This is a genomic window from Pseudoalteromonas sp. OF5H-5 (assembly GCF_021530695.1).
GTDB lineage: Bacteria > Pseudomonadota > Gammaproteobacteria > Enterobacterales > Alteromonadaceae > Pseudoalteromonas.
In genome coordinates this window covers 57,672-173,014 of the sequence record NZ_JAKGBF010000005.1, presented here as the reverse complement: position 1 = coordinate 173,014, position 115,343 = coordinate 57,672, and the positions used below count along the sequence as shown (strand labels likewise).

At 43.6% G+C, this 115,343-nt stretch carries 110 protein-coding genes and 10 tRNA genes (2 of these 120 cut by a window edge); 29 read left to right on the top strand and 91 right to left on the bottom strand.

The annotated features are described in order from the left end of the window. From L1271_RS09445 to L1271_RS09430, 4 genes are all read right to left on the bottom strand, one after another. Positions 1 to 104, bottom strand: partial view of a hypothetical protein gene (locus L1271_RS09445; protein WP_211866410.1) — the 5' portion only. Its footprint begins 244 nt before the window's first position; 104 of the gene's 348 nt are visible here — the first part of the coding sequence; its start codon is at positions 102 to 104; the stop codon falls past the left edge of the window. Between the two features lies 1 nt (position 105). Then, complete coding sequence (locus tag L1271_RS09440; protein ID WP_211866412.1) at positions 106 to 660, bottom strand: hypothetical protein; 555 nt, start codon at positions 658 to 660, stop codon at positions 106 to 108. A 34-nt stretch (positions 661 to 694) separates the two neighbouring features. Further along, positions 695 to 856 carry a hypothetical protein gene (locus L1271_RS09435; RefSeq protein ID WP_235367668.1) on the bottom strand — a complete coding sequence of 54 codons (162 nt, stop codon included), beginning with the start codon at positions 854 to 856 and terminating at the stop codon, positions 695 to 697. A 159-nt stretch (positions 857 to 1,015) separates the two neighbouring features. Continuing rightward, positions 1,016 to 2,296: a WYL domain-containing protein gene (locus L1271_RS09430; RefSeq protein ID WP_235367667.1), complete on the bottom strand. Its 1,281-nt coding sequence runs from the start codon at positions 2,294 to 2,296 to the stop codon at positions 1,016 to 1,018. 155 nt (positions 2,297 to 2,451) lie between these two features. Here L1271_RS09430 and L1271_RS09425 point away from each other — a divergent pair, with 155 nt between their 5' ends. Further along, positions 2,452 to 2,787 carry a hypothetical protein gene (locus L1271_RS09425; protein WP_211866418.1) on the top strand — a complete coding sequence of 112 codons (336 nt, stop codon included), beginning with the start codon at positions 2,452 to 2,454 and terminating at the stop codon, positions 2,785 to 2,787. 4 nt (positions 2,788 to 2,791) lie between these two features. Here L1271_RS09425 and L1271_RS09420 read toward each other — a convergent pair whose 3' ends face one another. From L1271_RS09420 to L1271_RS09400, 5 genes are all read right to left on the bottom strand, one after another. After that, positions 2,792 to 4,027, bottom strand: a complete 1,236-nt coding sequence (locus tag L1271_RS09420; protein WP_235367666.1) for a tyrosine-type recombinase/integrase — start codon at positions 4,025 to 4,027, stop codon at positions 2,792 to 2,794. 522 nt (positions 4,028 to 4,549) lie between these two features. Further along, on the bottom strand, positions 4,550 to 4,762 hold the full coding sequence (locus L1271_RS09415) for a YbaK/EbsC family protein (protein ID WP_235367665.1): 213 nt from the start codon (positions 4,760 to 4,762) through the stop codon (positions 4,550 to 4,552). A 326-nt stretch (positions 4,763 to 5,088) separates the two neighbouring features. After that, positions 5,089 to 5,349: a YbaK/EbsC family protein gene (locus L1271_RS09410; RefSeq protein WP_235367664.1), complete on the bottom strand. Its 261-nt coding sequence runs from the start codon at positions 5,347 to 5,349 to the stop codon at positions 5,089 to 5,091. A 204-nt stretch (positions 5,350 to 5,553) separates the two neighbouring features. After that, on the bottom strand, positions 5,554 to 5,838 hold the full coding sequence (locus L1271_RS09405) for a hypothetical protein (protein ID WP_010605066.1): 285 nt from the start codon (positions 5,836 to 5,838) through the stop codon (positions 5,554 to 5,556). A 119-nt stretch (positions 5,839 to 5,957) separates the two neighbouring features. Beyond that, on the bottom strand, positions 5,958 to 6,845 hold the full coding sequence (locus tag L1271_RS09400; protein ID WP_235367663.1) for a LysR family transcriptional regulator: 888 nt from the start codon (positions 6,843 to 6,845) through the stop codon (positions 5,958 to 5,960). Between the two features lie 147 nt (positions 6,846 to 6,992). Here L1271_RS09400 and L1271_RS09395 point away from each other — a divergent pair, with 147 nt between their 5' ends. Both L1271_RS09395 and L1271_RS09390 read left to right on the top strand, forming a co-directional pair. Further along, positions 6,993 to 7,709, top strand: a complete 717-nt coding sequence (locus L1271_RS09395) for a haloacid dehalogenase type II (protein WP_102056997.1) — start codon at positions 6,993 to 6,995, stop codon at positions 7,707 to 7,709. A gap of 113 nt (positions 7,710 to 7,822) precedes the next feature. Next, positions 7,823 to 9,466: a sensor histidine kinase gene (locus tag L1271_RS09390; protein ID WP_102056998.1), complete on the top strand. Its 1,644-nt coding sequence runs from the start codon at positions 7,823 to 7,825 to the stop codon at positions 9,464 to 9,466. A gap of 61 nt (positions 9,467 to 9,527) precedes the next feature. Here the strand turns inward: L1271_RS09390 and exaC are convergent, their stop codons facing one another. Continuing rightward, a complete protein-coding gene (exaC, locus tag L1271_RS09385; protein ID WP_102056999.1) occupies positions 9,528 to 11,048 on the bottom strand; it encodes an acetaldehyde dehydrogenase ExaC in 1,521 nt (506 codons plus the stop codon). 158 nt (positions 11,049 to 11,206) lie between these two features. On the opposite strand from exaC, the gene L1271_RS09380 reads away from it, so the two are divergent. Next, positions 11,207 to 12,118, top strand: a complete 912-nt coding sequence (locus L1271_RS09380; RefSeq protein ID WP_102057000.1) for a helix-turn-helix transcriptional regulator — start codon at positions 11,207 to 11,209, stop codon at positions 12,116 to 12,118. On the opposite strand, the gene L1271_RS09375 is transcribed toward L1271_RS09380, so the two are convergent. The 3 genes from L1271_RS09375 to L1271_RS09365 form a co-directional block, all read right to left on the bottom strand. After that, on the bottom strand, positions 12,054 to 13,571 hold the full coding sequence (locus L1271_RS09375; protein ID WP_102057001.1) for a trehalase family glycosidase: 1,518 nt from the start codon (positions 13,569 to 13,571) through the stop codon (positions 12,054 to 12,056). The genes L1271_RS09380 and L1271_RS09375 overlap by 65 nt on opposite strands. Positions 13,572 to 13,579: 8 nt before the next feature. Further along, the gene (locus L1271_RS09370; protein WP_010605073.1) at positions 13,580 to 14,842 is read right to left on the bottom strand and encodes an MFS transporter; all 1,263 of its coding nucleotides are present in this window, start codon (positions 14,840 to 14,842) and stop codon (positions 13,580 to 13,582) included. A gap of 129 nt (positions 14,843 to 14,971) precedes the next feature. After that, positions 14,972 to 15,973 (bottom strand): LacI family DNA-binding transcriptional regulator, encoded by a 1,002-nt coding sequence (locus L1271_RS09365; RefSeq protein ID WP_235367662.1) that lies wholly within the window; start codon positions 15,971 to 15,973, stop codon positions 14,972 to 14,974. A gap of 253 nt (positions 15,974 to 16,226) precedes the next feature. On the opposite strand from L1271_RS09365, the gene L1271_RS09360 reads away from it, so the two are divergent. Continuing rightward, a complete protein-coding gene (locus tag L1271_RS09360; protein ID WP_235367661.1) occupies positions 16,227 to 18,479 on the top strand; it encodes a TonB-dependent receptor in 2,253 nt (750 codons plus the stop codon). A gap of 109 nt (positions 18,480 to 18,588) precedes the next feature. Here L1271_RS09360 and L1271_RS09355 read toward each other — a convergent pair whose 3' ends face one another. The 9 genes from L1271_RS09355 to rlmE all read right to left on the bottom strand — a co-directional run bounded on the left by L1271_RS09355 (position 18,589) and on the right by rlmE (position 28,309). Beyond that, positions 18,589 to 18,993: a PaaI family thioesterase gene (locus L1271_RS09355; RefSeq protein WP_010373862.1), complete on the bottom strand. Its 405-nt coding sequence runs from the start codon at positions 18,991 to 18,993 to the stop codon at positions 18,589 to 18,591. A 324-nt stretch (positions 18,994 to 19,317) separates the two neighbouring features. Further along, positions 19,318 to 21,561 carry a TonB-dependent receptor gene (locus tag L1271_RS09350; RefSeq protein WP_174168693.1) on the bottom strand — a complete coding sequence of 748 codons (2,244 nt, stop codon included), beginning with the start codon at positions 21,559 to 21,561 and terminating at the stop codon, positions 19,318 to 19,320. Positions 21,562 to 22,049: 488 nt separating this feature from the next. Then, a tRNA-Leu gene (locus L1271_RS09345) sits at positions 22,050 to 22,134 on the bottom strand. A gap of 23 nt (positions 22,135 to 22,157) precedes the next feature. Beyond that, positions 22,158 to 22,505 (bottom strand): preprotein translocase subunit SecG, encoded by a 348-nt coding sequence (gene secG, locus L1271_RS09340; RefSeq protein WP_010373860.1) that lies wholly within the window; start codon positions 22,503 to 22,505, stop codon positions 22,158 to 22,160. Positions 22,506 to 22,509: 4 nt separating this feature from the next. Next, complete coding sequence (gene tpiA, locus L1271_RS09335; RefSeq protein WP_010605078.1) at positions 22,510 to 23,250, bottom strand: triose-phosphate isomerase; 741 nt, start codon at positions 23,248 to 23,250, stop codon at positions 22,510 to 22,512. A 79-nt stretch (positions 23,251 to 23,329) separates the two neighbouring features. After that, positions 23,330 to 24,670: a phosphoglucosamine mutase gene (gene glmM, locus L1271_RS09330; protein ID WP_102057005.1), complete on the bottom strand. Its 1,341-nt coding sequence runs from the start codon at positions 24,668 to 24,670 to the stop codon at positions 23,330 to 23,332. Then, entirely contained in the window at positions 24,667 to 25,512 is an 846-nt protein-coding gene (folP, locus tag L1271_RS09325) for a dihydropteroate synthase (protein ID WP_235367660.1), read from the bottom strand. The genes glmM and folP overlap by 4 nt, the downstream gene beginning before the upstream one ends. 147 nt (positions 25,513 to 25,659) lie before the next feature. Next, entirely contained in the window at positions 25,660 to 27,612 is a 1,953-nt protein-coding gene (ftsH, locus tag L1271_RS09320; protein ID WP_010605080.1) for an ATP-dependent zinc metalloprotease FtsH, read from the bottom strand. A 67-nt stretch (positions 27,613 to 27,679) separates the two neighbouring features. Then, positions 27,680 to 28,309: a 23S rRNA (uridine(2552)-2'-O)-methyltransferase RlmE gene (gene rlmE, locus L1271_RS09315; protein WP_010605081.1), complete on the bottom strand. Its 630-nt coding sequence runs from the start codon at positions 28,307 to 28,309 to the stop codon at positions 27,680 to 27,682. Between the two features lie 86 nt (positions 28,310 to 28,395). On the opposite strand from rlmE, the gene yhbY reads away from it, so the two are divergent. Beyond that, positions 28,396 to 28,692, top strand: a complete 297-nt coding sequence (yhbY, locus tag L1271_RS09310; protein ID WP_010373854.1) for a ribosome assembly RNA-binding protein YhbY — start codon at positions 28,396 to 28,398, stop codon at positions 28,690 to 28,692. On the opposite strand, the gene L1271_RS09305 is transcribed toward yhbY, so the two are convergent. Further along, a complete protein-coding gene (locus tag L1271_RS09305) occupies positions 28,689 to 29,936 on the bottom strand; it encodes a serine hydrolase domain-containing protein (protein ID WP_235367659.1) in 1,248 nt (415 codons plus the stop codon). The two genes, yhbY and L1271_RS09305, sit on opposite strands and share 4 nt — an antisense overlap. A gap of 98 nt (positions 29,937 to 30,034) precedes the next feature. On the opposite strand from L1271_RS09305, the gene L1271_RS09300 reads away from it, so the two are divergent. The 4 genes from L1271_RS09300 to L1271_RS09285 all read left to right on the top strand — a co-directional run bounded on the left by L1271_RS09300 (position 30,035) and on the right by L1271_RS09285 (position 34,542). Then, positions 30,035 to 30,838 (top strand): hypothetical protein, encoded by an 804-nt coding sequence (locus L1271_RS09300; RefSeq protein ID WP_010605083.1) that lies wholly within the window; start codon positions 30,035 to 30,037, stop codon positions 30,836 to 30,838. A 119-nt stretch (positions 30,839 to 30,957) separates the two neighbouring features. Continuing rightward, positions 30,958 to 31,665 (top strand): response regulator, encoded by a 708-nt coding sequence (locus L1271_RS09295; RefSeq protein ID WP_010605084.1) that lies wholly within the window; start codon positions 30,958 to 30,960, stop codon positions 31,663 to 31,665. 21 nt (positions 31,666 to 31,686) lie between these two features. Further along, positions 31,687 to 32,973 (top strand): sensor histidine kinase, encoded by a 1,287-nt coding sequence (locus L1271_RS09290; RefSeq protein WP_102057008.1) that lies wholly within the window; start codon positions 31,687 to 31,689, stop codon positions 32,971 to 32,973. A gap of 222 nt (positions 32,974 to 33,195) precedes the next feature. Then, positions 33,196 to 34,542, top strand: coding sequence for a sodium-dependent transporter (locus tag L1271_RS09285; RefSeq protein WP_102057009.1), 1,347 nt, complete (start codon positions 33,196 to 33,198; stop codon positions 34,540 to 34,542). A 35-nt stretch (positions 34,543 to 34,577) separates the two neighbouring features. Here the strand turns inward: L1271_RS09285 and L1271_RS09280 are convergent, their stop codons facing one another. Next, complete coding sequence (locus L1271_RS09280) at positions 34,578 to 35,024, bottom strand: GNAT family N-acetyltransferase (protein ID WP_102057872.1); 447 nt, start codon at positions 35,022 to 35,024, stop codon at positions 34,578 to 34,580. Positions 35,025 to 35,130: 106 nt separating this feature from the next. Continuing rightward, entirely contained in the window at positions 35,131 to 35,874 is a 744-nt protein-coding gene (locus L1271_RS09275) for a sporulation protein (RefSeq protein ID WP_010605088.1), read from the bottom strand. A gap of 131 nt (positions 35,875 to 36,005) precedes the next feature. Between L1271_RS09275 and L1271_RS09270 the strand changes: the two genes are divergently transcribed. After that, positions 36,006 to 37,577 (top strand): cation:proton antiporter family protein, encoded by a 1,572-nt coding sequence (locus L1271_RS09270; protein ID WP_010605089.1) that lies wholly within the window; start codon positions 36,006 to 36,008, stop codon positions 37,575 to 37,577. Positions 37,578 to 37,853: 276 nt separating this feature from the next. Continuing rightward, positions 37,854 to 38,141 (top strand): hypothetical protein, encoded by a 288-nt coding sequence (locus L1271_RS09265; RefSeq protein WP_088530338.1) that lies wholly within the window; start codon positions 37,854 to 37,856, stop codon positions 38,139 to 38,141. A gap of 149 nt (positions 38,142 to 38,290) precedes the next feature. Here L1271_RS09265 and L1271_RS09260 read toward each other — a convergent pair whose 3' ends face one another. The 6 genes from L1271_RS09260 to ilvY all read right to left on the bottom strand — a co-directional run bounded on the left by L1271_RS09260 (position 38,291) and on the right by ilvY (position 46,734). After that, positions 38,291 to 39,277: a sterol desaturase family protein gene (locus L1271_RS09260; RefSeq protein ID WP_235367657.1), complete on the bottom strand. Its 987-nt coding sequence runs from the start codon at positions 39,275 to 39,277 to the stop codon at positions 38,291 to 38,293. A gap of 117 nt (positions 39,278 to 39,394) precedes the next feature. Further along, entirely contained in the window at positions 39,395 to 41,602 is a 2,208-nt protein-coding gene (locus tag L1271_RS09255; protein WP_102057012.1) for a TonB-dependent receptor family protein, read from the bottom strand. Beyond that, a complete protein-coding gene (locus L1271_RS09250; RefSeq protein ID WP_235367656.1) occupies positions 41,595 to 42,863 on the bottom strand; it encodes an imelysin family protein in 1,269 nt (422 codons plus the stop codon). The genes L1271_RS09255 and L1271_RS09250 overlap by 8 nt, the downstream gene beginning before the upstream one ends. 82 nt (positions 42,864 to 42,945) lie before the next feature. Further along, the gene (locus tag L1271_RS09245; protein WP_102057014.1) at positions 42,946 to 44,772 is read right to left on the bottom strand and encodes an Ig-like domain-containing protein; all 1,827 of its coding nucleotides are present in this window, start codon (positions 44,770 to 44,772) and stop codon (positions 42,946 to 42,948) included. Between the two features lie 309 nt (positions 44,773 to 45,081). Continuing rightward, positions 45,082 to 45,777, bottom strand: a complete 696-nt coding sequence (locus L1271_RS09240) for a response regulator transcription factor (RefSeq protein WP_010373828.1) — start codon at positions 45,775 to 45,777, stop codon at positions 45,082 to 45,084. Positions 45,778 to 45,840: 63 nt separating this feature from the next. Further along, complete coding sequence (ilvY, locus tag L1271_RS09235) at positions 45,841 to 46,734, bottom strand: HTH-type transcriptional activator IlvY (RefSeq protein WP_102057015.1); 894 nt, start codon at positions 46,732 to 46,734, stop codon at positions 45,841 to 45,843. 105 nt (positions 46,735 to 46,839) lie between these two features. Between ilvY and ilvC the strand changes: the two genes are divergently transcribed. The 4 genes from ilvC (at position 46,840) to L1271_RS09215 (ending at position 52,826) form a co-directional block, all read left to right on the top strand. Further along, positions 46,840 to 48,312 carry a ketol-acid reductoisomerase gene (gene ilvC, locus L1271_RS09230; RefSeq protein ID WP_102057016.1) on the top strand — a complete coding sequence of 491 codons (1,473 nt, stop codon included), beginning with the start codon at positions 46,840 to 46,842 and terminating at the stop codon, positions 48,310 to 48,312. A gap of 270 nt (positions 48,313 to 48,582) precedes the next feature. After that, entirely contained in the window at positions 48,583 to 50,484 is a 1,902-nt protein-coding gene (locus tag L1271_RS09225) for a methyl-accepting chemotaxis protein (RefSeq protein ID WP_102057017.1), read from the top strand. Between the two features lie 195 nt (positions 50,485 to 50,679). After that, entirely contained in the window at positions 50,680 to 51,882 is a 1,203-nt protein-coding gene (locus tag L1271_RS09220) for a tetratricopeptide repeat protein (protein WP_010605098.1), read from the top strand. 8 nt (positions 51,883 to 51,890) lie between these two features. Next, complete coding sequence (locus tag L1271_RS09215) at positions 51,891 to 52,826, top strand: M20/M25/M40 family metallo-hydrolase (RefSeq protein ID WP_102057018.1); 936 nt, start codon at positions 51,891 to 51,893, stop codon at positions 52,824 to 52,826. Here the strand turns inward: L1271_RS09215 and L1271_RS09210 are convergent. Then, the gene (locus tag L1271_RS09210; RefSeq protein ID WP_102057019.1) at positions 52,754 to 53,086 is read right to left on the bottom strand and encodes a GIY-YIG nuclease family protein; all 333 of its coding nucleotides are present in this window, start codon (positions 53,084 to 53,086) and stop codon (positions 52,754 to 52,756) included. The genes L1271_RS09215 and L1271_RS09210 overlap by 73 nt on opposite strands. Positions 53,087 to 53,267: 181 nt before the next feature. Here L1271_RS09210 and L1271_RS09205 point away from each other — a divergent pair, with 181 nt between their 5' ends. Continuing rightward, positions 53,268 to 53,627: an outer membrane protein assembly factor BamE gene (locus L1271_RS09205; RefSeq protein WP_010605101.1), complete on the top strand. Its 360-nt coding sequence runs from the start codon at positions 53,268 to 53,270 to the stop codon at positions 53,625 to 53,627. 305 nt (positions 53,628 to 53,932) lie between these two features. Here L1271_RS09205 and L1271_RS09200 read toward each other — a convergent pair whose 3' ends face one another. Together L1271_RS09200 and L1271_RS09195 are read right to left on the bottom strand one after the other, a co-directional pair. Then, positions 53,933 to 54,268, bottom strand: a complete 336-nt coding sequence (locus tag L1271_RS09200; RefSeq protein ID WP_102057020.1) for an RnfH family protein — start codon at positions 54,266 to 54,268, stop codon at positions 53,933 to 53,935. Continuing rightward, entirely contained in the window at positions 54,268 to 54,702 is a 435-nt protein-coding gene (locus L1271_RS09195; RefSeq protein ID WP_102057021.1) for a type II toxin-antitoxin system RatA family toxin, read from the bottom strand. The genes L1271_RS09200 and L1271_RS09195 overlap by 1 nt, the downstream gene beginning before the upstream one ends. A gap of 141 nt (positions 54,703 to 54,843) precedes the next feature. Between L1271_RS09195 and smpB the strand changes: the two genes are divergently transcribed. Continuing rightward, positions 54,844 to 55,326: an SsrA-binding protein SmpB gene (gene smpB / locus L1271_RS09190; RefSeq protein WP_010379116.1), complete on the top strand. Its 483-nt coding sequence runs from the start codon at positions 54,844 to 54,846 to the stop codon at positions 55,324 to 55,326. A gap of 82 nt (positions 55,327 to 55,408) precedes the next feature. Here smpB and fabB read toward each other — a convergent pair whose 3' ends face one another. After that, entirely contained in the window at positions 55,409 to 56,623 is a 1,215-nt protein-coding gene (fabB, locus tag L1271_RS09185) for a beta-ketoacyl-ACP synthase I (RefSeq protein ID WP_102057022.1), read from the bottom strand. A gap of 176 nt (positions 56,624 to 56,799) precedes the next feature. On the opposite strand from fabB, the gene mnmC reads away from it, so the two are divergent. Next, the gene (gene mnmC / locus L1271_RS09180) at positions 56,800 to 58,785 is read left to right on the top strand and encodes a bifunctional tRNA (5-methylaminomethyl-2-thiouridine)(34)-methyltransferase MnmD/FAD-dependent 5-carboxymethylaminomethyl-2-thiouridine(34) oxidoreductase MnmC (RefSeq protein ID WP_235367655.1); all 1,986 of its coding nucleotides are present in this window, start codon (positions 56,800 to 56,802) and stop codon (positions 58,783 to 58,785) included. A gap of 81 nt (positions 58,786 to 58,866) precedes the next feature. Here the strand turns inward: mnmC and L1271_RS09175 are convergent, their stop codons facing one another. Continuing rightward, entirely contained in the window at positions 58,867 to 60,357 is a 1,491-nt protein-coding gene (locus L1271_RS09175; RefSeq protein WP_102057024.1) for a DUF3612 domain-containing protein, read from the bottom strand. Between the two features lie 145 nt (positions 60,358 to 60,502). Here L1271_RS09175 and L1271_RS09170 point away from each other — a divergent pair, with 145 nt between their 5' ends. Together L1271_RS09170 and L1271_RS09165 are read left to right on the top strand one after the other, a co-directional pair. Further along, on the top strand, positions 60,503 to 60,991 hold the full coding sequence (locus L1271_RS09170; RefSeq protein ID WP_102057025.1) for a malate synthase: 489 nt from the start codon (positions 60,503 to 60,505) through the stop codon (positions 60,989 to 60,991). Positions 60,992 to 61,085: 94 nt separating this feature from the next. Then, on the top strand, positions 61,086 to 63,272 hold the full coding sequence (locus L1271_RS09165) for a cation:dicarboxylate symporter family transporter (RefSeq protein ID WP_235367654.1): 2,187 nt from the start codon (positions 61,086 to 61,088) through the stop codon (positions 63,270 to 63,272). Between the two features lie 136 nt (positions 63,273 to 63,408). Here L1271_RS09165 and recD read toward each other — a convergent pair whose 3' ends face one another. From recD to L1271_RS09140, 5 genes are all read right to left on the bottom strand, one after another. After that, a complete protein-coding gene (gene recD, locus L1271_RS09160) occupies positions 63,409 to 65,286 on the bottom strand; it encodes an exodeoxyribonuclease V subunit alpha (RefSeq protein ID WP_235367653.1) in 1,878 nt (625 codons plus the stop codon). Further along, positions 65,283 to 68,819 (bottom strand): exodeoxyribonuclease V subunit beta, encoded by a 3,537-nt coding sequence (recB, locus tag L1271_RS09155; RefSeq protein WP_235367652.1) that lies wholly within the window; start codon positions 68,817 to 68,819, stop codon positions 65,283 to 65,285. The genes recD and recB overlap by 4 nt, the downstream gene beginning before the upstream one ends. Beyond that, on the bottom strand, positions 68,806 to 72,063 hold the full coding sequence (gene recC, locus L1271_RS09150) for an exodeoxyribonuclease V subunit gamma (RefSeq protein ID WP_235367651.1): 3,258 nt from the start codon (positions 72,061 to 72,063) through the stop codon (positions 68,806 to 68,808). The genes recB and recC overlap by 14 nt, the downstream gene beginning before the upstream one ends. A 287-nt stretch (positions 72,064 to 72,350) precedes the next feature. Then, positions 72,351 to 73,376 (bottom strand): GGDEF domain-containing protein, encoded by a 1,026-nt coding sequence (locus tag L1271_RS09145; RefSeq protein WP_010605111.1) that lies wholly within the window; start codon positions 73,374 to 73,376, stop codon positions 72,351 to 72,353. A 305-nt stretch (positions 73,377 to 73,681) separates the two neighbouring features. After that, on the bottom strand, positions 73,682 to 74,722 hold the full coding sequence (locus L1271_RS09140) for an alkene reductase (RefSeq protein WP_235367649.1): 1,041 nt from the start codon (positions 74,720 to 74,722) through the stop codon (positions 73,682 to 73,684). Positions 74,723 to 74,878: 156 nt separating this feature from the next. Here L1271_RS09140 and L1271_RS09135 point away from each other — a divergent pair, with 156 nt between their 5' ends. After that, a complete protein-coding gene (locus tag L1271_RS09135; RefSeq protein WP_010605113.1) occupies positions 74,879 to 75,457 on the top strand; it encodes a TetR/AcrR family transcriptional regulator in 579 nt (192 codons plus the stop codon). Here the strand turns inward: L1271_RS09135 and L1271_RS09130 are convergent. The 3 genes from L1271_RS09130 to L1271_RS09120 form a co-directional block, all read right to left on the bottom strand. Next, a complete protein-coding gene (locus L1271_RS09130) occupies positions 75,454 to 76,269 on the bottom strand; it encodes a hypothetical protein (RefSeq protein ID WP_235367646.1) in 816 nt (271 codons plus the stop codon). The two genes, L1271_RS09135 and L1271_RS09130, sit on opposite strands and share 4 nt — an antisense overlap. Before the next feature lie 137 nt (positions 76,270 to 76,406). Next, positions 76,407 to 76,808 (bottom strand): hypothetical protein, encoded by a 402-nt coding sequence (locus L1271_RS09125; RefSeq protein WP_235367644.1) that lies wholly within the window; start codon positions 76,806 to 76,808, stop codon positions 76,407 to 76,409. An 82-nt stretch (positions 76,809 to 76,890) separates the two neighbouring features. Further along, positions 76,891 to 77,406: a hypothetical protein gene (locus L1271_RS09120; protein ID WP_235367643.1), complete on the bottom strand. Its 516-nt coding sequence runs from the start codon at positions 77,404 to 77,406 to the stop codon at positions 76,891 to 76,893. A 409-nt stretch (positions 77,407 to 77,815) separates the two neighbouring features. Here L1271_RS09120 and L1271_RS09115 point away from each other — a divergent pair, with 409 nt between their 5' ends. Then, a complete protein-coding gene (locus L1271_RS09115; RefSeq protein WP_235367642.1) occupies positions 77,816 to 79,171 on the top strand; it encodes a hypothetical protein in 1,356 nt (451 codons plus the stop codon). A gap of 488 nt (positions 79,172 to 79,659) precedes the next feature. On the opposite strand, the gene L1271_RS24725 is transcribed toward L1271_RS09115, so the two are convergent. The 18 genes from L1271_RS24725 to L1271_RS09030 all read right to left on the bottom strand — a co-directional run bounded on the left by L1271_RS24725 (position 79,660) and on the right by L1271_RS09030 (position 90,012). After that, positions 79,660 to 79,794 carry a hypothetical protein gene (locus L1271_RS24725; RefSeq protein WP_262927549.1) on the bottom strand — a complete coding sequence of 45 codons (135 nt, stop codon included), beginning with the start codon at positions 79,792 to 79,794 and terminating at the stop codon, positions 79,660 to 79,662. Positions 79,795 to 79,796: 2 nt separating this feature from the next. Then, positions 79,797 to 80,177, bottom strand: a complete 381-nt coding sequence (locus L1271_RS09110; RefSeq protein ID WP_174168657.1) for a hypothetical protein — start codon at positions 80,175 to 80,177, stop codon at positions 79,797 to 79,799. After that, the gene (locus L1271_RS09105) at positions 80,170 to 80,634 is read right to left on the bottom strand and encodes a virion protein (RefSeq protein WP_235367641.1); all 465 of its coding nucleotides are present in this window, start codon (positions 80,632 to 80,634) and stop codon (positions 80,170 to 80,172) included. The genes L1271_RS09110 and L1271_RS09105 overlap by 8 nt, the downstream gene beginning before the upstream one ends. Then, on the bottom strand, positions 80,634 to 81,656 hold the full coding sequence (locus L1271_RS09100) for a hypothetical protein (protein WP_235367640.1): 1,023 nt from the start codon (positions 81,654 to 81,656) through the stop codon (positions 80,634 to 80,636). The genes L1271_RS09105 and L1271_RS09100 overlap by 1 nt, the downstream gene beginning before the upstream one ends. Further along, positions 81,656 to 82,480 (bottom strand): hypothetical protein, encoded by an 825-nt coding sequence (locus L1271_RS09095; RefSeq protein WP_235367639.1) that lies wholly within the window; start codon positions 82,478 to 82,480, stop codon positions 81,656 to 81,658. The genes L1271_RS09100 and L1271_RS09095 overlap by 1 nt, the downstream gene beginning before the upstream one ends. Continuing rightward, entirely contained in the window at positions 82,473 to 82,826 is a 354-nt protein-coding gene (locus tag L1271_RS09090; protein WP_235367637.1) for a hypothetical protein, read from the bottom strand. Before L1271_RS09090 ends, L1271_RS09095 begins: the two co-directional genes overlap by 8 nt. An 8-nt stretch (positions 82,827 to 82,834) precedes the next feature. Further along, complete coding sequence (locus L1271_RS09085) at positions 82,835 to 83,050, bottom strand: hypothetical protein (protein WP_138580193.1); 216 nt, start codon at positions 83,048 to 83,050, stop codon at positions 82,835 to 82,837. A 112-nt stretch (positions 83,051 to 83,162) separates the two neighbouring features. Continuing rightward, complete coding sequence (locus L1271_RS09080) at positions 83,163 to 83,489, bottom strand: hypothetical protein (RefSeq protein WP_138580192.1); 327 nt, start codon at positions 83,487 to 83,489, stop codon at positions 83,163 to 83,165. 12 nt (positions 83,490 to 83,501) lie between these two features. Continuing rightward, positions 83,502 to 84,311 (bottom strand): major capsid protein P2, encoded by an 810-nt coding sequence (locus L1271_RS09075; RefSeq protein WP_235367636.1) that lies wholly within the window; start codon positions 84,309 to 84,311, stop codon positions 83,502 to 83,504. A gap of 245 nt (positions 84,312 to 84,556) precedes the next feature. Beyond that, positions 84,557 to 85,360: a hypothetical protein gene (locus L1271_RS09070; RefSeq protein ID WP_235367633.1), complete on the bottom strand. Its 804-nt coding sequence runs from the start codon at positions 85,358 to 85,360 to the stop codon at positions 84,557 to 84,559. Continuing rightward, the gene (locus tag L1271_RS09065) at positions 85,350 to 85,868 is read right to left on the bottom strand and encodes a hypothetical protein (RefSeq protein ID WP_235367631.1); all 519 of its coding nucleotides are present in this window, start codon (positions 85,866 to 85,868) and stop codon (positions 85,350 to 85,352) included. Before L1271_RS09065 ends, L1271_RS09070 begins: the two co-directional genes overlap by 11 nt. Positions 85,869 to 86,164: 296 nt before the next feature. Beyond that, the gene (locus L1271_RS09060) at positions 86,165 to 86,347 is read right to left on the bottom strand and encodes a hypothetical protein (protein ID WP_235367629.1); all 183 of its coding nucleotides are present in this window, start codon (positions 86,345 to 86,347) and stop codon (positions 86,165 to 86,167) included. A 2-nt stretch (positions 86,348 to 86,349) separates the two neighbouring features. Beyond that, a complete protein-coding gene (locus tag L1271_RS09055; RefSeq protein ID WP_235367628.1) occupies positions 86,350 to 86,553 on the bottom strand; it encodes a hypothetical protein in 204 nt (67 codons plus the stop codon). Continuing rightward, positions 86,546 to 88,630 (bottom strand): hypothetical protein, encoded by a 2,085-nt coding sequence (locus L1271_RS09050; protein WP_235367626.1) that lies wholly within the window; start codon positions 88,628 to 88,630, stop codon positions 86,546 to 86,548. The genes L1271_RS09055 and L1271_RS09050 overlap by 8 nt, the downstream gene beginning before the upstream one ends. After that, complete coding sequence (locus L1271_RS09045) at positions 88,611 to 88,865, bottom strand: hypothetical protein (RefSeq protein WP_235367624.1); 255 nt, start codon at positions 88,863 to 88,865, stop codon at positions 88,611 to 88,613. Before L1271_RS09045 ends, L1271_RS09050 begins: the two co-directional genes overlap by 20 nt. Then, entirely contained in the window at positions 88,862 to 89,113 is a 252-nt protein-coding gene (locus tag L1271_RS09040) for a hypothetical protein (protein WP_235367622.1), read from the bottom strand. Before L1271_RS09040 ends, L1271_RS09045 begins: the two co-directional genes overlap by 4 nt. A gap of 3 nt (positions 89,114 to 89,116) precedes the next feature. Further along, entirely contained in the window at positions 89,117 to 89,656 is a 540-nt protein-coding gene (locus tag L1271_RS09035) for a 3'-5' exonuclease (RefSeq protein WP_235367620.1), read from the bottom strand. Then, positions 89,653 to 90,012 (bottom strand): helix-turn-helix domain-containing protein, encoded by a 360-nt coding sequence (locus tag L1271_RS09030; RefSeq protein ID WP_235367618.1) that lies wholly within the window; start codon positions 90,010 to 90,012, stop codon positions 89,653 to 89,655. Before L1271_RS09030 ends, L1271_RS09035 begins: the two co-directional genes overlap by 4 nt. A 150-nt stretch (positions 90,013 to 90,162) precedes the next feature. Between L1271_RS09030 and L1271_RS09025 the strand changes: the two genes are divergently transcribed. Continuing rightward, positions 90,163 to 90,600: a helix-turn-helix domain-containing protein gene (locus L1271_RS09025; RefSeq protein WP_174170102.1), complete on the top strand. Its 438-nt coding sequence runs from the start codon at positions 90,163 to 90,165 to the stop codon at positions 90,598 to 90,600. Between the two features lie 9 nt (positions 90,601 to 90,609). On the opposite strand, the gene L1271_RS09020 is transcribed toward L1271_RS09025, so the two are convergent. Genes L1271_RS09020 through L1271_RS09010 form a run of 3 tightly spaced genes read right to left on the bottom strand, consistent with a single transcriptional unit; the run spans position 90,610 to position 91,590 of the window. Then, entirely contained in the window at positions 90,610 to 90,870 is a 261-nt protein-coding gene (locus tag L1271_RS09020) for a hypothetical protein (protein WP_174170101.1), read from the bottom strand. A 14-nt stretch (positions 90,871 to 90,884) separates the two neighbouring features. Next, entirely contained in the window at positions 90,885 to 91,397 is a 513-nt protein-coding gene (locus L1271_RS09015) for a hypothetical protein (RefSeq protein ID WP_235367617.1), read from the bottom strand. A gap of 19 nt (positions 91,398 to 91,416) precedes the next feature. Continuing rightward, positions 91,417 to 91,590: a hypothetical protein gene (locus tag L1271_RS09010; protein WP_174170099.1), complete on the bottom strand. Its 174-nt coding sequence runs from the start codon at positions 91,588 to 91,590 to the stop codon at positions 91,417 to 91,419. Positions 91,591 to 91,761: 171 nt separating this feature from the next. On the opposite strand from L1271_RS09010, the gene L1271_RS09005 reads away from it, so the two are divergent. Together L1271_RS09005 and L1271_RS09000 are read left to right on the top strand one after the other, a co-directional pair. After that, positions 91,762 to 91,956 (top strand): excisionase, encoded by a 195-nt coding sequence (locus L1271_RS09005; protein WP_099028856.1) that lies wholly within the window; start codon positions 91,762 to 91,764, stop codon positions 91,954 to 91,956. After that, the gene (locus tag L1271_RS09000) at positions 91,956 to 93,215 is read left to right on the top strand and encodes an Arm DNA-binding domain-containing protein (RefSeq protein ID WP_099028857.1); all 1,260 of its coding nucleotides are present in this window, start codon (positions 91,956 to 91,958) and stop codon (positions 93,213 to 93,215) included. The genes L1271_RS09005 and L1271_RS09000 overlap by 1 nt, the downstream gene beginning before the upstream one ends. 41 nt (positions 93,216 to 93,256) lie before the next feature. Here the strand turns inward: L1271_RS09000 and L1271_RS08995 are convergent. The 20 genes from L1271_RS08995 to aspS form a co-directional block, all read right to left on the bottom strand. Continuing rightward, positions 93,257 to 93,347: transfer RNA gene (locus tag L1271_RS08995), tRNA-Ser, on the bottom strand. 89 nt (positions 93,348 to 93,436) lie between these two features. Beyond that, a complete protein-coding gene (nadA, locus tag L1271_RS08990; protein WP_010605119.1) occupies positions 93,437 to 94,480 on the bottom strand; it encodes a quinolinate synthase NadA in 1,044 nt (347 codons plus the stop codon). Between the two features lie 133 nt (positions 94,481 to 94,613). Next, positions 94,614 to 94,689 (bottom strand) — tRNA-Lys (locus L1271_RS08985). Between the two features lie 155 nt (positions 94,690 to 94,844). After that, positions 94,845 to 94,920, bottom strand: a tRNA-Lys gene (locus tag L1271_RS08980). Between the two features lie 155 nt (positions 94,921 to 95,075). Further along, positions 95,076 to 95,151 (bottom strand) — tRNA-Lys (locus tag L1271_RS08975). A gap of 155 nt (positions 95,152 to 95,306) precedes the next feature. Then, positions 95,307 to 95,382: transfer RNA gene (locus L1271_RS08970), tRNA-Lys, on the bottom strand. A gap of 155 nt (positions 95,383 to 95,537) precedes the next feature. Further along, positions 95,538 to 95,613, bottom strand: a tRNA-Lys gene (locus L1271_RS08965). Positions 95,614 to 95,642: 29 nt separating this feature from the next. Beyond that, positions 95,643 to 95,718: transfer RNA gene (locus L1271_RS08960), tRNA-Lys, on the bottom strand. A gap of 29 nt (positions 95,719 to 95,747) precedes the next feature. Continuing rightward, positions 95,748 to 95,823: transfer RNA gene (locus tag L1271_RS08955), tRNA-Lys, on the bottom strand. Positions 95,824 to 95,852: 29 nt separating this feature from the next. Beyond that, positions 95,853 to 95,928 (bottom strand) — tRNA-Lys (locus L1271_RS08950). Between the two features lie 149 nt (positions 95,929 to 96,077). Then, positions 96,078 to 96,830, bottom strand: a complete 753-nt coding sequence (ybgF, locus tag L1271_RS08945) for a tol-pal system protein YbgF (RefSeq protein ID WP_130163846.1) — start codon at positions 96,828 to 96,830, stop codon at positions 96,078 to 96,080. Positions 96,831 to 96,842: 12 nt separating this feature from the next. Beyond that, positions 96,843 to 97,379, bottom strand: coding sequence for a peptidoglycan-associated lipoprotein Pal (gene pal / locus L1271_RS08940; RefSeq protein WP_010605122.1), 537 nt, complete (start codon positions 97,377 to 97,379; stop codon positions 96,843 to 96,845). A gap of 40 nt (positions 97,380 to 97,419) precedes the next feature. Beyond that, entirely contained in the window at positions 97,420 to 98,778 is a 1,359-nt protein-coding gene (gene tolB, locus L1271_RS08935; protein ID WP_010605123.1) for a Tol-Pal system beta propeller repeat protein TolB, read from the bottom strand. A 9-nt stretch (positions 98,779 to 98,787) separates the two neighbouring features. Beyond that, a complete protein-coding gene (tolA, locus tag L1271_RS08930; RefSeq protein WP_010605124.1) occupies positions 98,788 to 99,729 on the bottom strand; it encodes a cell envelope integrity protein TolA in 942 nt (313 codons plus the stop codon). Further along, entirely contained in the window at positions 99,729 to 100,157 is a 429-nt protein-coding gene (tolR, locus tag L1271_RS08925; protein WP_010377593.1) for a protein TolR, read from the bottom strand. The genes tolA and tolR overlap by 1 nt, the downstream gene beginning before the upstream one ends. Further along, complete coding sequence (tolQ, locus tag L1271_RS08920) at positions 100,144 to 100,848, bottom strand: protein TolQ (protein WP_010605125.1); 705 nt, start codon at positions 100,846 to 100,848, stop codon at positions 100,144 to 100,146. Before tolQ ends, tolR begins: the two co-directional genes overlap by 14 nt. Positions 100,849 to 101,841: 993 nt before the next feature. Further along, positions 101,842 to 102,846 carry a Holliday junction branch migration DNA helicase RuvB gene (gene ruvB / locus L1271_RS08915; RefSeq protein ID WP_010605126.1) on the bottom strand — a complete coding sequence of 335 codons (1,005 nt, stop codon included), beginning with the start codon at positions 102,844 to 102,846 and terminating at the stop codon, positions 101,842 to 101,844. A 2-nt stretch (positions 102,847 to 102,848) separates the two neighbouring features. Next, positions 102,849 to 103,466: a Holliday junction branch migration protein RuvA gene (gene ruvA, locus L1271_RS08910; protein ID WP_010605127.1), complete on the bottom strand. Its 618-nt coding sequence runs from the start codon at positions 103,464 to 103,466 to the stop codon at positions 102,849 to 102,851. Positions 103,467 to 103,468: 2 nt separating this feature from the next. Next, a complete protein-coding gene (gene ruvC / locus L1271_RS08905; protein WP_010605128.1) occupies positions 103,469 to 103,990 on the bottom strand; it encodes a crossover junction endodeoxyribonuclease RuvC in 522 nt (173 codons plus the stop codon). Between the two features lie 123 nt (positions 103,991 to 104,113). After that, positions 104,114 to 105,898 carry an aspartate--tRNA ligase gene (aspS, locus tag L1271_RS08900; protein ID WP_174170097.1) on the bottom strand — a complete coding sequence of 595 codons (1,785 nt, stop codon included), beginning with the start codon at positions 105,896 to 105,898 and terminating at the stop codon, positions 104,114 to 104,116. A gap of 275 nt (positions 105,899 to 106,173) precedes the next feature. Between aspS and L1271_RS08895 the strand changes: the two genes are divergently transcribed. Both L1271_RS08895 and L1271_RS08890 read left to right on the top strand, forming a co-directional pair. Further along, positions 106,174 to 106,941 (top strand): DUF72 domain-containing protein, encoded by a 768-nt coding sequence (locus tag L1271_RS08895; RefSeq protein WP_010605131.1) that lies wholly within the window; start codon positions 106,174 to 106,176, stop codon positions 106,939 to 106,941. Then, positions 106,941 to 107,447 (top strand): M48 metallopeptidase family protein, encoded by a 507-nt coding sequence (locus L1271_RS08890; RefSeq protein ID WP_010605132.1) that lies wholly within the window; start codon positions 106,941 to 106,943, stop codon positions 107,445 to 107,447. Before L1271_RS08895 ends, L1271_RS08890 begins: the two co-directional genes overlap by 1 nt. Before the next feature lie 27 nt (positions 107,448 to 107,474). Here L1271_RS08890 and L1271_RS08885 read toward each other — a convergent pair whose 3' ends face one another. Further along, on the bottom strand, positions 107,475 to 108,272 hold the full coding sequence (locus tag L1271_RS08885) for a M48 family metallopeptidase (RefSeq protein ID WP_010377574.1): 798 nt from the start codon (positions 108,270 to 108,272) through the stop codon (positions 107,475 to 107,477). 231 nt (positions 108,273 to 108,503) lie between these two features. Between L1271_RS08885 and L1271_RS08880 the strand changes: the two genes are divergently transcribed. Further along, the gene (locus tag L1271_RS08880) at positions 108,504 to 109,709 is read left to right on the top strand and encodes a Bcr/CflA family multidrug efflux MFS transporter (protein WP_235367615.1); all 1,206 of its coding nucleotides are present in this window, start codon (positions 108,504 to 108,506) and stop codon (positions 109,707 to 109,709) included. Positions 109,710 to 109,764: 55 nt separating this feature from the next. Here L1271_RS08880 and L1271_RS08875 read toward each other — a convergent pair whose 3' ends face one another. The 5 genes from L1271_RS08875 to L1271_RS08855 form a co-directional block, all read right to left on the bottom strand. After that, positions 109,765 to 110,328 carry a YSC84-related protein gene (locus tag L1271_RS08875; RefSeq protein WP_010605134.1) on the bottom strand — a complete coding sequence of 188 codons (564 nt, stop codon included), beginning with the start codon at positions 110,326 to 110,328 and terminating at the stop codon, positions 109,765 to 109,767. Between the two features lie 74 nt (positions 110,329 to 110,402). Next, the gene (locus L1271_RS08870; RefSeq protein ID WP_010605135.1) at positions 110,403 to 111,509 is read right to left on the bottom strand and encodes an aminotransferase class I/II-fold pyridoxal phosphate-dependent enzyme; all 1,107 of its coding nucleotides are present in this window, start codon (positions 111,507 to 111,509) and stop codon (positions 110,403 to 110,405) included. 52 nt (positions 111,510 to 111,561) lie between these two features. Next, positions 111,562 to 113,667 carry a 5-histidylcysteine sulfoxide synthase gene (gene ovoA, locus L1271_RS08865; RefSeq protein ID WP_235367614.1) on the bottom strand — a complete coding sequence of 702 codons (2,106 nt, stop codon included), beginning with the start codon at positions 113,665 to 113,667 and terminating at the stop codon, positions 111,562 to 111,564. 302 nt (positions 113,668 to 113,969) lie between these two features. Beyond that, on the bottom strand, positions 113,970 to 114,833 hold the full coding sequence (locus tag L1271_RS08860; RefSeq protein WP_102057041.1) for a DUF417 family protein: 864 nt from the start codon (positions 114,831 to 114,833) through the stop codon (positions 113,970 to 113,972). 118 nt (positions 114,834 to 114,951) lie between these two features. Then, positions 114,952 to 115,343, bottom strand: partial view of a LysR family transcriptional regulator gene (locus L1271_RS08855; protein ID WP_010605138.1) — the final stretch only. 478 nt of this gene lie beyond the right edge of the window; only the last 392 of its 870 coding nucleotides appear in the window; its start codon lies beyond the right edge, outside the window — the gene reads right to left on this strand; it ends in the stop codon at positions 114,952 to 114,954.

Genomic DNA, 115,343 nt, shown 5'->3' with positions numbered 1-115,343 from the left:
AACCTTAACTCATACTTGTTGGGCATATGACCACCTTGAGAGGCAATATATAACCCAACAACCAATATAAGATTTAAAAAACTCATTAATGCTAGCAGCCCCATCCTATGCCTCCTTTCTGTTTAGTTTTCTTAGCATGTGTCTTATTGGATGATTTGCTACTACTGCAAGTGTAGTTACATTAAGTACAACTACGCCATACTGATAAAATAGAGTGAAACGATTAGAGTCGAGCAAACCATGTGAGACAAATTGCAACATTTGCAATGTCGACATTAAAAATGTGATATAGAGGCAGTTCCTTGCTGTTGGCGAAAATGAGCAACCCCTTATTTTATGCAGAAAGAACAGTGCAGCAGCAAAAGCCATCGAGCAAGAGAACATACTAAAATAAAAGAAATGGCGTAAGGCCAGCTTTTCCATCCCTTGAATCGTCACTATATGCTGTGCGAGGTTTGAGCTTGTAAAGTGGAATACCATTACTGTAAACGCAGATAAAAAGCATGAATGCAATTCGTGATCTTGGATTGTTTTCAAGCTATTTTTACCTCCAAAGAACAAGCTCCAGCGCCTATTTTTGAACTTAAACAGCAAATACAGACAAATAAGAACCTCAAGAGCTCTTATCATCCAGTCTGAAATCACAAAAAAATCATTCATGCTTTTCCTTAAACTTCTTTACAGCAAATTAATTCTAGTTATTTAAGCCTTGAGTAGAGTAGAGCATAGCTGTATCACTACGAGCACTTCCAGAGTATTGGCTTTTAACCTCGGGTGGAACTACACCACCGCCACCGCCACCGTTACCACCAGTTACGCGTTTCAATTCTTTTACATCAAGTGTTTTGGAGTTCATATTTAGATCCTTATTTTATTAAAGTTGATTAATCCTTACACTTGTTCACGCAATGTTAATATAATTAACACTGCATGACAACAAGCAAAGTTAGTTTATCGCAATCAATAGGCGGGCTTCAAGCCCAGACACTGTTCATATATACAGCCATCAAACTTGCTATATGAACAAATTTATAACCCCTATAGGAACAGATATAATCCCTCCAAGTATCATCACGCTTGCAACCAAGCAACCAGTTCCTTGCTGCGGGTTATTAGTTCTGTCGTTTTGCCGTTGTTGTGAGCGAATTTCACCTGCTAAATTTTTGTGTAAATACTTCTTGTGAAATGTACTTACACTAAAGTGCTCGCCAGTTTCTACTAGCGTGATACCATCTTGAAACCTATCTAACCTAAAGTGACGATGGCTATTGCGGAGCCTGCACCAACCGTAGAAATAAACGACATTGCCATCCATTTTAACTGCATCTAGCCGTAATTCCCTGAATGTTATCTGCCCATTTGAATCTGCATATTCAAAAGCAATTTCCAAAGACTTAGGCAATTTAAAGTTTTCTTCGTACTCATATTTTTCTTGCGTCGTTTTGCTCTTTATTGTGGTTGTACTCTTAATTGTGGTTGTAGCACGAACATCGTTGACTATTTTTTTAGGCTTTTTAATCTCCGGGAGCTGATCTTGCTCTTGTTGTAATACATGCTCCAGTTTACTTTCAGCTTCATCTTTGGCCCATTCCCATGCGGCATGTTTAAATGCAAGTGGATAATCAAATTCTGTGAGCGCTGTTTTTATTTCTTGAGCATATAGCTTATATAACTCTGTAATCTTAGTCTCTAGTATAGGCAGCGCTTTAACGAGTCTTGGTGGCTTTACAGAGTTAGGGTTCTCTTCTTCATATGTTATTAATTCGTGTATGAGTGCATCTTTATTCTTTTTGGATAACTTTATGCCAACTGACTTACAGCGCTCCTTTATTTGCGGTAACTTCTCATAGCTTAAAGCTTCACTCCACAGCTCATAGTCGAGCTCCTTAATTTCTTCAATAACGCCAGCTTTGATCAGCGCATTAGCAAAATCATCCTCAATAACCTGAGGTTCCACGTTTAGCTCTAGCTCACCAATATCAAAGTCACCAGCAAATACGTATAAATCGTGCCAATATTTTTTAATCCATGTATCGGGACCAAGAAGCTTATTTCGGTTGGCACAGATAACGCGCTCAAAGCTTTCTATCTCAACCTCATAACAACCCTCATCGTCAAACAACCTCTCATAAATCTCCTTGAAATCCTGTTCAGATTTAGGCTGTTCCTCTTTAAGCTCATCTTTGAGATCAAATAGGTCGGTTTCGTCTTTAATTTTTATTCTGGCTTTATTAGAGCTTGGTAGGCGCTTTGCAGTATAGACACCATTATCATTTCTAAAGTAGTTGTAATCCATTGCAGATCCTTTGAGCAAAACTTGATGTTAATTATTTATCTCAAAGGTAACAATCTGAGGATTTAAACAGTACTCTGCTATTATTACTAACACATCATTGAGGTTTCTTTTTTCGCTTACTACAATAACAAACTGTATATTTAAACAGTTTCATTATGCCAATTATTCGATATCGCTATCACTATGGTAATACTTACTTGAAGCGTGGAGGACTAGCAGAGCGCACTTCCGCGTTGATACAAGACCGTGTTAGATTTACTTATGATGGGGGTGTGCATGTACTACCTTTTAGAGGTTTTACAAAAGCAAGCAGAGATCATCGCAACTTACCACATATTGCATTAGACGGTGTGACCGCGATTACTTATGATGCGTTGGGTATATGTGACTGGATTGACCTACCAAAGCAGCCACACCTTGCTGTGATTTACAAATCTTGTGTTTACTTGGTGTTAGACGAAGACGGTCTCCCTGTTAGATATTCAATATAAATATCTAACACAGGACATCACCCAAATACTTAGTCCACACCTCTATACTTTCACGCTTTTCTTTAAGGTAGTCGTAGCGATCATAGTGCACCGACGAGACATCATACTTATCATGCTGCTGTAACAAGTCACGCTGTGACTTTGGTATGCCGGCTTTACCCATTAACGTTTTACATGTTCGTCTAAGATCTCTAGGTGCAAAGCGCTCAATACCATGCTTGTCACACCAACGCAATATAGCCATCCTAATAGTTGATACATGCGCACTCTCATAAATTGAGTCTCGATGAGGAAATAGGTATTCGCTTTCGCCTTGGTGTTGCATCAGTATTTTCACTATCTTTTCCGCTTCACGGGAGACAGGTACAATATGCTCACCTCTATGCTTTATCTTTATACGCTCAACTGGGATCGTAAATATCTTCTCTTGAAAATTAAACTCGCTCGATTTGGCAGCGTAGAGCTCATTCACACGCTGGCCTCCTAACAATATCGCGAGCTTAATATAGTTATGCGTGTGGAACGGTAAATCATCAGCATACCAAACCTGCCTTAATTCCAGTTCGGACAGCCATCGTTGACCTACGTTCTTGGGAGTGTCGTAGTTGATGTCTCTAATGAAATTGGTTTTAACATTATATTTTGGCGGCTTCTTAAATTGCTCAGGCGAGTTATCGTAGTCTATCGCAAATTTTAAGATGCTCATTAGTGTTGAACGAACCAGACGGGATTGTTCCTTTGCACCCCGATTGTATACTCGGAAGATAATTTCACGTGCCATATCAATATTAAATTTATCTGGCTTTAAATCTTTTGGAATGAATGGTGTGATATTACGCGCGACCAAGCCACGCGTTCTTTTGATTGTGCTCTCAGCCCACCGAGTTGAAATGTACACATCAAAGTCATCTAGCATATCAAGAAAGGTTCTCTCGGCTTCAGATGCAATGTTGGCTGCGTTTTGTTTTTCGAGGTATTCTTTTGGGTCAATTTTCTGCAGTAGTAACTTGGTTATCTGAGCGTGTTTTTGACGAGCTGTTTTGAGATCTGTGTCAGGAAATGTTCCCAACCCAATAACCTTTCGAGCATTATTAAGGTGATACTGCACTCTGAAAACTTTAGTGCCAGTTTCGTTAACTCGAATTTGTAAACGCCCCTCTCCATGATTGCCACTCTCGGTCAAAACATAGCGCGTTTTTTTGGGCTTTAATGCCTTTATTGATTTGTCTGTAAAATTCATTTTTTCATTGTTCAAAACTGTGACCAGCACATTGGTCACAGTTTTGGTCACAGTTTGGTATCTGATAACAATAACAAATTTAGACAGTATAGACAGCTTAAAGGGCAATAAAGTGGGTTAAAAGCAGCATTTCTGGCAACATAACTCTAAATAAGACAGCTATTCTAGACATCCCCAAAAGCTCACACATAAATCACTTAAACCCTAAATATCATAAAGTTATGATTAAAATACACATCACAAATATCAAAAGGTCACACGTTTGGTCACACTTATGACTAGTAGCTCGATTATCTTAGATAGTCATACTACTGAATTATTGGCGGTAAGTTTATCATGTATCTCTGTGTCTTTACTTTTTTAAATTCAACTACCTTGAGAGCGGTATTAATACGATTATTTTGAATGACTATCGGGCTGTTCTCATCTAGAAAGCACTTTATTGGTTGAAAACCTTAATGACCACCCCTAGTTGACTGATAGATGGATCACATAGACACAAGGTCGATTACGAACTGAGGATTACTTCGCAATATCTAACCAAGTGCCACCCGTAAGCGTATCTAGATCATGCGCTTTTAACTCAAAAACCGAGTTGGGCGTGCCTGCAGCAGCCCAAATACGATCGTATTGCTTTAAATCTTTATCAATTATCGTCAACACAGAGTCAGTGTGCGCCACAGGAGGCACACCGCCAATGGCAAAACCGGTTTTTTCCCGTACAAAGGTTTGCATTCGCTTTTTCGAGCTTTACATCAGGGCTTGTAGACCTTTGCTGTTTGATTTTTGTTCTTCTGAGTGTGTTTTGATCGCGACGCTCGACTTGCCGCCTAGTAATCTAGGCGGCAAGTCGAGCAACAATGAACAAAGCGCACTCAGATGAACCCAAAGGGCAGCGCTTGATTAGCATTTTCTCTGTGTTGCCCCACAAGGATGTGGGGTAAGGTGACTTTGCAGGAGCACAAAGTCTTTATCGCCAGATTTACATAGAATGACTATGCTACGCTGGCTCTGCCTTGTATAAATACCAATCAAACTGCTGCAAAAACAAACTTGAAAGCTCAACAGGTCCTAATTGCTGCTTCCACTTTTTTCACGGACACTTGGTTGCTACCAGAAGCAATTATCAAGACCGCCTTTTCAGTATTGCTATCTTTAAATATCAGAGACTTGGCCATTTGAGACTCAGTGCAACCAATCGCATTTGCAGCATCTTTCGCGGTACGAGTAGAGTCTGCAAGCTCTGTAACGGTGAAGTTATGCCCATGGCTGGCTAGGAACTCTTGAACACGTATTGATGAGGATTTTAACGGCTGTGACATTCAATTGCTCTTCCATGCTATGGTAGTTAAAACCAATCTAACAGCTAGTGAGCGGATTTTAAACATCATGTATGTTTTATACTATTTGTGATATCAGGCTAACCCTATCTCGGGGGTAGCATTGAAAAATATCCGAGTATCCCATTAAGAGAAACTCGGATCATGGCTGTATATAAACACTCAAGATATTAAGTTCAGTAAAGTCTATATTGTTACCACATGCCATTGATACGCAAGGCTAGCGCCAGCCAATGAGCATGCTAATAAAAAGTTCATTACCTCTTTTGAGCTAAGTGAACGAGACTCCCGAGAAAAATGCTTAGCATGTAATCTCATACCTAGTGGTTGCAATTCTTTTTCATGTTTTGGCAATGCTATCAATCCAGCAAGTAGCATGACTAAACAAAGCATATAACTACCTTGCACGATAAAGAATAGAGTAAGTGAAAATGCGGTGACAGAAAAAATCCAAGAAATGAATTTGAACATAGCAGCTCCGTTTGCTATCAGTGTTACCAGTTCGATTTTACAATCATCAAGCTGGCTAGTTTCTAATTTTAATACGGAGTTTAGAGTTATTAGTTTAAAAGCACAAGCAGACTAAAGTATTAGCCCTTATTTTCGAACAATGCCCTCATAAATTCATAGAATGCCTCTGCCTTGCGTGTCTTCAGCGAGTGCTGAGGCCTGACAAACCAAATAGGTGCGTCGTCACTTTCGAGACAACCTGGAATTATAGGCACTAACTCACCTCTTTTTAGGTTATCTCTGATGGCAATGTGAGATTTAACTGTAATACCATGCCCAGCTAGGGCAGCAGAAGTCATATTGTCTGAGTTTGAAATCGTAAAACGAGTTTTTGCGTTAAAGTGTACAATTCTACCGTTTGGTTCTTTTAACTTAAATTCTCGTTGCCAAGGTAAGCATACAAAAAAGTGGTTTTGTAATTCGCTGATATTATCAGGCATGCCATAGCGGTCAATATAGCTCGGCGCTGCACATAATATCCGATGGTTATCGCATAGTTTTCTCGCCAACAACCCAGAATCAGCCAATTGTCCAACGCGTATCGCTACATCTTGAGCACCTTCAACTATGTTTACAAACTGATCGTTGATCAGGAAATCGAGTGCTAATTGCGGATGCGCTTGCTCAAATTGACTTAGATTTGGCATCACAAATTGTGAAAACACCCAAGGCGGCATAGTGACACGAAGTAACCCGCTCACCGCTGAGCCCCTTGCACCTATTTCGTGCTCAGCATCATAAAGCGCCTCTAATATATGCTCCACCCGCTCTCTAAAAGTACTTCCGGCTGGGGACAATGTAAGCGTACGACTATCTCTAAACAGCAAAGTCATGCCTAAATGTTGCTCTAACTTGTTAAGACGATGACTAACTGTCGCAGGCGAGAGTCTCAATTGCTTCGCAGCATTAACCACTCCTTGATGTTTAATAATAGCTAAGAATGTTTCGAGTTCAGCGATTGAATACATGTCGATTTAGTTTTTTCGAATCTTGCTTTCGAATATGCGCGCTTTGTTTAAATTTATCAAATAAATATACTGCTTCTCATCGCAACTAAATTGGAATTATCAATGAAACGCACCTTAATTAGTCTATTCGTTATGTTAGGAGGCCTAATGCCGAATATTAGCCAAGCCAACTCAAAGGTTGAACGCCCGGAAGTTATTTTCTTCGATGTCAATGAAACCTTACTTGATTTAGAGTCAATGAATAAGCCGGTTAGCCAAGTTTTAGGTGGCGATGAGTCCCTATTAGCCCTTTGGTTTTCCACTATGCTACATCACTCGTTAGTGACTACAGTAAGTGGTGATTATCAAGATTTTGGCAAGATAGGCGTTGCCGCGCTACAAATGGTTGCAAAAAACAAAGGCCTAACGATAACTGACGCACAAGCTAAACAAGCAATCGTGCCCGCCCTGCTCTCTTTGCCCCCGTATAAAGACGTCATTCCCGCGCTAAAACGGCTCAAGCAAGCTGGGTTTAAACTCGTGAGTTTAACCAATTCATCGAATGCGGGGGTTAAAGCGCAGTTTGAAAATGCCGGTCTAATTACCTATTTTGACCAACGCTTGAGTATTGAAGACATCAAAGTGTATAAGCCCGACCTTAGAGCCTACGAATGGGCGTTACAGCAATTAAATATTCGTCCAGACCAAGCGCTAATGGTGGCGGCTCACGGCTGGGATGTTGCCGGCGCAAAAGCCGCGGGCATGCACACAGCATTTATTGCAAGACCACAAAAGCAGCTCTACCCACTGGCAAAGACACCAGATTACGTGCTACCTGACTTAACAAGTTTGGCTGACGAGCTCATCACTTCTGGAAACGAGTAACATTGGAAAGTATCAGCTGGCACCTTGATACCAGCTGATAAAAATGCTCAGCATGCTTTATCTACATAATAAATGTACTAGATTTAAGGAGGTGAATCGAAGGAATAGCCTCCATGAATATAAATAAAAACACCCACATTGTGATCTGGATAATCATAGGTGTCAGCTTAACTATCCACGGCGCATCCCTTTTACTGAGCAATACGCTTCTTAATAATATAACTTGGCCGCTGATAGAAGCGCATGCAGTGGCTGAAACCTTCGGCTCCGCTGTCGCCCTTTTCATTGCATTGGCGTTGTTATTTTTTGAAAAGTACAACACCGGTACAAGTTTTAATATCGAAATCGCCACGGCGCTGCTGGTAATGGGGATCTTAGATGGATTCCATGCCGCCGTAAATGTTGGCCAAACCTTCGTTTGGCTTCACAGTATCGCGACTTTCTTTGGTGGTCTCACTTTTATCACCCTGCTTGCTCACAGCCGATTTACTTGGTTTAAAAACCGCTATTGGCTGATCAGCGCATGCACAGCCGCTATCATCATCGGCACCATGAGCCTAGCTTACCCTACGGATTTACCACACATGGTTGAGCAAGGTCACTTTACTGGTACGGCGATGGCGCTCAACGTCATTGGCGGTACTATGTTTTTTGTCGCCGCAGTTAAAATTCTCCTTGTATATCGCGACTCTCATAATGTGAGCGATTTGCTCTTTTGCTTACATTGTTTCCTATTTGGCGCAGCCGCTATTATGTTCGAGCAATCCAAGTTGTGGGATACCGCTTGGTGGGGCTGGCATATTTTAAGGTTAATGGCCTATATCGTCGCTTTAGGGTTTTTACTAGTTGAAGGAATGCAAATCTTACAAGAGTTAAAACAACATAAAGAGCAGTTAGAAGAGTTAGTGAGTGAGCGCACTCGCTCACTAGTCGAGACCAATCAAAAGCTAGAAGAAACCGTTGCCTATCTCAACCGTACTCATACGCAATTACTTGAACGAGAGAAAATGGCATCGCTTGGCGATTTGGTTGCGGGTGTTGCACACGAAATCAACACCCCCATCGGGATTGGCATCACTTCCACCACTTATCTACAGCAGCACTTAGACGACCTCACCATGAAGTACCAAACCAAAGTGCTCTCTACCGGAGTATTGGAGGACTTTATTTCAGATTCAACTGGCGCTTGCAAATTGCTATTAAAAAACCTCCAACGCACCGCGAATTTAATTAATAGCTTTAAGCAAGTCGCTGTCGATCAATCTTGCGAGCAAGTGAGGGCCTTTAATGTCCATGATTATGTTCAAGAGATCATCGCGGCGCTCAATCCAGAGATTAAAAAGCATGACCATAAAATCAAGTTTCATTGCGATCCCGGCCTTATCGCCACGACCTATCCCGGTGTTATTTTTCAGATCATTTCGAATTTAGTCGCAAATTCCATTGCACATGGCTTTAAAGAGTCGGAACAAGGTGAGATCACCATTGAATTCTTTAAACATGATGAACACATTGAGCTTATTTATAAAGACAATGGTAAAGGCATGTCGGAGCTTGAATTAAGTAAGTTATTCGAGCCATTTTATACCACCAAAAGAGGAAGTGGCGGTATGGGACTTGGCGCTTATATTATCTATAACTTGGTGACTCAAGGGTTAGATGGAGATGTACACACCGTCAGCGAGCCCGGCAAAGGACTCGAATATAGGATAGCATTTGCTAATAAACAAGCGACGCCATTAAAAGTCGTTTCTTAACCGGGTGACTGGTTGAGTACTGTCACAATGGTCAGTACTCAATACTTCTATAATAATTAAATTAGAAAAAGCCTAAAGGACTGGTGCTATAGCTCACCAAGAGGTTCTTGGTTTGTTGGTAATGATCCAGCGCTTTTTTGTGAGTTTCTCTGCCAATACCTGATTTTTTATAACCACCAAATGCCGCGTGTGCAGGATACATATGATAACAGTTAGTCCACACGCGACCCGCTTCGATTTGGCGACCAAATTGATATGCGCGATTCATATCTCTAGTCCACACCCCAGCACCTAAACCAAACTCAGAGCTATTCGCCAATTCCAACGCCTCCGCTTCATCTTTAAAAGTACATAAAGAGATCACCGGACCAAATATTTCCTCTTGGAATACCCGCATTTGGTTATGCCCTTTTAACAGCGTCGGCTGAATATAAAAGCCTTTATGATAACCCTCGCCAAGCTCTGCGACTTCGCCACCGATTAACACTTCAGCCCCTTCCTTCTTGCCAATATCAATATAGCTAAGAATTTTATCAAATTGAGCTTGTGAGGCTTGTGCACCAACCATGGTTTCTGTATCAAGCGGATTGCCGCGTTTAATCGCCTTAGTGCGTTCGATGACTTTGGCTATAAAGTCATCGTATATATCTTCTTGCACGAGCAATCGCGATGGACAAGTACATACTTCTCCTTGGTTAAAGTAGGCCAGCACCGCGCCTTCAATACACTTACTTAGGTAATCATCGTCAGCTTGCATCACATCACTAAAGTAGATATTGGGCGATTTCCCCCCTAGCTCCACCGTTGAGGGAATGATATTTTCAGCAGCACATTTTAGAATGTGAGAGCCCACAGGAGTCGAGCCTGTAAACGCAATTTTTGCGATACGTGTGCTCGTAGCAAGCGCTTCACCCGCCTCTTTCCCGAAACCATTTACGATATTAACCACGCCACTTGGTAATAAATCAGCGATTAGTTCCATCAACAACAAGATAGACGCAGGCGTTTGCTCCGCAGGTTTTAGCACTACGCAATTCCCAGCAGCGAGAGCGGGTGCCAGTTTCCAAGCGGCCATAAGTAATGGGAAGTTCCATGGGATGATCTGCCCCACAACGCCCAGAGGTTCATGAAAATGATAGGCCACGGTTGACTCATCAATTTCACCAATGGCTCCTTCTTGAGCACGGATGCAACCTGCAAAATAGCGGAAATGATCAGCAGCAAGCGGAACATCAGCGGCTAGCGTTTCACGTACAGCTTTACCATTATCCCACGTTTCGGCTACCGCTAGGCATTCAAGGTTTGCTTCTATTCGGTCTGCGATTTTGAGTAATATATTGCTTCGTTCAGTGACCGAAGTTTTACCCCACGCCGTCTTTGCAGCATGGGCGGCGTCAAGTGCCAGTTTAATGTCTGCATCATTTGAACGCGGGATCTGACAAAACACTTCGCCATTAACAGGACTAATATTGTCGAAGTACTGGCCGTCAACGGGTGGCGTCCACTCACCACCAATAAAATTTTGATATTGCGACTTAAAGTTGACGACTGCACCTTCAGTATTTGGATTTGCGTATATCATTTTTACCTCTGCAACTTGTGTTATTTATTTGGGCTTCATTCGTCCCAGTTTTGTTTTTACTAATATTTGACATTAGTCAAATTCACCTTTAAAAACTTAACTTAGGGTCTCGGAATGTATACGCACAGTCCAAAAGTAACCGAGAAGGAGTGCATTGTTTGCAGATCTCTAAACATCGCAGTCGTATCGAACGCTTAGTTGAAAACAAAATAAGTTTTGCCGCCAATCAGGTAGAGCTTAGCGTCTATGACACATACGAAAGTACCAATAGAGTCAAACTCGCCTCTAATGAAGTGTTGTTTTGTGCGATGATCACTGGTAAAAAAGTGATGCACGTAGACAGTTGCGACTATCACCAACCCTTTTTACCTCATCAAAGCTTCGTATTGGCACCAGAACAAACCGTATTTATAGACTTTCCCGACGCCAGCTTATCCGCTCCCACCACCTGTTTAGCAATTGAGATCAGTCGAGAGAAAATTAATACCGTGAGCGAGAAGTTAGCGCTTTCGCTTCCTAGTGATTTTAATTATCAAAAGCAGCTGGTGCACACTGAGCATAACTGGCAAACCCAGCACTGTTTGGGGCGATTGCTCCATCTGTTCAGTGAGAATGAGGCTGAGCGGGGGTACTTTATCGATTTGGCAATGGACGAACTAATTGCAAGACTACTACAGCAACAAAGCCGAGATCTGCTGTTAGGCGCAGTAAAACAAACGCCTGATCATAACGGTTTGTATCAAGCGATGCATTATTTGGAGACTCATTTAGACGAACCACTAGATGTAGAGAAGCTTTGTAAACTTAGCTGCATGAGTAGAAGTCGCTTTTTCAATCAATTTAAAAAGTCATTTTCGACGACGCCACAGCAGTGGCTCCAAGCACGGAGACTAACTGAAGCAAAGGCAAAACTAAAAGCAGGAATTCAGATCACCGCAATTAGTTTTGCACTCGGCTTTAAGCATCCAAGTCAATTCAGTCGAGCGTTTAAACAAGCCTTTAATATCACGCCGAAGGACTATCAACTTCAGGCACTAAAAGCCGATAAAAACGACTGGTTACTCCGTTAGTCCAGCCAAAACCCTGTTGCACCACGTATTCTCCGCCACTAGCCTGTTTATCCGGTTCAACCACATTGTACTTCTCAAGCAAACAGCCGGTTTGCTCAAAGCCGGTTTCAACAGCATAAAGCCATGCTTGCATAATCTTATTCGCGAGTTGATTTTGACCATATGCCCTTAAACCTGACACCGCAAACCACTGAAGTGGTGCCCAGCCATTAGGACTGTCCCACTGCTGTGAAGTAGTGACTAAGGTACTAACCAATCCACCTTGCTGCAAAAACTCTGCCTCGAGTTTTTTGCCAATATGCTCTGCCTGCTCAGGTGTAACCAGCTCTGCAAACATAGGCACAACGCCCGCTAGAGATTCAACGGAGGTACGCGCATAATCATTAAGATCTACATCGTAAAACCAGCCTTCTTTATCACACCAACAATATTTCTGTATCAGTGCACTGCGATTTGACGCTAAATTGGCATAGTACTGCGCTTGCGTTAGCTCGTTTAATTTCTCAAAACAACGTGCGATTTGCGACTCAAGCAATACTAGTAGTGCATTTAAATCCACAGGGATAATGTCTGTTGTACGAATGCTCGCTAAATCGTCAGCGTTTGCTAACCAACGGCTACTAAAGTCCCACCCCGACTCACAAGCCGCACGAATGTGCTGATAAAACGTTTCGCTGTCCGTAACCGCTGCGGCTAATTCTATATCCTCAATAAAAGACTCTGGGCGCGGTGCTGCAAGCGGATCCCAGTAGCGATTCAGTTTGCCCCCACATGGCATGTTGACGACTCGGTAATGCGCTTTTTTATCCGTGCAACTCAAATCCTCTCCAGTCTGCCAAAACTGATGTTCTTTCAGTAATGCCTGAGTAACTCGTGACAGCCACTGCTTATCATGAGATTTTTCCTGCCACAGTAAATCAACCATTAATGCTGTTACAGGTGGCTGGGAGCGGCTTTGGTAATAATCTCGATTTCCGTTAGGTACATGTCCAATACGATCAATAAGACTCACAAAGTTATCTAACATTCCTTCAACGAGATCGCTTCTGTTCGCATCCAAAAGCCCGAGTGCCGTAAAGTAGCTATCCCAGTAATAAATCTCATTAAAACGTCCACCCGGTACAACATACGGATGGGGTAAAGGTAGCAAGGAGCCCTTAGCAACGGTGCTCGGCTTTCTAGATAAACGCGACCACAGCGCACTGATATACTGCTGCGCACTCGTAAAATCGGGTAAGGCATTTAATTCTTTGTTGGCAACAAAGTCAAAATGCGCATGCACAAATCTAAGTAATGCCTCTCCCGTCGGCTTTTGCATCACATACTGGTTTTCTATCTCTGCAAGCGGAATTTTTGCGATGGCATCTGCAAAAACCTTACTGTCTGAAAACAGGCCAGCGCTTTGCACCGCCTTAAAAATCTCTGTGGAATAAAAGTTTGATTGGTACTGCATGTAAAACCTCAGCTCACCTTTTGTTGACTTGGCGTGTGAGCATGATTTGATTGGCTAGACTCACTCATCGATTTAAAGAAATATAAACACACTGCAATCACCAGCATGGGAATAAGTGCCCCATAAAACGCTTGTTGACCACCAAAATGTTGAAATACTAAACCTGTGATCATTGAACCCGTGCTACCACCCAGCGCTGAAAATACAACGATTAGCCCTGTCATCGACGCGTGCTGTGTAGTGGGTAAACTACTTAGCATTACCGAATTAATCACTGGATAAATAGGCGCCATAAAAAGACCGATCAGCGGCATGAGAAAAGCCACAAGGGGTGCGTCAAATAACGAAGAAATAAGCGTTTTCTCAATACCCTCAGTCATCGGTAACGTTAAAATCACTAATCCTGCCATAGCGGCAAGGCAAACATTTAACACCACATACCAATGTACTTTGGTGAGCACAACGCCGGCACCGAGCCGACCGAGTGCTAAGCAAGCAGCAAAAACACTGGTAATTTGCACGCTAATATTCACCGGTAATGACAAGATCTCATTATTAAAAGTAGGCAGCCAAGTGCCTATACTCTGCTCTATCAATACGTATAAAAATGCGGAAATCACAAATACCAGCACAAGGGGCTTAGCCACAAGCTTTAACATCGCTATAAATGCAGAGACACTAGACTCGGTGGCTTGCGTTGGCTCTGGCTTTGCAATTGGGGAGATCCAAACAATAAATGCGGTGAACGCGCTCAGCACAGCTAACACGAAATAGACGTTTAACCAGCCAAGAGAGTTATCGCCGCTGTCAATAAACGCCGCAAAAATCCAATAACCGCCGAGGACCCCTAACATAAACACGCCCTCAATAAAATTAAGCAGGCTTGAATGTTGGTTGCTTCCTTCAGTGACTTGGCCAACGAGCGCATAAACCGACACTTTGACCACCGCAAATGCCGCACCCACGCAAGCAAATACTAGTTTAAGAATCCAAAACTCAGCGACCATAGGTGTGATACTGCAAATCAATGCCACGCCCGCGAGCACTGCGGTCAAAGCAATTTTAAATCCAACCCTGGGGATAACCGACGCAACCAGAAATGAAACGATGGCGATGGGAAGATCTTTAAATGCCTCTAAGGTGGCGGCCTGCGCTTTTGTAATGCCAAAGCTATGAATAGACTGCAAGATGACCGTCCCTACGCTATTGAGCAAAATAGCAAATAGGAAGTAACTAACGGCCATGGCAAGTATGATACGTGCTCGATTCATTGTTATTCTCGTTAAAACACTGTGATTCCTTTTTAGTCTAGACAGACTTTCTTATTTTTGCAATCGTTTGCATTTCAAATCACATCAAAACAATTTAAGCTAATGATTGTTATCGCATATTGTGCTGCTTTAACTAGACTGTCTGATCACTAATAATGACGGCACCTCTTGAGACGCACATGTCTCACCACTTAGCTGAGAGAGCAGCTTTTCCACCAATAACTGTGCCGCTGCATTGGTGTCTTGTTTAATCGTAGATAGCGCAGGGAAGCTGATCTGTGCCATGGCTATGTCGTCAAATCCGACTATTCGTACGTCATTTGGTACGCTAACGTAACGCTCTTTTAGCGCTTTTAGTGCCCCAAGCGCGACCATATCACTACACGCAAAGATCCCATCAAAGGTTAATCCTTGTGCTCGCAACAAAGCGTTTATACTCGCGTAGGCAGCCTCTGAAGTAATGTCGATTTTAATCATTTGCGCTTCTACCTTGGCTTTTTCCACCGCATGGCAAAATCCGCGATAGCGCTCACCGAGTTCGGCATGACCCGGATCGCCCAAAAATAGAAGTTTAGACGCTCCCTTGGTAATTAAGTGCTCCGTTGCGCTAAGGCCACCAATAAAATTGTCACTCCCAACGATAGGATAATTTGCAGAAGTTTTAGGGTCGCCCCATACCACGATCGGCGTGCCAGCTCTTGCAGCACGTTCAATTCGTGCTTGCTCCTTGCCTTGCCCGACAACGATAACTCCATCGGCTCGACGGCCAGAAATAAAATAACCATGCCAGTCTTCCCCTGCCATATAAGAATTAGAGAGTAATAACTCGTACCCTTTTCGGTTCACCGCACGATTAATATCGCTCACTACTTTAAGTAAAAATGGGTCGTCGACGGATTGTTTGGTTTCGGCTTCGAGATTGATAATAACGGCAATGACTTTGGTTTTTTGCATCCGTAAGCGACTAGCCGCCGCGTTAACGCTAAAGTGATGCTCTTTTGCAAGCGCCTGAATGCGCTCTCGAGTTTCCTTTTTTATCAGAGGGTTATCATTGAGTGCACGGGAAGCTGTGGAGGTAGAGACTCCAGCTAGCCTTGCTAGATCCGATAGCTTTAATTGTGTTGTTCCCATCGCAAACCCCTTCTTAGCACACGTTATTACATCGCTATTCTTACAATTTTTTGATACTTAAACCATAACTAATTGAATCTCCTACCCTAACCAAGCAGAAAAGATAAGCAATCACTGTAAATTTGTAACGCCTTCCATCATTTTATGACAAATTTTTAAACAACATCATTGCAAACGTTTGCATTAAGATCTATTTTAAAAAATAGACAGTCGTTAAATACCAGTCTATGACAACAACAAGAGGGCTTTAGCCGTGATAAAAACTAACTCCTTAAGCTTGATCGCTGCAGCTATAACGCTTGCGTTAAGCGCATCAGCTCAGGCTGAACAACAACCGAACAATAACAAAGAAAAAGTAGAAACCATCATTGTGTCAGGTACACCTGGTGGCGCAGGGATCAGAAAAATTGATGCAAGCTTTGCTGTGACTAACATCGATGCCGTGCAAATTGATAAGCTCGCCCCCAAAAGTACCGCTGACTTGCTTAAAGCGGTGCCTGGGATCTGGGTTGAAAGTTCAGGAGGTGAATCCGGTGCCAACGTTTTTGTTCGCGGCTTTCCAGGCGGTGGGGATGCACCATTCTTAACGGTTAGTTTGCAAGGCAGTCCTATCTATCCCGCGCCAACGCTCTCATTTTTAGAAAACACCTCGATTTTCAGACTCGATGAAACCATCAGTATGATGGAAGGCCTGCGTGGTGGACCAAACCCCGTGGTGTCTAATGGTCAGCCGGGCTTAACAACTAACTTTCAACTTAAACGCGGCCAAGCCGACACCGAAGGGACGTTTAAATATACCACCACAGACTATGGTCTTAACCGCATTGACGGCGTGTTAAGTGGTGAGATCTCCAATGATCTTTACTACATGGTTGGCGGCTATATCAAACGCTCTTCTGGGATCCGTGATGCGGGCTTTACCTCAGAAAAAGGCCATCAATTTACCATAAACCTAACCAAAGAGTTTGCTGATGGTGAATTTAACCTTTATACCCGTCAAACTGATGACAGAGGCGCATGGTATCTGCCAACCCCACTTAATGTTGAGGGTGTGGATGCGGGCTTTACTCAGCTGGGAACGAATAATCGCAAAGCTATTATTTATGTCGGTGATGCAAATGCACCGATGAGCGTAGATATGGGTGATGGTCGCGGCTGGAAAGGCCATGTTTCTGGAGGTAGCTTAAAAGTAGAATTCAAAAATGGTTGGCAGTTAAATGACCGCTTTAGCTTAACGCAAGGCGATGCAAATACACTAGGCCTTGTGCCTGCTGGCAGTGCCATGCGTTTAAGTGAAGTGGCGGACAATGGTGAAACCGCAACAGGTAGCGTCACGGGCGATGAATACGCGGGTGATACCATGGTACAACAATATGGTCGCTGGGTTGTATTAAAAGATATCGAAGCTTTCACCAATGACTTAGCCTTAAGCAAAACCTTTGGTGATTGGTCAAGTGCCTTTGGTATTTATACAGCAACTACTTCTGCAAAAGACTGGTGGAGCTTAGGCAATACCGCCTACCACATTTTGGAACAAGGTGGCGAAGCATTGAATGGTATCGCGTGTAATAGCGATGTTGCCGGTTGCGCCTTCAACTACGACATTAACAGTTCTGGTGATGCCACGACATGGGCAGTTTATACCACTCATAGTTACCAAGCTACTGAAGCGCTTAAATTAGACTTAGGCCTGCGTAGTGAGCAGCACGAGGTAGAATACTCTGTAGATGAAGATTTAGACGGAGTGATCACAAAAGCGGTTGACTATGATGAGCGCAAGACTTCATGGACCTTAGGCGCTGACTATAGTTTGAGCTTAGATTCAGGTGTTTTTGTGCGTATGAACAAAGGCTACAAAATGCCTTATTTCGACGACTTCAGAGACAACTATAGCACCTATGAATCGGGCGAGTCGCTGATTAAAGAAGTCACACAAGCTGAGCTTGGCTATAAATATATGGGTGAAACCGGCGACCTCTTTGTTACTTTATTTACCAACGAAGTAAAAGGCGACACGTTTGTAAGACGCCCAGGTATACCTGCGGAAATTCTAACCAATGAAGCAACCGGTGTAGAACTTGATTACAGCTACAACCATGAATCGGGTTTATCGATAAACTTGAATGCCACTTGGCAAGACTCTGAAATTACTGAAAGCCCAACAAATGAGGGAAATAAAGCACAGCGCCAACCAGATTGGATGCTGCGCGTTACACCAAGCTACGACTTTGAAATGTCAGGTATGTATGCCACCTTGTATGGCACACTCTCAGCTGTAGATGACCGTTTTGGCGATAATGAAAATACTGTCGTGTTAGAGGGCTACGAAAAGCTTGATATTGGCCTTATCGTAGAGCCAACAGAGGGCGTAAAATTACAACTAGCGGTAGATAATCTTACTGATAAACAAGGGATCACCGAGGGGGATCCACGTAACCCAGATTCACCTAACGGCCGCTATATCATGCCAAGGAGTGTAAAGTTTAGCGTTGCGTATACGTTCTAGTTGCTGTAACTAAGCGTTTAACATAGCGCTGCCCGCTTATATCAAATGCCTAAGGCTGGTAGCGCTAAAAAGACCTAATCAAATACACTTCAGAACACCGCCTGCTACCCTAAACCTTAGTTATTGTGCCAAGAGAAACCGCCACCAACTTTTCTTCGTCACCGCTTTGCGCATATACCTTACATTCGCATGTCGCCTGACGTTTACCCGAATACAACACGGTTGACTTCGCAATTAGCTTATCGCCAATAGCGGGTCTAACATAATTCACTTTATACTCTGAGGTAACACAGCTGCCCAGCACCGATGCACCAGCAAAAGTAATACAATTATCAGCTAGATAGCTAACCACGCCGCCATGTGCAAAACCATAGTTTTGTTTAAGATCATCCCGAATAGCGAGACTTAACTCAGCAACGCCAACCTCAAACACCTCCAACTCAGCGCCCAACAACAAACTAAAAGACTGCTGTGCTAGGATCTCCTTTCCTTCCTCTAACATAGTATTGCTCAACTTCTTCTCCTTAATTATATTTAAAATATCAACGCTCAAATAGACTCGACGTCGCGAATAGTCTTCACGTTATAGTAAACAATCATAGTTAATTAAAACCGCGATATGATTAGCTCAACACGACTAAAAACTGTGCTAGAAATACCGCCTATCACTAAACTCCCATAGGTCAACTACAATGTAAACAAGCAGCTATATCAATTATTTTACGTATTCTGAATGAGTTTGAAATGTTGCCACATAATTTAGGACGGGGTAGCTACAATAAAAAAGCCGCTTAGCTAGAAACTAAACGGCTTTTTCTATATTCAAGCTAGGGTTGGATTAATCTAACCAGAACTCTTTTTTGAACTTAATACCAAACTCACTGCGGTCATTGCTGCGCATGACACCAACAAAGCCACTTTGCTGTAGACGACCTACATCGTACACTTCGTTTAGCACGTTTTCACCGTATAGCGTTACTTCCATATCACCTTCAGCGTTGGTGTATGAGATGTTAAAGCCTAACAATTCGCGAGAATCAATATGCTCGCTTGCTCGTGTTACAGACTGACCTTGCATGTCTGAGCGGTACGAGTAGCTTGCGTTAACTGCAATCGTTGCACCATGCTCTAAGTCATGGAAGTAAGATGGTGCGACCATCACAGTCCATCGAGGTGTGAGTGCTGGCGCATCGCCTTTACCAATACCAATAACACCTTCATCAACATGGGTAATTTCTGAGTCTAGGTAACCGATTGAGCTGCGTACTGAGAAATCATCAGTAATTGCGATTGTCGTTTCAAGTTCAATACCTTGTGCTTTCGACTCACCTGCATTTTCCACGATAGTGACGAAACCACCGCCAGCAGTCGGGTCGTTGAAAGGTAGCGCCAGATCAGTGTAATCCGTTACAAATGCAGCAACCATCATAGATACGTTGTCATGCACTTGGCCTTTGAAACCGATTTCGTAGTTAATCGCTTTAGTTTCATCAAACGCAGCGAATTGATCTGGACCACCAAATGGACGTGGTGGGAAGCCGCCACTTTGGTACCCTTTTTGGACCTGCGCGTAAACATTGATGTCACGAGTTAACTGGTATGACGCATTCACGTCCCACGTCACTTCGTCAAAGTCTGCGCTTACATATTTACGAGCACCAAAGCTTGGGAATAGTGCGTTTGCCTCTTTTTTGTCTTCAGAGTAACGTAAACCACCACCTATGCTGAACAGCTCAGTCACGTCAAAGCTTGCATTTATGTAAGCCGCATAGGCATCGGTTTCTTGGTTGATATCAAAGTAACCGTAGTCACCAAAAGAAGCTGTCTGACCATCGTTTAATAAGCCATTTGGCGTGTTCCACGGGCTAAATACGAACGGACCAGAGCTGGTAAAACCGTCTTCGTTAAAGTAATAAAGACCCGATACAAAATCCCAAGAGTCATAAGTACCGTTTAGTTGTAGTTCAAATGAGTACTGATCTGCACCGCCCTCTTCTGGGAATTCAGATAGATTAAGTGCTACCGCATCGTCATCTAGGCCACCGGTATATTCAGAACTACGCTTGCTTGCGATAAATTTAACAGAGTAAACATCACTTGCTTGCCAATCAGCAGTCACTGACCCACCCCAACCAGAATAATCTGTGCTTTCAATGCCAGCAACCGTTGTTGCCAAATCATCAGGATTGTTTGGCAACATAGACTCATCTAGCAATGGGAAGTCACCATTGAAAGGGTCATTTGAGTCAAGTGGACCTGTTAATTCAATAGTATACGGTGATTGACCAGACTCGTTCTCAACGCCGTCAAATGCAGCGGTGACAACTAAATCATTCGTTGCTTGCCATCTAAGTGCTAAACGGCCACTAAACTCTTGCTCTTCGCCGATTTCCTTTTCAGGATTTGCTAAGTTGATTGCTTTACCTACACCGTCGCGCTCTTTATAAGAAGCACTTGCAGAAAAGCTCAGTGTGTCTGTTAACGTCTGGCTTGTATACAGGTCAGTCGCTAAACGACCGCGAGAACCTATTTTAGCTTCAACGCGTGCAACTTCTTCAGCGCCAGGTTGTTTAGTGATCACATTTACCGCACCGCCTAATGTGTTACGGCCGTACAGTGTACCTTGTGGACCACGTAGTACCTCTACGCGTTCAACATTGGGCAGTGAAAGGTTAGAACCCATCTGACGGCCAAGGTATACGCCATCAACGTAAACACCAACACCTGGGTCCGTTGTGATCACATGGTCTTGTAGACCAATACCACGGATAAATACAGAAGCATGTGCAGCGTTACCTACACCATAGCGAGTAATATTTAAGTTTGGAACGAACTTACCAATATCGTCTAGATTGCTGATATTGGCTTTATCAATATCACTAGCACCGATAGAAGTAATCGCAGTAGGCGTTTCGAACAAGCTTTCAGTACGTTTACGAGCAGTCACTTCTATTTTTTCAAAAACTTGTTTTTCTTGCTCTACATTAGCTTGTTCAGCCAATGCTGTACTAGGAAGGGCTACTGCTGCTAACACTGCAGCTGAAATCGCAGATAAACCAAGGCGAGGTAAAACTGTAATCATATAATCTCCAAAGGAATCACCGTGTGTGTGCTAGTTGCGAGAGGTCGCAACTAGAGAAGTAACAAGCTAAGTGTCATTACCTCTAGCCCAGTAATCCGTTAAATCTAAATAGACTTAAACACTACAAATTTTGGGCATAAAAAAAGATGCACTAGGGGCATCTCTTTCCTCTGGAGGGGTATTATAGTCACAACCAGAGTAAATTGAAATATTTATTTAATAAAAATTACTTTTAGGGTTTTTGTAACCATAATAAAACCAATATTAGAAAATTAATTTTAATAAAAAATCGTTACAGAACAATTGATTATACTAGATCGTAGGATTATATGTTACTAAAGTGAAACTTCAGCCTAGGTTTTTGCCGTGGTTTTAGTTTGTTTGAAATAGCTTCTATTAGCGAAGCTGTGAATGATAAGACTAATTGGTATTAGGCTTAGTGGCAAACGGCAGACGAAAAAAAACCAGCCTAAGCTGGTTTTTTTATTTGGTGCGAATGGGGGGACTTGAACCCCCACGGCCGAAGCCACCACCCCCTCAAGATGGCGTGTCTACCAATTCCACCACATTCGCAAATTCGGTGTATTTCCTAATGATTAATTAGGTACGTCAGAAGCTGGATTTTCTTCTGTCGCTGGCACATCATTTGTTGCTGGAACTGTTGTTGCAGCAGCTGGTGCCTCTAGGTTTTCCCACTCATTAGTCTTTTTAATCTGACCCGTAGTTAGGTTACCTAGAACAATACTTAGTACAAAGAATATCGTTGCTAAGATTGTTGTTGTCTTGGTCATAAAATTACCTGCGCCTGATGAGCCGAAAACTGTCGCCGATGCACCTGCACCAAACGAAGAGCCCATATCTGCGCCTTTACCTTGTTGAATTAACACCATACCAATTAATGCTAATGCCACAATTAAGTAAACAACCATTAGAATTTCGTACATTTACTTATCCTTTTGCACTTCTACATATAGCTGCGAAACTCTCAGGTTTTAGGCTTGCGCCACCTATAAGTCCACCGTCTATATCGTCTTGTGCGAATAACAATTCACTGTTCTGTTCATTAACACTGCCACCGTAAAGGAGCTGCAGTGATTGTGCAATTTGCTTGTCATTGTCTGAAAGCAAATCACGTATAAATTTGTGTACTGCTTGCGCTTGCTCAGGAGATGCTGTTTTACCAGTACCAATAGCCCAAACAGGTTCGTATGCTATCACAGAGTTTGTTAGCGCTGCTACACCTAATTTGGTGATAACTGCGTTTATTTGCCTAGCAACCACTTGCTCTGTCTGCCCATTTTCTCTTTCTTCTTCGGTTTCACCAACACATAAGATTGGTGTCAAACCTTGTTCTTGAGCATGTGCAAATTTGTTCGCAACATCTTCATCGCTTTCGCCGTAAATAGCTCGCCGCTCTGAGTGACCAACTAAGGTATATGTTGCACCTAGCGATTTTGCTAGGGACGCCTGAATTTCTCCAGTATATGCGCCTTCTTTATATTCCGAAACAGTTTGAGTTCCGACAGTAAGCCCTTTACTTGCTGCTTGCTCAATAAGCATGGCAGGAGGAAAAATAATAACATTTGCTTGAAATGCTTGATTGCTTACTGCTTCTGATATTTGGTCAACAAGGGCTTTTGAGCCATTCATTTTCCAGTTACCAGCAACAATTTGCTTTCTAGTTGTCATACGATACTCCGCAGTAGAAAGCGGGTGAGATACTACCTCTACTCACCCGAAGTTACAAGAAATAAATTTAATTTTTGGTTTAATTGCTCACAGATTCAACAACTTCAGCGATTTTTTGGGCAAAATCGATAACTTGCTTCTGTTGCTGAGCTTCAACCATGACGCGAACCACTGGCTCTGTACCAGATTTACGCAATAGCACTCTGCCCTTTCCGGCAAGCTGAGTTTCAACTTCAGCGACAACCGCTTTAACAGCGTCTTGCTCGGTTGGATCATCTTTAGTGCTATAGCGCACATTAATCATCTTCATTGGGTATTTGCTAAAACCTTCACCCAAATCTTTTAATGTTTTATTCTGTGCAACCATGGCAGCAAGCACTTGTAAGCTAGAGACAATGCCATCACCGGTGCTGATCAGATCCAGATTTAAAACGTGACCTGAACTTTCGCCGCCGATTTTCCAGCCTTTCTCACCAAGAAGCTCCATTACATAGCGGTCACCGACCTTACTACGCTCAAACGCAATTCCGCGTGATTTAAGGGCGTTTTCGAGCCCCATGTTAGACATTACCGTACCTACAACACCGCCACCTAATGTGCCATCGGCATGAGCTTGGCAAGCGATAATATAGACGATGTCATCACCATCAAATACATGACCGTCGTGATCGACCATCATGACTCGGTCACCATCACCATCATAAGCAATACCAACATCCGCTTGATGTTCAAGCACGGCTTTTTTCAACGCTTCGACATGCGTTGCACCGCATTTTTCGTTGATGTTGACACCATTAGGTTCACATGCGGTTGTGATCACATCCGCACCTAGTTCACGCATGACACTTGGTGCAATGTGATAAGTCGCGCCATTTGCGCAGTCCAGCACCACTTTCAACCCTTCAAGCGATAGCTCTTTAGGAAACTGGCCTTTACAAAATTCGATATAGCGACCATCCGCACTCTCTAGGCGCTTAGCTTTACCGAGTTTTTCAGACTCGACACACGTCATTGGTTCATCCAGCTTTGCTTCTATTGCAAGTTCCACCTCGTCAGGGAGCTTTTTACCATCGCCACCAAAAAACTTGATGCCATTGTCATGGTATGGATTATGAGATGCACTGATCACAATACCAGCCTCAGCTCTGAACGTTTGCGTCAAGTAAGCAACAGCAGGTGTCGGCATAGGCCCCAATAAAATCACATTGATCCCCGCGGCAATTAACCCAGCCTCTAACGCGGTTTCAAGAAGGTAGCCAGAAATGCGGGTATCTTTGCCAATAATTACCTTTTTGGTACCACGCTCAGACAGCACTTTTCCAGCCGCCCAGCCTAGTTTCATTGCAAACTCAGGCGTAATTGGGAACTCGCCCACCATGCCCCTTACACCATCCGTACCGAAGTACTTTCTTGTTGTCATTGAGTAACTCCATTAACCGACGCTAGCCATACATTAAGCGCGTCGCTTGTTTCTTTTACGTCATGAACACGAATTATGTGCGCGCCTTTCTGTGCACATATCAGCGCACCGGCTAGACTCGCAGCTACACGCTCATGCGTTTCCCGAGTGAGTAGTTGTCCAAACATGGACTTTCTAGAAAGGCCTGTCAGAATAGGCAAATTGAAAGCGTGAAACTTGTCCAACCCACCTAATATCTGAAAGTTATGCTCTAGAGATTTACCGAAGCCAAAACCAGGATCTAAAATCAGCCGATTGGTATCAATCCCAGCTTGCTTGCACGCACTGATCCTAGCTTCGAAAAACTGACTGATGTCTGAAAATAAGTCATCATAGTGAGGGTTATTTTGCATTGAGCGAGGTTGACCTTGCATATGCATTAAACAAATTGGTACATCACTGTATTGAGCTGCGACTTCGAGCGCTTCTGGCTCTTGCAACGCTCGAACATCATTAATGATATCAGCGCCTGCCTCTATTGCTTGTTTCATCACCTCGGCTTTACTGGTATCTACCGAAATCACACAGTTAGAGTGTGCGCGAATTGCTTTAATAACCGGTATCACGCGCTGTAATTCTTCTTCTAATTGGACGTCTGGCGCGCCGGGACGAGTGGACTCTCCACCTATGTCTAAGATGGTAGCGCCTTGTGAAAGCATTAAATTTGCTTGCTCGATCGCACTATCAAGGTGAGTAAAATGTCCACCGTCAGAAAATGAGTCGGGAGTAACATTTAAAATCCCCATAACCTGAGGCTTATCTAAACTAAGGGTGCGCCCTTTGGGTAAACGTAACTCGTACATTCTATACCTATTTTCTATAGTCTAAGTTTGGTGATAACGAAAGGCTTATAGCAGTTGATTTAAGTTCTCGCATCGAATGTCATAAAACTTATATCAACTGATACAAAAAAGCCCCGATTGCTCGGGGCTGTCGTATTCTACCTAATCTTACGATTTGTCATCAAGCTCTGAGTTTGATGATGTATCGTTTGACTGCTCTTCTGCTGGTTTTTCAGCTTTAGGCTCAGGTTTTATGTCTGTTACTTTTGCAGATTCTACTTTTTTCTCTGGCTTAATGTCATGTGCATCCCTTGGTGGACGAACATCACGACGCTCCATTAGATCATCAATCTGCAATGCATCAATCGTTTCGTATTTCATCAACGCATCTTTCATGGTGTGAAGAATATCCATATTATCTTTTAGGATTTGCTCCGCACGTTGGTAGTTGCGATCAATGAAATCTTTAATTTCAGCATCAATAAGCTTGGCGGTTTCATCCGACATACCTGACATACGGTGAGAACCACCACCCATGTACATTTCGCCTTGCTCTTCCAAATACATCTGTGGACCAAGTTTCGGACTTAAGCCCCACTGAGTAACCATTTTCTTAGCAATATCGGTCGCGCGCTCAATATCGTTGCTCGCGCCTGTCGTTACTTTGTCATCGCCGTAAATCAGCGCTTCAGCGATACGACCACCGTATAAACTCGAAAGCATAGATTCTAGGTGTTGCTTAGAGTGACTTACACGGTCTTGCTCTGGTAAGTACATAGTTACACCTAATGCGCGACCACGTGGAATAATCGACACTTTATACACTGGGTCATGCTCAGGCACTAAACGACCAACAATCGCGTGACCAGCTTCGTGATATGCCGTCATTTCCTTCTCTTGCTCGCTCATCACCATGGACTTACGCTCAGCACCCATCATGATTTTATCTTTCGCGGCATCAAACTCCGCCATGCTGACTTTGCGCTTGTTACCACGAGCGGCAAACAGTGCGGCTTCATTCACAAGGTTTGCCAAGTCTGCACCGGAAAAGCCCGGCGTACCACGTGCAATTACAGACGCTTCAACATTATCGTCTAATGGCACTTTGCGCATGTGAACGTTTAAGATTTGTTCACGACCACGAATATCCGGAAGACCAACCACGACTTGGCGGTCGAAACGGCCAGGACGTAATAATGCAGGATCTAGTACATCAGGACGGTTAGTAGCAGCGATAACGATAATACCTTCGTTACCCTCAAAGCCGTCCATTTCTACAAGCATTTGGTTAAGTGTTTGCTCACGCTCATCGTGACCACCGCCCATACCAGCGCCACGTTTACGGCCTACCGCGTCGATTTCATCGATAAAGATGATACAAGGCGCAGCTTTTTTTGCCTGTTCAAACATGTCACGAACACGAGATGCACCAACACCAACAAACATTTCTACGAAGTCAGAACCGGAAATGGTAAAGAATGGTACTTTTGCTTCACCAGCAACGGCTTTAGCAAGTAAGGTTTTACCCGTACCTGGAGGACCAACCATCAACACGCCCTTCGGAATGCTACCGCCCAACTTTTGGAACTTTGACGGGTCACGCAAAAAGTCGACTAGCTCAGTAACATCTTCTTTCGCTTCGTCACAACCAGCGACGTCTGCAAATGTTGTCTTAACTTGGTCTTCGCTCATTAATCGAGCTTTACTTTTACCAAACGACATTGCGCCTTTGCCGCCACCGCCTTGCATTTGACGCATGAAGAAAATCCATACCCCAATAAGCAAAAGCATTGGGAACCAAGAAATAAAGATGTTTGCAAGGAAAGATTGCTCTTCAGGTGCAACGCCTTTGATGTTTACGTCGTTCTTAAGTAAGTCATTAACCAAATCCAAATCAGTTAATGGAATTACTGTTTGAAAACGATCGCCACTTGAACGAACGCCGCTAATTACGCCTGTTTGACGATCAATACTGACTTCTCTTACAGAGCCATTGCGCACATCCTTTACAAATTGTGTGTAACTCGTTTGGCGATCATATTGTTCGCCACCGTTAAAGCTCTGGAACACAGTCATTAGCACTACTGCAATCACTAACCAGAGTATTAGATTTTTAGCCATATCGCTCAAGGAGTTAACCTCTTGTATCCAAAAAAATTCAAATTCAACTTGATGCTTTCCAACTGTACTACAGTTTGTAGCCCGTCGCCACTACATATACTTCGCGTGAACGAGGACGAGACGCTTTTGGTTTACGGATCTTTACGACCTTAAAACAATTACGTACCTCTTGTACAAATTGATCAAAGCCTTCTCCTTGGAAAACTTTAACCGCAAATGCACCGTTGGGTTTTAGCACTTGATGGCACATATCTAATGCTAGCTCGACCAGATACATACTGCCAGATTGATCGGTTGACATATTTCCGCTCATATTTGGTGCCATATCAGAAAAAACTACATCAACATTCTTGCCGTTTATTCTATCCAATAATGCATTTAATACCGCTTCTTCTCTGAAGTCTCCCTGAAGGAAATCGACACCCGCTAATGAGTCCATCGGTAAGATATCACAAGCAATAACTTGTCCGCCAATATCTACCTGCTCTGCGAGATACTGCGACCAGCTCCCCGGAGCAGCCCCTAAATCAACTACCGTCATTCCTTTGCGGATCAATTTATCCTTTTGCTGGACTTCTTCCAGCTTAAAAACCGCTCGTGAACGATAGCCACGTTTTTGGGCTTCATGCACATACGGGTCTTCTACGTGTTCTTTTAACCAACGTTTCGAACTGGCGGAATGTTTTTTATTTGCCATATTAACTACAACTCATTAGTAATATTGTCTAGATGGCGTTAGAATATCGATAATTCAAGCCTTTTAATAAATAAGATTGTATCAATATGACCTTATCAAATAAACAAAAGCAGTTCCTAAAAGGGCTAGCTCATTCTTTAAACCCAGTTGTTCTTCTAGGCGCAAACGGCCTAACCGAAGGCGTCATGGCTGAAATTGAGCAAAACCTGAACATTCACGAACTTATCAAGGTAAAAGTACCAACCAATGATCGTGAAACTAAGAAACTGATTTTTGAAGCAATTGTTCGTGAAACAAATGCACATAAAGTACAAACCATTGGCCATATCATTGTGTTGTACCGCCAAAGCGAAGACAAAAAGATCCAGTTACCTCGTAACTAACCTTTGTTGTCTGCGACGTTTTCACCAGAAGACGTCGCAATCTCTTGTAATAAACTCGCTTCTTCTGCTTTTACTTTCTTAATTTCCTGCTCACTCACCTGAGGCAGTAATTTCTTCTCAAGCGCCAATGCGTCAACAATAAAGTCGTTTGTTAACTGATTAATAATGCCACTCTCTGCATTTAACAGTAGGCTAAACCCAATACCAAGCTCTGGAATAATCACCACATCGGTACGATAACCTTGCACCCAGCCACTATGATAATAGAGCAATTTGCCATCGTAACGATAAATTCGCCAGCCAAGTCCATAATAGGCTTCTTCTACATGACCACGCCAAACGCGTCTGCGTAGCTCTCGTTTCGTCAACGTATACGGCACTGATTGCTTACTCAGAGCATCCGGTGATAGGACACTTGGATACAGACCTAATTGTGCTTTTAACCACTGCGCCATATCAGCAGCACTAGCGTTTACACCAGCTGCAGGGAGTACTTTATAGTAATGCGGCTTTAATTTAGCGGTATGCCAACGCTTTCGCCCTCTGACATGCGGCCACGCAAAATTATCATTTTTTGTCATTTGCTCGTAGCCAAGGCCGGCGTCATGCATATTAAGTGGCGCGAAAACAAACTCTTCCATCCAAGTTTTGTAACTGATATTCGTCGCCTGCTCGATAACATCTCCAATCAAGCTAAACATGACATTTTGATAACCATAACACTCACCGGGCTGACATAACGCTTTGACTTGCAGTAAGCGCTCAACAATTTGTGGGTAGTCCATGCGAGACTCGATTAAATTATCGTAGGCATTGGGCACTAAGCCACTCGAGTGACTTAACAAATGATAGAGCTTAAGTTGGCTATAATCACCTTTGGCGACTTGCGGCAAGTAGCTGGCCACTCGATCGTCAATATTAAAATGCCCTTCGCTCGCTAATTTAGCCGTTAGACTTCCTGCAAACGTTTTTGAAACCGATGCCAAGCGAAAGCGAGTTTGTTCGTTGATCACACTTCCTTGTCGACTTTTTGTCTTGCCAAAACCTTCTGCGTAGCTGCCGTGCTCGACATGCACGACGGATAAAGCAGCACCGGGCACCGATTTTTCTTTTAGTTTGCGCTCGACTTGCTTAGAATAGCTCTTTAAAAATTGTGACCATTGCTGGTTTGGGGTTTTTGCAATCGTTATTTTTGGATAACTAATGCAAAAAAAACAAACTAATGTGAGAATTAGCGACTTCATAATGACTCATTTCATTAACACTCGCCCGCCATACTAACATGATGAATTGGCGGAACTCACTAAATATAAGAAAATAACTGTTTAATTGAGGTATTTTAATGCGTTTAGTGCTAGCAGCTCTATGTACAAGTCTACTTTTTGGATGTGTCACCACAGCGCCATTAGCGCCAAAGTTAGATGTACCTAAGAAGCCACTACTAAAAAAGTCTGTTTATCAAATCAGCTATAGTACCGAACTTAATTCTGCACGAATTAAATCAGTGCAATTGCCCGCTCACCCACTTGCTCAAGGTGACACAGTCTACATCAATGCCGATAAGGTAAGCTTGACTGATACACTGAGAAAGCAGATTGTTGCTTTACTTGAGAAAAAAGGCCTGAAAGTTGTTGCAGCTAAAAACGCAAACTACACGCTAACAATTCATCAACTTGATTTGGAATTTGCAGCCAATAAAACGTACGCACTGGATAGGCCAAGAAACCCACATCCACATATTGCTGAACTTGCTCAAAATTCGCCAGCATTTCAATGCACTAATATTGTGGCTTCAGTCAGTATGCGCCTAGCACACCAAGCTTCGTCAGATGTTGTCTGGTTTGCCAAATCATCAGTAGATAGCGCTGGATTTCAAGGGATCCCTTTACAATTCACATTTACTGAAGTGGAAAAAATAGAAAACGAGCACGATGTACTGTCGTTTATTGTGGCCCAAAATACCGACGAGGCGCGCCGTCAACGTGGCGAAAAGCCCGTTGATATTCCTCCTTACAAGGTAACTAAAACGGTTTCGCCGCTCGAGAAAACCGCTGGTGCATGTACCCAAACCGAAGTATCAGCGCTAACAGCGGATATGCAAAAACACTTGGCCGAGAGTTTAATTGAAAAGCTAAACGTTAAGTAACATAAGTACTCGCCAGTTTGACAGAGGTCAACTGCAGGCTGGCGCTACACTTATTTACAGACAATGACGCTTTTAGAATTATACTCGACGCAGAAAAATAAAAAGTTCGGAGTAAAGACATGGAGCAATACGGCACAATCTTATTGGTTGAAGATGACACTTCATTAGCGCAATGGGTCGCTGAATATCTTGATAATCAAGGTTACAAAACACATTGCTGCTACCGCGGTGATGAAGTCGTTGAACGTGTTAAGTCACTAGACCCCGACCTTGTTTTACTTGACCTTATGCTCCCCGGTAAGGACGGTATCAGCGTATGCCGTGACTTACGTCAGTTTTATAGCAAGCCTGTTATTATGCTCACAGCCAAAGATGAAGAAATGGATGAAGTCATCGGTTTGGAAGTTGGCGCTAGCGATTATGTAATCAAGCCTGTGCGTCCTCGCGCCTTACTCGCTCGTATAAAAGCGAATGTTCGCGCTGCACAAGAAAAACCACAAGATCATCAAGCTGCCAATCACGAACTCGTGGTGGGACATTTATGTATCGACACTCAAGCTCGCAAAGTCAGTGTTGCAGGTCAAGAAGTCATCGTCTCTAGTGCCGAATACCTACTACTGCAATTTTTAGCCAGTCACGCTGGTGAAGTTGTCTCTCGCGATGCGGTTTTTAAAGCGACAAAAGGGAGAGAATATGACGGCCTCGACAGAAGCGTCGATGTGCTCATTTCTGCCCTACGTAAAAAGTTTAATGATGATCCTCAAAACCCAGAAAAAATTAAAACGGTGTGGGGTAAAGGGTATCTACTCGTGCCATCAGCTTGGTAATGAAGGTCGCAAGCTAATATCGTGAAAAAGCTCTATATCTACTTACTCGCTGGTGCGTTAATTTCGATCTTCGCTCTGGGTTGGGTGATCGACACCTATAATCAGCAAACCGCTCCCTTAGAAGATAGTTTTGAGTGGCAAAGCAAACTGATTACAGGTCTTGCCAAGCAAGTTGCAGATATTGAACAGGGAAAACGAGAAGACGCAACGGCTTTGATTGCCAAACAATTTGACATCAATATTAGCTATAAAGATGGCGAAACGCTAGCCATGCCGCTCGAGTTAAAGCAACAGATGTTACAACCTGATGGGTTAGTAATAGAAAACGAGAATGTATACCTTCTAAAAACAACCCCTAAAATGGCGCCTGACTACGTTGAACTTGAATGGCAACCTCAGGTTGAACAGGCTGATTACGACGTATTGCTAACATTATTTTTCTACGGTGGAATTTGCGCAATATTATGGTTCATTCTCTCTCCGTTAGTTAAACGTTTGATCGTTCTCAATACTGCAGCAAAGCACTTTGCCAGCGGTAACCTAAGCGCGCGCATCGCCCCCAATCATTTCACCTATATCCGCGACTTGGAAAATACCTTTAATCGAATGGCAAGCCAAATAGAGAAGTTGATGGCTGAGAATAAGCTAATGGCCTCCAGTCTTTCTCATGACATTCGGACACCTGTTGCGTGTTTAAGGTTTGGCTTAGATGCAGCTTTAGATGAAAGTGATATCGATGCCATTCACGATTATTTAGCACGCATGGAAAAAGATTTAGATCAAATGGAGGACATGCTCTCGAGCTATCTATCTTTTGCGACGCTTGAACAAAAGTCTCATTTACTCAAACATGAAGTAACGACTCTATCTCGCTATGGTCAAGATCTAATGCAGCAAATGCAACCAAAGCTACAAAAGAACCAGTTGTCTGGTCGCGTAGAAATTCCTGAACAATTAATGATCCATGGCGACTTACATTGGCTTGCAAGAGCGATAAGTAATTTGATCAGCAATGCCTGTGACTTTGCCACTGCCAGTGTGTTATTAAGTGCACACCATACCGAGCATTGGCTCATTATTACCGTTGAAGACGATGGCCCTGGGATCGCGAGACAAAATTGGGATAAAGTCTTTAGTCCTTTCTTTCAAGAGCAAACTCACCGTAACCGTGCAGGTAAAAGCTACGGCTTAGGCCTTGCAATCGTTGCAAAAGTCATGGATTGGCATCACGGTACAGCCACCGTTAACCAGTCAGAGCGATTAGGTGGCGCAAAATTTGTGCTTTCGCTACCCTGTAAAGAAAAATAATTATTGTAAATAAGTCGCTACACGGTGACTTATCTCATATAGAAATAATCGTGAAAACATTAGCTTATAAGCTAAACTTTGATTTTTGAGTGCAACAACTTAATTACGGCTAAATATCAGGCTAAAACTTGCGCTAAATCAAGGTAATTTACTCTTTTTATTTCTTTTTAATTACAGTAGATTGTCAGCGCCGTTAGAAATTTTTAGAGAAGTATAATAATTATGAGCAATGTCCGAGGAGAGTTCAGCTCTCGCTTTGGTTTTATTATGGCCGCCGCAGGGTCGGCGGTAGGTTTGGGAAACATTTGGGGATTTCCAACACAAACGGCATCCAATGGTGGTGCTGCGTTTGTTTTAGTTTATCTGGTTTTGGCTTTTTGTCTTGCCTATCCAGCACTAATGGCAGAACTCGTCATTGGTCGTCACGGCCAAGCAAATGCCGTATCTTCACTGCGCAAACTAACAAATACAGCATGGCAAAGTAAACTTGCTTTTGTTGTCGGGTTCGGCGGTATAATTTGTGCGGGTCTTATTTTAAGTTTTTATGCAATCGTGGCAGGGTGGATGTTTAGCGCAACACTTGAGCCCATCGCGGAAGTTGCCTCAATGACTCAAGTGCAATCTTGGCTTGCTGATTCCTCTATGTCACGCAATATCGTCTTTACAGCCGCCTTTATTGCACTCACAGTGCTCATTATTAGTAAAGGCGTAGAAAACGGGATAGAAAAGTGGTCAAAGCGTTTGATGCCCGCACTTATCGGTATTTTATTCTCGTTAATTGCGTATGTATTAACCCAAGAAGGTGCCGTTGAAGGTCTTAAGGTGTATCTTGTTCCTGACTTTTCTTCTGTGCTTAATCCACAGTTACTCGTTGATGCCCTAGGGCAAGCATTTTTCTCGCTTTCGCTCGGTACCAGCGTGATGATCATTTACGGCTCATACATAAGTAAAAAAGAGAATCTAGTTTCACTTGGTGCAATGGTTACCTTAATTGACGTTTTTATCGCATTCGTTGCCGGCTTACTTATCATTCCCGCCATGTATGTCGCGCAAGCGCAAGGCGTAGAGATTTTTGCAGCTGACGGCTCACTGCTAAATGAAGACACCTTAGTGTTTCAGGTATTGCCAGCATTGTTTGATAGCATGGGTAGCATTGGCCTGGTGGTAAGCTTCGCTTTCTTTGCTCTGATGAGTATTGCCGCACTCACCTCGTCTATTTCGATGTTAGAAGCGCCTGTTTCCTATGCTGTTGAACGTTTTGCACTAGGCAGAGTACAGGCCACCTGGATCATCGGCACCTTGGTAACAGCCGTGAGCTTCACCATTTTGGTAAACATCGAGACGCTGTTCGGTTTTATTGTTAGCCTGACAACGAAGTTTGGTCAGCCACTACTTGGCATGCTGTGCTGTGTATTTGTCGGTTGGATTTGGCACAGAGCAAAACTGCTTAAAGAAATTGAATCAGGATGCCCGGAAGTTGGCAGTAGTTTCTTCTGGAAAGTATGGCCTTGGTACATCCGCTTCGTTTGTCCAATTGCCATTGCTGCGGTATTTTTAAATTCACTATAATTTCGCTCATAAAAAGAGGCTACGCATAGCCTCTTTTACTTTTTCACAAATAACATATCCTGATGCGGGATCCCATCTTCTAGATAATCTTCACCTTGCTTCACAAAGCCGAGCCCCGTATAAAACTTGTCTAGATAACACTGCGCAGAAATAACTAGATTCTCATGAGTAATCTCCGTATCACAACAAGCAATCGCGCGATGCATAAGGTCATGTGCAACGCCCTGCCTTCGCAGCGTTGACGAAACAATAACACGGCCAATGGATGCAGTAGTTGCGGATTTTCTATAACAACGTGCATACGCTAAAATTTGTTCATCTTTGACCAAAAACAGATGTTGAGTTTCAGGCGCCCTATCGGTATCGTCAATTTCTGGATAGGGACATGCCTGTTCCACAACGAATACCTCTACCCTTAGCTTTAAAATCTCAAAAAGCTCATCTTTAGTGAGCGCATCATAACTTCTAATTTTCCAATTCATTTTCTTCTCTGTCATACCAATTAGCTTTACTAAGACTGATTGGTATCGTTATGCTTAAAACAAAAACGCCCAGACAAAGCTGGGCGTTTTAGAGTAAATTAAGTGATTATGAGAACAGCCGCTCCAACTGATCGCACAATTGAGAGATATTGACGTGATCGTGCTCAATTGTGAGATCGACGTATCCATCCCCTCGAAACGCTCTGTCCAACTCTATCAGTACATGAGTTCGATGTGCTTCAGGTACAAACGAAAGCTCAACTTCTTGTAGTCCAAATAATGCACGTGAGTTTGGTCGGTATTCTAGTTCTTGGTAACAACCAGAAACAGACTGAAACTCGGACGCTCGTAAATAGCCCTTTTCTACATCCGCTTTCACTAAATGGAAGCCTAAACGCTCCATCGCTGTCATACATGCTTTCACTGCTTCATTTGGATAAATGTGTAAAGCATCTTTGTCTGATGGGTCGATGGCTAAATCAATGTCTAAGCCTGTTTCAATCCAAACATGACAACGGTTGAAGCCCGCATTTATTTCTGTGATTGGTGTTTCTGAATGAAGTCGAGCTTCAAAAGGAATAACTTTTTCTTCGCCTGGGCCTATCGTGAAATTATTACCTACACGCCAACGGTCAATAACATGATTACTAAAATATTCTCCGTCTTCCCCTTCAACCTTAACTCTTGTCATTAGCGCAAGTTCTAAACCTGTTACTTCTTGGCTAACGTCACCGCCTTTTACTACAATTTGCGCTTGAAATTTCTGTCCCGGGTGCAAATGCTCTGTTTCCAATACAGTGTCTACTTTTGCCGCACCGATACCGACAGATGCTAGGATCTTCTTAAACATTACGTCTCCTGTCCGGTATGTCCTTACCTGCATCATAACCATATTTTTTCCAACTTGTCAGCGAAAATTTATAATTTATATATCAGGAGGTTTTGGTACACTGCTCATATCTTGGATAAAAATTTAAAGTTATGGAACTGCTCTATTTTGCTGTCGCATTTGCATGCGGATTTTCTGTTTATCAATTAAAGCTTCCTCCTTTGATTGGTTTTTTGATGGCGGGCTTTGTCTTAAATCTACTTGGCCATAAAACCACAGATTTACTTACTCAACTTGCAGATCTTGGTGTAACGCTGCTGCTTTTTAGCATAGGTTTAAAATTACGAGTTGGTAACCTGATAAAGCCTCAGGTTTGGGCGCCTGCGAGTATGCACATTATTACCAGTACGGCGTTTTTCGCTAGCCTGTTGTTGATGCTAGGGGCGATGAGCCTACCTTTATTTACTGATCTAGACTGGCAAAGCGCTTTATTGGTTGGTTTTGCATTTAGCTTTTCCAGTACCGTTTTTGCGGTAAAAGTGCTGGAAGAACGTGGTGAAATGGCAAGTCTTCACGGTAAAATCTCAATCGGTATTTTGGTTATGCAAGATATCTTTGCGGTTATCTTTCTCGCCGTCAGTACGGGCAAAGTACCCAATATTTGGGCACTGGCACTGCTTGTGGTGCTACCGCTTGTACGTCCAGCTATGTTTTGGGTATTAAGCCGCTCAAAGCATGGTGAGCTACTCCCTCTTTTTGGCTTCTTTTTTGCGTTAGTCGCAGGTTATCATGCCTTTGAATTTGCGGGCCTAAAAGGTGATCTCGGTGCGCTGATCATGGGTATGATTTTCGCCCCACATAAAAAAGCCGGTGAGTTATCAAAATCACTATTGAATGTAAAAGACATCTTGCTTGTTGGTTTTTTCTTGAATATTGGTCTGAATGCCACGATTACACTGGACGCACTTTTAATAGCGATTCTACTGGTAATTGTTCTACCGATTAAAGTCTCACTTTATTATCTCTTCACCAATATGTTCAAATTGCGTGCTCGTACATCGCTATTGAGCGCTTTCACACTCACTAACTATAGCGAGTTTGGTCTTATCGTGTGTGCCGTTGCATCTGCTTCTGGTGCGGTTGCTCCTGACTGGCTAGCAGTAGTTGCTATTGCTGTTTCTATTACTTTTGTGATCGCGTCTCCGCTCAACAAACGCTCGAACGAGGTCTACGTTAAATTAGAGCCTTGGTTATTAAAGTTTGAGAACCAAGACCGTTTAGAAGAAGAGCTTCCGGTAAATCTTACCGACACCAAGATCGTTATATTTGGTATGGGAAGGATTGGAACGGGTGCTTACGAAACAATACAGGCCAGCTTCCCAGATACCGTTGCTGGTGTAGATATTAAGCCTGAAGTAGTTGAAAAACATGTTTCCCGAGGGCGCAGGGTATTAACTGCTGACGCAACCGACCCTGATTTTTGGCAGCGTGTAAATCATTCTGAAGTAGAAATGGTTATGCTCGCGATGCCTAAACATATGCAGAATATTTATGCACTCGAGCAGCTCAAAGCATCAGGCTACAACGGCCAAGTTACCGCCATTGCAAACTACCCAGATCAACAGAAAGAATTAGAAGAAATGGGTGTGAATTCTACCTACAACTTCTATTTAGAAGCGGGTAGTGGCTTTGCAGAACACGTAAAAGAGAAATTATTTACTTAAATTAGTATTGGTTCTCAGTATCATAATTGGTACTGAGAACTATTTTCATATTCAGATCATCGTGTTACATCTAGACGTCCATCTTATTATTTCATTCCACTCATTATTCGATTTACAAAGCTTTACATCCAAGATGGTAATTTGCCCTCACTTCAGAGTAAACTGATCACATCGGACATGGCGTAAGTATCTATTTTATGAACAAAAAATTGATACCAAATGCCTTTTGAACATCGTGTCACTGGATTGTGAACAAGCTATACCTTTGGGGGTTTTATGATTAAGAATAAATCTAATGGTCAATTTTCTGCAGTAGTGGATGACGTCAAGGCTGCGCCTTTTTCAGACCTCCAAGAAAGGCTGGATGCAATTCAGGACGGTGGTATGACAGCGTTGGCAATTCGCAATATCCTATTTCATAAAATGCTCGATATGCATTCCGTACCAAACGATCACTATTTAAGGGATGAAGAAACCCCGAACCGGTTGGACGATCCAAAACTAATTGAAAAGTTAAATGAACTAGGCTTTTTCCGCAGCAAGCCTTCATCACAACTACACTAGTAAAGATTTAGGGAGCCTACTCTCCCACATAGGCTGACAATGCCCGTCGTCAGCCTATTTTCCCCTTCCAAGCACGAGCTTCACCTTTGAAAAACTCTCCCATACCGAAATTAATTCATTGCAAATATGTAGTTCTGAATAGTGAAGATCTAGTCACCCTGAGATGATTTAAGTGGTGAGTTACTTTTTTTCTTCGGTAATAAGGCTTTCCAAGCCTGCTTAAATGGCTTCAAATAAATCGCGGTAAGTGAATCATGTCCCGCATCATATTGCCCAACTCCAATGGTAATTTTACCCGCACTCGAGGCCTTAATAAGCGAGCCATACATACGATCCCAAATGGCAAGTGCTGAGCCTAAATTGGTATCAAAATGGATTGGATTGTCACTGTGATGTACTTGGTGCTGTGCAGGACTAATAAACCAATCTTCTAGCTTGTCACCCCAACTCAGCCATATATGTGAATGCCTTAAATTGGCCCCAAAAATATTAAACAAAAAGACAAACGCATTCGCACCCAGAATATCGTACATGCTCAAGCTGCTGCCAAATACATAATACCCTACTCCAACCACTATCCCTTGAGTTAATGCCATACGACAGGCGTACAGGTAACTTTCAACGGGATGTGAGCGATAAATGGTAAAGGGGGTCAGGACTTTTGCAGAATGGTGAACCTTGTGAAACTCCCAAAAGAATGGGATTTTATGTAGGATCAGATGCAGCAGGAATCGAGTGAGGTCATCGACTATAAACAAAAATAACGTAAATAGTCCAATCACTACCCATTCTGGCGCTTCTAGATATAACGCAGGACCAAAGAGCGCTTCAAGTCCACCGGATAATCCTAGCGCCACCGGTACCATAGTCAACACGATAGGCGTAAACGTCGCCGCCTTTATCAACCGATTTGTGATCAATAAACAGTAATCGAGCTTGGCGCTTTTGCACCACCAGACTTGCTTGGGAAACAGAAACTTTAAAAAACCTCTACCAGAGCGCGCTTTTTCTGTGGCGATATAAACAGGAACAGCCATCAAAATGGCACTAAACAAGTATGGCAAATACACTCTTTTATTGGCATCGAACAAGTAGCCTGGGAGTTCAGTAATGCTTTGCCATAGTTGCTCTAACATAGTCATTTCCATCAAAAAGAAATAATGAATTCACATATCTTTGGAACAGCTCCATAGCTCTAGCAACAAGCCGCCATGAAGCTGCGGCTCTTACTCAAGAGCCGCATAGACAATCAGTTAAAACTGGTATTTATAACCTAAACTAAATTGTCTTGGTTTGCCTGGGCGCGCGCCATACGGACGACGACTAACAATTTCTGCTTCATCGAACAAGTTGTCGATTTTAGCATAGACTTGACCATACTGGCCTAGCTCGTAACTTGCGGATACATCAACGATCGTTGTGCTGGGCACCTTTGCGCCTTCAAGGACAAGCTCAAAGTCTTCAGTGCTTCTACCAGCAGCTTCGCTCATCTCACTGATGTATTTGATGGCTACGTTAACTTTCCAATCACTTGCTGCAAGGCCGATGTTAAAAGTGGCTTGATGAGATGGTAAATACGGAAGCTCATCACCATTTTTAATATAACCCCATTGTGCGAACGTTGTCGCACGCTCATTCTGGAATTCACCTTTCGTATAGGTGTAGGTGAGACTATAAGGGATATCCAGTTGAAGGTTCAAAGGATAACGTTGTGCAAACTGCATTTCGAGACCGTAAACATCCACCTCACCGCCACTGAATTGCTGATCTTGTTGGTCATTGACACCACAGTTAGACTGACCACAGCTTTCGTTCAGATTCTCATAATCGTTGAAAAAGCTCACAATCTCAAACTGCGTCACACCATCATTAAAGCGCCCACCAAATTCGTAGTTAACACTCTTCTCAAGCTCTATATCCGGATCTTGTTGGGGTGAAGAAGGCACAAAACCTTGGTGCACACCAAATAAAAGACCGGCATCATCAGAAAGCTGATAGAAACCACTTAGGCTAGGTAGCCAAATACGGGTGGTTTTATCAATCCAAACATCGGCATCTTTATTATCTTGGTAAGACATGTCCATCAGCTCGCCACGAAGACCAAGGCCCAAAGCCAACGCATCAAGTTGTACTTTATCTTCTAGATATACCGACCACGCTTTAGTATTTTCAGTATTCAGCGAGGTAAACTGCTTTGAACCCTCTAGCAACACAGGTGAACCACCTTCCATTGCATATGCTTGCTCAAAATGTTTGCGCTCAATTTCATCTTCATGAAAACGCACGCCAACAGCAATATCATGGGTTAAGTTAAACAGGCTAAAGCTCGTATTGGCATCGACTTGAAGGCCTTGTGAGAAATACTCACGGTCATTAGTCCCCATATTCAAAAAGATATTTGAACCTGCAACGACAGAGTCCCGTGCCCCTGTGATCACAGCGTACTCATTTGCGAAAGCCTCTGGGTTTGCCATGATTTTTGAAAGGGATGGTCCACTTTTACTACCTAGACTATTAAGCTTAAGCCAAGCTCGCTCATAGTCATTACGGTACAGCCTTGTCGTAACGTTAAAGTCTTTACCATCAAGTACATGGGATAACATTACCTGAGTGTGCTTGGTATCCATCTCTGCAGGCTGAGACGCTGCGTATCGACGATACGGATTTTCAGCAAAATCTGCATCCGTTAAACCAAGGTAAGTTTCATCGGACAACTCGTCGGCATAGCTGAGCTTTAAGCCAAACGTATGGTTTAGCTCGCCTTGTGAAAGTTTATAATTAAACTTGGCTAAGATATCGTTCTTCTCAAACCCCGTATCACCACCGCCATCAAGCTCTTTAAAACCATCAGCTTGTAGATTTACCGCTTCGAATAAAAAGCCAACATTATTTACTACTGAACCGTAGTAACCGTGTGCTTTGGAATAACCGTCACTGCCAACCGCAACATCAATACCGCCTTCTGTAAACTCTGGCACTTGGCGAGTCACTAAGTTAAGCGCACCAGCAACTGTTTGCGGACCATGCTTGATAGCCGCTGGTCCTTTAAATACCTCAACCGCAGTCATACGAGTCGTAACCGGGAAATAATAAGCAGCCGGCGCAGAATAAGGAGCTGGGCCAATAAGCACACCGTCTTCCATTATGGTGATTTTTTTGCTTCGCTCAGGTGTTACACCACGAAAACCAATGTTTGGTCGCAAGCCATAACCATCTTCTTCCCGAATATTAACACCAGGTACATTAGAAAGAATACGGTGAATATCATCGTATTCGTATTCTGCCAACTGCGCTTCTGACAACAAGGTTGCAGAACCGGCTTCTTTTCGCAATTTATCGTGGTGGCTGATAATAGAGATATGCTCAATATCTTGATTGTCATCAGCAGCTTGCACTTGAGGTAGTGCAAAAATTACCGCTACCGCTAATAAAGATTTCTTCATGTTCATGCGCTTAATCATTGTCACCTGCCGAAGTTTGTGGAAGTTCTAGGGCGAGCTTTTCGATAAACTCAGTCTTTAAATCATCCGTCACTTTTTTAACGTCTGTATGCGTTTGCGTCACTTGCTCTGTAGAGCCTGCAAGCTCAGCTTTCAGGCTCGCATTCATCGCAAGCAGTGTAGCTTCTGCATCCGCAAGCCCTGCAAGCATGCGCTCTTTTACATCACTACCGTTCTCTGCATCTAAAAAGTCATCAAAGCCCAATGTATTCTCAGCATCTTGGCCATTACCAGTGAAGATGTTTCTAAACGCTCTGATATTAGCAAGTAAATTCTCTTTAGAATGTTCTGCAATTGGCGACTCCACCGCTTCTGGGCAAGCCTCTAAACCACATGCATTCGGAAAACCTAGGCCTAACGGCGTCGCTATTTTGCCGTCTTTTAGCTCTTCGGTCATGTAAAATAACGCCTTTGATATTTCATTAAGCGCTAAATGAGGCGTGTCAAACGGCGAGCCTGGTTGTCCTGCATTAACAAGTTTAGCTGCATAACCACTTTCCCCAGTCCATTGAGACAGAAGTGAACTACTCTGTGCTTCAATGTCTTTAGCCACTTCCGTCGCAAACTCACAACGCGCAACCGCTCTTTCCTGAGTTGAACGGCTATTCCATGGTGCCAACGCATCATTCACTGACGAGCAGTTGTGGTCAAGATTGGCATTGAATAGAAGGTGCTCTAAGGCAGTTAAGCCTTTACGGTTTGCAGTACGCTCAGAGATATTATAAGGATTGCTAGCATTGCCATTAATAACGCCATCTTCAAAATACACTACATCCAAGTCGATATCACATAAAGAGCCTGTAGCGGGCCAAACATAAATGTTGTTTTTAAGCTCTTTACTATTGGCAGTAAGTGGACCCATTTGCATCAATTCAACATACTGCCACCCAATCATAGCGTTGCGCCAACTTTGTTGAGCATTTTGCTTTAACGCGGCGGTATTTTCAGCCTGTACTTTTTCAGCGCTACAATAACTCGCAACTTCAAGTTGCTGTGTTACCGCGAGTTCATTGAATTGCTCAATTGCAGGGGTAAGCACATTATTCACAAGGTTACTTACCAAGGCCGCTTCATCAAATTGCGTAGGTAAAGTTGGGTTATCCGTTCCAGAGTTATTATCCTTCAATCCAGGTCCTTGGCTACTTGAAGTACTTTCACCACAACCAGACAATACCAAAGCCACAGCGACGGCAGCAGCACTTAAACGTTTAGATACTCTCATTTGTATTCTCTATTATCTATATACAACAAAAGGTTAGCAGAATTAACGGCTAACCTTTTAACGTTATAAACGAAAATTTAGATTACCAGTTGGCAACATTCTCAGCATCAAAATCATATGCAGTTGCAATGATTTCTCGCGCTTCCAATAAAGCAGTCTTATAAGCTTCCACTTTATCTGCCGCGAATTCAGGCTTATCACCCATCAATTCATGGATTTTAACAAAATCTGCATCTGTGACAGGAGAAAACGGATTAAACTGAAAATTTAATGCGAAGCCTTTCATTTCAGACCAGTGCTTTGCTACTGCATAGAATTGATCAGCATCAAAATCACCTGATGCGATATCGTCTAAATCACCATCATCATTTGAGATTGTATCATTGATATAATGCACAACGGTTGCAGCGATCGACTTTTCCCATGCTAGCAACGCTTGATTACGCAATGTTTCTAAGCGCGCTTTGTCCTCATCTGACCACTGCGCAACATTAGTACCAACATTAGCGTTGATAAGTTTACGTGCTTCAATAAACGCTAATTGTGCTTGAGCAGTTAAGTCCGTTGGGTTAGCGTTAGATTTAGTGCCACGGTCACGCTTTGCTGCATTTGTTGAGTTACCAAAGTTAAATTCAGATAGTAGATCGATTTTGCCGTCATTATCCAAATCATGATAACCACTTGCATACGCTTCACGGCCACCTTTAGCTGAAAGTTCATCATCTGTATAGTCTAGATAATCAACAGCAGCACCGAAATAGCCATAGCCTTCATCAAACTTGTGTTCAAGTTCCGTGTAGCTTTTGCCATCCGCTAATGTCGCGTTATCAGCTGACTTTTCACCAATGAGTAAATCATCTAGATAATCGTCCGCACCTTGAGAAAGCGACACTGCACCGTTTAAATGTTTTTGCATTAGCTGGGCAAGATCAAGACCTTCCGGTGTTACATATAGTTTGTTCAGCGTGATAGCTGTGCCATTATGCTCTGCTTTGATTGTTGAGCCATTTTCAAACTGCTGAAGTTGCGCTTGTAGCAGGTCTAAATAGTGTAGGGCTAAACCTTCAGGTGTTTTTGGCTGTGTACCAAAGTTAACCCAACCAGCCATGACACCATCCTCTTCCCATGCTTTATGCATATTAGAGGTATCACGTCCCGCAATTTTACCACCTTCGCCAGCGACGTTTTTAAGCGAGCTTGAAATATCTCCTAACGTGGTTTGTGCTGCGTTTGCCGCAACAGCGAAATCAAGGGTTTCATCCAACACTACTGTATCTGTCGGCATCAAGAACATTTTGATCTCTGCAATTGCTGCTTCAGCCGTTTTTTGGCCAGAGGCGTTACCTACAGTTTCATTATTAAGCTTACCCATTAAGCTTTTGATATGAACCATAGCCGCGTGACGTGCGATTTGGCCAGAGTAAGAAACTGAAGACTCACCTTGAGCATTATTGAAGGCATAGCGGTTTACACCCGCTTTGTTTTCTTCAGCAATTTGTTGAACAGCAATTTCAGCTTCAACTTCTGTTTTTTCGCCTTTGCTGTCAGTTGCCGTGATAGTTACCGATACTTTACCGCTTTCAACCTGTTCGAAGTTTAGTGCGTTTGCAGCTTTGAGCTTAACCGCACCGTCAACAATTTCAAAACGGTTGTCAGAGATGGTTAGTGTCAATGCACTTACTTCATCGCTATCGTCAGAAAAAGAGATATTTGCAACCGCAGCACCAAGCGTATCTTCGGATACTGACGCACTGTCTACGGTAATAGTAGGTGCAGCATTGGTGGCTGGAGGTGGTGTTGTGTTGTTATCATCGTTGTCATTTGAATTGCTGCTAGAGCCACCACATGCGGTGAGGCCTAAACTTGCAGCGAGAATAGCAGTCGTTAACAGAGACTTTTTAAGTGCCATTGAATTGTTCCTTTGAGACTAATTATGTTTATATTTTCATAACTAGGTGTAAAGTATACACACACCTAAATAGCAATCAATATTATTTGCATTGTATAAATAACAATTTTCTCAAATTTGTGGTCCAAAAATTCAGCGGCGGGCGACTGTATAAACATTGAGGAGATAAGAATAATACAGTTAAAACAAAGACATAAATCCATTAGTACGAATTTATGCCTTTATTACGTATAACTTTTCATCAAATTTCATCGAATTGAGCATTCGAAAAATTCGAAGTATCTTTGCGTTAAATCAAATTGTTACTTTTTAGTTCCAAACATCGGTAACAAATAGGTAACCTTGACGCCAAATCGTTTTGATCTTCTCTGGTCGACTTGGATTATCATGCAGCTTTTTACGCAAGCGAGAGATTCGAACGTCTATTGTCCTAGTATCTGGGCGATAGTATTTGCCTAGGATCTGCTCGTATACAAAGTCACGTTTCACTACTTTGCCGCCATTGCTCGCAAGTAACCATAGCAACTCAAACTCATGGGTTGTGAGGTCAATGCGCTCCTGCCCATAACTCACGCGCCTGGTGTTTTTGTCGATATGCAGCTGGCCAAAGGTTAATTGCTCTGGCTCATCGTCAAACTGCGAGTTTGCAGCTTGCCTTCTTAACACTGCATCAAGTCGAGCTCGCCATAATCTAGGCTTTGCATCTTTGGAAATAACTTCGTCAGCACCGAGCTCTAAAAACAGGCTGTGAACATCCTCGTCATCGCTGTCAAGACTGACGATCACGGGAGCTTTAAATCTTTGTCTAAATTGGCTGATTGAATCGCAGGTTGGTACGGATGCGATAGCTTGATCAAGCACGATACCGTTAATAGATTTCCCTGAAAAACCGTTCAATTGACCTAATTCCCTCAACAACTCAACAGTATAGCCTTGCTCTTCAAGCATTTTTTGTTGTGATGTCAATATATTGTTATTGCTTTGTGCAACCAAGATAGTGGACACGGACGCACCTCATTCATTCAACATGGATGAACACAGTGTAGTCACGCAACCTGAATGGATGCTTTACAGCGTAAATAATCCTTTTGCCGTATCCCAAAGTGCTTTAACAACTGGGTCATATAACCGTTTATTCTTAGTTACAAGTCCAATTTCAATTTCATCCGATCTAAGCTGCAAAAGCTGAACTTGATTCTTAAATGGACTTTGACTAATTACTATCTCGGGGACACACGCAATACCAAACCCTAAACTCGCAAGCGCAACCATAGCTTCATGGCCCGAAACATGCGCATAAACTTTAGGAACAAAATTGTGTTTTTTGCAAAAGTTATCAATTCGATCTTTTAACACACCTTGCTCTGGCATAATAAAAGACAGCCTCTGCCACGGCATTTCACTATGACTGTATTCATCAATAATAGACTTAAGCGGACAGTCCATCGTTGGGCCAATGAACACCAATCTCGAACGGCCGATTGGCAAGTACTCTATACCGTTTGGTAGATGTTTTGGCTTCACCGCGACCGCAACATCTTCCTTACCACTGGCCACTTCCGCTATTGAATGCGCGGGATCACCAGTAATAAGATTTAACTCTACTTGCGGGTACAGATAGCGAAACTTGGAAAAAAGGTCATAAATAAAACTGTAAGTCGCGGTCACTGAACAAAATAAACTCAGCTCACCAGTCAAAGGCTTATCATCGTCAACGCATTCACTCTTAAACTGCCGCCAGCTTGCCAACGTCGCTTGCGCGTAATGAACAAACGCTTTGCCTTGCTGAGTCAGCTCAACGGTGCGATTATCTCGTAGGAATAAAGGCGCGCCAACTTCCTCTTCTAACTGTTTGATTTGACGACTTAATGTCGGAGGACTTACAAAACAGCGCTCACTCGCTCGGGAAAAGTGCAGCGTATCTGCAAGTGCCAAAAAATATTTAAGTTGTTTGTGATTCATAGTATTTCACCTTTTGAAACACTATAGTTCAAATATATCATTTTACGCAATCAAAAGTTCGCCCTACTCTGACTTCAATCTATTTCTACAGAATCAGGAAATATCATGTCGAATTACTTTAATACTTTATCTTTACGTGAGCAATTAGCTCAGCTTTCTCAATGTGAATTCATGGATCCAAAAGAATTCGAACAAGGTGTCGACGTTCTGATTGGTAAAAAACTGGTCATTGTTGGTTGCGGTGCACAAGGCTTGAACCAAGGTCTAAACTTAAGAGATTCTGGTTTGAACGTCAGTTACGCACTACGTCCTTCAGCAATTGAAGAAAAACGTCAATCGTTTCTTAATGCATCTGAAAACGGCTTTATTGTTGGCACTTATGAAGAACTCATTCCTGAAGCGGATTTGGTCCTAAACTTAACGCCTGACAAGCAACATACTTCAGTTGTAAACGCAGTAATGCCGTTAATGAAAAAAGGCGCAACACTTGCTTATTCTCACGGCTTTAATATTGTCGAAGAAGGTATGCAAGTGCGTGAAGACATCACCGTAATCATGGTTGCACCAAAATGTCCTGGTACAGAAGTACGTGAAGAGTACAAGCGCGGCTTTGGTGTACCTACGCTGATTGCAGTTCACCCTGAAAACGACCCAGAGGGTAAAGGTCTCGCGCAAGCTAAGGCATATGCGGCGGGAACTGGTGGTCATCGTGCTGGCGTATTGCAGTCATCATTTATTGCTGAGGTAAAATCAGATCTAATGGGTGAACAAACCATCCTATGTGGTATGTTGCAAACTGGCTCACTACTATGCTTTGACAAAATGGTAGAAGAAGGCATTGAACCTGGATATGCATCAAAGCTTGTACAATATGGCTGGGAGATCATCACCGAAGCACTAAAACACGGTGGTATCACCAATATGATGGACAGACTGTCTAACCCCGCCAAGTTACGCGCATTTGAACTGAGCGAGCAATTAAAAGACGTTATGCGCCCACTTTACAACAAGCATATGGACGACATCATCAGTGGTGAGTTTTCAGAAGGTATGATGGCTGATTGGGCTGAAAACGACAATAAATTGCTTACATGGCGTGCAGAAACCGCACAAACCGCGTTTGAAAAGCAAGCGAATACGGATGCTGAAATTTCAGAGCAGACTTTCTTCGACCAAGGTATTCTAATGGTTGCTATGGTTAAAGCCGGTGTAGAGCTGGCGTTCGAAACCATGACAGCGGCTGGCATTATTGATGAATCAGCTTACTACGAATCACTACACGAAACGCCGCTAATCGCGAATACCATTGCGCGCAAAAAGCTGTTCGAGATGAATCGTACTATTTCAGACACCGCAGAATATGGTTGTTACCTGTATAATCACGCATGCCTACCACTATTGAAGCCATTTATGGAATCAATCACAAAACGTGAGATTGGTGAAGGTTTGTTAGACAGTGACAATTACGCTGACAATCAAAAGCTCATCGCTGTAAACCGTGCGATCCGTAACCATCCGGTAGAAAAAATAGGTGAAATCCTTCGCGGTTACATGTCAGATATGAAAAAGATTGTTTAGTAAGTAGAAATAAATTTGCGTCAATAATATAGCAAACTAGTTCGCTTGTTAGTAACCAAGGCCACTTTCCACCCTGAGATTGTGGCCTTTTATCTCTGTTTCTCAACATAACCTCCCATTTAACTCAAATACAGTTAACACTAAATACTGAGATTAACTTTATTTTATAAACCAAAATTATTTTTTTGTGACTTGGATTGTTACTTGTTCCGAGCTGGTTATTTACTATGCTAGAATAATCGGTTCCACGGGATTACACACACAAATCGAATGCAAAACACAGGTTTAACAATTACTCAAAGAATTACCCTTCTGGGTAGTCTCATTGCGATTGCTGTCGCTTGTTTAATCGGGTTTACCTCGCTTTACAGCGCCAAAACGCTCATTAATGAACGCATGATGCAATCTGAATTGCCAAGCAAGATAGAAAGTATCAATAAATCATTAAGCAAGCAGATAGACACGTTGAAAAATGCAGCCGAGCAGCTTTCAAGCAATTTATTAATCACCCAAAGTGCCAAGCAAAATACTTTGGATGAAAAACTTCTTGTCAACGAACTCAAACGTATTGCGGCGCAGTATGACTTAGTTACGGCTTCTTGGGCTAACCGCGAAACCAATCAATATTGGAATCAAAATGGCTTTCTGCGAGTACTAAATAGAGAGCAAGATGGTTGGTTTTTCGGCTTTACCACTAGCGGCTCGCCATACTCTATTAGTATCTATCAAGAAGCGCCGGGCGATGTAAAAATGTTTGTAAACCATCAACAACTAAGCGGTGTTGGTTTAGCTGGGCTTGCGAAAAGTATTGATGATATGCAGGCGATGCTTGCTAATATGAAAATCGAGCAAAGTGGCTTTGTTTTCGTCATTAATAGGCAAGGTACGGTGCAATTGCACCCAGATGCAAGCAAAGTCGCAAAGTCCTCAATTGAAGACTTTTACGGCCAGCACAGTCGCGATTTTACCTCCACACGTGGATTTGTCGTTAAAGAGTTGGAAGTGGGTGGCGAAACCAATTTAGTTGCAGCGAGCCCAATTCCAAACACAGATTTGCTTGTTATTGCCCAAGTGCCAACCAGTGAAATCAATAGTGGGATCACTTCTTTGCAGTGGCAAATCATTGGTTTTTCGATAGTAATTGCGCTAGTGGCGAGTTTTTTTAGTATGCTACTGGCTAAGAACTTAAGCGCGCCACTAAAAAAGATGGCAGATTTATTTGAACAGCTTGGTAGCGGCGACGCAAAACTCAATTATCGTTTACCAGACTCAGCACAACCTGAACTTCATGCTTTGGCTGGCGGCTTCAACCAGTTTATGGCTAAGATCGAAGAAGCTATCCACATGGTTGCGGAAGAGAGCCGTTCAATTCGCGTGACGAGCGAAGCCGTGTTTAAACAGAGTCAGCAAAACTCTCAATCTCTTGATGAACAAAAGTCTCAAACCATGTCTGTTGCCGCGGCAATCAATGAAATGGGCGCGACAGTACAAGAGATCGCGAGTAGCGCGACCAACACGGCAAAATTGACAGAAGAAAGTAAAGCGTCAACCAAGCGCAGCCGTCAAGGTGTGCAAGAAAGCCAAGAAACACTTCACTTGCTTGCAGGTGACATCGAAAATATGGCAGGTCAAGTCGCTACGTTGGCCGATAAAACCCAGTCAATTGCCAATATCGTTGATGTGATCAGAGGCATATCTGAACAAACCAACTTGCTTGCACTCAATGCTGCGATTGAGTCTGCGCGAGCGGGTGAGCACGGTCGTGGGTTTGCCGTTGTTGCAGATGAGGTGAGAGCACTTGCGAGTCGTACATCACAATCTACCGACGAGATCCAAGCAACGATATCTGAATTAACTCAGGTGTCTGGCGCTGTCGTAAACCAAATCCAACAATCCAGTGAACAAGCAGAGCAAAGTGTTCAAACGATGCAATCGTCAGTGGAGTTAATGTTGGAAATCTCGGAAACCGCAAATCAAATAAATGACATGACCGCGCTTATCGCAACAGCGACAGAAGAGCAAAGTAATGTCGTTGCGGACGTCGGCCGCAACATCGAGCAAATTAGCGAAATTAGCGATGCCGTGATGAACGAGCAACTTGACACGGAACAAGCAATTCAGCGTCTTGCTGCATCAGCAAAAGCGCTTGATGATCTCGTCGCGAGCTTTTAACCTCTGCTCAACTCTAAAGTAAGCCTGCATGTTTCCTTGTAGGCTTACCCTTTCAAATTGTCTCTTTGTTACATGGTGTAACAATCACACCGCGCAAATTTTGCAATTATGGTCTAAATTCAATAATAGTAAGGGCCAAAGGTAAGCAATTAAGCCATAACTAAAAGTCAGCCGAATGCCCAATCTGGAGGTTGTATGAAGATAGTAATTCAGTTCTCTATTATTGTGCTTAGCATTATTTTACTTAGTGCTTGTAATAGCACTCCCAAAGCGACGATTGATAGATCAATTCTTAATGCAAATCACCAATTTACTGTTCACAAAGTTGAGTCGTATTCTGATGTCTTTCAACTCAATAACCAAATTCGCATTAAATTAGAACAATACTTTCACAACGGAGAGATAGGCCTTAAACGTGCTAAAATGCTGATGAGATTTTTGGTAAGTAGTGGAGATGATTCACTTTCTTACCTTTCAGGTGCAAATTTAACTGCAAATCAAGCATTTAATAATATGAACGCGAACTGCTTGTCCTTATCTATACTAACTCACGCTATTGCTAAGCAGCTAGGCTTACGCAGCCAATTTCAACAAGTACACATACCTGAATATTGGGATGAGAGCCAAGGCTATAGCCTGCTAACAGGCCACGTCAACATCAAAATTTTTGAAGTAGATAACACACAGGACTCAGTTAAAACTTTATATGTTAAACCAACTGCGGTCACTGTTGATTTTGATCCTAATAGCCGCTCTCAACACTTTAGTACTTCACCAATTAGTACAAATACTATCTTATCTATGTTCTATAACAACAAAGGAGCAATGGAAATGATTAGTGGTAACTTAGATATGGCATATAGCTACTACAAGGCAGCCGTAGAAAGCGATCCCTATCATGACGGCGCCTGGGGGAACCTCGGTATTTTATACCGTATAACAAACCAGTACGACCTCGCCGAGCGAGCCTATAATCAGGCCATTGCCATTAACCACGATAATCGAAATGCACTAAGTAACCTTGCTAAACTCTACCACCTGACGGAACGAGATCATGAAGCTAGCATTATTGAAGCAAATATCCATAATTTGAGAAAAAGCAACCCTTATTACATGTTGGTATTAGGGAACGAAGCCTTTAAACAAGGAGAGTTAAATCGCGCTAAGCATTTTTATCAAAAAGCTTATCAACTTGATCGCAACGTTCATGGTAGCTACTTTGGGCTGGCAAAAGTTGCCTATGAGCAAGGCGATAGAAAAAAAGCAGAGTATTACCTCAACAAGGCATACAAAGCATCTGTCTTCGAACACGACAAAGCGCGCTACGAAGGCAAACTGGCCTTATTGAGAGGAGTTGCTAGTAACCAATTGAATTTAACAGACAACGATGAGAGATAACAATAATAATGAAGAAATGTTCTTTCAAGCTAATCGGCATGATGCTGGCCGCGATATGTACCACGAATGTATTGGCTCAGTCGCGACATCAAGGTATTGCTAATGTTGATAATATATTGGTGCAAGATTTACAAGCTCTCACAAGTGCTCGTCACCAAGGCCGTAAAAGTGGTGCTCAATCGCCTAACATCAGTGCCCAATATATTTTTGCTGCTTTTGAGCAATTAGGTGGAAACCCGATCTATCAGCACTTTACCTTTAGAGCAGGTATTTTTAGTAAGGACGCAGGTCACAACGTCACGGCGATTTTACCTTGCACTCAACCTCGATGTGATAAGGCCATCGTTATCAGCGCGCATTACGACCATTTAGGAACCACAGGACAAAGACATTATCCAGGTGCCAATGATAATGCATCTGGCACCGCTGCAATGTTGCACATTGCGAGGCAACTTAGTAAAACAAATCGCGCTCGCGATATATTGTTTGTCGCAACCGATGCAGAAGAGCGCGGCTTACATGGAGCGAAACATTATGCCAAGCACCTTAAACGAGAAGTTGAGCTCAATATCAACCTTGATATGTTAGGAATAAATAACAACAACCGTTTATTTGCATTGTTTTCACCGGGTTTCAAGGAATATAAATCTGAGCTCCAGAACAAGGCGCAATCTTCAGTAAAATTGACCATAGTATCGTCACAACGACAAATTGAGCGTTATATAAATAACCCAAGAGTTGATTGGCACAAAGCAAGCGATCACTACGCCTTTTATCGCCAAGGGATCCCCTATATTTATTTTGGTATGGGTGAAGATAAACATCATCACACCACCAGGGATACACTAGAGAATATGGATCTAAATAAGTATCAGGCAGGGGTTAACCTCATCAATGACTTTATTTTGTCATTAACTCGTTCACCTTTTGACTCTACCAGCTGAATTTTTTGTGCTTTTGTCAGCTGCTTAACATGCCACTCAAGTTTTGCAGCTTGAGATTTAGTACCTGCAGCACATTGAAATTTTAACGTTAAGGGCCCTTTACCTTTTAAATTTTTTGCCCCCTTCCCAGCCTGATGCTGCTCTATGCGCCGCTCTACATTGGTTGTTATTCCTGTGTACCAATGACCAAAGCGCGTTTCTAGGATATATAAGCTCCAAATAGCTTGGTGATCCGTTTTATTGGGCTCGTTAAGTAACATTTTTCCTAGCACTAACAGGCTCTCCTCAAAATCTTATCAATGACTTCTACCACACATGGCAGCTCTTGCAACTTATCTGCGAACTTTTTACACTTAGTGCAGTCCAATTCCGCTAAGAGACTTTACCTTCTCTGTGCAATCGGTATCATGCAAATAACTGATAATAAGGATACACAATTTCATGCTGTCTAATAAAACCCTTTCTGTTTGGCTCAGTGCTGTAGTTATGACGGTATTTATGTCTGGCTGTTCAAGCTGGATTTATCGCATCAACGTGCCACAAGGTAATTTCTTAGAGCAGTCAGATGTAGATAAACTTCGCGTGCAGATGACCAGAGAGCAAGTGCTATATGTGCTAGGTACACCGCTTGCTAAAGATACTTTTAACAACAATATCTGGCATTACCAGTACGTATTTAATATTGATAGAGACTCAGAGGTCAGAAAGTCATTTAGCGTTTATTTCGAAAATGACAAACTAGTTCGCGTGAGCGGCGACTTCGAAGAGCCGGAAGAATTTAACACCCCTTTAGACTCGTAAAGTCAAAGGGCACACATTGTTTCGTAGTCAAAGGGGAAAGGTATTTCCCCTTTTTTAATTAGCCTGAGGTTTGGATAAGGAATGAGCTAACTCATTGTTTTTAATACCACATTAAATTATACCCTTATCTAGCCAGAGAGTTTTAGGGATAACACCGCTTCCGCGTCCTGCTCTCGCTAAGGTACCTACATCCTGTAGGCAAGGCGAATTTACGCACCAATAGTTGGCTATTGGAAGTGAATTCAACGCAGTTAGCGCTAAAACTGGCTGCTAGAAAGGCATTAACTATCCGAAGTTCAGGTTAATTATTCCTTATCTCCTAAAGAGACAGGTCGCCCACCGGTAACTTTGCTTGCACGGCCCTCTTCTTTTGCTTTTTCCGCACGGCGTCTGCGCGCCTCTTTTGGGTCTGCGATTAATGGACGATAGATCTCTATTCTGTCACCGTCACTCACTACTTGATGTAATTTTACTGTGCGATTCCAGATCCCAAGCGTCAAGTCATTCGCATCTATCTCTGGGCATCTTTCTAATATCCCTGACTGTAGTACCGCTTGCTCAGCTGACGTCCCCTCAGGCACATCAACCGACAATGACGTCGCGCTGTCAGGCAATGCAAATACCACTTCAACCTTTATCATCATCTCGCTCCGTAAACAATTTTGGCTCGCTGGGTAAACGCAGATACCATATTCTTGGCCACTTCATTGAATAGCTTGCCAAACGCCATCTCAATTAATTTGCTCGCAAATTCAAACTCTAATTTTAAACTCACCTTACAAGCCTGTTCATCAAGCGCGGTAAATTCCCAATAACCATTTAAAGACTTAAATGGTCCATCTACTAGGCACATTTTTACTCGATTGCCGTCAAATTCATTTTTTGTGGTAAACCACTTTTTTAGGCCGGCTTTCGAAATTTCTAGACTCGCGGTCATCCCTTGATCATCATTGCTGATAACTTTTGCATCTGAGCAATGCGGTAGAAATGCGGGATAAGCGTCAACATCATTGACCAATTCAAACATTTCCTTGGTGCTATACATCACCAAAGCACTTTTTTCTATCTGTGGCATAGACACTCCAAATCTTAATACAAGGATTTTACCAAGGTTTTGCAGATTTATCTTGTTTGCAGCCACTGACTAAGTAAAAATACGTCACATTAATGAAAAAGCGCTGTCTTAAAACAGGATTTATAGGTAGACTAAGCCATTATGGCAAAGAAAAATTCAAGTAAATCAAATAGCAATACCATAGCGCTAAATAAAAAAGCGCGTCATGAGTATTCACTACATGAAAAGTTCGAAGCAGGTATCGAATTACAAGGCTGGGAAGTAAAAAGTATCCGCGCCGGTAAAGTCAATATCTCAGATACTTACATCCATATCAAAAACGGCGAAGCCTATTTGTTGGCCAGTCAAATTCAACCGTTAAATAGTGCTTCTACACATGTGATATGTGATCCGCTTCGTTATCGTAAACTGTTACTAAATAAACGTGAAATCTCACGTCTTATCGGTGCAACCGAGCGTGATGGTTATTCTCTGATAGCCACAGCAATGTACTGGAAAAAGTGCTGGGTAAAACTCGAGTTCTATCTTGCGAAGGGTAAAAAGCAACACGATAAACGTGCTGATATTAAAGACCGTGATTGGTCACGGGATAAAGAACGTTTGATGAAACACAATGTACGTTAATTTATTTTAATATACGAACAGAACGAAAAAAGCAGGCTTAGCCTGCTTTTTTGTGTTTGATATCAAGTTAAGTGTAAAGCGCTTAACCTTTGTACTTTTTCATCACAAGTGTTGCGTTAGTACCACCAAAGCCAAAGCTGTTGGACATCACGGTGTTAAGCGGTCCATCACGGCGCTCGGTTACAATGTCTAAACCTTGTGCTTGTTCGTCCAATTCATCAATGTTAATTGATGGTGCAATAAAGTCATTATCTAGCATCAGCAAAGAGTAAATCGCTTCATGCACGCCAGCCGCACCGAGTGCGTGGCCTGTCATCGCTTTAGTTGCACTAATAGCCGGAGAATTATCGCCAAACAACTCTTGAATAGCACCTAACTCTTTCACGTCACCAACTGGTGTTGAGGTACCGTGCGTGTTTAGGTAGTCAATCGGTGCATCAAGACCTTGCATCGCTTGTTTCATACAACGTACAGCGCCTTCACCTGATGGTGCTACCATATCGTAACCATCTGATGTTGCACCATAACCAACGATTTCAGCATAAATGTGCGCGCCGCGAGCAAGTGCGTGTTCTAGCTCTTCAACTACCACAATACCGCCACCGCCAGAGATGACGAAACCATCACGATTTGCATCGTACGTACGTGATGCGCGCTCAGGCGTTTCATTATACTTAGTTGACAACGCACCCATGGCATCGAATTCCATCGCCAATGTCCAGTGTAGCTCTTCACCGCCACCAGCAAAGATAACATCTTGTTTGCCTAGTTGAATTTGTTCAACAGCATTACCAATACAGTGTGCTGATGTTGCACATGCAGAGCTGATTGAGTAGTTCACACCTTTAATTTTAAATGGTGTTGCCAAACACGCAGAAGTCGTGCTTGCCATGGTGCGTGGAACCATATAAGGCCCTACACGCTTTACGCCTTTTTCGCGCAGAATATCAGCTGCTTCAACTTGGTACTTAGACGAACCACCACCAGAACCTACGATAAGGCCTGTGCGTTCGTTTGATACTTGCTCTTCTGATAGCCCTGAATCTTCAATTGCTTGCGCCATCGAGATATAGGAAAACGCTGCCGCGTCCCCCATAAAGCGATGTGCCTTACGGTCAACGAGAGATTTTACGTCGATATCTATTTTACCAGACACTTGGCTACGTAGGTTGTAGTCTGCAAATTCTTGGTTAAAAGCAATACCGCTCTTACCTGCTTTTAATGACTCTAAAACTTCTTGCTTGTTGTTGCCGATGCTCGAAACAACACCGATCCCCGTAATAACGGCTCTTCTCATGGGTTTATTCCCTTCGATATTACAAATTATGCGTAGTATACGCTGAATTTTAGCGCCAAGTGGTCAGCTTTCCAGCGTACACATGTACTCTGAACCTAAATAACTAAAAATGCAACCAGACTATTGAGTCGAAAGACAGTAAAATAGTTCCCAAATAGTCGAACATAGAGTCTTTCATGATAAAAAACGCTCAAATACACTTCAACGATGCTGGTACCCCTGTTGCCGATAGTTTTGACGATGTCTATTTTTCCAACGATGATGGGTTAGCTGAGTCACATTACGTCTTTTATACTCAGAACCATATCGACGAGCGGTTACAAAATCATGGCAAAGACCGATTTGTCATCGCAGAAACTGGTTTTGGTACTGGATTAAACTTTCTCAACGCTTGGTATCACTTCAACCAGCGTAGCAAAGACGCATGCGTTAACCAACTCCACTTTGTCTCATTTGAGAAATATCCAATCCATATTGATGATTTAGTTAAAGCGCTACAAGCTTGGCCTACGCTTGCCCCGCTCGCCGAAAAACTCTGCCAGCAATATCCGATGGCCCTTGAAGGATGCCATCGCCTAGAGTTTGATAATGGTCAAGTGACCTTAGATTTATGGTTTGGTGATATTCACGATAATTTACCACAACTAAGTTTCGAACAAGCCGGATTTGTCGATGCGTGGTTTTTAGATGGCTTTGCTCCGAGTAAAAACCCAGATATGTGGCAACAAAGCTTATTTGATGCCATGGCCAATATGAGCCGGGATAGCGCTACTTTAGCAACATTTACCGCAGCGGGTTTTGTCCGCAGGGGACTACAAGACGCCGGCTTTGCGTGCAAAAAAGTCAAAGGGTTTGGTCGCAAACGCGAAATGGTGGTCGGAACGCTGAGCCGTGCCAATAAAAACTCCAATACTCCAGCGTATTACAGCACCACACCGCGTAAGCTAGAGAGTATCGCTATTATTGGCGGCGGTATTGCCTCAAGTTGTTTGTTGTATCACCTTAGTAAACGTGATCTTGGCGCAACACTTTTTTGCCAAGACGACGCGTTAGCCAAAGGCGCTTCTCACAATCGTCAAGGCGCGCTATATCCAAACCTGCAAGCAGATCACACGCCATCGAGCGAGCTATACGCTCACAGCTTTTTATATGCAAAGCGCCTTTATCAGCATATTGCAAATACAGGCTACCACTTCGCACACGATTGGTGTGGCGTACTCTTGCAGTCCGTTAGTGAGGCCAAACGAGCGCAACATCAAAACCTAGCCGAAAAGGCAACTTGGCCACATGATTTAATTCATGCCGTCGACGCCAAGCAGGCTTCAGCTATCGCAAACACCATGCTGCCCTACGGTGGACTCTATATTCCAGAGGCCGGTTGGCTAAACCCTGCAGAGATAACGCAAGCAGTGTTTGATGCAGCTCACGCGTTAAAAGCAGTTTCGACTTATTTTAATACTGACATACAAAAGCTCGAAAAAACCGAGAGCGGCTGGCTGTTACACAGTGAAGATAATACGTTTGGGCCGTTTTCAGATGTATTTGTCTGTGGCGGTGAGCACTCTGACCGATTCGAGCAAACCAAACATGTTCCTTTACACGGCGTCCGCGGTCAGGTCTCTCATGTTGATGCTGGAGAAGAATCACAAAAACTCAATACCGTACTTTGCCATAAAGGGTACTTTACTCCTGCAATGGATGGGCAACATTGTATGGGCGCGACATTTGAAAAAAACAGCAAAAGCCGAGAGGTAAAAGCCGAAGATGATGTAGCTAACCGTGCCCAGCTTGAACGCTTTTACAAAGACACGGAGTTAGCCGCGAGTCTTGGCGAAGTCACCTCGGCAAAAGCCGCTGTACGTTGTTGTTTTAACGATCATTTGCCTATGCTTGGTCAAGTCCAACATAACGATGAGTTTTGCTCGGCCTTTGCCAATTTAAGAAAGGGAAAACACTATGGTTTTGGAAATCCAGCACTACCCTATCAAGGAATTCATATTGTTACCGGTTTTGGCGCACGAGGACTGTGCAGCGCTCCGCTGGTTACTGAGCATTTAGTTGCAACTCTACTTGGCGAAGCAAGACCTTTAAGCGAGCGAGTACATCAGGCAATCCACCCTGCCAGATTGCTCGTCAGAGATTTAATTAGAAGTAAAATCTAATAATGGCTAAGGCATAACATCACCTAGATCTAGATATTATGCCTTAGCGCTATACGCCCATTACACGGTAGAATTTCAATATCAATTGCTAACGGAGGAGAGCGCATAACAACTAGGCTTTCTCGGGCAGCTTTTTCCTCGAGTACAAATCACCCGAACTGAGCCCTCAAGTCCTCTTTCAATCCACTGGATATTTAAAATCTTGGCGACACGGAGTAATTGGGTTTTCATATGATAGGGCACCACGCTCGCGCCACCATGGCTAATACAAGCTTTTTGTAACTCTCCAATCAAGGCGTCAGCATCAATCCCTTGTGCATTAATAGCAGGATTGAGATCAAGACCCGCGCACAGCACCCTTGGACGATTCGCAACATCAACAATTTTTACTGACTCACAGCAATACAGACGCGGTTTGCCATTGACGTTCAGGATCGAAAGCTGAGCACTGGCACTATTGCTATCATCATGAAATTTACGAAATACGGCCCAGTGCTGACACGGATCGGCAACGCTACGCATATTGCCCCAAGGTAAAGGAATGCCATTGCCCCGATACACCGCCTTGAGTTTACCGGCTTGATAAGCATCAAAATAATGCCAATGTGGATAAGGTGAAACCGATGTCATTCTGCGCATTGCGACGGAAGCAGAAATACCAAGTTGCTCATGGACGCGCACATCGTAACCTCGGCTTTCGAGTAACTGCCGAAATGGTGTACGGGGACACAATAAGGCCCCTGCAAAGAAGCTCGATTCAAAATCCTGCCACGCGCTCAAAATATCCTGAGCATTTGGAGTATCATGATCGGGGTTATCGTTACTTTTACGACTTTCTCCAGTAGTGAGTACACATTCTAAACCCTCACTATTGTGAAGCACGGCATGGCCAATATGAACGGCTAAATCGTATTTCATTCTCGCGGGATGTGCGTGCAATGCGCGATTTATAAACACCATGTTTGGCTCTTTGAAATAAGAAGTGATCATCCCCTCTCCGTCAGGCGATGATTGCTCAAACCACTCCACTTTTCGACCTTTTGCTATCAAAATTGCCATGAGATCATCACAGCTGAGATAGAGATTTTTACCTCCCACTTCATCGGCTGCTCGCTCTAAATCAGGAAAGTGGTTTTGATGGTGTTCTTGGTGGGCACGGATCAAAAGGTGCGCAAACTGCCTACCACTGATCCCCGCTTGGGATAGCATTTCTGGAATCGCAATTTGTAATATCTCTTTGGCAAATAGAAAGTTGGGCTCTAAAGCCATCCCCATTATCCCACCGAAATTGCCTTTATCTGGCGCTATCTCCGGTGCTTCAGGTTGACTGTCTAAAAACCACTCAATCGGTTTTTGAAATACATTAGAGAAGTTTTCGAGCATCGCTTCGCTTGGCGTACGCTGGCCTCTTTCAATCATTGACAGGTAGGAAACGGAAGGCGCGCTGGTTGGATCTTGCTTAACACATCGAGCCGACAAATCTTCTAAAGTCAGATGGTTACGCTTTCTTAGATTTCTTATTTTAGTACCCAAAAAGTGAGACTTTCTAATTAAGCTTGCAACTTTTGCCATGATTTCACACCCCATTTTTGTGAAATTCACACTGTGAAATTCTTTTTGTGAAATTATTTGAATATTTAACTTACACTCAAAATGTACACGAAACAACCAGAATATATTTCCCAATTTATGACAACATGAACAAGTGAGGTGGATCATGGCAGCGCAATTACAACCGCATACAGAGCAACCAATTGACGATACGAAAGCGCAACAGTCAATGCTGGCAAAACAGTATCTTGATGAACAATGTCCTTTAGAGTTTGGCTCACACATGGAGGTGACAGACTATGTGGTTTACTACAATCACCTGCTTGCGTTTTTTGCCAACGGCACCCATTGTGGTTTAAAAAATTGTAGCCAATTCGTCGCGCTTTGCGGTCACCGAGAAACGCCTGAGGCTGTTTTGCTAAAACAGGACGATGGCTTACATATTGAAATTACCTTCAATCGCACCGGAATGCTCGGCCAATTTGATAGCGCCCATATCGAAGATATCATCGTCGAAACGCCACTGGCGTCTGTGGTTGGTAAAAAGACTAAAACCCAGCTACAAAAACTATGGATGAGCTTTTATCACGGGGTGCAACAACCAGCAGGAAAAGCCTGTTATCGTGCCAAAAATGGGGATGATTATGAACTTTGAGTAAACACTCGATAATTTGTAATCAAATCGCTCAAACATTCAGTAAGTTTTAAGCTAAGCTAATTAAAATACCGCTCTTTTTTCGACTGAGCACATGACTAAATTGCTTAATTTTCTAAAAAACATTAACTGGATGCTTTGGGCGCTCATACTTGGCATTTTTGCTGGTTTAGTTTTCGGTGAACGGTTATCATTTTTAAAACCTATCGGTACAGGTTTTGTAAACCTGATGCAAATCACCATTCTCCCCTATATTGTCGTCAGCCTTATCGTGGGTTTAGGCAAATTTAATCCCGAACAGGTTAAAAGTATTCTTGCAAAAGCGGCGCTAGTCATGATCTCCATTTGGGTGGTAGGTCTTGCTGTGATCTGGTGCTTTATTATGACATTACCAGCGCATGATGCCGGGACCTTTTTCTCCCCGGCACTGGTCGCCGCTGCTCCCGAAGTAGACTTCGTCAAACATTATATTCCCGCTAATCCATTTGCTTCTATGGCGGAAGGTAATGTACCTGCCTTAGTCATATTTTGTATTGCGCTAGGTATGGCGCTTATTTCCAATCAAAAGAAAAACCGTTTACTGGATGTGTTAGAAGTCGTTGGTCAAGGTCTGTCGGTGATTTCCAAGAAGATCATTGCCATCTTCCCTATCGGCATTTTTGCGATGACAGCAAGCACCGCTGGCACCATGAGTGCAGAAGAACTGTCTGAATTGCAAGTATACTGGGTTGTCGTTTTATGTGTCGGCGTGTATTTGATGTTAGTACTACTCCCTATGCTTGTTGCCGCACTCACCCCTGTTAAATACCGCGACCTCATCATGGTTATGCGTAATGCATGGATAACCGCATTTAGTACCGGAAACGTTTTTATTGTATTGCCAGTGATCACCGAGGGGATCAAAGATCATTTACGCAAAATTAAGCAAAGCGACGAAAGCTCTGATCACATCGCTGAGGTGTTAGTGCCTATCGCTTATACCTTCCCGAGTTTAGGAAAGCTTACGACCCTCATTTTTGTCTCTTTTGCAGCATGGCTTACCGGCAACCAAATCGGCATCGAACAAATTCCTAATGTGTCTTTGTCGGCGATGCTAAGTTACTTTGCTAACGTACATATCGCTATTCCCTATTTGCTCGATACCTTGCGTGTCCCGGCTGATACTTATCAGTTATATCTATCAATGTCAGTACTCACCGCAAAGGTGGTTTCACCGACCACTGTGGTGTATATCTTCGCATTTGTATTTTTATGTATTTTCATCAACCGCAGACAATTACACCTAAAACGCGTGCGCTCGGTTTATTATTTAACGCTACTATCTGCACTACTCCCAGCATTTATGTTGTTGAGTTTTACGGCAAATAATTACCTCGGTAAACAAACTAAATCGGCCGATGAGGCCATTGCTAATATGGTGATCTCAGATACCGTCCCTGCTCATGTGCTTAGCTATGTCCCTAAAGCATACCAAAGTGGTGAGTTGTCTTTAACGAATATCGATGTGATTAAAAAACGTAACCTGCTGCGTGTCGGATATCTTATCGATAATGTGCCATTTAGTTACTTTAATCAAAAAGACCAGTTAGTGGGTTTTGATGTCAGCCTAGCACATAGGCTCGCATCCGACCTTGGGGTTAAAATCGAGTTTATTCCTTTTAAAAAGCCACAACTGGCAGAGTATCTCAACAAGGGATATTTCGATATTGCAATGTCCGGCCTTGAAATTAATATTGCCGACTTACAAAGCGTGCGCTTTAGTGACAAGGTATTGGAACTGCAACTAGCGCTCTTGGCCAAAGATCATGATTTGAAGAAGTTTGCTGACAAGTCAGCCCTACTTACGCTTGATAAGCTGAATTTAGCTCACGTTGAGTATGCTCCGTTACTCAAACAATTGGCGCAGCAAAACCCTAAGGTAAAAGTATCCGGTATTAACAATTTGCAAAGCTATTTTAAGCACCCAGAAAGATATGACGCCTTAGTGATCAGCGCAGAGGCGGGCTTTGCATGGAGCATGTTTTACCCTGAGTTTGGTGTTGTGGTGCCGGAAGGGGCGAGTTTGAAATACCCCGTTGGATTTGCTGTCGCCAAGCGTAATCAAGATTTACTGAGTTATGTAAATGCGTGGCTGACTATACAGCATACCAATGGCCGTATTGAAAAAACTTATGATTACTGGATCTTAGGAAAAGGTAGTGTACAAAAGCAAACTCGCTGGTCGTTAATGGATGAACTTGAAATCGACCCTAACACACTTATTGATAAACTGAAGTTCTAATACTAACGGAATAAAAAAACGCCGTCAGTTAACACATTAACTGACGGCAAGTCTACTCACTGGGCGAGCTAGCTTTCAAGCTCACTTTAACCTTAGCCAAACCACAAAATAAAACAAGTTTTTAACAAAAAATTCATTATTTTGATAGCCGACTTCGCAAACCACTACTGCGACTTACACTTCGATTCATACCCTGCACTATCACTTTATATTGCGCCACCAATTCAAACTGCTGTTTAGCTCGGGTTATCCCAGTATAAATAAGCTGGCGATTTATCCCCTGCTGCGCACGTTGAATGGGTGGTAGTATCATTGCCGTGTAAGCAAACTCAGAGCCTTGCGATTTGTGGATCGTCATCACGTATACTCTATCAAAGCTCGGCAATCTGGCAGGATAAAAGCGCCTAACGCAGCCCTGTTCATCAATAAATGATGCCTGTAGCTCACCCTGTTCGTCGCGTAAAATGATCCCGATATCGCCGTTAAACAGTTTCAGCTGGTAATCATTTTGGGTGATCATAATGGGCATACCAACGTAAAACCGTCCTGTCGGTTGCACTAATCCCATTTGACTAAGCTTGAGCTCTATTCTGCGATTTAATTCGTTCACACCGTAAGGCCCTTCTCTCACGGCCGCAAGCAATTGATAACTGGCAAACTCGCTATGAATGATGGCTTCACTCTCACCATGATGAATGGCAAGCAGGTATCGCTGGTATTGCTCCGCCGCTCTGGCAATTAAGGCATTGTAGGTTTCACTATTTAATTCATGATGCTGTATATCGCTAAAACCTTGCCCCAGCACGCTGTCTAATTGCCGCTTATTGTTACTATTTACGGCAAATGCTAACTGACCTATCCCACTTCGACTGTCAAAACGGTGACTTTTTTGTAAAAACGCCAGATTATCTTCCAACATAAAGTCAGCGCTGGTATCACCCGACTCAGGCAGGTTTTGTTTACTCAACTCAGCTAGCTTTGCTTTCAGTGCCTGACTGTAATGTGGTGCTTGTCCAAGCGTTAAGTTTTCACATAGATCGCTGAGTACGTTACCGGTATCTACCGATGCGAGCTGATCTTTATCGCCGAGCAAAATAAGCCGTGCATGTTTTGGTAGTGCATCCACCAGCTTCGCCATAAGCGATAAGTCCACCATGGATGCTTCGTCAACAATCAGCACATCAACATGCAGCGGGTTATCTTGATTGTGACGATAGTGAACGCTATTAGGAATAACGCCTAATAAGCGATGAATAGTTTGCGCCTGCTCCGGCAGTAAGTCGGCAAGCGCTGGCGGCAGGTTTAACCTCGCTTTCGCACCAATAATTGACTCACTGAGCCTCGCAGCCGCTTTGCCGGTTGGCGCCACTAGCTTGATGGTCAACGGCGCACTGTTATAAAGCGATTGTAAAATCGCAAGCAGTTTTGTGACCGTCGTGGTTTTTCCCGTACCGGGGCCGCCCGTGATGACACAAAATCGCTTAATGATAGCAAGCGTACAAGCCACTTTTTGCCAATCAATGTCTTCTTCACTGGCTGGAAAAAACGATGCCAACAGTGCACCCAGTTTTGCTTCGTCCAGCGTTACATCGGCTTTCGCCAACATTTCAAAGTGTCCCGCAAGCCTTGCTTCATAATTTGCTAATCTCGCCAAGTAGAGCTTATCAGCGTATAGCCGAAGCGGCTTATCTTCACCGACCGCAGGATGCTGTGCGAGCGCAGCAACGGCTATACCTGTGCTTGAAAATGGCGACAACTTTACAGATTCATCCGCAATCGCGTAGCTGAGCTCAAACGGATCCTGAAAATTAATACTGTCTAACTCTAAACAACTATGCTGACGTCCATGAGCGATTAATAATAGTAAAAATACATAGAAGTAATCGTCGTAGCCTTGCTGATTCAACAACTTGGCTAACGCGATATCGGCTTTACCAACTCGTTTGTGTTCAAGCAATAGCGCCTTGAAACCGTGATGGTCAAATGCCTCAAAGTCCATACTTAACTGGCTCATACAGACTCCTCAAATAATGCATCTAATTCTAATACCTGCTTTACGCTTAACTGATTGAAGAAAATCCCCTGATTGTCCGGTAATGCACGTAAGAACAAATAGTAGTTTCCACCTAAATGCTGCTCAGGGTTATAGTCCACGAGGCGCTGCTTTAACAAGCGGTGAAGTGCCACGGTATAAATCATATACTGTAAATGATACTGATGAGACGACATCGCAGCATTGAGGTTATCGTAGTGATAATCTTCTGGGCTATCGCCAAGGTAGTTGGACTTGTAATCGAGAACAAAAAACTGTCCTTGCCACTTGAAGATTAAATCAATAAACCCTTTCAACATGCCTGTCACATCATCAAAGTTTAAAAACGACTTTTGTCCAGTAATGTCACTGAGGATCTTGTTCAGCTTCACCGCACTGAGTGGTTTTAGTGGCAAGTAAAACTCCATTTCAACAATGCAGTCGTCCGGTGGCAGCACACCAAGTTGTAAATGAGGATGTGGCGCAAGAGATGCAGCCAAGCAGCTTGTTATCCAACGCTCAGCTGTCTCTTGCCATTCAGTCGCGATACCGAACTTATCCAAAGATTTAGTGACCGCTTCGGTCAGGGTATACTTATCTTCGTTTTTGGGGGAATGCGGCGCGGTAAAATCTATAAGCTCAAAGATTTCGTGCAAACAGCTGCCCGGCTTGGCCCCCTTAGGAAAAGTATAAGAGGTTTTTTCCCGCTCTTGGCGCTGCTCAGGCAAGTCCAGTAAATGGTTTTCGTCCACGGCCCCGGTTGGTTTATCACCATGATGCGTGTGGTAGCTTAGCTGGCTAAAGCTTGTGGTACGCCAATGTCGTTCAACCTGACCGCTGAAGGTTTTCGCAGACAGAGCTAAAGGCTTGTCTTCAAGTCTGGTGTTTATCGCTTGCTGTGGCGTGGTGATTTCATCTAATCTTACACATTCCATTGCCGCATGTGCTTTACATAACTGGCTTAAGGCACTTTGCCAAGCCTCGGCACTGTCGAAAGTTTCCGTGCCAAACAAGGCAAATCCTAAGGCCGTTTTGTGCAGTGCAGACTTTTTACTACGCCCTTGTTGAATGTCGTAAAGCCCAAGCTCGCAATAATGCACCGCTCGCGTCAGCGCAACGTAAAGTAAGCGAATATCCTCAGCCAGTCGTTCTTGCTCTGCTTTTTCTTTCGCGTCATCACTGGCTTCAAGGTCGACAACTAACTTATCCCCTTGGTGATAAACTAACGTATCAGGCTCACGAAACCCAAGTGCAAATGGCATAAAGACAATCGGATACTCCAAACCTTTTGATGCGTGCATGGTCACAATTTTCACCAAATTGGCATCGCTCTCTAAGCGAATTTGGCTGCTGCCACTCTGAGCATTATTTAGCTGCGATAAAAACCAACGTAACACACGACCCGTGCCATCAAGCTCTAATTGCTTATGCTGTAAAAGCTCAGCCAAATGACGGAAGTCAGTAAGCCAACGCTCCACTTCCATTCCCTGCTGCTGCCAAATCACTGGCAGCTCACAAGTTATCAATAAGTGTTCCAGCATCGCCATTGCACCAGAGCGATACCACAGCTGTGTTAACTCACTAAATAGCTGCAAATAACCTTGCCACTGCTGTTCATTAAACTGCAAGTCGTACAGTGCTTGGTTGTTTAAATAAAATAATGGTCCCGCAAGCACGCCTCTGAGCGCCGCTTCGTCGTAACTCCCGTGCAGTACATCAAGCAGTTGATACAACGCGATTGCTAGCGGCTGCCTAAATACACTATCTCTGGCAAGGTATACACTGGCAATATCGAGTTGATTTAAGGCTCGTTTTATCAAGCTCGCTTCTATGCGGTCGCGAACTAACACACAGATATCCGCTGGCACAACTGGGTTTTCGCCAATCTTCGCAACCCCCGACCGCCCTTGCTCGATAAGCGCTGCAACTCGACCAGCGAATGCTTGGCTTAGCCGCGCTTGCGCGGCGCTTTTGTTAAGCGCTTCATCCTCACTTGGTAATACACTAAAGCGCAGAGCTGACGACTTTTTAGACGCGATAGTAAATTGCGCATCCTCGGCTTTACCTTGCGCGCTCACCTCAATGAAAGGGATATCTTTGTTGTAGATAAAACTATTGGGGTGACGAGTAAATATCGTATTCACTGCGGCAACCACGTCACTATCGGAGCGATAATTGGTTGCAAGCGTATACTGCCTGTCTTGCGCGACTCCTTGCTTTGCACCGATATAAGTAAAAATATCCGCCCCGCGAAAGCCGTAAATGGCTTGTTTTGGGTCGCCTATCAAGGTTAATGCCGTATTTTCCTTTGCGTAAACTCGGCTGAAGATCCCATATTGTATGGGATCGGTATCCTGAAACTCATCTATCATAGCAACCGGATATTGCAGTGCGATTTTTTCGGCTAAGCGCTCACCACTATCGCCCATCAGCGCTTGATACAGCTGCTTAAGTAAATCGTCGGGAGAGATCAAGCCATATTCTTCTTTGTGGGCGTGAAGCAAAGCTCTTACCTCAGTCACCGCTTGTTGCACTAACGCGATTTTAAGCCCACTCCCGACCAATTGGTGGAGCTCTGCCAAGGTATCAAAGTGACGAATAAGTTCGTGCTCCAGCGGCGTTGTATTCTTTTTATATTGAGCAACATCAGCAAGGCTTTCACTGCCCCAAAGTCCAAACGAGTGATTGCTGCTACCAAACTCAAACCACCACTGCTCACTGTTGACATAATTTTCAAGAGCTTGAAGGTTATCCTTTCGCCCTGGTGCACGATTGCCTGCCAGCCCCGATTTTTTCAACACATTGATGTAGTCAGTTTTGACTATTTCGGCCTTTAGCCACAGTGCTAATGTTTGGTATTTTTCACGTGCGGCAAACACTGCATCTAAGGAAACAGAGGGTTTAATTTCGGCATTTTCTCTTGCTAATAACGGTCTAACTTGCTTCGCCAGTGCATAAGGCGTAGCAAATTGCTCTATCACAGCCTGTGTTTTTTCTGTGTCTAGCGGGTAGACAAAACGTCGCCAATGATCTGCCATCGCGGCATCAATCAGCTCGCTCTCATCGAGAATAAATTCGAGGTTAAATGCCACCTTAGACTCAAAAGCGTGTTGCTTCAGCATTCTTTGGCAAAAGCCATGAATGGTGAATATCGCGGCCTCATCCATTGACTTAGCGGCAGCATCAAGGAGATCAAAGGCGCGCTTTTTATCTTCAATTTGCGCCAAAATGGCATTGATCAGTTCATCTTTACAGACTTCACCTAGTAGCACGTCTCGAGCTTGAATAATGCGTTTTCTCACTCGGTCTTTGATCTCTTGTGTTGCCGCTTCTGTGAAAGTTACCACTAAGATTTGTTCAACGCTTAACGGCTCATGTTGTTGATCAGAAGTGCGCAAGCCTAGTAAATAACGCAGATATAAACCGGTGATGGTGTAAGTTTTCCCCGTGCCTGCACTGGCTTCAATTAGGTTTTGGCCACTTAAAGGCATAGTAATGGGGTTAAGCATCTCCATGACGTACCTCCTCAGCGGCATTAAGAATAGGTGTTAACAAAGTAAGGCTAAGTGCGCAAAAACGCGCTTCATGAGCTGACAAATCGCTAAAGCATAGTTGAACATAGGGATCTTCTCCCTCTCCTCGACCAACATATTGCGGCTTAAATTTATATGCGGCCTTTTTAATATCCTGTGTCTTGGCGTATTCCATGCTAGAACTTGGGAAAAATGCCACAGGTTCGCTCAGCGCTTGTTTATAAAAAGCCAGCCACTGCTCCAAATATTGCTGAGCTTGTGGTTGTGAAATAGCGGTAAAGTGCACGCTTTGATCTAGCCCAACAATATAAGTCGTGACTTCATGCCCCATTACGCAAGCCGCGCAGTGATGTAAAAACCCTTTAATTAAATCTTTCGCTTTAATACTGGCGCTGCGATAGTACACTTGCCTGTTTTCATACACACAATCAAGCCAGCCAACCAGCAAATGCTCTGCAATACCAAGTTTTAGCTCTAGAGGCTCCTTTGCTTCATTAAGCAAAGGCGTTAGTACCTTAACCATAGGTTCAACGCGGGTCAGCAGCCCCTCTAGCTGTAGTTTGCCGATGTTCGCTTGTGGCAGCGAGCCTCGTTGTAAAATCTGTTCAAGATTTAAGGACCGTTGTTGTAGCTGAGCATCCAGCACTTCATCTAAATATTGATAGCGCTCCAATGCATCTAAGGCGAAAGGCTCTTCATCAAGTGTTAACGCTTCTATTGGTTTGAGTTTAATGCCCAGCGCTTGCTGATAAAATAACTTTTGCGGCTCGCAAACGCCTCGCAGCAAATCGCTAAACTCAATTTCTGCGTCTAAAACTGGTACTAACGGTTTTACCTCATCAGCATGCGCCGCCCTATGCTGCCAAAGCCAAGTACGATTGTAGCTCTGTAGTGAGCCCGCTTTAAAATGTTCGGGATTAAAAGGTTGTAATGGCAGCTGTGAAGTTAATCGAGTGACTAAAGACTGCTTTGGCATGTCTTCGAAGTAAAAGCTGCGATCTAAATATTCTGTCAATTCGCTGACTAAAACGGATGGCACTTGGGCTTCGTTGTTAAAACAAGAGCGGCCAATATAACTGATATACAAGTTTTCTCGAGCACTGAGTAAGGCTTCTAAGAACAAGTATCTGTCGTCTAGTTTTCGTGAGCGATCGCCTTTACGTCTCGTGGAGTGTGCGACTAAATCAAAACCAATAGGCTGCACGGTACGAGGATAGTCCGCGTCATTTAGACCAAGCATACACACCACTTTAAATGGAATAGCACGCATCGGCATCAGCGTACAAAAGTTTACCGCTCCGGCTAAAAAGCGCTGCCCAACCCCTTTTTCTCTGACGCCTTGCTTAACCAAATACGCTAATATTTTTGCTGAGACTGGCGCTTGAATATCGCCATTTTCATGGTGTTTTTCGATATTCTCTATAATCTGCTCAAGCTTAAGTAAATCCCAACTCTGTTCAGATTCTGACGAGTAAAATAGCGCCATGGCTTCACGTAGAATTGCTGCGAAGTTCGTTAAGGTCTTTTCGCTGCTGAGTTGTAGTTTTAACCAAATCAGCGCATCAACAAAGCCGATAAGCTTGTTAAGTACCGCCACCGACATACCTTCGACTTCATCAGCAGGATAAATGGAAGCGAACGGCGTCTGTTCATCGTTTGTTGCAACCCCTAAGAGCAAACGGTTGAGTCCATGCTGCCACGTATTTAGTGGTATTTTTGGCAAGCCATATTCGCTTTTATGGCTGTCGTTTAGGCCCCATTTAACACTGACCTGATCAAGCCAATAGCGAATTAAGTCAAACTCATGGCTTTCAAGGTTAAACTGTTCGGCGATCGGCGCAACGCCCAGCAAATCGAGAATATCCGACACGCAAAAACGGTTATTGGGTAAGTCTGTCAACGTCACAAAAGACGTTAAAATAGGCCGCTCTTGCTCAATTGCAAGATCAGAAATCGCATAGGGGATCCGCAGATTGTCTTCACTACTGTCAAACACAGCTTTAATAAATGGCGAATAGGTGCCCACATCAGGCATCATGACGATAATGTCTTTAGGCGTCAGACTAGGGTTTTGTTCAAACTGATTGAGTAAATAATCATGGAGCCGCTCGACCTCACGCAGTGGCGTATGGCAATCCTGAAAAACGATACTGGTATCATCGGCCATAATGGGTAACTTGCCCTGCTGCGAAACAAACCAATTTGGATCAGCAGTTAACGACTCTCCTTTAAATGCCAACTGGTAGATCTCTTGCTGAACCTGACCAAGCAGACTGTCATCAAACGCGTCATCAAATCCATCAATCCAACTGGCATCAAGCTGCAATAATTGCTCAAAATAGTCACGCCCGAGCTTTCCCCATGAAGAGAGTAGTGGATTGCCAACGTAATAATACTCGCCGTCTTTCGCTTCGAGCTCTGGCATTTTGGCGTATTTTGCGGCGACTTTAGCTCGAGTCTTCTCATCGACTAAATCTCCCCAGTAGTGTTCACTAGGGTTAAAAAAGAATAAAAATACATTCGTTTTTTGGCCAAGCGCTTGAAAAATATCAAGTTGGCTGGTTGATATTGCCGACAATCCAAATATACAGATCCGCTCGGGAAGCTTGCCCCTTGGTGCATTGGCCAGCCCTTGCAGTAACTTATCGTGCATGTTGGCACGGTGATATGGACTTTGTTCAAGCGCTTCAACATGGCTAACTAAGCGACGCCAGAGATCAGGCTGCCAAGGCGCGATGGCTTCAACATCCACATCGTTCAGCGTATCTTGGCCCTGATCCCAAAGCTCAATCCACTGGGGGCGATACATTAAATATTGGTCAAAAACGTCGGCAATTTTTTCACACAACGCAAAGAGTTTAATTCCTGAAGGGTCGTCACCTAAATAGTGCTTAAGCGCAATATATTGAGGCTTATCAATGCAGCCGGGTAATAGCGTAAATAGTTTCCAAGTCATATTGCCTTTATTAAAAGCGGATTCCTTGGGAACATCATCAATGAAATTTTGATATAGCTTCCAAATGAAGCTAGATGGTAATGGAAAGTCGACTTGTGCACTTATCCCTAAGTGTTGACTCATGCCTAGTTTGAGCCATTCAGACATACCAGGAGATTGTACTAACACCACTTCTTTTGCAAAAGGATTTGCGAGCGGTGCCGATTTCATGAGTGTGCAGAGTTGTGCCTGCAAGATTTCCATTCGATTCGATTGGATGATGTGTAACATGTTGTCTGCCATGCAGTTTAACGCTGTATTAAGTGTATCGGAATCTTCCTATAAGCGGTAGTTATTGAAGTTATTGCGAGTGCGCTTGAGTAGAAAATCAACAACCGCCGCTTCTCAGAAACACTTTTATACCTATTTAACCTGAGTTTCGTATAATTAATGCCTTTCTAGCAGAAAGTTTTAGCGCTAACTACATTGCATTCACTTGTTCTAAATGAGAAGTTTTTAACACAGCTAGCGTCAGATTTAATCCCTCAAATTGAGCACCTTATTAAACCAAATTGGTATTAGAACAAATCTATATCAGAGCTCTCTTCCGGCGCTTCAATTTTATGCTCAGACAGCAACGCTTCGTAAAAACAAAGCATATCGCGACCGTTATCTTTTGCGTAATAAAGTGCTTTGTCGGCATTTTCAAGCACAGTGATAGGGAAATCATATGGACTAATGCGAGACATTCCAACACTGACGGTGAGCTTTTTTACGAATGGAAAGTGAGTATTTCGTACCAACTCCATAAACTCGTCCATCTTAGCTTTTATCGAATCGTAATCGGTTGGCTCAAAGACCAGTACAAATTCTTCGCCACCGAAGCGAAACAATAAGTCTGTGGATCGAAAAAACTGACGCATACGCTGCGCTAATAACAGTAAAACTTCATCTCCGCATACATGTCCATAGTTATCGTTGACTTTTTTGAAGTGATCGATATCCATGATAGCAAGCCACGAGGTTGCGCCTTTATGCACCGAGCGCACATCACCATGCCATACCGTTTTGTGTTGTTTGATAACTTGCTTTTCAATCAGTTGCTTTAAACGTTTTTCAAAGGTTTGACGGTTCAGTAGTCCGGTGAGTTTATCACGCTCGTTTTCGTGAAGAATGGTGAGATAATTTTCAAAAATGCGGCAAAATGCATTAAGTAGTACTTGATCTGCACTCGACAAGCCCGTACTGATAACTGCTATTGCACCAACCGGCTTTTCCTGAAGGCTGATTGGCACCCAACGATGCTCAGTGCCATCTTTCGCTTGTACCGTAATGATACAGGCCGACTGCAAGCAAGAAATTAATTCCTTATCTGGCTCTTTAACTAGGCTTCGCTCTTCCCAATCAAATTCCTTATCGGAGAGTTTTCTTAAGAGCAGGCTTCTCTCTATCGCGATCTCTCCAGGAACGAGCAAGTCCTTATAGACAGCGACCTCTTTACAGCCTATGAACTCTTGAATAGTAGATACTAAGCTATATTCAAGAGAATCAACGTCTCTCGTTTTTGTTATTTTGATAACGGAATTTAGTAAATCTTCTTGCATGTCCGACGCACTCACAACTGCATTGCTGGCATATTATTACACACTTAGCGAACAAATAAACTCCAAAGTACTCCTTTATTCCTATCAATGTTAAAAAATAAGCTACAATCCAGTTGATTATTAATTAGCAAATACTTGAGGGTTAAACACTTAACTGCTCTCAAGCTTAATTGATAAAGATGACAACTTTTGCATCAAAAGTTTTCGCTTTACCACTGACGCCTGATTTAAGCTTATGCAATGTACAAAAAAATGCCAAACTTAAGTGTTTGGCATTGCTATAAATCCATACTTATGGATTGGTTTTAGTCTAATGTTGCAAGCATAGACTCATCATACTCTTTCACGGCTTGACCAGCTTGCACCTTCTCCACATAATCAGGATTAGCAATAAACGGCCTACCAATGGCTAATAAGTCAAATTGTTGGTTTTGGATAGCCTCAGCACCTGATTCAGCCGTATAACTCCCCACACCTACTAACGTCCCTTTATAAATGCTGCGTAAGTAAGCTGAAGCACTGCCGCCCAAATAATCAAACTCCATTGCATCGTCGAAAATACCGAGATGCAGATAGGCTAAGTTGCGACTGTTTAACGCTTTAAGTAGGTAGTCAAATACCGCTCTGTCTCTTTGGTCGCCATCCATATTGAAGTAAGCACCCGGTGACACTCTCAGACCCACTCTGTCGGCACCAATACGCTCAGCGATAGCATCTGTCACCTCCAAAGCAAATCGGCTCATATTTTCTGGTGTTTGACCATACTCATCGGTACGCTGATTCGCAGCGTAATGTAAAAACTGGTCAATTAAATAACCATTGGCACCGTGAATTTCAACCCCATCAAAACCTGCTTTTATCGCGTTTGCTGCCGCTTGGGCATAGTCGGCAATGAGTTTTGTAATATCTTCCTTCGTCGCTGCTTTTGGCGTTTGGTAGGTTAAATCACGCATTCTTGGAATTGAACCTTCGATACCAATAGCCGACGGTGCTAAAACTTCTCCGTCAAAAAAGTACGGGTGCGCAACACGCCCAACGTGCCACAATTGCGCAAACATTTTCCCCCCCTCAGCGTGTACAGCATCGGTTACTTTTTTCCACCCTGCAATTTGTGCTTGTGTAAACAAACCTGGTGTATTCGGGTAGCCTTGCCCATCAGGACGAATAATCGTCGCTTCACTAATGATTAATCCTGCTTTGGCTCGCTTAGCATAGTACTTCACCATGTCATAGGTAGGAACTAAATCGTCGTCTGCCATACAGCGCGTCAATGGCGCCATCAAGATGCGATTATTGAGTGATATCGTGTTATTTAGCTTAACATTTTCAAAAAGTACCTGTGGCATGCGTGTCTCTCCATATTTGAATATACATTCAAGATATGGATTCTTGAATCATTATTCAAGTTAAACCTTTACATTTTTTTCATTGTTATCAAAAATAGGGGTGAAGTATTGGTATAATGACGGCGTTTAAACCCATTTGGTGCACCTAGGAAATCGATGAGAACAGCAGAGTTTGATAGAGAAACCGTACTGAGAAATGCCATGCAAGCATTTATGACTTATGGCTACAATAAAACCAGTATGCCCAAACTGACCGAAGTAACCGGACTCCATCCTGGTTCTATCTACTGTGCGTTCAAAAATAAAAAAGGTTTGCTATTAGCCGCTATAGATCAATATCAAGCAGACCGACGAGTGCATTATCAACAGCTGTTCGAAAACAGCACTAGCCTTCGCTGCGCACTTGAGCGATTCTTACAAGATCTCGTCGGTGAGTGTTTGGGCGACGAGTCAAAGAAAGTGTGTTTGCTCACCAAAACGCTTAATGAAATTGGCGAGCAGGATGCGGAAATTCAAACGGCACTCAGCGCTAACTTGCACCAATTTGAATCACTGATCAGGCAACAATTTTTAATGGTTTGGCCCGATAGTGAAGCATTAAGTGAAGATGAAGCCACAAAGAGAGCGCGTTTTTTCATTATGTCTGTATATGGTATCCGAACTTATGCAGCGACTCAGTGCGACAGCTCACACCTAAATGCGCTGGCGGATAGGTTATTGGAAGTCTCTATTTAAAGCCGAGAGCTTTGAGCTTGGCTAAACTGCTGTTTAAACGTATCGTGTAAACTCTTGTCTATGAATTCGAGATGCCAATTAATAAAGCGCTCGTCCACCGTCAAGCCCGCCAATACAGAATTAACCGCCGCTAAAAACCCGCGTGTAACGGGTGTATCCCAACAAGCGATATGCCCAGTAATAAATGGAGCAAAACCACTAATCGCAATTGGTACGGGTTTTTCTGATGCGTCTTTCGCGTGGTATGTAATAACCGAGGGATATTCAAGCAGCAACTCAAAGCGCTTGCTCATCAACATAGAATACATTTGTGCTTCGTTTTCGCTGCCTTCTTTCACGTAGAGCTGATCTGGTGGAGTCTGCTGTATCATGGCATCGGCAATATCACCATATGAGCGCTCTTTTTCTACGCCCAACAACCATTTGGGATGACTCGTTAACAATGCTTCTAGGTTTTGCTCGGTTTGTGCAGAAGACAATTGCGCGGAAGGTGCAGCAAAAACTTGTAGCCCTAAAAAGTAAGTGGTCGGCTCAGAAAATAGTAATGTTTTACTGCGCGCTTTATTCACAACTAAGTTTCTAACGCACTCCCCTTCACCACCTGCAATATTTTTAAGCGCACGATCAACACTGGCATCAGACTGTGTAATCTCAAACTGAGTTAATTGGCTTTGCAGATAGGAAAATACACGACTCTCAGTGAGGACACCTTGAGAAGGGTTATTGTAAATTGTGATTGCTTGCGGCTGGGGCTGAGCGATTGAATAGCTACAACAAAGTAGCAAACCAGATAGTATGCCAAGTCTATTCATTGATACTTCCTTTTATTTCCCGTTGATACTTCCCACAGTAGTCTATTTTATACTGCAAATTATATCGTTGGAACAGATTCAAAATAAGTAAAACTGCAATTCGTCCTTTTCCGGATGTTTTCACACAACCATTTTATTTACTTTCGATACTTTTCATAGAAAGAGTCAATTGAGCATTCAAATAGCGCTTTTATATGATTTTTAGCCTCTGGAATTGAGACAAGCTTAAAATCGACGGAAACAGATTTACCACCAAATAGTCCAAAAGTAGCTGGCTTAGACACAACATCCAAAGTCAGTAATCCGCTGTTATTTTCTATTGGTGTCAATTGGTAAGAGGCGCACTTACCACCTTCATCGCCAAGTATAAAAAAGAACCCGCCACCTTCCCCTAGTGCCTCAAACAATTCCAATTCTTTGTCCCAAGGGTAATGATCAATAACATCCCAAGCCTCACGATAAGATTGTAATTCTTTTTCATAATTGATGAGCTCAGTGCCACCGTCACGGTGTTGATAATAGACTTTAACTCGTCTCATTAAATTTTCCTTATCCACTAACATCACATTTTTTGAGAATTTGCTGCCGTAGAAAAACCTTCAGCAGCTTAGTTGACATACTCTACATTTGCGCCGCAAATACGTCATGTATTTTCTCTCGCGTTAGTTGGTTGAAATCACCGTCATGATAGTTTTCGACATATTCAATAAAGGCGCTTGGAGTGATAGTAATAGCTGACAGAAGCCAGCTCGAACCGTCATCTTCATCATTATTAAACTCTACAGCTCCCCAAGACCAAGTCGCTTCATTATCAAGTCGCCAAATGCAAAACGTGACCTCTTCTATTTCGAAAGCCTCGTCATTCAGTACTTCCAACAGCTCTGTTGGCGCTCCCTCGTACATCCCAAGCCGTACACCGTACTCTTCTTGAGCATGAGGGCTAACTTCCGACTCATGATCGAACCCCTTGATAAGGATCGACTCGTCTTTGATCACAACAACAATATTGTCGCCGCCCCCATTTTCGTAAGTCGCGATATCAATACCAGAGGCCCAATTTTCGGTATAAGTAAAACAGCGCAAATACTCATCATCAGAGATTTCAATATCTAATGCCGCACTGGCCTTAAGAGCCAACTTCAATTCCTTATTTGATATTTTGTTGAGTTCCATCTTTTTTCTCTATGTTGGAGGTGAGTTATTATGTAATTTAGCACTTTCTAAGGTCTAAATTATGATGAGTGTCGCTGCTTTTTTGACTTTCAGAGTCAACTTCCGGAGCAGCTTAATTATGCTACTATCGAGCTTATAGTAAAATCCTAATAGGAACGCAGAAATTTCTCCTAATGCTTCAGGGGATTTGACTATATCTTATGACTAAGAGCGGATGTTTTAGCACCGATAATACATCATGTAAATGCATCAAGTAGTCTCAACTATATAAAACCAAACAGAGAGAAAAATGTTTCTTTCTACTATTTTACTAACGAATGCTGACTTAACCCTTCATATAAGAAAGGGTTAAGTAAGCACAGGGACAGACAATATGGATATATCAAATACCCAATGGCATGCTAAAACCAAAGCTTCGCCTGCTACCTCATATCGTTCGAATACGGATACCAACCAGAACAATGCACGCAATACACAGGTGTCTGTTTCTTCATTGGCTGTGAAACTAAAAGAAGCACAACAGGCGATTGACGCAGCTCGTTTAAATCAGCAATCATTTCCACAGAATAACAACGTTTTAACGTGGCAAGCGCAAAGCAATCAAGAAAAGATTAATTCGGCTAAGTGGGAGTTTGAGCAACTGTCCAAACCTCAACTGGAGACTATCGCCATGGATCCCAGTAATACCTTTTCAAAAGCAGAGAAGACTGCTGCTTACGAAAAGTGGCATGCACTTGATCAACGAGCGTTGTCTGAGCTGAAGCGGAACGCCCTCAATGATGATAATGCAATGACATCATTTGAAGCTGCGCTATACACACATAGCCAGACATTCTCAGAACTCGGTAAAGCTATGCTCCCTGATGATTATCTTTCGCAAGCACAGTCACACTTCGAGTCAGCGCTCCAAGACATGAACTTATCAGCGCATACAATGAGCAATCAAGCTGAGCATTACTATAGCCTAATGGTTACAGATCTGTTTGCTGGCAATGAACCTAAAGTGCACAATGGCGCTGAAGGGATGTCTTCACATAACTTAGAACGCAGCAACTATGACTTCTTGACTCATAAAGACAGATTTATGCTGGCTGATATGTATGAATATGCAGAGAAAAGTGGCATAGATTTCGAGTATATTCAAAAACTTGCTAGTGACATAGGAAACTACCGACGACATGATGACGGCAAATTACTCAGTAATTTCAACGAGGGGCATTTTAATACCGAAGGCCAAAAGCTCACTGTCGGATTTACGCAAAGAGATCAAGCCTCTATAGATCGCCTGATGAATAATGGTGCACTATCTTCCAGTGCTCTGGACGCGGGCTTTGTATCTTTTATCACAGACCCAGGCCTTGGCGTACTCTCTCACCAAGGCAGCTACCAGTTTCTGGCACATATAGCGGAAGTAACAGCCGGTATTGCGACCAGTGACTCAGCAACGCAATTTAAAACGTTCACCGAGGCAAGTAGCATCAACGAGCGCTATGTCATGACCCAATCTGAAGAGAGTATTTCCCTCCCAGAACCGGATGTGACATGCAAAAACGGGGTCTGTGAGGTAACCGAAAAAGGACGGAAAAATGGCGTAACCTTAACGCAAAATACTCAAGTGCTCGCACCGCCTATTGAGTTCAAGCCCGCTCAATTTGATACCCTACTCCACCTGCAAACCGACCCCGATACTCAGAAATCAGTCTGGTTCGAATGGCTTTTAGAAAAGTAATTTTTAAACTTAAAGTGGGCGTTTCGTATTTTTGTAAATAAGATAGCGAAGTTATCTCCACCTTATGTTCGTTTGACTTAATATCTATCGCTGAGACATTTAAGTTAAAATAAATCATAGATACCCACCTCAAATTCGGATGGCTGTGCTGTCTGCAACTCCAACCGATAATCTAAGGCTAAATGCACAAGCAAAGATATTTTAAATAAAAATGACGTAAGCCAGAATGGCTTTCGAAGATGCGCTGTATTTAGGAAATAAAAACGAAGTTTAGGGTTTTCATAACCCCAAAATGTCCCCAAAAGTACAAACGGATTTTAGTAGGTAATTGATTTGAATAAAGAAGGAATGGCGGAGAGAGAGGGAGTCGAACCCCAAAAACCAATATAAACACCCCTACATACCCCGCCATATCTACGTTTTAGAATTTAGCAGTGGATATGTTGGGGTATGTTTTGCTCTAAGATAGCCCCAAAATGTCCCCAACTTTACTGGATTTTCTCTTTGATTTCTTTGACCGACTCTTTCAACCAGCGAATATCTGTTTTGTTGGTCGTCACAGCGCCATACAAAAATATGGCGTTAGCCAGTATCGTGAGTATCGTGTCTTGACTGATGTCCATGCCTACCTCGCTTGTACGGTTGCTACTGTTTGTGGTGAGACCTCACCGTCTAACAACACCTGATACTCAGGCCGCAGCCTCATTTCAGCATCAAAAATGGTGTCCACCAATGCCTGATTTTTAGGGTTCAGCTTGATAACCGCTTCCAGCCATAGCTCATCTTTGACCTTGTAACTAAAATCCAGTTTTGATTTATCGAGGAAAAAGCCCGCCCACGCTCGTTCAATATCATGCGAGCCGTTCGCCTGAAATTGCAGTTTGGCCAGCAGATTCCCGAGCGGTTCGGTAAATGATTTTGAGCCGCTATTGATGTATTGGTAAATGTAGTAAACACCCCCAATAGTGAGCAATAGACTCAGGTTTTTGCTAATGAAGTTACCCATAAAATCCCCACTGAAAACCGCGCTGAATTTCATCCATGGAATACGGCTGCTCACCATTTTCCATTTGAATCATAGCCTCAATCACCCGCGGGTATTCGCTATCATCCAGTGTTTTATTACTGTCCACATTGGCTCTGCTCGACACGAACGCGATATATCCTGCCGTGTCATTCTCATTGGGTGGAGCCCATCGGCTAATAATGTCGCTGACATTTCGGATATCGTATTTATGCGCATAGGTTCGCAGAATGCGAGCAGCGGCGCGAATACCATGCTCAGCGGTTTCAAAAATGGCAAAACGGCCATCATTGCCCACTAACCCAACCCAGTTTTCACCCGCTTCAATATTCAACGGGTTGTTATTGCGGATACCCCGCGCGGCTTGTTGCGTTGTCATATATACCCCTATTCCCAAAACGATTAATGCGGTGATGATGTGTGTGGTGTCTAGTTTCATCAGACACGCTCCTCCAGCACTTGCGCGATGCCAGCCGATACCAACACAGGCACTTCTGCGTACAAATCTAAAAAATAAGTGAACGATGTGCCGTAGTACTCAAGTGGGTAATGGTCCCGCACATCGCCGTCGACAAAGCTCTCAACCATGAATACCCTGTGAGTACCTGCCGACATTCGCACTCTCGCGCGCATTTCACCACAACTGCGACCACCTGAACCAATACGCCATCCACCTCCGAATTCTAGCTGCTCGCTTTGCTCATCTCCGACTGTCCAGAATAGCGCTGGGTTGGTCTCGTGCACCCCTTCCCAATCGTAGGGGTCACTGGGGTATTGGCGCTGCACATCAACGATTGCATTTGCATAAATGTAAAAATACTGATTATCCAGTTCGGGCGGTATTACGATATCAACGTAGCGCACACCGCCTGCCTCCATTTCTGAGCGCGTGGGCATTTGGCTTGTGGGCCATGCGTATCGCGCAGGTTCCATGGACGGGTTTTCGTAGAATTTTGTTGTCGTCTCGTCAGTGACCCAGTAGTAAAGCTCACCGTAGCTATTTATCTCAATATCCCGCCCCGCCTCGTACAACCTGCCGTTTTGCACAATGCCAGCGCCAGACGTCATATTAGGACCACCAATGTACATGTCGCGGTCACATGTAATTGTGGTTTTTAGGCGCGGCGGGTCATAATCAAGCAGCTTATTGACGCCCGGCATCAGTGTTATTTGTCGTGATGTCATCATATTTGAGCGCATGGGCTGGGGCGTAAAATGATACTCGTGCCACGACACCCATATTGCGATATCCATTGCAAACTCTGTATATATCGCAACACGCGCAAACTTAACGCTATTCAGGTTCATACCCTGATAAATCTCAGTTTCCAGTTTTACACTACCGTGCTCATCAAAAAAACGTGCAAAGACACCAGTTAGCGCCCTCACTACAGCAAACGAGGTGCCCGGCACATTAACATCCCACAACTCACCTGCGGCTAGTTTGTTTTTTAAAATCATCAATTAGCCCTCATCATTGCTACGGCCATACCCATGCCACCCAAACCCAACATGACGTACATCATGGTTTTGTTGGTGCTGATTGCGAGTTGCTGACCATCCGAGCGCGTGGAGTGATCTGCGAACTGCAGGGCTTGTTTATGTGCCAAAATAGTTTGGTCGCTGGCGTCTTTGTATGCGTCCTGCGTTGCTGTAATTACCTGCGCCCCCAAGTCTTTTGCCAGATTGGATGCGTTATCCATGGAATACACTGCAACGTCTGTCATGCGTGCATTTGCATTGTCGGCCGCATCAATTGATAGGCCAGCGAGTTGCGCTGAGTTATCCATTGCGTAACTAGCAACGTCAGTAATTCGTGCGTTTGCATCCCCTATCGCACCAATCGTTGTATTTAGCGTGTCACCAGCAAAACCAATAACATCGCTATTGATACCAGCAGACAGCCCCAACATCTCACGCGCTAAATCGCCATTTTCTGCAAGCGCATCTCGCGTTAGTGAGTTTTGTGCGTTGATACTGTCACCCGCAATGTTTCGGGTCATCGACAGCGCATCGCCCGCGAAATCTAGTGAGTCGCGATTTACATTCCCTGCAAAATCAAATCCGTCTCGAGTCATATTGCCAGCAGCATCAAAACCCGCGATATTTGCATCAACCAACCCCGCACCTAGTGACTCAATTGCGCTAACTAAGCCGCCGTCAGTCATATTGTACGTGTTGCCGCTGCCGTTTGTGATAAAACCATTATTGTCACCCTGAACACCAATACTCGTACTAGTGTTGTTGGTAACTTGGCGTGAATTACTTCTGGATTTACTACCCATTTAGCGTCATCCTATAAATTGCATAGCCGAATTCGTCCGTCGACTCGTACACAAATTGATAGGCCGACAATAAACGTTTCAACGCCGTGCGTTTTGTGTGGTAAACAATGGAGGGGGCTGAAATGCGGCGAGCTAACGACACCACTTTTGGTGCAATCGCCAGCAGGTTTTTACCTGCCGCGCACACCACACACAACCCGTCACGGTCTACACGCAACACGCAATAGCACCCCTCAAACTCAACCAGCACCGCCGAACCATGCGCCACTTCATTTTTTACGGTTTCATAGTCTGCCGCTGCCGCTGATTTAATTTGATGAATTTCACTAATGTGCGCCACGCGCATACCGCCCCCTATTTTTTCAACAGAAATAAAGCAGCAATCGCCACAGCACCAATAATCAACAACTGGTTGTTAGTGCCGCCACCGAAATTGATATTTCCACCCTGAAAACCAATTCGCTGCATTTGGTCGCCAGTGCCAGATGTTGCGCCCGAGCTAATGGGACTCCCCGCCCCATTAGTCATACCGGGTATCGCACCCGTTGCACCTAGCATTGCGCCAAACATTACGACTGCCCCGCAGGTTTGCGCATCCAATCACGTACATAGTCAGCCAAAATTGCACCCGCGACCGAGATAGCCACGCCATACGCAAAATACTTTAAGTTCTTCGGATTTTTCATTTCATTGCCTTCATAATTAGTGCTACAGCCAACAACCCACCAAATCCGTACAGTACGGTTGATTGTGGTAAACCAAACACCATTGGTTCAGTAGGTTGCGCGGTTTGGGTTTTTGGTGCATCCACAAGTACCGCCGCACCATTGTCTAGCTCTGCGGTGTTCATGTGTTCGTTTTGGGTGATGCCGTTTGATGACTTGATAGCCTTAACTTTTTCGACATCGCCCCAAATTTTCAGCGCGTTACCCAAAAATGAGTTCGCGCCATCCCACCAACCGCCGCCCGTTGTAGTTGCCGCCATTGTTGGCGCTCCCTCTGGTTGCATTGGTCAACCCCCTTAGAATGTTGATTTTGCGTAGTCATCGAAGTAATGCACGACCACTTCAGCGCTACCCGCTTCAGATGCCTCAACACGTAAACGCATGTCATTGATGGTGTTATCCAGCGCTAGTGCGCTAAATACATCCCCTGCCAAAAACAGGTCAATTGCGTGTGTATTGGTTCGTGGTGAACGGCCGCGCTGCTTTAGGTGGTGCGTGTGTAGTGGTGCAGGAATGTGGTCACGCCATTTCACGTTGTTCACCAGAAATTCGGCGGACGTAACGCCCGATTTTTTAATTTCAATTAGCGCGATTTTTGCACCTAATGGACGCGGTAAGTTTTCAATTTCGTTAATACCGACCGCAAAGTTGTAGCGGAACGAACGGCGTTTGAATAACCAACCAGGAGCAGAACCAGATGACTTTTCCGCGAATGCTTTAATCACTGGCGCAATTGCATCCGTTGCGATATCAAATTTGATTTGTGCGATAGATAATCCAGTTGTACCCAACGCAAAAAAGCGTTGCTCAACCAACGATGGATTTAATACACCCTCAATCTCAGGACGCACAAAGTACAGCGTTGCAATACCGTCAACCTGCTCACGTTTAAAATATGCGTTCTCATCCAGTAAGTCTTGCAGCGTACCGTACTCGGTAAGTGTACGACCTTGCAGCTCAACTTTTAGATTTTTTATTTGTGCGGGGGTTACGCCTGAATATTCAAAATGAATTTTTTCGTATGTGCGGCCAACTGGCAGCGTTAACGAAACACTGCCGCCAGCAGCAACACCAGTTAGGTTATTTAGTGGAGAAACTTCTAACATTGCGCTTCCCCTTAACCTACGATTGTGCGTTTGATTGAACGAAGCGCACGAACGTTATTGAGGATGGCTAAAACACCAAGAGTGACACCCACGGATGTCAGAGTAGATTTATTTAACATGCGATGATTACCTTGTTTGGTTTAAAAATCGCTAAGTAATAAATCAGGCGTTTCGCTCCGCTGTACAACGGTTTTCGCTCCCCCTATAGCGAAAAGAGCGAAATTTTCGCTCTTTTGGGGTGTTTTTTATGCGGATGTCAACTCGTCAAAATCCATTTTTTCGACTTTCCCTGTCTCCAAGTAGAGTCGGTACGGGCAAATGTTACCAATCCCCCCTTTTAGTTTGGCTATGTAGTGCATTCGCTCATCTTCATACTTTTGATTTAACCGCCCCAGTGCAATAACATCAGTAATGGCGGCGTCTAGCTCCTTAGCGACCGCTTTCGCATCATCCATTGACTCCTGTCCGCCCAGTATTTTTCTGGGGCTGTTATTCCAAATTGTCTTTGGCACTTCCTGACTGCGCTGAAAGACCGTATGGAGCACCGCGCCAAACTTGCGACCACCCGTGGCTATCTCCCCGATAATCGAACTATCTTTCGCTACCGAGTCGACCAATTTCGCGTACTCCTCAACGAGAATGTCTAATCTGCGATTTCCGTCCAACGCCTCCCACATCAATTGCCCGAACCATTCAAGTTCAATTTTTCTGGCCGCTCGTAATTGGTCGTCTTTTAGCGAGCTTGGAAATTCAGGCGAATAGAAAACAACGAACTTTTTCCCCGAACGCCACGCATCAATGAACGCACTAGCGAATGTCTTGCGCGTGCTGTAATGGTAAACAGGTCGTTGCCCCAACCCATTAAAGAGGTCTTTCGTTTTTCGACCATCAAAACCATACTCGCGATACAGGTCAAAACCTGCTACGCAGTCACCGAACAAATCCAGCATTTTCGCTAGCAACTTCACCGCCGTTGACTTCCCGCCGCCAGTACCTGCAATGTAGCAAGTATGTAGCGGCTTATGTTTGTTGTATGGCCTAATTGCCATTGGTTGCAACCTCCGTTCCGCTTATGCCACTTTCCTTTTCATGCGCTTTAATCTGCTTGTAAACTGATAGCGCCGCACTCCCGAGCACAATGCCGAGTTCGATTTCTTCTTTCCAGCGAATCAACCACGGCGGCATCCCGCCCTTGCAGTATTTACGCACCACTGGCGCGGCTTTTTCTGCAATCACTTCGCGCGTTTCATTATCAATGGTTACTGGCGCTTCAACGGTGGACTCGATAAAGTCGGCCAATGACGACACGCCATACCCAGCCAGCTCACTAATATCGCTTTCGGTCATTTCTTCCGATTCGACAACCTCGCCAGCCTCACCCACATCACCGCTTGAAGCAGAGGCAAACTTATCAAGGTGACTGTAATCGTGCTCCTGTACAGATTGCGATTGTTCCGACTGCTGCGATTGCGAGGATTCCCCAAAACCCAGATTTTCCATGCTCTGCGCTATCGCTGTCTTCTGTAGTTCCGCTGGTAAGTCGTTGGTCGTTGTCATCTGTTTTCGCTCCTAGTTCGCTATTAATTTGCTCTGTTTGTGGCACCCATTCATCAGGTGCGGGGTTGTGTAACACCACCTGCGTTTGCATTTCGCTATTTTCGCTCTGCAAAGCTGGCGGTTGCTGGGATTGTTTATTTACCGCTTTCGCCCATTTCGCTTGAACATAGTCCCCGCTTCTTTGGTCCATTCCGCAATTGGAACAGTGCAAGTAAAAAAGTTTTTTGCCGTTTTTTCGGCGCTTGATGCTGGCGAACGTGCCGCAGCCGTCACACTCAATTACGCCTAGTTCCTCGTTAGTCGATTTCGCCATCTTGCATCCCCTCCAACAATTCTATTCGGCTCGCCATTTCTGACATTAGCGACACCGTGTCATCAAGCGCGGCCTCTGCCAGTCTAATTTTTTTACCTACCTGAATGGCTGGTAGCCGTTTCGCCTCATTAATTTTTCCAGCGATTTTTACGATTTTTTGCTGCACTTTTAATTCTCCTCAGATTCCCAATGCTCATATTTTTTCACCCATTCCACGCGCTCAACTTTGCATGTGATTTTGATGCCCGACTGCTCTAAACCACCATTGATACACTCTTCCAACATCCCATCAAAAATATGGTCTTTTAACGCTCCATAGCCCGCAAAAATAAGGAGCACTGTAGCTCCAGCTAACTTGTACCCATCACGCATATTCAATAACCCTCTCGTATCTACTGTAGAAATTCACAACCGATTCAATGGACTCATCAACTACTTGCTGCGCTTTAACGAGCAAGTTAGTCACTGTATTTTCTTCTTGCCTTTGCTCTTTGCGGTGTTGCTGGTCGTCATCTAACCCAAACACAGTGCGCAAGCGCCAACCACGAACGCCAATCGCCCAGTTAATGAAGTCTAAAAATTTTGAGTCGTTGGAGAACTTAGCAACGCCACCACGGGCAAAGTTGCCGTTTAGGTCAGTTGCCATTGACTGCACTTTTTCAGTCATTGCAGCAATTTGGGATTCCAGCTTTTTGAGTAGCTGATCACGCTTTTCGGTTGGGTCTTTCTTGTTGACGGCTTTCATCTTTTCAGCAAAGCCAATTGTTGATTTCAGGCGCTTTTCAGCTTTGGCCTTTCTTAGCCTCTGCTTTTCGAGCCCCTGCATATACTCTTGGATTAACCCGTACATATGCTGGGACTCATGTGTTGCGCAATTCTCCCATGCTTCAGCACGGGCATATTTAGAAATATTGTAGCGGTTGCCACGTATCTCACCTTGCGAACCGTCACCGCCTTTGGTCATATAACCAAGCGCTTTTAGTAGGTATTTAGCAGCCGCAGTCGCATTTTTAATACGCTCAATAGTGACAAACCCCTGCCCCCATTTTTCTTCAATTAATGCCGCCCACTCATGAAAATAAACAGGCTCAACGTTCCATCTCATCAACAAATGAGCGTGATAGTTTTGATGTCCGACTGACGAAACTTCGCCCCAAGGGTAATCACGCGTTTCATGTATTCGGGGTGGCGCTTCCGCTACCCAAATGTAATCAAAAACAGGGCGCTTACTTGGATCTTGCTCGCATTCGATTTTGCAAATTTCCATATCATCATTCGTGATAGCACGCGCTTCACATTGCTCAATGCACTCCACAATGCCCCACGGGTAAACACGTTCATTGTTGTGCATCAGATCAGTATGCACACGGCCTTTCGCTCCAACCGATGACACTTTACCCCACGGATAAAGACGGTCAGAACGGCCAATACATTCAACTTTGCCCCAGGAGTATTTTTTAGCGGATGGTGTTTTTGATATTCTGCCCGATGCAGTCCAACCCCGTTTGTGCATTTTGCCCACGAGGTCTAAAAATGGGCTCAGCTCTTGCCCTATGGTCGAACGTTCAAATTCAACGGCGGTATACTCTCCGTCAGTTGTCACCTCATCGTGCAGTAGCTCACCTGTTGATGAGTAAATAGCAGCTAGCTTTTGTCCTGCCTTGCGCTTAGCAACTTTGCGATAATGGTCGTTATCCATGCGCCAGCGTGCTTTTTCGTCTAATGTGACCGTGGTAAATGCAGTAAAGCCGCCTTTAACAGCTGCCATGTAAAGGCCACTGTCGATAATTTTTCCACGCGCTCGACTGGTTAATTCTGTGGTTAACCTATCGCCCGTGTTTGCGTCCGGTGCGTCACTGGTTGTCGTCATTTGCGTGCAAACGATGCGATAACCATCACACCAGTTGCGAGTTTGGAAGTGCGCACGATTATTTTGATAGTGTGGTTTGAGTATTTTCGGCTTTTTGTTTGATTTTGGATTAGCCTCACGCTCAATTCTGCCCACAACTGGCGATTCGAAGTGATTTTTTTCAACTTCGGCAACAAATTTCGGGCGAACTTCACCAGTTTCTATGTCCAGACATTCATCACCTTTGATACCTAGCCACTCTGCGCGCTTCTCAGGGCTGAGTTTTAAAGCCGCGTCAGTGTATAAACGCTCTAATTGCTGCGCTTTGTGGTGCTGTGCGGCCTCCCTTTTGGACATTTGAGGCTGTCTTAAATCGGATGTCGGACTTTTGCACCTTATGACAAGCCTAGCTTTTTCAATCCCCTGCGGGGCTTGCGCTTCGCGATTAGATCGAGCAAATGATTCAACGTACTCCTGCCACGTTATCGAGTTTTCGATATCCGTATCAGATACGTCTGGAATTGAGTCACGAAAAAAAGCGCCAGATTGGGCGCTTTGAATTGCTTCGTATAATTCGGAATCAGTTACTTGGTTTTTCATGGCTTGGTGGCGTTCCCATGATGTTCACAAAAGTAGAATCAACAACCTCTATCCCGCTTAGGTTGGCTCTTAGCTCTGAAGCTTTTTTTAAGCAAACATCCTCCAAGCACGCAATATCGTTTTGAATAAAGTCTCGCTCAGCGCTACTTAGTGTTTTATTGTTTTTAAAGCATTGCTCTAAAACAGACTCAATTTTCTCGACACGTTCATCAATAATTTTATCTAAGGATTTCATAACACCACCCTTTTGCTTGCGCTCATGCGGTTGCGTGCTGCCATGGCTAGCGCTGATTTCAATAATTGGTTGCTGCGTTCGCCGTTGCGTTGGGCTCGCGTCTCTTGCTCAATGCGCTTTTGCTCGGCTTCGTGCTGCGCTTTGTGTGATTTGATTTGAGCGCGCAATTGGCGGATTTTCATCAACTGGATGTCCCAATGTGATGGCTCGGTGATTAACTCGTCGATTTCTACGATTGAATGACTCATGGTTCACCCCTCAATGACCATAAATTTATTCATTAGCGCAAGTGTCATTTGGCAGTCAGCAAGCGCGCGGTGCGCATTAAACTTTGAAGTATCAATGCCCTGTTGCTCACACGCATTGACTAGCTTTTGCCATTTAAAATCACCGTAGTAATTAACTTCGCCGTAATATTCGGCATAGTCTTTCATCACGCAGATAGAATCTGCTATTCGATTCCACAGCAATTGCTCAAAACTGATAGATTGGGAGATAATGCGCAAATCGTAGCCGGCATTGTAAATGCACAGAGTTCTTCCACTGATAATGCTTTTAACTTTGGGTAGAATCTCATGAAAAGTTGGCTGGCCTTTTACCATCTCGTTTGTGATACCGTGTATCGCAATTGCCCCAGCTGGGATTTCTGCCTGCGGGTCAACTAGCGAATTCAGCAACGTATTACCGAAGCCGTCAATTATCGCGATTTCACACACCACAGCATCATCACCTAAGCCCGTAGTTTCTGTGTCTAAAACAATAATATCGTTTCTGTTTATTGTATTATTCATACCCCCACCTCCAGCGCAATTTCATTGGCAATTGCCGCCATAAAACTCACTTTTTCGTCTTGCGTGGAGCTTTTGCATACCGAAACAATTGGACGCCCCAACCTCTGCCCCTTTAGAGATGAAAATGCAAATGACCCCTCCTTATCTTTGAATACCTGATGTTGAGTCTTGATATCATCCATAGTCACCTCACCACCCGTAAATTCTGCGATTTTCTCAATCACTTCATCTGGTGCCTTTCGGTAGCCGTAGGTGTAGGCCATAACCGCCGCTTCAGAGCGACCCAAAAAAAGCCCAAGCTCCTTTCTAGCGACAGCAGAATCTTTCTGAGATTTAAACCATTCCGCCAAATTCATGTTACCTCCGTATATTAGTAAAGTATTCCGTATAAATTTACCAACCCACACATTGCAAAGTCAACAGAATTTACTTACAAATTGACAATTGATAATCACATCATAGGGTTGTAATATCTTTACTAGGTATAAAACATAAAGATCTCACTCATGAAACAAGCACCTTGGGCTAAAGCCGTGCAAGCCATAATGAAAAAGAAGGGAATTAAACAGCGTGACCTCATGGAGGTTTTTGACGTCCGTAGTCAAGGCGCTGTTAGCCATTACTTTAGCGGAAGAAACAACCTATCAGGTGAGCAGATAAAAAGACTCACCTCTTTTTTGGGAGTTGACGAGAGCGTTTTCCATGAGAGTGAATTTGAGGAAGATTTCGCCACTAGATTAGATGTGGATGCTCTTACCGAGTCATTTCAAACCATCGCTAGGATAGATAATCTATCTGACACAGAAATAGTTAACTTTTTTGATGTTTATGAGAAGATGAACCCCAATAGGGTTGCGGAGGTTTACGAAGTACTTCAAAAAATAAATCAAACTAAGAAAGATGAACTTAGCACCGCTCTAATGTCATTAAAAAAGGCTCCCTAAGGAGCCTTTTTACTTACCAATTACCTCTAGCAACCTATCTCTCCTTTTCAGGAGTATAGTCCTACTTGCTAGACTATCGGCTTTATACACCTCACTCCCCAAACCCAAGGCTTTGCATTCAAGGTAGTGCTCAATATCAACAACATTCGTAAAGTCTGCTGTCGACGCTGACTCTTTATAGTGGGTATGCGAACGACTCACCTCTTTGTACGCCAGATAAGCAGTTAACAACACAACCCCAAAAACAACCATGCCAACAATAAGCTCCATCTAACCACCGTTTTTTACAAATATTCTTCATTTGTGCTTGAAATAACTCTAGGCAGAACAATACACAAAACACAAACAATAAGCAACATAACATTAACAGTGTTAATTGCGTGTGTGTAAAATAACGCAAGTTCGGATGTGCCGAATACTACTTTTTCAAGCAGCCTAATCAAGTGGATGAACACTTGCGAGGCATAGAGATATATGACCGCTAGAGTCATCTTGCTCATTTTCAACCTGAAGTAGTTATGGTTTATACGGATAACGCACATTGCCAATATTTGAATAGCACAAAAGGCAAGGTGAAACACAGCCTTTGACACAACCCCAACATTGTTAACAGCGTATGTATAGAGATAAGGAGTAATGTAACTCATCAACAACGAAAACAAGACTAGGTAAGTTAAGGTAACACTATTACTATCTGCCCGCCTGTAAGCAAACAAATACAGCAACCAACAAAAAACATACGCTAAAACAATATGCTCACCAAAACTTAAAAGCTGCTGCTCAACTAACGTTAACATTAGATTTCCTATTTATAGTTTACTTCACCGCTCCACCAGAGTGACTAACGCCACTCTTGCTCACTTCTGGTGACTTTTTGTCTACTGGGTCTAACCCACTCCCACTTGTACCCGCCGCAACCTTTTTGCAACTGACAACATCAATAACCGAACCTTGCTTTACAGAACTAAAACTAAGTTTTACATCTTTCATAAACCCTCTCTTGTCCATTTATATTATCAAATTACTATCAAAAAATATTTTTTACAATAAATTTTACTGTATTACTTTACAATCAAGGTAAAGTTTACATATTATTTTACCCACACCAATGGTGCAAAGTAATCATATCAAAGAACGAACATTAATCAGAGGACTTTAAAAATGGAAACATACGTACAGCTAGGTTGGGTATTGCCACCAGTATTTGAGCGATTAAAAGGGATTAAAAAAGATATGCTGGATTGTCGTCGCAAAGATGGGAAGATCCCCGAGGGGCATATTTGGCGAAAAGCACCAGACGGGCGCGTTTATTACCATTTCGAGCGTTGGAATGAATACGTAGAGAACACGCTGTAATGAGTGATTTAAAGGACTATGCCGACCAGTTCGAAGGCATTGAGATACACGGCAAATGGATTCGTATTTTTTTTAGGTTTCGCGGTGTACGTTGCCGCGAAGCGCTAAAAGGCTTAAAGGTTACTAGGTCAAACATTAAGTTTGCCGTTAATAAACGCGCGGCAATTCTCCATGAAATTGCGACCAACACATTTGACTATGCCAGACACTTTCCTGATTCACAGCGCGCGCACATTTGGAGTGCGCCACAAAACGAAATTCCCACCGTTCGTGATGCGTTGGAAGTTTGGTTAAGCGTTAAAAAAACCCAAATTGCACACAGCACGCATCGTTCTTACGACAATAAAATCAAAAATCACATATTGCCTAAATGGGGAGCCCATAGGCTCAACCAAATAAAACAGAGTGATTTAAAGGTTTGGATCAGCGTTGACTTGGCGAACCTGAGCAATAAGACCATCAATGAGTTATTGATACCGTTTCGTGGTGTGTTTCATGACGCAAAGGCGGATAGGCTATTAGAGTTCAGCCCATTTGACTACATTGACAATTTAAAGGTGGTTAGGGATGAGCCAGACCCATTTACAAGGGAGGAAATAAACACGTTTGCAAACACGCCTACAAGCCGCCCACAGGAAGTGAATGCGTTTGTATTTTGTTGCTGGACGGGTTTGCGCCTATCTGAGCTGTTGGCGCTAGCGTGGGAGGATGTAGACCTAGACAAAGGCACTATCAAAGTGCAGCGCGCTATTGTGCTTGGGCGCTATAAAGTACCCAAGACGCGCGGCAGTGTGCGAACGGTGCATTTGCTTGCGCCAGCACTTGAAATAATACGCAAGCAATTGGCACTTAGCGCAATGTTAGCACCGCGAAAAATCACAGTGACGCAGCAGGATAATAAAACAGCTAAATCGGAGAGTGTACGCTTTGTGTTTGTGAATTCACTTTCTCATGACGAACTAAAAGGCGAAGCCCCCTACCGTGACCGATTTTTTAAAACCCATCTTAAAAAGGCCAAGATTCGTTATCGTGGTCCAAGTCAAGCTCGTCACACTTTTGCCAGTCAATTACTCACTGCGGGTGTTAACGAACGTTGGATTGCAAATCAAATGGGGCATACATCAACGAAAATGATTGAGCAGCATTATGGAAAATGGATGGAACAAGAAGTGCCAGATATGGCTAGTAGAGCAAGCAAATATTTAGGATTTGAAGACACTAAAATCACTCCGCGTATCCCCAAAATGTCCCCAAAATAACAAGCGAGCGTGATAAGTGATTGATTTTAAAAAGAAAAAAATGGCGGAGAGAGAGGGAGTCGAACCCTCGATACGCTATAAACGTATACACGAGTTCCAGTCGTGCGCCTTAAGCCACTCAGCCATCTCTCCGCACTGAATTGCGGGGCTAATACTATGAAAAGCCTCGCACTTTATCAAGCAGTTTTTTGCTTTTAGGATCTATTTGTCTATTAATCCTACTATTTCTGCAAGGATGCAGAAAAATCTAGCATACGATTTAGCGAACGTAGTGCGCCTTCACGCAATTCCATATCAACGAAGACTTCTTTGCCTTGTGGGCTGATAAGCGCTTCTTCAATTGCCTGTAGGCCGTTCATTGCCATCCAAGGGCAATGGGCACAGCTACGGCATGTAGCGCCTTCACCAGCGGTTGGTGCTTCGAAGAACTCTTTCTCAGGGCAAAGTTGCTGCATTTTGTAGAAAATACCGCGATCGGTGGCAACGATAAACTTCTGATTATCCATTTCTTGCGCAGCTTTAATTAACTGACTCGTTGAGCCTACTGCATCTGCTAAGTCTACGATTTCCGCAGGAGACTCAGGGTGAACCAGTACCGCAGCGTCAGGATGTAGCTGCTTCATGTCTTTAAGGGCTTTGGTTTTAAATTCATCATGAACGATACACGCACCGTTCCACATGATCATATCGGCGCCTGTTTTCTTTTGAATATAAGAACCCAAGTGCTTATCCGGACCCCAGATAATTTTTTCACCTTGCTCATCAAGGTGCTCAACAATCTCAAGCGCGCAAGAAGAGGTGACAATCCAATCCGCTCTTGCTTTTACCGCAGTTGAAGTATTGGCGTATACCACCACTTTTCTGTCTGGGTATTGATCACAAAACGCAGAAAACTCGTCGATAGGGCAACCTACATCCAACGAGCAAGTTGCTTCGAGTGTTGGCATCACAACGGTTTTGTGCGGTGTCAATATTTTTGCCGTTTCGCCCATAAAGCGCACGCCGGCTACGATGATCATGTCTTTGTCTTCTTGCTTAGCGCCAAAGCGTGCCATTTCTAATGAATCAGCAACACAGCCGCCAGTTTCTTCAGCAAGTGCTTGGATCTCAGGATCAGTATAATAGTGGGCAACCAGTACCGCATTCTTTTCAACTAATAGCGCTTTGATACGCGCTTTATACTCTGCTTTTTCTTCAACGGTAAGAGGGGCAGGTTTTGGAGGGAAGATATAATCTTCCGGCATAATACGTTCAGCTAGACTCATTTCTCGACCACTAGTCCACATTGCATAATTAGGTGGAATTATACGAAAAATACAGGGGTAATCCTAGCGAATGTTTAGCTCTAAATGGCGAGTTTAAGAAAGTATTTTGAATAATATATGAAGAATAAGAGGATGGTGGGTCATGATGGACTCGAACCATCGACCAATGGATTAAAAGTCCACTGCTCTACCAACTGAGCTAATGACCCGCTCAAGCATTAAAAGTGCCATTAATTCATCCTGAAGAGGTGTTCTGGCTCGTCGTCCTGACTCGCGTTCAAAAAGCTGCGAAGCGATGCTCCGGTCTTTTTTCACCCAACTGAGCTAATGACTTGCTCAAAACTGAATTAGTATGCTTGTAAAGTGGTGGGTCATGATGGACTTGAACCATCGACCAATGGATTAAAAGTCCACTGCTCTACCAACTGAGCTAATGACCCGCTCAAGCATTAAAAGTGCTATTAATTCATCCTGAAGAGGTGTTCCGGCTCGTCGTCCTGACTCGCGTTCAAAAAGCTGCGAAGCGATGCTTCGGTCTTTTTTCACCCAACTGAGCTAATGACCCGCTCAAAATTGAATTCGTATGCTTGTAAAATGGTGGGTCATGATGGACTCGAACCATCGACCAATGGATTAAAAGTCCACTGCTCTACCAACTGAGCTAATGACCCGCTCAAGCATTAAAAGTGCCATTGATTCATCCTGAAGAGGTGTTCCGGCTCGTCGTCCTGACTCGCGTTCAAAAAGCTGCGAAGCGATACTTCGGTTTTTTTTCACCCAACTGAGCTAATGACCCGCTCAAATATGAATTATAAAGCTTGTAAAGTGGTGGGTCATGATGGACTTGAACCATCGACCAATGGATTAAAAGTCCACTGCTCTACCAACTGAGCTAATGACCCGCTCAAGCATTAAAAGTGCCATTAATTCATCCTGAAGAGGTGTTCCGGCTCGTCGTCCTGACTCGCGTTCAAAAAGCTGCGAAGCGATGCTTCGGTCTTTTTTCACCCAACTGAGCTAATGACCCGCTCAGAATCGAATTCGCAAGCTTATTAAGTGGTGGGTCATGATGGACTCGAACCATCGACCAATGGATTAAAAGTCCACTGCTCTACCAACTGAGCTAATGACCCGCTCAAAATCGAATTCGCAAGCTTATAAGTGGTGGGTCATGATGGACTTGAACCATCGACCAATGGATTAAAAGTCCACTGCTCTACCAACTGAGCTAATGACCCGCTCAAAATCGAATTCGCAAGCTTATAAGTGGTGGGTCATGATGGACTCGAACCATCGACCAATGGATTAAAAGTCCACTGCTCTACCAACTGAGCTAATGACCCGCTCAAACATGAATTCTAAAGCTTATAAGTGGTGGGTCATGATGGACTCGAACCATCGACCAATGGATTAAAAGTCCACTGCTCTACCAACTGAGCTAATGACCCACTTAACGCAGCAGTTTTTTGTTACCAATCGCCTGCTGCGGGCGCTTATAATACTTATTTAAATTTTGAGTGCAACTGAAATAGCTAGTTTTTTTCACTTTTTATGACTAAGCGCCTAATTTTAAGGCACTCAGCTCAAAAAGTGATAACTACATCTTCGCTAAACGCTCTGTTGCCAATTTTGCAGGAGTCGTACTTGGATACTCTTTAATCAATTTATTAAGGAGTGTCTTCGCTTCTGCTGCTTGTCCCTGTTTATGTAAAATAGTACCCAGCTTTAACATCGCTTCTGGACGTTTATTCGATTCAGGGAAATTATCAACAACGGTTGCGAAATGAGACTTAGCTTTACCATCGTCAGATTTTATTAAGAATAGCTGACCTAACCAGTAATGCGCGTTCGGCACATATACTGAGTTTGGATACTGCTGCAAGAAACTTTGAAACTCAGGGATCGCCGCATCGTAGCGTTTATCCTTCATTATCATGTTTACAGTACGGTCGTACGCTTCATTCTCTGATAGATTACTGCTAAATGCTTGTTCGGGCGTAACATCTGGCGTTACCGCAGCAGTTGTTTTTGACTGGTCGTAAGCTTGGCTAACGCGATTTTCAATCTCTTGATACAGCTCACGTTGACGTTGTAGCACTTTTTCAAGCTTATAGCTTTGCTCTTCCGTCACACCGCGTACTTGGCTTACTTCTTCTTGCAGCAGATTAAGTTGTTGCTGTAACTCAGCCTGTAGCAAATTGCGAGTTCTCATCATACTCTCAAGTTGAGAGACACGTTCTTCCAGTGTTTGATTTGAATTTGCAGCTTCTGAAACAGGAGCGGGAGCAGCCCAAACTTGGGCGCTCCCGCTCATGAGTAAGAATGCTGCCAAAATAGTATTCGGCTTCATAATAACTCTTTCTTAGTACACCAATACCGCGCGGCGGTTCTTAGCGAATGCTTCTTCTGTACGTGACTTCACCAAAGGTTTCTCTTCACCGTAGCTCACTACAGAAATTTGGCTGTCAGAAACACCAAGGCTTTGAAGGTACTTAGCTACTGCCTTACCACGGCTTTCACCTAGCGCGATGTTGTACTCAGGCGTACCACGCTCGTCTGCGTGACCTTCTACTAGTACTTTCACACTTGGGTTTTTCACTAGGAAATCAGCGTGCGCTTGAAGTAATTCGGCGTACTTACTCTGAATAGTAGATTTATCGAAATCGAAGTATACGATCTGTTCTTGACGTAGTGCTTCGTATTTCTCTCGTAGTTTTTCTTCTGCTGATTTCTCACGAGAAATAGTGTTTACGTCAACAGTGTTATTATCTTGATTGGTTGCCGCTTGATTGCTTTCGCTCGCCGCGCCCTCGTCAACACTTGAAGATGAGCTACATGCTGCAAGTGTCATCACTGGCAACGCGACCATTAAGGCTTTTAGAGTTTTGTTAAGTTGCATCGAGTATATTCCTATATCTTTATAAATCTAACCAGCAAAATTACTGTAAAAACGGCGACCAGGCTGGTGCCTTAACTTGGCCATCCAAGACAGGTAACCTTGCCTTAAAACGACCATCCATAGACACCAATGCCAATACCTGCTTATTATTGTGCAAGGTGCTGTATATTATCATCGAGCCATTTGGTGCAATACTCGGAGACTCATCTAATCTCGTACGAGTGAGAACTTGAAACAGCCCGGAATCTAATTCTTTTTTCGCAATGTGGTAACGGCCAAGCGTGCGGTTAACCATAATCAGACGCTTTCCATCTGGTGTGATCGAACCTGCTAAGTTCATGTCGCCGTCGAACGTCACTCGCTTAGACCTACCAGTTTTTAAATTTAACTTATAAATCTGAGCATTACCACCCCTTTCAGATGTATACACAATTTCTTGACCGTTTGGGTGCCAAGAAGGCTCAGTATCTATACTACGGTGTCGAGTTAAGCGTGTTTCTTGACGAGTTTTAAGGTCAATTAGATAAACTTCTGTCGCACCACCTGAGTCCTTAGAGAGTACCGCAAGTAATTTAGTTCCATCAGGAGAAAACTGTGGCGCACCATTAATACCTGGATGGCTAGTGATCAGTTCACGCTTTCCTGTATAGATATCTTGAATGTAAATTTGGGATTGGCGATTTTCAAAAGTCACGTACGCAAGTTTGTTTGCATCTGGCGACCAAGCAGGCGACATTAACGGCTCTTTTGAGCGCAATAACACCTGCTCGTTGTAACCATCATAATCGGCAACAACTAATTGGTATGGCTTATCCTGTCCGTCACGCACGATAATGTAGGCAATCTTAGTTCTAAATGCGCCTCGCTCACCTGTTAAAGCTTCATATACTACGTCGCTAATTTGGTGCGCGTAATTTCTAAAGCCTGTACTGCTAACAATACTTTGGCGTCCTTCAAGCACATGATCGTCGCTTTGCATTAAGCGACCATTCGACATTATGCGAGTTTCACCACCGGTCAGCTGTGCTCTGATCACGTCAATCAGTTCATACTTTACCAAGTAACGTCCAGCAGATTGCTGGGTCACGGTGCCTACAACTACCGCTTCAACCCCTGCATCGACCCATGCAGCGTAGTCGATTTCCGAGTCAGTTGTTGGTAATTGAGGCATGTCAGCCTCGGCAACAGGCTTAAATTTACCGCTGCGCATCAAGTCTGCAGAAATAACGTCACTTAAACTCGACGGCATTTCACCAGTGCCATTATATTTAAATGGTACAATTGCGATGGGTCTAGCACTGTCTACCCCTTCTGTTATCACAATTTCAAGTGCGGCTTGCGCAAACTGTGAAACACCCAGAGTAAAAACCAGCAATAAGGTTGTGAACTTCTTTAGCATGTTCGTCCTTTAAAAATTTGGTTTAATTGTTAAATTGATATTCTTAAGCTGTTCAAACACGTCTTTATCTTTAGAAACAGGTAAAGTATCTGCCATTTTCACAGCACGGATAGCGGCTTCACATACAAGCTTATCGCCACCCAATGACTCTACATGCGTCACAAGGCCATTGAAGGCAAGACGAATGTTTACTCGGCATTGTTTACCTTTCATTGTTTCATCAATAAGCAAGTTTGCTTGAATGCGTTGCATAATAAGCGCTTTAAACTTATCCACTTCGCTCAATACTTGCTGTTGACGGATCTTAGCTCTTGCTGCCTGCTCTTTGGCAAGCTGGTCACGCAGCATTTGTTCTTCAAGTGCCTTTTGACGTTGACGCTCCGCTTCTTCAGCTTTTCGTTTTTCCTCAGCTTCGCGACGTTTCCTCGCCTCTTCGGCCTTTCTTAAGCGATCTTCCTCAGCTTGGCGTTGGGCAGCAGCCTTTTTAGCAGCTTCTTCCGCAGCGGCTTTTTCAGCTCTCGCTTTATCAGCCTGTTCACGTTGCTTTTTCTCAATTTCGCGAGCGCGTTTAGCTTGCGCCTCAGCTTGGCGAGTCTCTTCCAACTTAGCTTGACGCTCTTGCTCCAGCTTTTTTATGCGCCGAGCTTCGGCTTCACGGTCTTTTCTGGCTTGCTGTGCTCGCTGTTCAAGATCGCGAATACGGCGATCTTCAGCAGCTTGCTTTTCTTCTTCACGCTTTTTTAAATCAGCAATCTTTTTCTCAACCGCTTGCTGATCAACCGACACTGCAGAAACCGCCCTTTCAGGCTTTTGATCTTTCTGCTGTGGATTTAAGGTGACTTCCATCACAGTAGGTGTTTCAACTTGAAAATTTGCCGTAGCAAATAGCAGACCGCCAATCGCGCCATGAAGCAATACTGACTTAACTACGCTGCTAGATAATGAACTCATTACTCATCCTCAAATGATTTAGTCATTAAGCCAACAGAAGGAACACCCGCTTTTTTCAAGAAGTCCATTAAATAGAGTACTTCTTGATATGACACTCTGCCTGAACCTTTGATCATCACAGGAGTATCTGGATTTTGTTCTAACTTTAGTTTAATCACCGCAGCTACTTCTACGGCATCCATCGGTGCTTCAGGATCGGTACCGACAGTAACAAAATAGCGACCTTCAGCATCAATGGTTGCAATAATCGGTGGCGAGTCTTTGGTTTCAACCAATTCAGACTCTTCCATCTGAGGTAAGTCTACTTTTACGCCGTGTTGGATAAGTGGAGCCGTTGCCATAAAAATGATTAACAGCACCAACATAACATCAATATAAGGAACGACGTTGATCTCCGCGACGGGACGACGTCTCTTACGCTGATACATTTTGTTTTGCCTCTACTTGTGTTGCAGCCTGACGATAAAGAATGTTAGCGAACTCTTCCATAAAGTTAATGTACTGAGTTTCTAGCTTTTCTACATTTTTGGCAAATCGGTTATACGCCATAACCGCTGGAATTGCCGCAAACAGACCCATGGCTGTTGCAATCAACGCCTCAGCAATACCTGGTGCAACCATTTGCAGTGTCGCTTGTTTCACTTCGCCAAGCGCGATGAAAGCATTCATGATCCCCCAAACAGTACCAAATAGACCGATATAAGGACTGATAGAGCCAACTGTCGCTAAGAAAGAGAGGCTCGATTCTAACTTTTCAATTTCACGAGAAAGCGCGACACGCATTGAACGGTGAGTACCTTCAACAACAATCGAAGGAGATTGGATATTGCCTTTTTTATGCTTTGCAAATTCTTTAAAGCCGGATACAAATAACGCTTCTAACCCTGTTGCACTACCAGCCCTTGCAGCTATTTCATTATAGAGTTTGCTAAGATCCATACCGGACCAAAATTTTTGCTCGAAATTCTTTGATTGGCTTTGGGCTTGAGAAATGACAGTTTTACGTTGAAAAATAATTGCCCAAGAAGCAATAGACAATCCCACCAGGGTCAACATTACAAGTTGTACCAAAAAACTGGCTTTTAAAATTAGATCGACAAAATTTAGTCCCGATTCCACGTTATTATACTCCCAAAAGTGTTTCGGCAATGGTAGCCATTTATATTCTTGCGCTCTACTGAGCAATATCTAGAGATAGACTAGATTTACTACCAAAAGGTTCAGCTAGTTTAACCACACTACAAATACCTTACAATCTCAATACTGCGAATTCATTGTATTTGACGATAAATAGAGCAAAACAGTGTAACTCCCTTTGCTTTACCCAAACTTAAGCAAATTCGGCAATCTCCATCACAGTCTCTAAATATGACCCAAAACTGCATAAAATAGGAGTTTTATGCACAAATAGAGAATAAAACCTCAAAAAACAGATTGGTCTTACCAATTAACAACAGATTATCTAATATTTACATTTTGCGCATTTAACATACAACCCCATATTTTACATGAACTTATACAAATACATCGCCACATTTAAGCTCACTTTTTAGCCTTAATAAAAATTCTGATATTAGTTTTTTTTATCTGAAAAAAGAATTTTTCTAGTTTGATGAAAAACCAAAACCTCTTTAATATACACCCTGTACTGAGCGAGCAGCTGAAGTTTCAGCAAAGCACAGTTACTTGCAATAGGATTCTGATTTTTCGTATTGCTTAGATGATGCATTTTGTGGATAAAACCCAAAGTAACTCATCTTGTTCCCTGGATTACTTCCTTCAACTTGTTGTTTTGCCCGCATTATTTGCGGGCTTTTTTTTGCCTGAAATTTGGTGCACGCCCCTTATTACTCTCCTCGTTTTCTTTAACACTCGATTATTTTGCGGTTTTTATTTAGCACTTGGTTTAAAGGACGAGGCAGTCTACAAATAGTTTAAGCAACGTATAACACACAGGTAAATTACTTCAGCGGTAATGAGTCTTGCTTGAATTGAGCTGATACAAAATTATGGATTTATGCAAACGTGATTTGCAAAACTCTAATGTAGAAATGAAATAGCCGAGTGAATACTCGGCTATGAAGAACAAAGGTGTTTGTTACCCAGCTTGGATTATTCTGGCTTGCTTAGCTCAAAATGCATATAGGCTTTATCAGAGACAATACGTCCTCTTGGCGTGCGTTGAATAAAGCCTTGTTGGATCAAAAATGGTTCTATCACATCTTCGATGGTTTCTTTTTCTTCTCCAATCGCCGCAGCAAGGTTATCAAGACCAACCGGGCCACCGGTAAACTTTTCTATGATTGCCAGCAGATATTTGCGATCCATATAATCGAAGCCACATTTATCAACATCGACCATATCCAGCGCCAAGTGTGCAATCTCTTCAGTGATAGAGCCATCGCCCTTCACTTCAGCAAAGTCTCTTACCCTGCGTAGTAAACGATTTGCTATTCGTGGTGTACCGCGCGCTCGACGCGCCACTTCAGTTGCACCCGACTCGCTGATCTCTAGATTTAAATGATGCGCTGAGCGCGTTACAATCGAAGACAAATCCGCAACCGAGTAAAACTCCAAGCGCTGCACAATACCAAAACGATCTCTTAATGGTGAGGTTAATGAGCCGGCACGTGTCGTTGCACCAACCAAAGTAAAAGGCGGTAAATCCAGTTTAATCGAGCGTGCTGCAGGGCCTTCACCAATCATGATGTCCAATTGGTAGTCTTCCATAGCGGGATAGAGAATTTCTTCCACCTGAGGGCTTAAACGATGGATCTCATCAATAAATAACACATCCCCTTCTTCAAGGTTAGTGAGCAATGCGGCCAAGTCTCCCGCTTTTTCAAGCACAGGTCCCGAGGTGGTTTTTATATTAACCTCAAGCTCGTTTGCGACAATGTTCGCAAGCGTGGTTTTACCTAAACCCGGCGGACCAAATATCAGCAAGTGATCTAAGGCTTCCTGTCTTGAACGTGCCGCCGCTATAAAAATTTCCATTTGCTTTTTGACATGCGGCTGACCGGTATAATCATTTAGTAATTTAGGTCTAATCGCCCTATCTACTAAATCTTCATTACCTTGGATCTCAGGTTCAATTAATCTATCTGCTTCAATCATAGTTACATCATCGATTTAAGAGCGTCTTTAATGATACTCTCGGTCGTCATGCCTTCTCTGTTTACGGCTTTTACCGCTTTTTGTGCTTGAACTTGTTTATACCCTAATGCCATTAAGGCTGCAATCGCTTCATCTGCTGGGGTATCACTTACCGTCGGATGCTCTTGCGGCGCAAGTACAGCGGCATCGCTAAACGGTGTGAGTAAGTCATTGCCAAAGTCTTTTAGCTTATCTTTCATTTCAAGCACTAGGCGCTCAGCGGTCTTTTTACCAACTCCTGGGATCTTAACCAAAGTCGTTGCATCGCCATGATTCACGCAACTAACAAATTGCTCTGCCGACATGCCCGACAAAATTGCAAGTCCGAGCTTTGGACCGACTCCGTTTGCTTTAATTAACGTGCGAAACAATGCACGTGCTATCTTGGTATTAAAACCAAACAGTAACTGCGCATCTTCACGCACCACAAAGTGAGTAAATACGGAAACCGGCTCGCCCACGCTCGGTAATTCATAAAAACAGGTCATTGGCATTTGTACCTCATAACCTATACCTGCAACATCAATTAATATCTCTGGTGGCTGCTTTTCTAACAGTGTTCCGCTTAATTTTCCTATCATCGTTATCTCAACCTTCCTCTTACGGTTTTACGCGCTGCGCCTGCCATTTTTATTAAGTTTTGCCTTGAGTGCGCGTGACAAATCGCCACCGCCAACGCATCTGCTGCATCAGCTTGGGGTGTGCCTGGCAATTTTAATATGCGCTTTACCATTTCCTGTACTTGGGCTTTGTCTGCACCACCGGTACCCGCAACGGCTTGTTTAACTTGCCTTGCCGAATATTCACTCACAACCACTGACTGCATGGTCGCTGCAACAATGGCCGCACCTCGCGCTTGACCAAGTTTTAAGGCTGAGCTTGGATTATGCGCAACGAACACTTGCTCAATCGCAAAGTCGCTCGGCGAAAACTGCTCTATGAGCTGTGTGATCCCTTGATAGATCATTTTTAATCGAGTGGGAAAGTCATGTTCACCAACTTTAATGCAACCGCTCCCCAAATATTGGAACTTTGCACCTTGGTGAGCAATCACACCATAGCCTGTAAATCTTGACCCCGGATCAATTCCTAAAATGACAGCCAAACGCATCGTCTCTTGGTTTTTTGGTTATAATGCCAAAATACTGTATAGATTACCAGTTATAAGCTAGTTCATCTGATCAAAAAAGGCGACCTAAGTCGCCTCTTTTACATCAGGTTGACGAACTTACTCGCCTTCACCTTGCTCTGTTAACTGCTTTTCTATTGAGATAGCAAGCTCTTTTAGCGCATCTGGGTTTGCAGGGCTTGGCGCATCAGTCATCAAGCACGACGCTTGCGTCGTTTTCGGGAACGCAATAACGTCACGGATGTTGTCAGTGCCACACAGTAGCATCACCAAACGGTCAAGACCGAATGCCAAACCTGCGTGCGGAGGCGTGCCATACTTCAGAGCATCAAGTAAGAAACCAAACTTCTCTTGCTGCTCAGACTCTTCAATGCCTAGGATCCTGAACGCAGCCTGTTGCATTTCGTTGTTGTGAATACGAACCGAACCGCCACCGACTTCGTAGCCGTTAAGTACCATATCGTATGCATCAGAAAGTGTACCTGCTGGATTTGCTTCAAGGTCCGCAGCACTTACGCCTTTAGGCGCGGTAAACGGATGGTGTACCGCGTGTAGGTTACCTTCGTCGTCTTCTTCGAACATCGGGAAGTCAACAACCCAAAGTGGTGCCCACTTAGTTAGATCAGTGATTTCTAAATCAAGACCAATCTTCAGACGTAGCGCGCCCATCGCTTCGTTTACAGTATTACGCTTGTCTGCGCCGAATAGAATAATGTCACCTGTGTTTGCGCCTGTGCGCTCAAGCAGTGCATTGATCACTTCTTCATTCAAGAACTTAGCGATTGGTGACTGTACGCCCTCGCTACCCGCATCACGGTCGTTCACTTTCATCCAGGCAAGGCCTTTCGCACCGTAAATACCTACAAACTTAGTGTATTCATCGATTTGCTTACGTGAAAGTTGTGCGCCACCAGGTACTGATAGTACTGCAACACGACCTTTTTCGTCATTCGCAGGGCCACTTAGTACTTTAAATTCAACGTCTTTTACGATGTCTGCAACGTCGATAAGCTCAAGCGGGTTACGTAGGTCTGGTTTATCCGAACCATATTTGCTCATCGCTTCGCTGTATGGCATCACAGGGAACTCACCCAAATCCACATCTAGGAAAGACTGCCACATTTCACGGATCATTTTTTCTGTCACGCCACGAACTTGGTCTGAGCTCATAAATGACGTTTCGATATCTATCTGAGTGAACTCTGGCTGGCGATCGGCACGTAAGTCTTCATCACGGAAACACTTTACGATTTGATAGTAGCGGTCAAAACCAGACATCATTAGTAGCTGCTTAAATAGCTGTGGCGACTGCGGTAGCGCATAGAAACTGCCTTTGTGGACACGACTTGGTACTAGATAGTCGCGTGCACCTTCAGGTGTCGCTTTCGTTAGTACTGGCGTTTCAATGTCTAAGAATGCATTTTCATCCAAGAAACGACGCACAAAGCTACTCGCTTTAGCACGCATTTTAATGCGATCGCTCATTTCTAGACGACGTAGGTCTAAATAACGGTACTTAAGACGACGCTCTTCAGAGTTTTGCTGATTGAAGTCAAGCGGTAATGGTTCTGAACGGTTGATAATGGTTAAGCCAGTGCCTAAGATCTCAACTTCACCGGTTGCCATGTCTTTGTTTACTTGGCTTTCAGGACGCGCACGGACAACACCTTTGATCTGAACACAGAACTCTTGGCGCAACGTATTCGCTTTATCCATTAAGCCTTCCACTTCAGGATCGAATACCACTTGCACAAGCCCTTCTCTATCTCTTAAATCGACAAAGATTAGGCCGCCAAGGTCACGACGTTTATTGATCCAACCACATAGTTCAACTTCCTGATCTACATGGCTCTTATTTAGTTTTCCGCAGTATATAGAGCGCATAAAATTCCTGTCAGTCCAGTTTGCTCTTACGACTAATCACTTCTCACCACACAATATGAATTCACAGTATTGGTAAGCCAGTCGCTAAGACTCATTTTCAATAACCGCCAATTATATAAAAATACGCTGCATTGTCATCCTCAATCTAAGGATCTGATACACTATTCACACATTTAATCGTTGTTTTGATCACTATGTTGTATCTGGGTTGCCCACAATGGAGTAGCACACACTGGAAAGGTCGAGTATTTTCCAGCCATTGTAGTGCCACAAATATGCTCAAAGAGTATGGCCAAATTTTTAATAGCGTTGAAGGCAATACGACTTTTTATGCCGATCCAAATCCGCAGACCGTATTAAAATGGCTGGAACAAGTGCCCGATGACTTTCGCTTTACGTTTAAAATTCCTAAGCGCTTTAGTCATGAAATGGCACTTAGCCACTGCCAAGATGAATTATTGGCTTGGTGTAAAAACATGGCGCCGCTGTTTCCTAAATTAGGCGTGTTAATGCTGCAATTACCTGCGCAGTTTGCGCCTGAACATATAAATAAAATGCGACAATTTTTATCTTGGTTGCCCAAAGCGCTAACTGTTGGTGTTGAAGTACGGCATTGGGACTTTTATCGCAAAGGCGATGCTGAGCGCAGATACAACCAATATTTAATCGAAAATAACTACAACCGCATCGTGATGGATACTCGCCCACTCTTTAGCGAGCCTGCCAGTACTCCTGCGATAGTAGATGCACAGCAAAAGAAGCCGCGATTACCTGTGCATGCAATTGCCACTGGAGACAGCCCTATTCTGCGATTTGTTGGTTGCTCTCAGCTTGAGTCTAATAGAGACTTTTATCAGCCTTGGTTAACTAAACTCAATCAATGGCTCAGCGAAGGTAAATCACCTTATGTGTTTTTCCATACCGCAGACAATTTTGATGCGCCATTTTTAGCAAGACAATTTATCGCTGATTTAGAGATACATCATCAAGTAAGCAATCCATTCCCCGCTGAAAAAGAAGCAAAGCAAGAGGCGCTGTTTTAATGTCCCATCCCTATTTTTTAAACTACTCAGAGCAAGTCCAGACTCAAGTCACTCAATTAATAGAGAGCAAGCGACTCAGTGCTTTTTTCAAAAGCCGCTATCCTGAAGCGCATCAAATCAAAAGCGATAAGCTACTTTACGAATATGTGGAAGGATTAAGACAGCAGTACTTAAAAAATACCCCACGGGTATCGCAGGCCAAGTTTGAGAAGCGCAACAATATGGTATTGAATGCGTTAGGAACCCATACGTTCAAAACCACACGACACGGGCAAAAACAAAAAACGTCGCACCAAATACACATCGCAGCACAGTTAAAACACGCACCCGAGGCAGTGCTACGAGCATTGGTTGTACACGAGCTAGCGCACTTTAAAGAGAAAGACCATAACAAGGCGTTTTACAAGCTTTGTCAGCATATGGAACCCCACTATCATCAACTTGAGCTAGAGTTACGGCTATTTATGCTGATGTGTGAAACAGAAGGCAACACCAATTACACTTAACTTAAGGGTAATTGGTGTTTTGAGAAATTAGCGTTTACAGCTTGGTGCAAAACCACCCGTACGCGCTTTGTTAGCGGTTGCTTGGGCAGTTGTCATGTTTGCTTGTAATTGCTTAATTCGATTTTCAGGCGCAGGGTGCGTCGACATAAATTCTGGTGGACGCTGTTCGCTCATTTTCGCCATATTTTGCCAAAGCGCAACCGAGCCTTCAGGGTTAAAGCCAGCCTTGGCCATTAGATCCAAGCCGATAACGTCCGCTTCGCTTTCATGAGAGCGGCTAAATGGCAGCGCGACACCATACTGTGCGCCAAGACCTAATCCCTGCATAATGGCATTGCGATATTCGATATTATTCATTTCAAGCACCGCCGCCCCTGCTTGCAGGCCAAACTGCAACACACTGTTTTGCGATACGCGCTCATTAGCGTGTTCAGCAATAACATGTCCTACTTCATGGCCCATCACCGCAGCAAGTTGATCTTGGTTTTCTGCAACTTTGAGAATCCCCGTATGAACCCCGATTTTGCCGCCGGGTAGTGCAAATGCATTAGCAGAGTCATCTTCAAATACCACAACTTCCCATTGCTGGTTTGCGTAGTTTGCTGGGAGTTGTGCTATTAAGGCATTTGCAATACACTTAACGTAGCGATTGGTTTTAGCATCAGTATCAACTTTTTGCTCTTGCTTCATTTGTTCAAAGCTTGCAACACCCATTTGGTCCATTTGCTGCTCGGAATAGAGTGCTAACTGAGTGCGTCCGGTAGGCGATGTTTTGCAGCCAGCAAGCGTTGCTGCCACAGCTATCGCGAGAACCAGTTTTTTCATAACTTGTTCCTTTTCTTATTTTATAACTTAAGTTTCTCTAAGTTTACCGCAATTTCGTCACTTAACGAGACTAACTTAGTACAATATAAAAAATTTTTCATGAACTTCTGCTGATCAGAACGCCGCCTTTTCGTTGCTCCACTCTAGTGCACCGAGTTCCATTTCCATATAAAGCGTCTCTGATTGGTGTATTTATTCTGCTTAACATTAACAAGGTAACAATACCAACATATGAAGTCATCAACACTCCCAGCAATACTCTTGCCATTACTGGCTAGTATTGTCGCGATAACGCCTTTGGCTATCGACTTGTATCTCCCCGCGATGCTTGCGATTGCAGACAGCTTGAATAGCCCGCTTGAGCAAGTACAGGTTTCTCTTAGTAGCTATTTAGCAGGTTATGCTGTCGGTATGATGGTGTTTGGCCCCCTTGCTGATAGATTCTCAAGACAGACGTTAGCTATTTGGGGCTTGGTCGGCTTTACCGCATCGTCAATTGGGCTTGCGCTAACGAATGACATCGATATGTTTTGCTTCTTACGTGTTATTCAAGCATTTTGTGGTGCCGCAGCGACTGTCGTTGTACCAGGTGTAATCCGCTATTATTACAAAGAACACACAGCCAAAGGGATGTCTTATGTTTCGATGATCATGATGATCGCGCCACTTATTGCTCCCTCTCTTGGTGCGTTGATCTTGTTGTACTTTGATTGGCACGCCATTTTTTGGTTTTTAGCGGTTTATGCAATACTCGTTATCATCGCATTACAGTTTTTCTGTATTGCAATCCCGACCAAAGCTGATGTACCGCTTAGCTTATCGTTTTTCTTAAAAAACTACCGCATTGTATTAACACAAAAGAAGGCCCGCTACGATATTCTTTCGTCGATGCTGGCATCATTTGCATTCTTTTGCTTTTTAACTTCAGTTTCATTTATTTATCTTGAGTATTATGGCGTGTCGGAGCAGCTGTTTGGAGTGTTATTCGCCATGAATGTGATTGCATTGATGCTCGGTAACTTTGCCAACACGCGTTTAGTGCCAAGGCTTGGTTCTAGGAAAATGCTCAATATCGGTCTTACTATTGGTATCGTCTTCGCGACACTACTGGTCATACTCAGCAGCCAATCAGTCTCGGTTTGGGTGCTAGCTTCTGCCATTGCACCTTTGATGATGAGTTTGGGGATCATTGCCAGCAACGCTGATGCGCTGATATTACTGGGCTTTGAGCATCAAACCGGTACCGCTACCGCGGTGATAGGCACGCTACGATTTGGTAGCGGCGCTTTGGTCGGCCCCTTACTTGCACTCGCGGTTCCTGAGTCACCTTTGCCGTTCTCAAGCTTTATGTTCGCTGCCATTGTGCTGACTATCGTCTGCCAATTGTTAAATAGGCGTTTTGAGAAAAGTCTCAACGCCACAGAAATCAAAGAGTAAATCACAAAAAGCCCCGACTTGCGGGGCTTTTCTCTAAAATCGTTATTATATCAGGTTAATTTAGTTCTTTATCTTTCCAGAACTTAGTGCCTTTTACTGTTGCTTGCAGTGCCAAGCCACTTTCAGTAAAGGTGTACACAGTAACATCACCATAATAAGCCTCGCCTTCTACCGACGCACCTTTTTTAGCCGCTTTCGCTGCTGCATCTGCATTTCCGCCAAACGTCCAGCCTGAGGTCACAAACTTATTCATTGCTTCAGGAGTATGGAATACCATCACAATACGATAATCTTTTACACCTAGACCAAGGCCTACACCACCTTCAGCCATATTCATATAAGTGTTACTTCCTACCGTATTATCGTGTACGACACCGTAACCTGTTCCAGCTGCAACAAATAGCAGATTAATATTGGCATTAGAAAAAACAGCATAGCCCGGCGCTGCCGCAATTTGCGAACGCGTATCTGGCTTTTTGCTGTAGAGCTGAGTAAGTACATCGTTTTTCATATCTAGGATGGCACGTTGCTTTTCAACCTTGTCACCATCGCCCATTGAAGCACATGCACTAAGCATGACGGCCAAAAAGCCAGCCATTAAATGTTTAACGTTTACCATAGGTTTTTCCTTTCCTGCATTAATTGAAAATAACACTGCCTATCATAGACGCTTAGTTTGAATGCTGGATTAATTTAGAGGTATGTTTCGAGCCTTGCCAAACCAGCGGCAAAGTTACGCTTACCCGTTCCTAAACGAAAGTGGCACTCGCTCTCCAATAGAAATAACTTTGCGGGTAACAATAGCGTGTTCGAGGTCTCTGCAAATTGACGTGACCACTTTTCAGAGTCCCTTACTGAATTAATCTTCAGCAATGACAACACACCTCCACGAGGCTCAACCCAAGTCACTTTTTGCGAGTATAAACTGACAAATTCACGCATCAATTGGACGTTATTTGCGATGATTTTCGCATTATGCGCTAAGATAGTTTCACTATGCAGTAATGCAGTCGTCGCCAATAAATCATCCACTTTACTGCCACAAATGCTTAAGTAGCTTTTACCGGCCAACAGCGCATCTGCTAGTGCTTTCGAACCGCAAATTGCCCACCCTACTCGGATGCCAGGCAAGCCCATACTTTTAGATAATACGCCTAACGTAATCGACCGCGGATAAGCCGAAAAACGCCCACCTGCGGCGCGGTCATCGCCATGGCTCTGTGCTGATACTTCATCACTTAATATGTAAGCACCACACTGCTCTGCCAGTTGTTGTATTTGTCCAACTTCATTGTCAGTCAAGCCTGCGCCCGTTGGATTATGAGGAGCATTGACGATAATGAGTTTGGTTTTTGTCGTCACTGCGTTTTTGAGTCTTTCTATATCAACCTGCCAGTTGTCCTCTTCTCGCAATGCCACCGTGTTGACGATAGCGCCAAACTGTTTGGGAAGTGTTGCAAGCGATGGGTAACTTGGCGTACAGACCACCACCTCATCTTGTGGGTCTAGTAATTGCGCCATCGTAGTGAAAATAGCTTCTTGAGCACCGCTAAATGACACGATTTGATTAAGATCCACACATGCCGTCGTCGGCAGATGATAAGCTTTAATCGCCGCTTTTAGCCCTTCACTGCCCGCAATTGGATTGTAACCCAGTTCAATGTCTGGCATTTTACCGCCACCAAGCTCAATAAGTTCACCAAGCGTGACACCTTGAGCGCAGGAATCACTCAAGTTGATGTCGATGGGAGTAGCCAAGCTTTGACTAAACTTAATGTGATCGGGTAATACTAATTCCATTCTCTAACCTAAAAAGTCATGCCAGCACTTTGGCTGGCATGTGTATCAACGACTATTTAAGACGCCATAGCGTAAGTTGGCATCGCTCTAGTTCAACTTTACGTGCGTTTTTGCTTATGGCGGACATTACTTCATCTTCAGCCAACAGTTCAAAATCTCGTCCCAGTAAAATTTCTAAACCATCACGGCCCGTGACGTTCTCACCACTGACCTTATAACCGCCCAACCAGTTTTGTGCTTGGGTTAGCGCTTTGTCCCACTGATAGGCTGAGCTTATCGCAAGGATCCCGCCTGCATTCAAGCGCGATTTAATTTGGTTTAAAAAGGTTTTTGGTGAATATAAGTATTCCACAACACGATGACACAAGATTAAGTCATACTCGGCGAATTGTGGTTTAAGGTTATGCCCATCCCCTTGGCAGAAATGGATACGCTCACTGAGTTCATTAAAACCTAATTGCGAAGTAGACACTTCGTGGAAGTCCACAATTTCACCTTCAATCTCGGTAGCAAAGCGTACCGGCGTGCCTTCTTTTAAGGCCAACGCGTGTTGAATATTGCGCGCAGTAAAATCAATGCCATCTACTTGAGTAAAGTGTTTCGCTAATTCAAAACTTGCACGACCGACCGAGCAACCCAAATCCAGCGCTTTATCTGTATTACCTTGATAATGCACCATTAGCTGTGAAACAACACTTTGCAATGGATTGCCAAAATGCATAACAGGCTTGCCGTAGTGGCTATGTAGCGCATTGGCAACGTCCGCATCCATTTCGCACAAGTTGACCTTTTGCACTGGCACTTGTGGGCTCTCACTTTCGATGTATCTAAATCCGGCATGTTGGAAGAAGTGGCGTCTAAAGGCATAACGAGAGTCTCGCACGGCTTCGTTACCTGTAGAAATCCAAGAACCACCTTTTATCAGATTATGTTTACCGTCAAAAGTGGGAGTCGAGAAATCATCGTATAAAGGGTGCACTTTAAAGCCGCTGTATGCGTCGATCGGACTTTCCGTCCATTGCCAAACATTGCCGATGATGTCGAATAAACCTTCAGTTTCAAAACGGTTAACCGGACAGCTTGAAGCACATACCTCAAGGTTGATGTTTCCCGGCGCTTCGCTCCATGTCGGCAGATCAACATCAAGCTTATCGCGTAGTACTTGCCACTCTGCTTCTGTTGGTAAGCGTACAAAGTGCTCACTTTGCTCAGACTTCCAGTTACAAAAAGCCTTCGCTTCAAGGTAATTAACCTCAACTGGCCAATTGAGTGGTAATGGAATTTCCTCGGCTAAATTTCGTTGCCAAAAGCCTGTGTCTTTCTTTATCCAAAAGCGCGGCATGGTTGATTTAGTTGAAGCCAACCAAGCTTGACCTTCAGCCGTCCAAAACTCAGGCTGATTGTAGCCACCAGCTTCGACAAAGGTTAAAAACTCTTGGTTTGAAACCACATATTTACTGGCCTTGAATGGTGCCACTTTGACGTCTTGTACACCATATTCGTTATCCCAACCGTAGGTTTGATTTGATTCAGGTTTACCGAGGCGAACATCACAACCGCTTACTGAGATTAGGTTGTTGTCAGGTGCATCACCGTACTCATCACACGCTTCCCAACCGGGTTGTAAAGTCAAGTCAGCCAGCGGCAGCATCCGCATTATTACAGAAGAGGTTTCTAGGTGGATACGTTCGTGTTCAATCCCCATTAGGACAACCCACGCAAGGCTATCTTGAGTGATTGGTAGGGTAATATCCATCTCATCGATTAACCCGTTAATAAGTGCATTCACTTGTTGGCGATAAGCACGCACTTCTGGCACTGTTGGCCAATCGTAATTATTGCTATCAAGGTCATCCCAAGACATTTCGTCTACGCCAACTGCACAGGTAGATTCAATGTGTGGATTAACGCGTTGAGTGATATATTTCCCTAACATCAACTTATTAACGTAAAAACAAGCGGTATGACCGAAATAGAAAATGAGCGGATGCCGTAACCGCTCTGCCTTCACAAAATAGGCGTCGTCATTGTTGATATTGCTAAATAATGATTCGTACTGCTGCCAGCTATTGTTGAAGTATGCTTTGATCTCAGCGCGCTTTTTCTCCACGTCGCCACCTGAAAGCCAGATTGGCTTTAATGTATTTGGTCTTTCCATACAATTATCTTCTTTAAACTTGCTACTTCGATACATACACCATTTCAATGCATGCAGCTTTTAAACTTTGCTCACTTTGCCACTTAATGCCAATGGCATCTTGCTGTATACGTTTGATAATCTAGCTTAGACCACTGATATCAACTTTTTATGACCTTAACTTATTCACATTTAATTTTCACTGCCGACAAGACTATTTTCGGAAAAAACTTCACTTGGTACATCTAGCATATGTGATAAAAATAAAAAGAGCGCAACTTAGGTCACGCTCTTTTGGCAGCCGGGCTGCATCACAATGAAATTTACGCGACCACGGGCTCTAAAGACTCAGCTGAGCTGGACTCCAATGTCAAAAATACCATCACCATGATATTGGCGATGAACCACAAGTCTTTAATCACAAATTGTCCCAAGCCACCCAGCAAGCTCATGTCGCTAAACGCACCGGCTGCGGTAAACAGAAAGCTTTGCGTCATAACAAATACCGCTAGACACCCAAGGCTTGCAACACTAATCAAGACTCGCTGTTTGAACCAAATGCCAATGCCAAGCAAGCCTGCCATCAAAATGTCATAGGCGCCTATCACGTTTGAGGCTTCTTGCACGGAAAACAAGTCATACATCCAAGACATAAACGGTGAAGTTTCTACTAGCGGCACGATTGCCTTTGCCTCAAGTTCGAGAAATTTCATTCCACCGATCCAGACTAAAACCAATGCCACCGGGAAATAGTTCGCCCACACTAGCGTTCGCGTGTTGGTATGATGACGACAGTATAGAAATAGTGCGATGGGTACTAACGCAAAATACTTGATGATCCCTTGCCCAGAACCAATAACGGGAAAGCCGCCATGAGCTGCTATCCAGCGGTTTTCGGCAAACAACGTCAACAAAGTAAATAAACTAATGATGGCGATTAAGGCAAGCGGCCACGCCGCAGGAATAATCTTACATTGCTGTAAAATGACTAGACCCGCGGCAACCATTAACGCAAAGCCAAATACAATGCCAAGTGTGGCAACAGGCACCCACTCTGTTAACCCGTAAAAGCTAAAGGTACCGGAAATGGTACTTGGCCCAGCGCCAAACAAAAATGAAATGCCAAGCAGTAATAAGCTCACTGCTAACACGCCTGAAATAGAATAATCGATAGTTCTAAACGACATATCTAACCTCTTAATATGCTATTGTCTATAAGACCCGAGGTTTTAGAAAGTTCATTCAGCGTTTGTGAAGTTTATACCCATTGCAAGGTATACTAAGTAGTTAGGTCCACAACCCAGTTCAATGCCAGTGCGTCGCAAAGTCAATGAGTCGCGTTAATATTGGGCTTTGAAATTTATCTTTACGCGTCACCAACCAAAACTGCCTCGGTGCGGCTTTTAAACCTGAAAGCGCCTTAATTCGTTGCTGTGCTATGGCATGTTCAGCGGAGTATTTTGAGATACACGCTAAACCGAGCCCTGCCGCCACACCATTTATAATCGCCTCGGTGGAATTTAACTCAAACGCGGTTCGCCACGACGTAAGCTGCGCTGCAATATTCGCTAAGAAAAATTCTCGACTGCCGGAGCCTTGTTCCCGCAACAACCAACGAGATTGACTTTGTATCAGCGTTTGAAAGTCAGTTACCGCAAAGTCCATTGCACTCACGATACACATTTCATCTTCAAACC

Bases quoted from the DNA above. Each gene is read 5' to 3' on its own strand.
- L1271_RS09080 (WP_138580192.1), bottom strand. From the start codon at position 83,489: ATGCAACCAGAGGGAGCGCCAACAATGGCGGCAACTACAACGGGCGGC.
- L1271_RS09280 (WP_102057872.1), bottom strand. From the start codon at position 35,024: ATGAATTGGAAAATTAGAAGTTATGATGCGCTCACTAAAGATGAGCTT.
- L1271_RS08880 (WP_235367615.1), top strand. From the start codon at position 108,504: ATGAAGTCATCAACACTCCCAGCAATACTCTTGCCATTACTGGCTAGT.
- L1271_RS09005 (WP_099028856.1), top strand. From the start codon at position 91,762: ATGGAAACATACGTACAGCTAGGTTGGGTATTGCCACCAGTATTTGAG.
- folP (WP_235367660.1), bottom strand. From the start codon at position 25,512: ATGTACGAGTTACGTTTACCCAAAGGGCGCACCCTTAGTTTAGATAAG.
- L1271_RS09040 (WP_235367622.1), bottom strand. From the start codon at position 89,113: ATGAGTCATTCAATCGTAGAAATCGACGAGTTAATCACCGAGCCATCA.
- ilvC (WP_102057016.1), top strand. From the start codon at position 46,840: ATGTCGAATTACTTTAATACTTTATCTTTACGTGAGCAATTAGCTCAG.
- tolR (WP_010377593.1), bottom strand. From the start codon at position 100,157: ATGTATCAGCGTAAGAGACGTCGTCCCGTCGCGGAGATCAACGTCGTT.
- L1271_RS09440 (WP_211866412.1), bottom strand. From the start codon at position 660: ATGAATGATTTTTTTGTGATTTCAGACTGGATGATAAGAGCTCTTGAG.
- glmM (WP_102057005.1), bottom strand. From the start codon at position 24,670: ATGACAACAAGAAAGTACTTCGGTACGGATGGTGTAAGGGGCATGGTG.
- L1271_RS09020 (WP_174170101.1), bottom strand. From the start codon at position 90,870: ATGGAGCTTATTGTTGGCATGGTTGTTTTTGGGGTTGTGTTGTTAACT.
- L1271_RS09030 (WP_235367618.1), bottom strand. From the start codon at position 90,012: ATGAATTTGGCGGAATGGTTTAAATCTCAGAAAGATTCTGCTGTCGCT.
- L1271_RS09085 (WP_138580193.1), bottom strand. From the start codon at position 83,050: ATGTTTGGCGCAATGCTAGGTGCAACGGGTGCGATACCCGGTATGACT.
- L1271_RS09130 (WP_235367646.1), bottom strand. From the start codon at position 76,269: ATGAATAGACTTGGCATACTATCTGGTTTGCTACTTTGTTGTAGCTAT.
- tpiA (WP_010605078.1), bottom strand. From the start codon at position 23,250: ATGACAACTAGAAAGCAAATTGTTGCTGGTAACTGGAAAATGAATGGC.
- L1271_RS09100 (WP_235367640.1), bottom strand. From the start codon at position 81,656: ATGATTTTAAAAAACAAACTAGCCGCAGGTGAGTTGTGGGATGTTAAT.
- L1271_RS08885 (WP_010377574.1), bottom strand. From the start codon at position 108,272: ATGAAAAAACTGGTTCTCGCGATAGCTGTGGCAGCAACGCTTGCTGGC.
- L1271_RS08870 (WP_010605135.1), bottom strand. From the start codon at position 111,509: ATGGAATTAGTATTACCCGATCACATTAAGTTTAGTCAAAGCTTGGCT.
- L1271_RS09050 (WP_235367626.1), bottom strand. From the start codon at position 88,630: ATGAAAAACCAAGTAACTGATTCCGAATTATACGAAGCAATTCAAAGC.
- L1271_RS09255 (WP_102057012.1), bottom strand. From the start codon at position 41,602: ATGATTAAGCGCATGAACATGAAGAAATCTTTATTAGCGGTAGCGGTA.
- L1271_RS08890 (WP_010605132.1), top strand. From the start codon at position 106,941: ATGTCCCATCCCTATTTTTTAAACTACTCAGAGCAAGTCCAGACTCAA.
- L1271_RS09045 (WP_235367624.1), bottom strand. From the start codon at position 88,865: ATGAAATCCTTAGATAAAATTATTGATGAACGTGTCGAGAAAATTGAG.
- L1271_RS09065 (WP_235367631.1), bottom strand. From the start codon at position 85,868: ATGACAACGACCAACGACTTACCAGCGGAACTACAGAAGACAGCGATA.
- ruvB (WP_010605126.1), bottom strand. From the start codon at position 102,846: ATGATTGAAGCAGATAGATTAATTGAACCTGAGATCCAAGGTAATGAA.
- L1271_RS09270 (WP_010605089.1), top strand. From the start codon at position 36,006: ATGGAACTGCTCTATTTTGCTGTCGCATTTGCATGCGGATTTTCTGTT.
- L1271_RS09195 (WP_102057021.1), bottom strand. From the start codon at position 54,702: ATGCCACAGATAGAAAAAAGTGCTTTGGTGATGTATAGCACCAAGGAA.
- yhbY (WP_010373854.1), top strand. From the start codon at position 28,396: ATGACCTTATCAAATAAACAAAAGCAGTTCCTAAAAGGGCTAGCTCAT.
- ruvA (WP_010605127.1), bottom strand. From the start codon at position 103,466: ATGATAGGAAAATTAAGCGGAACACTGTTAGAAAAGCAGCCACCAGAG.
- L1271_RS09210 (WP_102057019.1), bottom strand. From the start codon at position 53,086: ATGTTACTTAACGAGCCCAATAAAACGGATCACCAAGCTATTTGGAGC.
- L1271_RS09425 (WP_211866418.1), top strand. From the start codon at position 2,452: ATGCCAATTATTCGATATCGCTATCACTATGGTAATACTTACTTGAAG.
- L1271_RS09430 (WP_235367667.1), bottom strand. From the start codon at position 2,296: ATGGATTACAACTACTTTAGAAATGATAATGGTGTCTATACTGCAAAG.
- L1271_RS09125 (WP_235367644.1), bottom strand. From the start codon at position 76,808: ATGAGACGAGTTAAAGTCTATTATCAACACCGTGACGGTGGCACTGAG.
- L1271_RS09105 (WP_235367641.1), bottom strand. From the start codon at position 80,634: ATGAAACTAGACACCACACACATCATCACCGCATTAATCGTTTTGGGA.
- L1271_RS08895 (WP_010605131.1), top strand. From the start codon at position 106,174: ATGCTCAAAGAGTATGGCCAAATTTTTAATAGCGTTGAAGGCAATACG.
- aspS (WP_174170097.1), bottom strand. From the start codon at position 105,898: ATGCGCTCTATATACTGCGGAAAACTAAATAAGAGCCATGTAGATCAG.
- L1271_RS09025 (WP_174170102.1), top strand. From the start codon at position 90,163: ATGAAACAAGCACCTTGGGCTAAAGCCGTGCAAGCCATAATGAAAAAG.
- L1271_RS09175 (WP_102057024.1), bottom strand. From the start codon at position 60,357: ATGGCAAAAGTTGCAAGCTTAATTAGAAAGTCTCACTTTTTGGGTACT.
- L1271_RS09110 (WP_174168657.1), bottom strand. From the start codon at position 80,177: ATGGGTAACTTCATTAGCAAAAACCTGAGTCTATTGCTCACTATTGGG.
- L1271_RS09400 (WP_235367663.1), bottom strand. From the start codon at position 6,845: ATGTATTCAATCGCTGAACTCGAAACATTCTTAGCTATTATTAAACAT.
- L1271_RS09260 (WP_235367657.1), bottom strand. From the start codon at position 39,277: ATGTTAGAGCAACTATGGCAAAGCATTACTGAACTCCCAGGCTACTTG.
- L1271_RS09010 (WP_174170099.1), bottom strand. From the start codon at position 91,590: ATGAAAGATGTAAAACTTAGTTTTAGTTCTGTAAAGCAAGGTTCGGTT.
- L1271_RS08860 (WP_102057041.1), bottom strand. From the start codon at position 114,833: ATGTCGTTTAGAACTATCGATTATTCTATTTCAGGCGTGTTAGCAGTG.
- rlmE (WP_010605081.1), bottom strand. From the start codon at position 28,309: ATGGCAAATAAAAAACATTCCGCCAGTTCGAAACGTTGGTTAAAAGAA.
- tolB (WP_010605123.1), bottom strand. From the start codon at position 98,778: ATGCTAAAGAAGTTCACAACCTTATTGCTGGTTTTTACTCTGGGTGTT.
- L1271_RS09225 (WP_102057017.1), top strand. From the start codon at position 48,583: ATGCAAAACACAGGTTTAACAATTACTCAAAGAATTACCCTTCTGGGT.
- ftsH (WP_010605080.1), bottom strand. From the start codon at position 27,612: ATGGCTAAAAATCTAATACTCTGGTTAGTGATTGCAGTAGTGCTAATG.
- L1271_RS09365 (WP_235367662.1), bottom strand. From the start codon at position 15,973: ATGGGAACAACACAATTAAAGCTATCGGATCTAGCAAGGCTAGCTGGA.
- L1271_RS09420 (WP_235367666.1), bottom strand. From the start codon at position 4,027: ATGAATTTTACAGACAAATCAATAAAGGCATTAAAGCCCAAAAAAACG.
- L1271_RS09245 (WP_102057014.1), bottom strand. From the start codon at position 44,772: ATGGCACTTAAAAAGTCTCTGTTAACGACTGCTATTCTCGCTGCAAGT.
- pal (WP_010605122.1), bottom strand. From the start codon at position 97,379: ATGCAACTTAACAAAACTCTAAAAGCCTTAATGGTCGCGTTGCCAGTG.
- L1271_RS09375 (WP_102057001.1), bottom strand. From the start codon at position 13,571: ATGCAGTACCAATCAAACTTTTATTCCACAGAGATTTTTAAGGCGGTG.
- exaC (WP_102056999.1), bottom strand. From the start codon at position 11,048: ATGATATACGCAAATCCAAATACTGAAGGTGCAGTCGTCAACTTTAAG.
- mnmC (WP_235367655.1), top strand. From the start codon at position 56,800: ATGATAAAAAACGCTCAAATACACTTCAACGATGCTGGTACCCCTGTT.
- nadA (WP_010605119.1), bottom strand. From the start codon at position 94,480: ATGAGTCTAGCTGAACGTATTATGCCGGAAGATTATATCTTCCCTCCA.
- L1271_RS09035 (WP_235367620.1), bottom strand. From the start codon at position 89,656: ATGAATAATACAATAAACAGAAACGATATTATTGTTTTAGACACAGAA.
- L1271_RS09395 (WP_102056997.1), top strand. From the start codon at position 6,993: ATGCCGAATATTAGCCAAGCCAACTCAAAGGTTGAACGCCCGGAAGTT.
- L1271_RS09435 (WP_235367668.1), bottom strand. From the start codon at position 856: ATGAACTCCAAAACACTTGATGTAAAAGAATTGAAACGCGTAACTGGT.
- L1271_RS09095 (WP_235367639.1), bottom strand. From the start codon at position 82,480: ATGGGTAGTAAATCCAGAAGTAATTCACGCCAAGTTACCAACAACACT.
- L1271_RS09250 (WP_235367656.1), bottom strand. From the start codon at position 42,863: ATGAGAGTATCTAAACGTTTAAGTGCTGCTGCCGTCGCTGTGGCTTTG.
- L1271_RS09170 (WP_102057025.1), top strand. From the start codon at position 60,503: ATGGCAGCGCAATTACAACCGCATACAGAGCAACCAATTGACGATACG.
- ovoA (WP_235367614.1), bottom strand. From the start codon at position 113,667: ATGGAAAGACCAAATACATTAAAGCCAATCTGGCTTTCAGGTGGCGAC.
- L1271_RS09390 (WP_102056998.1), top strand. From the start codon at position 7,823: ATGAATATAAATAAAAACACCCACATTGTGATCTGGATAATCATAGGT.
- L1271_RS09370 (WP_010605073.1), bottom strand. From the start codon at position 14,842: ATGAATCGAGCACGTATCATACTTGCCATGGCCGTTAGTTACTTCCTA.
- L1271_RS09090 (WP_235367637.1), bottom strand. From the start codon at position 82,826: ATGCGCGTGGCGCACATTAGTGAAATTCATCAAATTAAATCAGCGGCA.
- recB (WP_235367652.1), bottom strand. From the start codon at position 68,819: ATGGAGATGCTTAACCCCATTACTATGCCTTTAAGTGGCCAAAACCTA.
- L1271_RS08875 (WP_010605134.1), bottom strand. From the start codon at position 110,328: ATGGTAAACGTTAAACATTTAATGGCTGGCTTTTTGGCCGTCATGCTT.
- L1271_RS09075 (WP_235367636.1), bottom strand. From the start codon at position 84,311: ATGTTAGAAGTTTCTCCACTAAATAACCTAACTGGTGTTGCTGCTGGC.
- L1271_RS09300 (WP_010605083.1), top strand. From the start codon at position 30,035: ATGCGTTTAGTGCTAGCAGCTCTATGTACAAGTCTACTTTTTGGATGT.
- recC (WP_235367651.1), bottom strand. From the start codon at position 72,063: ATGTTACACATCATCCAATCGAATCGAATGGAAATCTTGCAGGCACAA.
- L1271_RS09410 (WP_235367664.1), bottom strand. From the start codon at position 5,349: ATGTCACAGCCGTTAAAATCCTCATCAATACGTGTTCAAGAGTTCCTA.
- L1271_RS09350 (WP_174168693.1), bottom strand. From the start codon at position 21,561: ATGATTACAGTTTTACCTCGCCTTGGTTTATCTGCGATTTCAGCTGCA.
- L1271_RS09220 (WP_010605098.1), top strand. From the start codon at position 50,680: ATGAAGATAGTAATTCAGTTCTCTATTATTGTGCTTAGCATTATTTTA.
- L1271_RS09115 (WP_235367642.1), top strand. From the start codon at position 77,816: ATGGATATATCAAATACCCAATGGCATGCTAAAACCAAAGCTTCGCCT.
- fabB (WP_102057022.1), bottom strand. From the start codon at position 56,623: ATGAGAAGAGCCGTTATTACGGGGATCGGTGTTGTTTCGAGCATCGGC.
- L1271_RS09145 (WP_010605111.1), bottom strand. From the start codon at position 73,376: ATGCAAGAAGATTTACTAAATTCCGTTATCAAAATAACAAAAACGAGA.
- L1271_RS09135 (WP_010605113.1), top strand. From the start codon at position 74,879: ATGAGAACAGCAGAGTTTGATAGAGAAACCGTACTGAGAAATGCCATG.
- ilvY (WP_102057015.1), bottom strand. From the start codon at position 46,734: ATGAATCACAAACAACTTAAATATTTTTTGGCACTTGCAGATACGCTG.
- L1271_RS09265 (WP_088530338.1), top strand. From the start codon at position 37,854: ATGATTAAGAATAAATCTAATGGTCAATTTTCTGCAGTAGTGGATGAC.
- L1271_RS09015 (WP_235367617.1), bottom strand. From the start codon at position 91,397: ATGTTAACGTTAGTTGAGCAGCAGCTTTTAAGTTTTGGTGAGCATATT.
- L1271_RS09295 (WP_010605084.1), top strand. From the start codon at position 30,958: ATGGAGCAATACGGCACAATCTTATTGGTTGAAGATGACACTTCATTA.
- L1271_RS09415 (WP_235367665.1), bottom strand. From the start codon at position 4,762: ATGCAAACCTTTGTACGGGAAAAAACCGGTTTTGCCATTGGCGGTGTG.
- L1271_RS09205 (WP_010605101.1), top strand. From the start codon at position 53,268: ATGCTGTCTAATAAAACCCTTTCTGTTTGGCTCAGTGCTGTAGTTATG.
- recD (WP_235367653.1), bottom strand. From the start codon at position 65,286: ATGAGCCAGTTAAGTATGGACTTTGAGGCATTTGACCATCACGGTTTC.
- L1271_RS09215 (WP_102057018.1), top strand. From the start codon at position 51,891: ATGAAGAAATGTTCTTTCAAGCTAATCGGCATGATGCTGGCCGCGATA.
- L1271_RS09405 (WP_010605066.1), bottom strand. From the start codon at position 5,838: ATGTTCAAATTCATTTCTTGGATTTTTTCTGTCACCGCATTTTCACTT.
- L1271_RS09000 (WP_099028857.1), top strand. From the start codon at position 91,956: ATGAGTGATTTAAAGGACTATGCCGACCAGTTCGAAGGCATTGAGATA.
- ybgF (WP_130163846.1), bottom strand. From the start codon at position 96,830: ATGAAGCCGAATACTATTTTGGCAGCATTCTTACTCATGAGCGGGAGC.
- smpB (WP_010379116.1), top strand. From the start codon at position 54,844: ATGGCAAAGAAAAATTCAAGTAAATCAAATAGCAATACCATAGCGCTA.
- L1271_RS09140 (WP_235367649.1), bottom strand. From the start codon at position 74,722: ATGCCACAGGTACTTTTTGAAAATGTTAAGCTAAATAACACGATATCA.
- tolA (WP_010605124.1), bottom strand. From the start codon at position 99,729: ATGAGTTCATTATCTAGCAGCGTAGTTAAGTCAGTATTGCTTCATGGC.
- L1271_RS09070 (WP_235367633.1), bottom strand. From the start codon at position 85,360: ATGGCAATTAGGCCATACAACAAACATAAGCCGCTACATACTTGCTAC.
- L1271_RS09165 (WP_235367654.1), top strand. From the start codon at position 61,086: ATGACTAAATTGCTTAATTTTCTAAAAAACATTAACTGGATGCTTTGG.
- L1271_RS09055 (WP_235367628.1), bottom strand. From the start codon at position 86,553: ATGCGTGATGGGTACAAGTTAGCTGGAGCTACAGTGCTCCTTATTTTT.
- secG (WP_010373860.1), bottom strand. From the start codon at position 22,505: ATGTACGAAATTCTAATGGTTGTTTACTTAATTGTGGCATTAGCATTA.
- L1271_RS09305 (WP_235367659.1), bottom strand. From the start codon at position 29,936: ATGAAGTCGCTAATTCTCACATTAGTTTGTTTTTTTTGCATTAGTTAT.
- L1271_RS24725 (WP_262927549.1), bottom strand. From the start codon at position 79,794: ATGGACATCAGTCAAGACACGATACTCACGATACTGGCTAACGCCATA.
- L1271_RS09200 (WP_102057020.1), bottom strand. From the start codon at position 54,268: ATGATAAAGGTTGAAGTGGTATTTGCATTGCCTGACAGCGCGACGTCA.
- L1271_RS09285 (WP_102057009.1), top strand. From the start codon at position 33,196: ATGAGCAATGTCCGAGGAGAGTTCAGCTCTCGCTTTGGTTTTATTATG.
- L1271_RS09275 (WP_010605088.1), bottom strand. From the start codon at position 35,874: ATGTTTAAGAAGATCCTAGCATCTGTCGGTATCGGTGCGGCAAAAGTA.